Origin of the sequence: Curtobacterium sp. MCBD17_019 (genome assembly GCF_003234555.1) — a bacterium.
In the GTDB taxonomy this organism is placed as follows: Bacteria; Actinomycetota; Actinomycetes; order Actinomycetales; family Microbacteriaceae; genus Curtobacterium.
The window spans coordinates 225295-338892 of sequence record NZ_QKTT01000002.1 but is presented as its reverse complement, the minus strand read 5'-3'; the positions used below and the strand labels follow the sequence as shown (position 1 = coordinate 338892).

111 protein-coding genes, 3 tRNA genes and 1 pseudogene (1 of these 115 only partly in view) are annotated in these 113598 nt (G+C 69.3%); 58 read left to right on the top strand and 57 right to left on the bottom strand.

Going from position 1 to position 113598, the window contains the following annotated elements; genetic code table 11:
• Positions 1-74: 74 nt before the first annotated feature.
• From DEI82_RS03500 to DEI82_RS03475, 6 genes are all read right to left on the bottom strand, one after another.
• Positions 75-638: a YdeI family protein gene (locus DEI82_RS03500; RefSeq protein WP_111035832.1), complete on the bottom strand. Its 564-nt coding sequence runs from the start codon at positions 636-638 to the stop codon at positions 75-77.
• Between the two features lie 86 nt (positions 639-724).
• The gene (locus DEI82_RS03495; protein ID WP_309146636.1) at positions 725-1627 is read right to left on the bottom strand and encodes an SMP-30/gluconolactonase/LRE family protein; all 903 of its coding nucleotides are present in this window, start codon (positions 1625-1627) and stop codon (positions 725-727) included.
• 70 nt (positions 1628-1697) lie between these two features.
• Positions 1698-2324, bottom strand: a complete 627-nt coding sequence (locus DEI82_RS03490) for a TetR/AcrR family transcriptional regulator (protein WP_258368646.1) — start codon at positions 2322-2324, stop codon at positions 1698-1700.
• A gap of 103 nt (positions 2325-2427) precedes the next feature.
• Entirely contained in the window at positions 2428-4569 is a 2142-nt protein-coding gene (locus tag DEI82_RS03485) for an MDR family MFS transporter (RefSeq protein ID WP_181435085.1), read from the bottom strand.
• A 258-nt stretch (positions 4570-4827) separates the two neighbouring features.
• Positions 4828-7467, bottom strand: a complete 2640-nt coding sequence (locus DEI82_RS03480; protein WP_111035800.1) for an MMPL family transporter — start codon at positions 7465-7467, stop codon at positions 4828-4830.
• 72 nt (positions 7468-7539) lie between these two features.
• Positions 7540-8184 (bottom strand): TetR/AcrR family transcriptional regulator, encoded by a 645-nt coding sequence (locus tag DEI82_RS03475; protein ID WP_181435084.1) that lies wholly within the window; start codon positions 8182-8184, stop codon positions 7540-7542.
• A gap of 134 nt (positions 8185-8318) precedes the next feature.
• On the opposite strand from DEI82_RS03475, the gene DEI82_RS03470 reads away from it, so the two are divergent.
• Positions 8319-9587, top strand: coding sequence for a permease (locus tag DEI82_RS03470; RefSeq protein WP_111035798.1), 1269 nt, complete (start codon positions 8319-8321; stop codon positions 9585-9587).
• Positions 9588-9594: 7 nt separating this feature from the next.
• On the opposite strand, the gene DEI82_RS03465 is transcribed toward DEI82_RS03470, so the two are convergent.
• Positions 9595-10551: a helix-turn-helix transcriptional regulator gene (locus DEI82_RS03465; RefSeq protein ID WP_146249520.1), complete on the bottom strand. Its 957-nt coding sequence runs from the start codon at positions 10549-10551 to the stop codon at positions 9595-9597.
• A gap of 109 nt (positions 10552-10660) precedes the next feature.
• Between DEI82_RS03465 and DEI82_RS03460 the strand changes: the two genes are divergently transcribed.
• The 6 genes from DEI82_RS03460 (at position 10661) to DEI82_RS16135 (ending at position 15335) form a co-directional block, all read left to right on the top strand.
• On the top strand, positions 10661-11425 hold the full coding sequence (locus tag DEI82_RS03460) for an AzlC family ABC transporter permease (RefSeq protein ID WP_111035796.1): 765 nt from the start codon (positions 10661-10663) through the stop codon (positions 11423-11425).
• Positions 11422-11733: an AzlD domain-containing protein gene (locus DEI82_RS03455; protein WP_111010811.1), complete on the top strand. Its 312-nt coding sequence runs from the start codon at positions 11422-11424 to the stop codon at positions 11731-11733. The genes DEI82_RS03460 and DEI82_RS03455 overlap by 4 nt, the downstream gene beginning before the upstream one ends.
• Positions 11734-11960: 227 nt before the next feature.
• Positions 11961-12995: a type II CAAX endopeptidase family protein gene (locus DEI82_RS03450; protein WP_111035830.1), complete on the top strand. Its 1035-nt coding sequence runs from the start codon at positions 11961-11963 to the stop codon at positions 12993-12995.
• Positions 12982-14328 (top strand): sensor histidine kinase, encoded by a 1347-nt coding sequence (locus tag DEI82_RS03445; RefSeq protein WP_111035795.1) that lies wholly within the window; start codon positions 12982-12984, stop codon positions 14326-14328. The genes DEI82_RS03450 and DEI82_RS03445 overlap by 14 nt, the downstream gene beginning before the upstream one ends.
• Positions 14325-14999 carry a response regulator transcription factor gene (locus DEI82_RS03440; RefSeq protein ID WP_111010729.1) on the top strand — a complete coding sequence of 225 codons (675 nt, stop codon included), beginning with the start codon at positions 14325-14327 and terminating at the stop codon, positions 14997-14999. Before DEI82_RS03445 ends, DEI82_RS03440 begins: the two co-directional genes overlap by 4 nt.
• Before the next feature lie 165 nt (positions 15000-15164).
• A complete protein-coding gene (locus DEI82_RS16135; RefSeq protein ID WP_181434976.1) occupies positions 15165-15335 on the top strand; it encodes a hypothetical protein in 171 nt (56 codons plus the stop codon).
• Here the strand turns inward: DEI82_RS16135 and DEI82_RS03435 are convergent.
• Positions 15332-16195, bottom strand: coding sequence for a PhzF family phenazine biosynthesis protein (locus tag DEI82_RS03435; protein WP_111035794.1), 864 nt, complete (start codon positions 16193-16195; stop codon positions 15332-15334). The two genes, DEI82_RS16135 and DEI82_RS03435, sit on opposite strands and share 4 nt — an antisense overlap.
• Positions 16196-16333: 138 nt before the next feature.
• Between DEI82_RS03435 and DEI82_RS03430 the strand changes: the two genes are divergently transcribed.
• Positions 16334-16978, top strand: a complete 645-nt coding sequence (locus DEI82_RS03430) for an NAD(P)-dependent oxidoreductase (RefSeq protein WP_111035793.1) — start codon at positions 16334-16336, stop codon at positions 16976-16978.
• A gap of 224 nt (positions 16979-17202) precedes the next feature.
• Here DEI82_RS03430 and DEI82_RS03425 read toward each other — a convergent pair whose 3' ends face one another.
• Complete coding sequence (locus DEI82_RS03425) at positions 17203-17874, bottom strand: TetR/AcrR family transcriptional regulator (RefSeq protein ID WP_111035829.1); 672 nt, start codon at positions 17872-17874, stop codon at positions 17203-17205.
• 58 nt (positions 17875-17932) lie between these two features.
• Between DEI82_RS03425 and DEI82_RS03420 the strand changes: the two genes are divergently transcribed.
• Positions 17933-19345 (top strand): MDR family MFS transporter, encoded by a 1413-nt coding sequence (locus DEI82_RS03420; protein WP_111035792.1) that lies wholly within the window; start codon positions 17933-17935, stop codon positions 19343-19345.
• Between the two features lie 116 nt (positions 19346-19461).
• Here DEI82_RS03420 and DEI82_RS03415 read toward each other — a convergent pair whose 3' ends face one another.
• From DEI82_RS03415 to DEI82_RS03400, 4 genes are read right to left on the bottom strand one after another with little or no spacing between them, the layout of a single operon-like run.
• A complete protein-coding gene (locus DEI82_RS03415) occupies positions 19462-20298 on the bottom strand; it encodes a sugar phosphate isomerase/epimerase (RefSeq protein WP_111035791.1) in 837 nt (278 codons plus the stop codon).
• A complete protein-coding gene (locus tag DEI82_RS03410) occupies positions 20295-21095 on the bottom strand; it encodes a triose-phosphate isomerase family protein (protein WP_111035790.1) in 801 nt (266 codons plus the stop codon). Before DEI82_RS03410 ends, DEI82_RS03415 begins: the two co-directional genes overlap by 4 nt.
• On the bottom strand, positions 21095-21595 hold the full coding sequence (locus tag DEI82_RS03405; RefSeq protein WP_111010740.1) for a ribose-5-phosphate isomerase: 501 nt from the start codon (positions 21593-21595) through the stop codon (positions 21095-21097). The genes DEI82_RS03410 and DEI82_RS03405 overlap by 1 nt, the downstream gene beginning before the upstream one ends.
• Positions 21588-23327, bottom strand: a complete 1740-nt coding sequence (locus tag DEI82_RS03400) for a dihydroxyacetone kinase family protein (protein WP_111035789.1) — start codon at positions 23325-23327, stop codon at positions 21588-21590. Before DEI82_RS03400 ends, DEI82_RS03405 begins: the two co-directional genes overlap by 8 nt.
• A 167-nt stretch (positions 23328-23494) precedes the next feature.
• On the opposite strand from DEI82_RS03400, the gene DEI82_RS03395 reads away from it, so the two are divergent.
• Positions 23495-24487, top strand: a complete 993-nt coding sequence (locus tag DEI82_RS03395) for a LacI family DNA-binding transcriptional regulator (protein ID WP_111010742.1) — start codon at positions 23495-23497, stop codon at positions 24485-24487.
• Between the two features lie 143 nt (positions 24488-24630).
• On the opposite strand, the gene DEI82_RS03390 is transcribed toward DEI82_RS03395, so the two are convergent.
• Positions 24631-25728, bottom strand: a complete 1098-nt coding sequence (locus DEI82_RS03390) for a zinc-binding dehydrogenase (RefSeq protein WP_111010743.1) — start codon at positions 25726-25728, stop codon at positions 24631-24633.
• 25 nt (positions 25729-25753) lie between these two features.
• The gene (locus DEI82_RS03385; RefSeq protein ID WP_111010744.1) at positions 25754-27112 is read right to left on the bottom strand and encodes an MFS transporter; all 1359 of its coding nucleotides are present in this window, start codon (positions 27110-27112) and stop codon (positions 25754-25756) included.
• A gap of 244 nt (positions 27113-27356) precedes the next feature.
• Between DEI82_RS03385 and DEI82_RS03380 the strand changes: the two genes are divergently transcribed.
• A complete protein-coding gene (locus tag DEI82_RS03380; RefSeq protein WP_111035788.1) occupies positions 27357-28616 on the top strand; it encodes an MFS transporter in 1260 nt (419 codons plus the stop codon).
• A 371-nt stretch (positions 28617-28987) separates the two neighbouring features.
• The gene (locus DEI82_RS03375) at positions 28988-29629 is read left to right on the top strand and encodes a GrpB family protein (RefSeq protein ID WP_111027258.1); all 642 of its coding nucleotides are present in this window, start codon (positions 28988-28990) and stop codon (positions 29627-29629) included.
• Positions 29630-29708: 79 nt separating this feature from the next.
• On the opposite strand, the gene DEI82_RS03370 is transcribed toward DEI82_RS03375, so the two are convergent.
• A complete protein-coding gene (locus DEI82_RS03370; protein ID WP_111027259.1) occupies positions 29709-30224 on the bottom strand; it encodes an AAA family ATPase in 516 nt (171 codons plus the stop codon).
• A gap of 109 nt (positions 30225-30333) precedes the next feature.
• Here DEI82_RS03370 and DEI82_RS03365 point away from each other — a divergent pair, with 109 nt between their 5' ends.
• The 3 genes from DEI82_RS03365 to DEI82_RS15950 all read left to right on the top strand — a co-directional run bounded on the left by DEI82_RS03365 (position 30334) and on the right by DEI82_RS15950 (position 32293).
• On the top strand, positions 30334-31284 hold the full coding sequence (locus DEI82_RS03365; RefSeq protein WP_258371934.1) for an SDR family NAD(P)-dependent oxidoreductase: 951 nt from the start codon (positions 30334-30336) through the stop codon (positions 31282-31284).
• A 55-nt stretch (positions 31285-31339) separates the two neighbouring features.
• On the top strand, positions 31340-31933 hold the full coding sequence (locus DEI82_RS03360; protein ID WP_111010748.1) for a TetR/AcrR family transcriptional regulator: 594 nt from the start codon (positions 31340-31342) through the stop codon (positions 31931-31933).
• A 168-nt stretch (positions 31934-32101) separates the two neighbouring features.
• A complete protein-coding gene (locus DEI82_RS15950; RefSeq protein WP_146242819.1) occupies positions 32102-32293 on the top strand; it encodes a hypothetical protein in 192 nt (63 codons plus the stop codon).
• A gap of 340 nt (positions 32294-32633) precedes the next feature.
• On the opposite strand, the gene DEI82_RS03355 is transcribed toward DEI82_RS15950, so the two are convergent.
• The 11 genes from DEI82_RS03355 to DEI82_RS03300 form a co-directional block, all read right to left on the bottom strand.
• Positions 32634-34841, bottom strand: a complete 2208-nt coding sequence (locus tag DEI82_RS03355; RefSeq protein ID WP_111035787.1) for an MMPL family transporter — start codon at positions 34839-34841, stop codon at positions 32634-32636.
• Positions 34842-35041: 200 nt separating this feature from the next.
• Positions 35042-36859, bottom strand: coding sequence for an NAD(P)/FAD-dependent oxidoreductase (locus DEI82_RS03350; RefSeq protein WP_111035786.1), 1818 nt, complete (start codon positions 36857-36859; stop codon positions 35042-35044).
• Between the two features lie 147 nt (positions 36860-37006).
• Positions 37007-37651: a TetR/AcrR family transcriptional regulator gene (locus DEI82_RS03345; protein ID WP_284183579.1), complete on the bottom strand. Its 645-nt coding sequence runs from the start codon at positions 37649-37651 to the stop codon at positions 37007-37009.
• Positions 37652-37782: 131 nt separating this feature from the next.
• Complete coding sequence (locus tag DEI82_RS03340) at positions 37783-38442, bottom strand: response regulator transcription factor (protein WP_111035784.1); 660 nt, start codon at positions 38440-38442, stop codon at positions 37783-37785.
• Positions 38439-40016: a sensor histidine kinase gene (locus DEI82_RS03335; RefSeq protein ID WP_146242818.1), complete on the bottom strand. Its 1578-nt coding sequence runs from the start codon at positions 40014-40016 to the stop codon at positions 38439-38441. The genes DEI82_RS03340 and DEI82_RS03335 overlap by 4 nt, the downstream gene beginning before the upstream one ends.
• Before the next feature lie 26 nt (positions 40017-40042).
• Positions 40043-40924: an alpha/beta hydrolase gene (locus DEI82_RS03325; RefSeq protein ID WP_258371941.1), complete on the bottom strand. Its 882-nt coding sequence runs from the start codon at positions 40922-40924 to the stop codon at positions 40043-40045.
• A gap of 162 nt (positions 40925-41086) precedes the next feature.
• Positions 41087-42790: an MDR family MFS transporter gene (locus DEI82_RS03320; protein WP_111014265.1), complete on the bottom strand. Its 1704-nt coding sequence runs from the start codon at positions 42788-42790 to the stop codon at positions 41087-41089.
• Positions 42787-43488 (bottom strand): TetR/AcrR family transcriptional regulator, encoded by a 702-nt coding sequence (locus tag DEI82_RS03315; RefSeq protein WP_181435082.1) that lies wholly within the window; start codon positions 43486-43488, stop codon positions 42787-42789. Before DEI82_RS03315 ends, DEI82_RS03320 begins: the two co-directional genes overlap by 4 nt.
• Before the next feature lie 114 nt (positions 43489-43602).
• A complete protein-coding gene (locus tag DEI82_RS03310) occupies positions 43603-44466 on the bottom strand; it encodes an SDR family oxidoreductase (RefSeq protein WP_111010758.1) in 864 nt (287 codons plus the stop codon).
• Complete coding sequence (locus DEI82_RS03305) at positions 44463-45035, bottom strand: NADPH-dependent F420 reductase (protein WP_111035781.1); 573 nt, start codon at positions 45033-45035, stop codon at positions 44463-44465. The genes DEI82_RS03310 and DEI82_RS03305 overlap by 4 nt, the downstream gene beginning before the upstream one ends.
• Positions 45036-45081: 46 nt before the next feature.
• Positions 45082-45444, bottom strand: a complete 363-nt coding sequence (locus DEI82_RS03300) for a DoxX family protein (protein WP_111014261.1) — start codon at positions 45442-45444, stop codon at positions 45082-45084.
• Positions 45445-45535: 91 nt separating this feature from the next.
• On the opposite strand from DEI82_RS03300, the gene DEI82_RS03295 reads away from it, so the two are divergent.
• The 4 genes from DEI82_RS03295 to DEI82_RS03280 all read left to right on the top strand — a co-directional run bounded on the left by DEI82_RS03295 (position 45536) and on the right by DEI82_RS03280 (position 48247).
• A complete protein-coding gene (locus DEI82_RS03295) occupies positions 45536-46048 on the top strand; it encodes a MarR family winged helix-turn-helix transcriptional regulator (RefSeq protein WP_111035780.1) in 513 nt (170 codons plus the stop codon).
• Positions 46049-46170: 122 nt separating this feature from the next.
• Positions 46171-46593 (top strand): DUF6069 family protein, encoded by a 423-nt coding sequence (locus DEI82_RS03290; RefSeq protein ID WP_220037227.1) that lies wholly within the window; start codon positions 46171-46173, stop codon positions 46591-46593.
• A 235-nt stretch (positions 46594-46828) separates the two neighbouring features.
• Entirely contained in the window at positions 46829-47758 is a 930-nt protein-coding gene (locus tag DEI82_RS03285) for a VOC family protein (protein WP_181435011.1), read from the top strand.
• A 78-nt stretch (positions 47759-47836) separates the two neighbouring features.
• Positions 47837-48247, top strand: a complete 411-nt coding sequence (locus DEI82_RS03280) for an ester cyclase (RefSeq protein ID WP_111035778.1) — start codon at positions 47837-47839, stop codon at positions 48245-48247.
• Between the two features lie 213 nt (positions 48248-48460).
• Here DEI82_RS03280 and DEI82_RS03275 read toward each other — a convergent pair whose 3' ends face one another.
• Together DEI82_RS03275 and DEI82_RS03270 are read right to left on the bottom strand one after the other, a co-directional pair.
• Positions 48461-48838: a hypothetical protein gene (locus DEI82_RS03275; protein WP_111035777.1), complete on the bottom strand. Its 378-nt coding sequence runs from the start codon at positions 48836-48838 to the stop codon at positions 48461-48463.
• Positions 48839-48955: 117 nt separating this feature from the next.
• On the bottom strand, positions 48956-49225 hold the full coding sequence (locus tag DEI82_RS03270; protein WP_111035776.1) for a hypothetical protein: 270 nt from the start codon (positions 49223-49225) through the stop codon (positions 48956-48958).
• Positions 49226-49397: 172 nt separating this feature from the next.
• Between DEI82_RS03270 and DEI82_RS03265 the strand changes: the two genes are divergently transcribed.
• The 13 genes and pseudogenes from DEI82_RS03265 (at position 49398) to DEI82_RS03210 (ending at position 56445) form a co-directional block, all read left to right on the top strand.
• The gene (locus DEI82_RS03265; RefSeq protein ID WP_258371933.1) at positions 49398-50336 is read left to right on the top strand and encodes an LD-carboxypeptidase; all 939 of its coding nucleotides are present in this window, start codon (positions 49398-49400) and stop codon (positions 50334-50336) included.
• Positions 50337-50554: 218 nt separating this feature from the next.
• Positions 50555-51016 (top strand): bifunctional 2-polyprenyl-6-hydroxyphenol methylase/3-demethylubiquinol 3-O-methyltransferase UbiG, encoded by a 462-nt coding sequence (locus DEI82_RS03260; protein WP_258371940.1) that lies wholly within the window; start codon positions 50555-50557, stop codon positions 51014-51016.
• On the top strand, positions 50911-51234 hold the full coding sequence (locus DEI82_RS16440; protein ID WP_258371942.1) for a hypothetical protein: 324 nt from the start codon (positions 50911-50913) through the stop codon (positions 51232-51234). The genes DEI82_RS03260 and DEI82_RS16440 overlap by 106 nt, the downstream gene beginning before the upstream one ends.
• Positions 51235-51325: 91 nt before the next feature.
• The gene (locus tag DEI82_RS03255) at positions 51326-51559 is read left to right on the top strand and encodes a hypothetical protein (RefSeq protein ID WP_111035775.1); all 234 of its coding nucleotides are present in this window, start codon (positions 51326-51328) and stop codon (positions 51557-51559) included.
• A gap of 106 nt (positions 51560-51665) precedes the next feature.
• Positions 51666-52249: pseudogene (locus tag DEI82_RS03250) on the top strand (recombinase family protein).
• Between the two features lie 190 nt (positions 52250-52439).
• Positions 52440-52724: a hypothetical protein gene (locus tag DEI82_RS03245; protein WP_146242817.1), complete on the top strand. Its 285-nt coding sequence runs from the start codon at positions 52440-52442 to the stop codon at positions 52722-52724.
• 85 nt (positions 52725-52809) lie between these two features.
• Complete coding sequence (locus DEI82_RS03240) at positions 52810-53253, top strand: hypothetical protein (RefSeq protein WP_111035774.1); 444 nt, start codon at positions 52810-52812, stop codon at positions 53251-53253.
• Positions 53254-53350: 97 nt separating this feature from the next.
• Positions 53351-53707, top strand: coding sequence for a PASTA domain-containing protein (locus DEI82_RS03235; protein ID WP_146242816.1), 357 nt, complete (start codon positions 53351-53353; stop codon positions 53705-53707).
• Positions 53708-53875: 168 nt separating this feature from the next.
• Complete coding sequence (locus tag DEI82_RS03230) at positions 53876-54445, top strand: RNA polymerase sigma factor (protein WP_181435081.1); 570 nt, start codon at positions 53876-53878, stop codon at positions 54443-54445.
• A complete protein-coding gene (locus tag DEI82_RS03225; RefSeq protein WP_111035771.1) occupies positions 54442-55131 on the top strand; it encodes a hypothetical protein in 690 nt (229 codons plus the stop codon). The genes DEI82_RS03230 and DEI82_RS03225 overlap by 4 nt, the downstream gene beginning before the upstream one ends.
• A gap of 121 nt (positions 55132-55252) precedes the next feature.
• Positions 55253-55729: a barstar family protein gene (locus DEI82_RS03220; protein WP_111035770.1), complete on the top strand. Its 477-nt coding sequence runs from the start codon at positions 55253-55255 to the stop codon at positions 55727-55729.
• Positions 55730-55782: 53 nt separating this feature from the next.
• Positions 55783-55992 (top strand): hypothetical protein, encoded by a 210-nt coding sequence (locus DEI82_RS03215; protein ID WP_111035769.1) that lies wholly within the window; start codon positions 55783-55785, stop codon positions 55990-55992.
• Positions 55993-56073: 81 nt separating this feature from the next.
• Positions 56074-56445: a hypothetical protein gene (locus DEI82_RS03210; RefSeq protein WP_146242815.1), complete on the top strand. Its 372-nt coding sequence runs from the start codon at positions 56074-56076 to the stop codon at positions 56443-56445.
• A 69-nt stretch (positions 56446-56514) separates the two neighbouring features.
• Here the strand turns inward: DEI82_RS03210 and DEI82_RS03205 are convergent, their stop codons facing one another.
• Positions 56515-57672 (bottom strand): FAD-dependent monooxygenase, encoded by a 1158-nt coding sequence (locus tag DEI82_RS03205; RefSeq protein ID WP_111035767.1) that lies wholly within the window; start codon positions 57670-57672, stop codon positions 56515-56517.
• 117 nt (positions 57673-57789) lie between these two features.
• Here DEI82_RS03205 and DEI82_RS03200 point away from each other — a divergent pair, with 117 nt between their 5' ends.
• The gene (locus tag DEI82_RS03200; RefSeq protein WP_146242814.1) at positions 57790-58425 is read left to right on the top strand and encodes a TetR/AcrR family transcriptional regulator; all 636 of its coding nucleotides are present in this window, start codon (positions 57790-57792) and stop codon (positions 58423-58425) included.
• Positions 58426-58522: 97 nt separating this feature from the next.
• On the opposite strand, the gene DEI82_RS03195 is transcribed toward DEI82_RS03200, so the two are convergent.
• The 8 genes from DEI82_RS03195 to DEI82_RS03160 all read right to left on the bottom strand — a co-directional run bounded on the left by DEI82_RS03195 (position 58523) and on the right by DEI82_RS03160 (position 66310).
• Complete coding sequence (locus tag DEI82_RS03195; RefSeq protein ID WP_111035765.1) at positions 58523-59422, bottom strand: helix-turn-helix domain-containing protein; 900 nt, start codon at positions 59420-59422, stop codon at positions 58523-58525.
• A gap of 84 nt (positions 59423-59506) precedes the next feature.
• Positions 59507-60400 (bottom strand): alpha/beta hydrolase, encoded by an 894-nt coding sequence (locus tag DEI82_RS03190; protein ID WP_111035764.1) that lies wholly within the window; start codon positions 60398-60400, stop codon positions 59507-59509.
• Positions 60401-60778: 378 nt separating this feature from the next.
• Positions 60779-62140, bottom strand: a complete 1362-nt coding sequence (gene dnaB, locus DEI82_RS03185; protein ID WP_375334608.1) for a replicative DNA helicase — start codon at positions 62138-62140, stop codon at positions 60779-60781.
• A gap of 860 nt (positions 62141-63000) precedes the next feature.
• A complete protein-coding gene (gene rplI, locus DEI82_RS03180) occupies positions 63001-63453 on the bottom strand; it encodes a 50S ribosomal protein L9 (protein ID WP_111035763.1) in 453 nt (150 codons plus the stop codon).
• A 14-nt stretch (positions 63454-63467) separates the two neighbouring features.
• Positions 63468-63728 (bottom strand): 30S ribosomal protein S18, encoded by a 261-nt coding sequence (gene rpsR, locus DEI82_RS03175; RefSeq protein ID WP_066517360.1) that lies wholly within the window; start codon positions 63726-63728, stop codon positions 63468-63470.
• 50 nt (positions 63729-63778) lie between these two features.
• The gene (locus tag DEI82_RS03170; RefSeq protein WP_111010768.1) at positions 63779-64327 is read right to left on the bottom strand and encodes a single-stranded DNA-binding protein; all 549 of its coding nucleotides are present in this window, start codon (positions 64325-64327) and stop codon (positions 63779-63781) included.
• A gap of 3 nt (positions 64328-64330) precedes the next feature.
• Positions 64331-64702, bottom strand: a complete 372-nt coding sequence (gene rpsF / locus DEI82_RS03165; protein WP_111010769.1) for a 30S ribosomal protein S6 — start codon at positions 64700-64702, stop codon at positions 64331-64333.
• 180 nt (positions 64703-64882) lie between these two features.
• The gene (locus DEI82_RS03160) at positions 64883-66310 is read right to left on the bottom strand and encodes a CCA tRNA nucleotidyltransferase (RefSeq protein WP_111035762.1); all 1428 of its coding nucleotides are present in this window, start codon (positions 66308-66310) and stop codon (positions 64883-64885) included.
• Positions 66311-66418: 108 nt separating this feature from the next.
• Between DEI82_RS03160 and murJ the strand changes: the two genes are divergently transcribed.
• The 5 genes from murJ to DEI82_RS03135 all read left to right on the top strand — a co-directional run bounded on the left by murJ (position 66419) and on the right by DEI82_RS03135 (position 74936).
• On the top strand, positions 66419-70840 hold the full coding sequence (murJ, locus tag DEI82_RS16370; protein WP_220037226.1) for a murein biosynthesis integral membrane protein MurJ: 4422 nt from the start codon (positions 66419-66421) through the stop codon (positions 70838-70840).
• A 108-nt stretch (positions 70841-70948) separates the two neighbouring features.
• Positions 70949-71956, top strand: a complete 1008-nt coding sequence (trxB, locus tag DEI82_RS03150) for a thioredoxin-disulfide reductase (protein WP_111011922.1) — start codon at positions 70949-70951, stop codon at positions 71954-71956.
• Positions 71957-72052: 96 nt separating this feature from the next.
• Positions 72053-72379: a thioredoxin gene (trxA, locus tag DEI82_RS03145; protein WP_111010772.1), complete on the top strand. Its 327-nt coding sequence runs from the start codon at positions 72053-72055 to the stop codon at positions 72377-72379.
• A 203-nt stretch (positions 72380-72582) separates the two neighbouring features.
• Positions 72583-73890 carry a PLP-dependent aminotransferase family protein gene (locus DEI82_RS03140; protein ID WP_111035761.1) on the top strand — a complete coding sequence of 436 codons (1308 nt, stop codon included), beginning with the start codon at positions 72583-72585 and terminating at the stop codon, positions 73888-73890.
• A gap of 83 nt (positions 73891-73973) precedes the next feature.
• Positions 73974-74936 (top strand): D-alanine--D-alanine ligase, encoded by a 963-nt coding sequence (locus DEI82_RS03135; RefSeq protein ID WP_111035760.1) that lies wholly within the window; start codon positions 73974-73976, stop codon positions 74934-74936.
• Between the two features lie 1170 nt (positions 74937-76106).
• Here DEI82_RS03135 and DEI82_RS03130 read toward each other — a convergent pair.
• The 8 genes from DEI82_RS03130 to rpmH form a co-directional block, all read right to left on the bottom strand.
• A complete protein-coding gene (locus tag DEI82_RS03130; RefSeq protein WP_111035759.1) occupies positions 76107-77156 on the bottom strand; it encodes a ParB/RepB/Spo0J family partition protein in 1050 nt (349 codons plus the stop codon).
• Positions 77156-78049 carry a ParA family protein gene (locus DEI82_RS03125; protein ID WP_111035758.1) on the bottom strand — a complete coding sequence of 298 codons (894 nt, stop codon included), beginning with the start codon at positions 78047-78049 and terminating at the stop codon, positions 77156-77158. Before DEI82_RS03125 ends, DEI82_RS03130 begins: the two co-directional genes overlap by 1 nt.
• 96 nt (positions 78050-78145) lie before the next feature.
• The gene (gene rsmG / locus DEI82_RS03120) at positions 78146-78784 is read right to left on the bottom strand and encodes a 16S rRNA (guanine(527)-N(7))-methyltransferase RsmG (protein ID WP_111035826.1); all 639 of its coding nucleotides are present in this window, start codon (positions 78782-78784) and stop codon (positions 78146-78148) included.
• 58 nt (positions 78785-78842) lie between these two features.
• A complete protein-coding gene (locus DEI82_RS03115; RefSeq protein WP_375334607.1) occupies positions 78843-79382 on the bottom strand; it encodes a protein jag in 540 nt (179 codons plus the stop codon).
• Positions 79379-80353, bottom strand: a complete 975-nt coding sequence (yidC, locus tag DEI82_RS03110; protein ID WP_111010778.1) for a membrane protein insertase YidC — start codon at positions 80351-80353, stop codon at positions 79379-79381. The genes DEI82_RS03115 and yidC overlap by 4 nt, the downstream gene beginning before the upstream one ends.
• 9 nt (positions 80354-80362) lie before the next feature.
• Positions 80363-80806: a membrane protein insertion efficiency factor YidD gene (yidD, locus tag DEI82_RS03105; protein WP_111035757.1), complete on the bottom strand. Its 444-nt coding sequence runs from the start codon at positions 80804-80806 to the stop codon at positions 80363-80365.
• The gene (rnpA, locus tag DEI82_RS03100) at positions 80803-81162 is read right to left on the bottom strand and encodes a ribonuclease P protein component (RefSeq protein WP_111035756.1); all 360 of its coding nucleotides are present in this window, start codon (positions 81160-81162) and stop codon (positions 80803-80805) included. The genes yidD and rnpA overlap by 4 nt, the downstream gene beginning before the upstream one ends.
• Positions 81163-81171: 9 nt before the next feature.
• Positions 81172-81309 (bottom strand): 50S ribosomal protein L34, encoded by a 138-nt coding sequence (gene rpmH / locus DEI82_RS03095; RefSeq protein WP_019181680.1) that lies wholly within the window; start codon positions 81307-81309, stop codon positions 81172-81174.
• Between the two features lie 417 nt (positions 81310-81726).
• Here rpmH and dnaA point away from each other — a divergent pair, with 417 nt between their 5' ends.
• The 10 genes from dnaA to DEI82_RS03045 all read left to right on the top strand — a co-directional run bounded on the left by dnaA (position 81727) and on the right by DEI82_RS03045 (position 93119).
• Positions 81727-83181 (top strand): chromosomal replication initiator protein DnaA, encoded by a 1455-nt coding sequence (gene dnaA / locus DEI82_RS03090; protein ID WP_111035755.1) that lies wholly within the window; start codon positions 81727-81729, stop codon positions 83179-83181.
• 490 nt (positions 83182-83671) lie between these two features.
• Positions 83672-84817 (top strand): DNA polymerase III subunit beta, encoded by a 1146-nt coding sequence (dnaN, locus tag DEI82_RS03085; protein WP_111026525.1) that lies wholly within the window; start codon positions 83672-83674, stop codon positions 84815-84817.
• Between the two features lie 50 nt (positions 84818-84867).
• Positions 84868-85752 (top strand): phosphogluconate dehydrogenase (NAD(+)-dependent, decarboxylating), encoded by an 885-nt coding sequence (gnd, locus tag DEI82_RS03080; protein WP_111010782.1) that lies wholly within the window; start codon positions 84868-84870, stop codon positions 85750-85752.
• 23 nt (positions 85753-85775) lie between these two features.
• Positions 85776-87041: a DNA replication/repair protein RecF gene (gene recF / locus DEI82_RS03075; protein WP_111035754.1), complete on the top strand. Its 1266-nt coding sequence runs from the start codon at positions 85776-85778 to the stop codon at positions 87039-87041.
• A 2-nt stretch (positions 87042-87043) separates the two neighbouring features.
• The gene (locus tag DEI82_RS03070; RefSeq protein WP_111035825.1) at positions 87044-87544 is read left to right on the top strand and encodes a DUF721 domain-containing protein; all 501 of its coding nucleotides are present in this window, start codon (positions 87044-87046) and stop codon (positions 87542-87544) included.
• A gap of 168 nt (positions 87545-87712) precedes the next feature.
• Complete coding sequence (gyrB, locus tag DEI82_RS03065; RefSeq protein ID WP_111010784.1) at positions 87713-89686, top strand: DNA topoisomerase (ATP-hydrolyzing) subunit B; 1974 nt, start codon at positions 87713-87715, stop codon at positions 89684-89686.
• A 93-nt stretch (positions 89687-89779) separates the two neighbouring features.
• Positions 89780-92410 (top strand): DNA gyrase subunit A, encoded by a 2631-nt coding sequence (gene gyrA / locus DEI82_RS03060; protein WP_111026528.1) that lies wholly within the window; start codon positions 89780-89782, stop codon positions 92408-92410.
• Positions 92403-92810 carry a DUF3566 domain-containing protein gene (locus DEI82_RS03055; RefSeq protein WP_111011930.1) on the top strand — a complete coding sequence of 136 codons (408 nt, stop codon included), beginning with the start codon at positions 92403-92405 and terminating at the stop codon, positions 92808-92810. The genes gyrA and DEI82_RS03055 overlap by 8 nt, the downstream gene beginning before the upstream one ends.
• Before the next feature lie 74 nt (positions 92811-92884).
• Positions 92885-92958, top strand: a tRNA-Ile gene (locus DEI82_RS03050).
• A gap of 85 nt (positions 92959-93043) precedes the next feature.
• Positions 93044-93119 (top strand) — tRNA-Ala (locus DEI82_RS03045).
• Between the two features lie 328 nt (positions 93120-93447).
• Here the strand turns inward: DEI82_RS03045 and DEI82_RS03040 are convergent.
• On the bottom strand, positions 93448-94038 hold the full coding sequence (locus tag DEI82_RS03040) for a hypothetical protein (RefSeq protein WP_111011931.1): 591 nt from the start codon (positions 94036-94038) through the stop codon (positions 93448-93450).
• A 121-nt stretch (positions 94039-94159) separates the two neighbouring features.
• Here DEI82_RS03040 and DEI82_RS03035 point away from each other — a divergent pair, with 121 nt between their 5' ends.
• Both DEI82_RS03035 and DEI82_RS03030 read left to right on the top strand, forming a co-directional pair.
• Entirely contained in the window at positions 94160-94714 is a 555-nt protein-coding gene (locus DEI82_RS03035) for a peptidylprolyl isomerase (protein ID WP_111010788.1), read from the top strand.
• Complete coding sequence (locus DEI82_RS03030; protein WP_111011932.1) at positions 94714-95568, top strand: rhomboid family intramembrane serine protease; 855 nt, start codon at positions 94714-94716, stop codon at positions 95566-95568. The genes DEI82_RS03035 and DEI82_RS03030 overlap by 1 nt, the downstream gene beginning before the upstream one ends.
• 174 nt (positions 95569-95742) lie before the next feature.
• On the opposite strand, the gene DEI82_RS03025 is transcribed toward DEI82_RS03030, so the two are convergent.
• Positions 95743-95997, bottom strand: coding sequence for a cell division protein CrgA (locus DEI82_RS03025; RefSeq protein ID WP_111010790.1), 255 nt, complete (start codon positions 95995-95997; stop codon positions 95743-95745).
• A gap of 72 nt (positions 95998-96069) precedes the next feature.
• Between DEI82_RS03025 and DEI82_RS03020 the strand changes: the two genes are divergently transcribed.
• The 3 genes from DEI82_RS03020 to DEI82_RS03015 are packed head-to-tail and all read left to right on the top strand — an operon-like array spanning position 96070 to position 97669.
• Positions 96070-96852: a class E sortase gene (locus DEI82_RS03020; protein ID WP_111035753.1), complete on the top strand. Its 783-nt coding sequence runs from the start codon at positions 96070-96072 to the stop codon at positions 96850-96852.
• A gap of 8 nt (positions 96853-96860) precedes the next feature.
• On the top strand, positions 96861-97022 hold the full coding sequence (locus DEI82_RS16125) for a hypothetical protein (protein WP_181434571.1): 162 nt from the start codon (positions 96861-96863) through the stop codon (positions 97020-97022).
• Positions 97019-97669: an aminodeoxychorismate/anthranilate synthase component II gene (locus tag DEI82_RS03015; RefSeq protein ID WP_111011934.1), complete on the top strand. Its 651-nt coding sequence runs from the start codon at positions 97019-97021 to the stop codon at positions 97667-97669. Before DEI82_RS16125 ends, DEI82_RS03015 begins: the two co-directional genes overlap by 4 nt.
• 150 nt (positions 97670-97819) lie before the next feature.
• Here DEI82_RS03015 and pknB read toward each other — a convergent pair whose 3' ends face one another.
• From pknB to DEI82_RS02980, 7 genes are all read right to left on the bottom strand, one after another.
• On the bottom strand, positions 97820-99604 hold the full coding sequence (gene pknB, locus DEI82_RS03010) for a Stk1 family PASTA domain-containing Ser/Thr kinase (RefSeq protein WP_258371929.1): 1785 nt from the start codon (positions 99602-99604) through the stop codon (positions 97820-97822).
• Between the two features lie 97 nt (positions 99605-99701).
• The gene (locus tag DEI82_RS03005; RefSeq protein WP_111035751.1) at positions 99702-101522 is read right to left on the bottom strand and encodes a protein kinase; all 1821 of its coding nucleotides are present in this window, start codon (positions 101520-101522) and stop codon (positions 99702-99704) included.
• The gene (locus DEI82_RS03000; protein ID WP_111011937.1) at positions 101519-102973 is read right to left on the bottom strand and encodes a penicillin-binding protein 2; all 1455 of its coding nucleotides are present in this window, start codon (positions 102971-102973) and stop codon (positions 101519-101521) included. The genes DEI82_RS03005 and DEI82_RS03000 overlap by 4 nt, the downstream gene beginning before the upstream one ends.
• Before the next feature lie 7 nt (positions 102974-102980).
• Entirely contained in the window at positions 102981-104405 is a 1425-nt protein-coding gene (locus DEI82_RS02995) for an FtsW/RodA/SpoVE family cell cycle protein (protein WP_111035750.1), read from the bottom strand.
• Positions 104398-105720, bottom strand: a complete 1323-nt coding sequence (locus tag DEI82_RS02990) for a Stp1/IreP family PP2C-type Ser/Thr phosphatase (protein ID WP_111035749.1) — start codon at positions 105718-105720, stop codon at positions 104398-104400. The genes DEI82_RS02995 and DEI82_RS02990 overlap by 8 nt, the downstream gene beginning before the upstream one ends.
• Before the next feature lie 6 nt (positions 105721-105726).
• Entirely contained in the window at positions 105727-106275 is a 549-nt protein-coding gene (locus DEI82_RS02985) for an FHA domain-containing protein (RefSeq protein ID WP_111010798.1), read from the bottom strand.
• Positions 106275-106952, bottom strand: a complete 678-nt coding sequence (locus DEI82_RS02980) for a DUF3662 and FHA domain-containing protein (RefSeq protein WP_111010799.1) — start codon at positions 106950-106952, stop codon at positions 106275-106277. The genes DEI82_RS02985 and DEI82_RS02980 overlap by 1 nt, the downstream gene beginning before the upstream one ends.
• An 86-nt stretch (positions 106953-107038) precedes the next feature.
• On the opposite strand from DEI82_RS02980, the gene DEI82_RS02975 reads away from it, so the two are divergent.
• Positions 107039-107125, top strand: a tRNA-Leu gene (locus DEI82_RS02975).
• 152 nt (positions 107126-107277) lie between these two features.
• Positions 107278-108261, top strand: a complete 984-nt coding sequence (locus DEI82_RS02970) for a hypothetical protein (protein WP_146242813.1) — start codon at positions 107278-107280, stop codon at positions 108259-108261.
• A 28-nt stretch (positions 108262-108289) separates the two neighbouring features.
• On the opposite strand, the gene DEI82_RS02965 is transcribed toward DEI82_RS02970, so the two are convergent.
• A complete protein-coding gene (locus tag DEI82_RS02965; RefSeq protein ID WP_111035747.1) occupies positions 108290-108976 on the bottom strand; it encodes an SDR family NAD(P)-dependent oxidoreductase in 687 nt (228 codons plus the stop codon).
• Positions 108977-109117: 141 nt separating this feature from the next.
• Between DEI82_RS02965 and DEI82_RS02960 the strand changes: the two genes are divergently transcribed.
• Positions 109118-110383 (top strand): MFS transporter, encoded by a 1266-nt coding sequence (locus DEI82_RS02960; protein ID WP_111035746.1) that lies wholly within the window; start codon positions 109118-109120, stop codon positions 110381-110383.
• 100 nt (positions 110384-110483) lie between these two features.
• Here the strand turns inward: DEI82_RS02960 and DEI82_RS02955 are convergent, their stop codons facing one another.
• Positions 110484-111503 carry a GlxA family transcriptional regulator gene (locus DEI82_RS02955; RefSeq protein WP_111035745.1) on the bottom strand — a complete coding sequence of 340 codons (1020 nt, stop codon included), beginning with the start codon at positions 111501-111503 and terminating at the stop codon, positions 110484-110486.
• Positions 111504-111597: 94 nt separating this feature from the next.
• Between DEI82_RS02955 and DEI82_RS02950 the strand changes: the two genes are divergently transcribed.
• Positions 111598-111966 carry a cupin domain-containing protein gene (locus DEI82_RS02950; RefSeq protein WP_111010377.1) on the top strand — a complete coding sequence of 123 codons (369 nt, stop codon included), beginning with the start codon at positions 111598-111600 and terminating at the stop codon, positions 111964-111966.
• 591 nt (positions 111967-112557) lie between these two features.
• On the top strand, positions 112558-113598 hold the 5' portion of the coding sequence (locus tag DEI82_RS02945) for an extracellular solute-binding protein (RefSeq protein ID WP_111010376.1). It continues 300 nt past the right edge of the window; 1041 of the gene's 1341 nt are visible here — the first part of the coding sequence; it begins with the start codon at positions 112558-112560; the stop codon falls past the right edge of the window.

Sequence of the window (113598 nt, the reverse complement as noted above, 5' to 3'; positions counted from 1 at the left end):
GTCGTCCACGCGCGCCCTTCGTCGTCCACGCGCGCTTCGTCCACGCGCGCACTCGCTGGTCCACACGCCCGGCGTCACTGCGGGTAGGGCGTCTCCCCGCGCTCGAGCATCGCGACGAGCTTCGCCAGGCGGTTCGCCCGGGCCGTCGGACTCGGCGCCGTCGTGATCCGGTGCAGCACCGCGTACCGGTTCTGCCGGTTCAGCGTCGCGAAGCGCTCGGCCGCCGCGGGCGATGCCGCGAGCGCCGCTGTCAGGTCCTCCGGCTCGGCGATCGCCGCCGACCCGGCGTACGCGCTGGCCCATCGCCCGTCGGCCTGGGCACGGTCGACCTCGGCCTGGCCACGCGGTCGCATCCGCCCCTGCGCCGTCAGGGCCGCGACGAGCCCGATGTTCCGCTGCGACCACAGCGACGTCCGGCGCCGTGGCGTGAACCGCTGGAGGAACGTGGCGGCGTCGTTCCCCCGCTTCTGCCCGTCGATCCATCCGCTGCACAAGGCCTCGTCGAGGGCCTGGTCGTACGTCAGCGAGGTCGGGTCGACCGTGCCCTTCTTCGCGAGCACGAGCCACACGCCGTCGGGGTCGTCCTCGTGGGCGTCGAGCCAGGCGCGCCACGCCCCGGCGTCGGCGACGACGAGCACCGCCGGGCCCGGTGCCGCCGAGCCCGGTGCCGCCGGACCCGGTGCCGCCGGACCCGGTGCCGCCGGACCCGGTGCCGCCCTCCCGCTCACGGGCGGAGGGCGATCCCGTGGGCGTCCCGCGCCGTGGTCGCGACACGGTAGATCGACGTCGTCGCCGCGATGAACAGCGTCGTGCCGTCGTCGCCCCCGAAGCAGAGGTTCGCGACGACCTCGGGGACGGGCACGGTCCCGATCCGGTCCCCCGAGGGTGCGACGACGATGACGCCCTGCGCGCTCGAGCTCCACACGTTCCCGTCCTCGTCGACGCGGATGCCGTCGGGGACGCCCTCGTCGACCGCGAACTGGGCGAAGACGCGGCCGTTGTTGCACCGGATGCCATCCACGACGTCGTACGCCCGGATCCACCGGTTCCCGACGTCCGAGCCCTCGGATGCGGACGAATCGGCGACGTAGAGCGTCGTCCCGTCGGGTGAGAACGCCAACCCGTTCGGCTCCTCCACGTCGAGCACGACCGGGCGGACCCGGCCGGTCGCGGGGTCGAACCGGAACACCGCGTGGTCCCCGTACTCCAGGTACCCGGCGTGGCCCTCACGCGACTGCGTGATCCCGTAGTCGGGATCGGTGAACCAGATCGTGCCGTCGGGTGCGACGACCACGTCGTTCGGGGAGTTGAACCGCACACCGTCCCAGCTCGCCACGATCGGTTCGACGACGCCGTCGCGGTCCCGCTCGACGCGTCGCCGGCCGTGGGAGCACTGCACGACGCTGCCGTCCCGGTCGAGCGTCCGGCCGTTCGTGAACTCGACGCGGTCGGCGTACACGCTCGTGGTGCCGTCGTCGGCGTGCCACTGCATGATGCGGTCGCCGGGGATGTCGGACCAGCGGAGGGTCCGCGTCGCCGGGATCCACACGGGGCCCTCGGCCCAGGTACTCCCCGTGGCGATGCGCTCGACGGCGCCGGGATCGGGGACGAGGTCGGTCAGCGGCACGGGTTCTCCTTCGAACGCACGGGCGCGACGCACCCGTCCGCTCCATGCTGGCGCATGTCGGGTCCGACGGTCAGGAGGCGAGCGCCCCGATCTCGGCGACGGTCGCGGCGATCCGGTCCGCGAAGTCCGGATCGGTGGTGCTGCCGCCCTGGTGGACGGCCTCGAGCAGCGCTCCGAGCACGAGGGTCACCGCGAGTCGAGCGGTCCGTTCGGGCACGCGACCGGCGGCGATCGCGACGAGGTCCTTCCGCAGGTCCGCCATCCACTTGAGCACGGCCGGCATGAGCTCGGGCTGCTCGGTGATGAGGTCCTTCATGACAGCCTTCTCGTGCGGTGAGGCGCCGGTCTCGGCGACGACGTGCGCGACGAGAGCGCAGAGGTCGGACACGAGGGCGTCGGGTTCCCCAGCGGCGAACCGTGCCCGCTGGGCATCGTCGATCCGGAGGTCCGGCAGCCCGAGTGCGGCGGCGGACTTCGACGGGAAGTAGTTGAAGAACGTGCGGGTCGAGACACCGGCTTCGGCGCAGATCGCGTCGATCGTCACGCCATGGAGGCCGTGCTCGGCGGTCAGGCGGCGTGCTGCGTCCTGGATGTGCCCGCGGGTCTGCCGCTTCTTGCGGGCCCGGAGCGTGGATGACTCGGGGTCGACGCCCGCGATGTCGATCGCGGCCGTGTCGAGCGTGGCGCTGGTGTCCACGTCGTCTCCGTCCTGGTGGTCGTGGTCGTCCGGCAGCGGTCGCGCCGGATCCGTGCGGCGCCGCCCCCGTCCTGTCGGACGGCGACGGCGCCGCGGTCCTGCCCTACTTGGAGACCGGGATCGATCCGGTCGCGGGGGCGGTCAACGAGCCGGTGAGGTCGGCCGCGCGCACGGCCTCCACCTCGAGGTCGTCGGCCGTCTGGTCCTTGTCGGCCTGCTCCTGCAGTGCGGACCGCTGCCGCAGCGGCGGCACCTTGAAGAACCAGCTGAGGACGAACGCGAGCAGGATCACGCCGAGGCCGACCCAGTAGATCGACACGGCCGAGGCGTTGAAGCCGGTCATGAAGGGCTTGGTGAGCCGCGCGTCCGCGCCGTTGAGGTACGACGTGTCGCTCGTCTCGCTCGCGGAACTGCTCGAGCCCGACGTGCCCTTCCGCAACTGCTTCGCGATGGCCGGTGCGACCTCGTTCACGACGTGCTTCCGCTGACTGGCATCGCTGTAGTCGATCGTCAGCCGACCGTTCGACACCGAGGCGTGCGCCTGCTTCGCGGCAGCCGCCAGGGCCTGCTGCTCGGCGGCCGGTTCGGCGGCGGCGACCTGCTGCTGGATGACGGTCTGCGCGGCCGCTGCCGGGACGGTGCCGGCGGTGACCTGCTGCTGGACGGCGGCCGTCACCTGCTGGGTGACGGCCTTGTCCGCGGCGGCCTTGGCGGCGGTCGTCCCCTGGTCGAGCGCGTCCTGGAGCTTGCTCCTGATCGGGGTGACGATCGGGGTCCAGATCTGCTTCATCACGCCCTTGTTCTCCGACGCGTTCGCGACCGAGGGGGTCAGGGCGGCGTTCAGGCCACTCGACAGGTCCGTCTTGTCCGACATCGCGGTCACGATGTTCGTCGGCATGAGGGAGAACAGCACCGACAGGAGCACGGCCGTGCCGAGCGTTCCACCGATCTGCCGGAAGAACGTCGCCGAGCTCGTGGCGACACCCATGTCCCGGGGCTCGACCGAGTTCTGGCTGGCGAGCGTGATGGTCTGCATGAGCTGGCCGAGGCCGAGACCGATGAAGAACATGCCGATCATGAGGAACCAGAGCGGCTTGTCGATCGTCATGAACGTCAGGACGACGAAGCCGACGGCGGTGAACGCGGTGCCGGTGACCGGGAAAATCCGGTACCTGCCGGTGCGGGACACGATCTGGCCGGACACGATCGACGCGATCATGAGGCCACCGATCATCGGCAGCGTGGCGAAGCCGGACGCCGTCGGGGACAGCCCGGTGACGATCTGCAGGTACAACGGGATGGTCAGCATGGCGCCGAACATCGCGAACCCGACGAGGAAGCCCATGACGGTCGCCATCGAGAACACGCCCGAGCGGAACAGCTTGAGCGGGATGATCGCGTCGTCCTTCATGAGGGTCTCGACGACCAGGAACCCGACCAGTCCGGCGACGCCCACGGCGTAGCAGGTGATCGCGCCGGCGGAACCCCAGCCCCAGTCGCGGCCCTCCTCGGCGATGAGCAGGAGCGGCGCGAGGGTCACGATGACCGAGGTGGCACCCCACCAGTCGATCCGCGGCGTGCGCTTCTCGCCGGTCTTCGGCAGGTGCAGGAACGCGATGACCATGAGCAACGCCGCGATGCCGATCGGGACGTTCACCAGGAACACCCAGCGCCAGCCCGTGATGAACAGGATCTGCGCGGCACCCGAGAACAGACCACCGACGAGCGGGCCGATGACCGACGAGATGCCGAACACGGCCAGGAAGTACCCCTGGTACTTCGCGCGCTCACGGGGCGCGAGGATGTCGCCCATGATCGCGAGGGGCAGCGACATGAGCGCGCCCGCACCGATGCCCTGGAACGCGCGGAACGCGGCGAGCATGAGCATCGAGGTCGAGAAGGACGACAGCAGCGACCCGACGACGAACACCGAGATGCCGAAGATGTACAGCGGGCGGCGCCCGAACAGGTCCGAGAGCTTGCCGTAGATCGGCGTGGTGATCGTCGAGGTGATGAGGTACGCGGTGGTCACCCACGCCTGCTCGTTGAGACCGTGCAGGTCGTCACCGATGGTGCGGATGGCGGTCCCGACGATCGTCTGGTCGAGGGACGAGAGGAACATGCCGGCCATGAGGCCGTAGATGACGAGCAGGATCTGGCGGTGGCTCATGATCGGCGAGCCCGATGCGGGCGCCGATCCTGGAGCACTGCGCCGGACCTGCGCGGGAGCGGAGGCGGTTGACATTGCGGTCCTTCGGATGGGTGTGGAGATGCGTGCGTCGCCTGCAGGGAGCCGACCTCGTCGGGGTGCCGACGGCGGCATACAACCTTGCAGTGCATGCAACTTTACACCTGCCGCAGCTTTGCACAACCCGCAATAGTGCAAGCACTGCACCCCGCGTTCGCGGGCCGCGACGGACGGGAGGCGGGACCCGCGTGCTCGACGCAGGTCCCGCCTCCCGGGTTGGTGATGCGGGCGCCCCTCAGGCGCGAGCGGACGCGGTCAGGCGCGGTGCTCCGGGTGCTCGTGGTGGGCGACCGCCGGAGCGGCGTCCTCGACCACCGGCGCCGCGTGGTGGCCGTGCTCCGCGTGGGTGTCGTCCCCGCGGGAGGGCATGCCCCGCTCGAGCTTCGCACCCTCGACGTCGACGTCCGGCACGATCCGGTCGAGCCACTTCGGGAACCACCAGGCCGCGCGCCCGAGCAGGTGCATGGACGCCGGGATGAGCAGCAGGCGGACGATGAACGCGTCCACGAGCACCCCGAACGCCAGCCCGAACCCGATCGGTCGGATCGTCGAGGACTCCGAGAAGATGAAGCCCGAGAACACCGAGATCATGATGATCGCCGCCGCCGTGACGACCGCCCGGCCCGCGTGGACGCCCCGCTGCACCGCGATCTTCGCCGGGGCTCCGTGGGCGTACGCCTCGCGCATGCCCGACACGAGGAACAACTGGTAGTCCATCGCGAGCCCGAACAGCACGCCCACCTCGATCACCGGCAGGAAGCTCAGGATCGGTGCCGGGTCGTGCACACCGAACACCTGGCCGAGCCAGCCCCACTGGTAGATCGCGGTCAGGCCGCCGAACGCCGCCAGGAGCGAGAGCACGAAGCCGGCGGTCGCGGTGAGCGGCACGAGGAACGACCGGAACACGATGATGAGGATGATGAGCGAGAGTCCGACGACCACCACGAGGTAGAGCGGCAGGACGTCCGCGAGCTTCTCGGAGACGTCGATGTTCGCGCTCGCGTTGCCGGCGACACCGAGGTGTACGTTCCCCCCGTCGGCCTTGACCGGCGACAGGTCGCGGAGGTCGTGCACGAGGTTCTCTGTGGACACGCTCGAGGGTCCGCCCGTGGGCTGCACCTGGAACGCGATCACGGTCCCGTCCGACGACGCCCCGATCGGTGCGACGGCGTGCACGTGACCCTGGTCGGCGATCTTCTGCCCGATCGCGACCTCCTGCCGGAGCAGGTCGTTCCCGGTCGCCTTGTGCGGCAGGTCGGCGACGACGAGGATCGGGCCGTTCTGACCGGCACCGAACTCGCGCTCGAGCACCTTGTACGCCTTGTACTGACTCGAGTCGGTGGCCTCGGCGGCACCCGTCGGGAGCCCGAGGCGCATGTGCATGGCGGGCAGGGCGACGACCCCGAGCACCGCGACGCCGGCCACGAGGGTGACGATCGCGCGCCAGGTCGCCATGGGCTTGTTCGGGATCCGCACCGAGCCGGTGCGCCCGATCGCCGCGCGCTCCTTCCGACGGAGGATGCGGAAGCCGACGAGGCTCAGCATCGCGGGCGTGAAGCTGATGGCCACGAGGATCGCGACCGCCACCGCGACGGCGCCGACCGTGCCCATGAGCCCGAGGAACGGGATGCCGGTGATGTTGAGCGCGAGGAGCGCGACGATCACCGTCGACCCCGCGAACACGACCGCATTGCCCGAGGTGCCGTTCGCCAGACCGATCGACTGATGCAGCTCCATGCCCTGCTTCAGCTGGGACCGGTGCCGGTTGAGGATGAACAGCGAGTAGTCGATGCCGACGGCCAGACCGAGCATCACCCCGAGCACCGGCGTCACCGAGATGAACTCCACGAGGCCCGAGAACGACATCGCACCGAGCGTGGCGACGCCCACCCCGAGGATCGCGCTGACGAGCGGCAGCGCGGCGCCGATGACCGTGCCGAGCATGACGAGCAGCACGATCGCGGCGATGACGATGCCGACGACCTCACCGGGGCCGAGGATGCTCGGAACGCCCTGCGCGATGTCGTTCGACGGGTAGACCCGCACGCCGTCGATGCCGGCGTGCTCCGACTTGTCGACGATCTTGTTCTTCAGTGTCTGCGGCACCGCGATCGTCGCCTTCTGGAACGACACCGTGCCCACCGCGGCACTGCCGTTCGACGACACGAAGCGGATGTTCTTCGACAGGTCGAGCAACTGCGAACTCAGGTCGAGCTTCGTCTCGTTCTGCTGGAGCTTCTTCCGGTTCGCGTCGACCTTCTGCTGGTTGGTCGCCAGCGTCGCCTTGCTCGCGTCGAGTTTCTGCTGGTTCGCGTCGATCTGCGCCTGGCCGGCCGTGAGCTGTGCCTGCACCGCCGCGAGCTGACCGGCAGCCTGGGCCTGCGCCTTCTGTTGGTCGAGCTGCTGCTGTGCGGCGTCGATCTGCTGCTGTCCCGCGGCGAGCTGCTTCTGGCCCGCGTCGATCTGCGCCTGCGCGTCGGCGAGCTGCTGCTTGCCCGTGACGATCTTCTGCTTGCCGTCCTGCACCTGCTGGCGCTGGTCGGCCAGCTGCTGCTGCGTCGTGAACGGGTTCGTGGTCGCCCGGACGCCCTTGTACCCGTCGATCGTCGACAGGAACGACTTGATACCGGACTTCTGGTCGGCCGTGAACGCGTCACCGCTCGTCGTCTGGAAGACGATCGTGCCGCTGCCCCCGCTGGCGGACTTGAACTTCTTGGCGAGCTCGTCGGTCACCTTGCTCGTCGCGGTCCCCGGGATGGTGATCGAGGACGAGATCGTCCCGGCGAACAGGCTGTACCCGACCCCGGCGAGCGCCAGGATCACGATCCAGGCGACGACGACGGACCAGTGTCGGCGCGCGGCGAAGCGTCCGAGGCGGTAGAGGAGACCGGCCATGCTGGTGCCCCGTTCCTTTCTGTGCGGTGGTGGTGCTGCTGGGATCGGGGTACGCCGGTGGACCCCTCGTGGTCAGTGCTGGGGCATGTAGCCGCTGCGGACGCTGTCGATGAGTCGGCCGAGCAACGCGTCCCACTGTGCGCGGCCGTCGCCGTCAGTGCTCGCACCCGTGCGGAGGACCCAGTGCTTCGAGATCACGACGACGCCGTTCATGAGCGAGGTCACGAGGAGTTCGGCGTCGAGGGGGTCGGCCGACGGGTTGCGGCGACGGACCTCGTCGACGAGGACGGCGGTCGACCGGTCGAAGGCCTCGTCGATGAGCAGACGGCCGCGGCGGTCCTCCTCGGGCGGCTCACCGAGCACGCGCACGATCGACGAGATCGCGGTCGGCAGGTCCGCGACGCGTAACCACTCGGCGATCTCGTCGAACATGGAGGCCCGGTCGCCGTTGCCGACGGGCGTCGCGGTGGCCGTCGCCACGAAGTCGTCGAGGACGACGGTGAGCAGCTCGCCGCAGAGCGTGAGGACGACCTCGTCGATCGACGAGAAGTGGTTGAACACCGTGCGGCGCGCGACGTCGGCTCGGGCGGCGAGCTCGTCGACGCTGAACCGGGGGCCGCCCCGTTCGGCGGTCAGTGCGCGAGCAGCGTCGAGGATCGCCGCCCGGTGCCGGGCCTTGAGCACGGCCCGTCGGTCGATGCTGGTCCCCGTGGTCACTCCGGAGACACTAGGTGCACCGATGCACGGAGTGCAACGACGTCCATCCGACACTCAGGTCCGTGACCCCGGGGTGAACCGCGTCTCAGGCGAACCATCTGGTCTCGCTTACCCCCAGGGGGTACCCTGTCATCATGATGATCCTGCAGGCGATCGGTGCCGCCCTGGCGGCGGCCGGGACGATGGCGTGGACGATCCTCTGGCCCCTCGTGCTCGGGTTCGCCCTGTCGGGTGTGATCCAGGCCGCGGTCAGGACCGAACGCATCACCCGGCTCATGCACGACGACTCCCCGCGTGCCATCGCGGTGGCGACGGGGTTCGGAGCACTGTCCTCCTCGTGCTCCTACGCGGCGGTCGCGCTCGCCCGGGCCCTGTTCCGGAAGGGCGCGAGCCTCACCGCGGCGATCGCGTTCGAGGTGGCGTCGACGAACCTCGTCGTCGAGCTCGGCCTCGTCCTCGCGTTCGTCATGGGATGGCAGTTCACCCTCGCCGAGTTCATCGGCGGCCCCGTCATGATCGTGCTCGTCGCGCTCGGCTTCCGACTCTGGATGCGGGGTCGCATCGTCGACGCCGCACGGGAGCAGGCCGACCGGGGCCTCGCCGGCTCGATGGAGGGGCACGCGGCGATGGACATGTCGGTCGCCGGTGACCAGGGATTCTGGCGACGCCTGTTCTCCCGACCGGGCATCACGTCGGTGTCCCAGTACTTCGTCATGGACTGGGCCGCCGTGCTCCGGGACATCGTCATCGGGCTCCTCATCGCGGGGGCGTTCGAGGCATGGGTGCCGAAGGCATGGCTGCAGGCGGTGTTCCTGCACGGTGACCCGACGGTCGCGTTCTTCCTCGACCCGCTCATCGGACCGGTCATCGCCATGGTCAGCTTCGTGTGCTCGGTCGGGAACGTCCCGCTCGCGGCGGTGCTCTGGAACGGCGGGATCAGCTTCGGCGGCGTCGTGAGCTTCGTCTTCGCCGACCTGCTCATCATCCCGATCATCGTGATCTACCGGAAGTACTACGGCTGGGCGGCCGCCCTCAGGACCACCGGCGTCCTCTACGGCGCCATGGTGCTCGCCGGGTACGTCGTCGAGCTCGTCTTCACGCCGCTCGGCCTCGTCCCCACCGGTCGGCACCTGGCGATCGCCGAGACCGGGATCAGGTGGAACTACACCACCTGGTTGGACGTCCTGTTCCTGGTCGTGGCGGCGGTCCTGCTCGTCGTGTTCGTCCGCAGCGGCTCGTGGTCGATGCTGCGGATGATGGGCGGCGGCCCGGACGACGGGGGCCACGCGCACGAGCACCACGAAGCGAACGAGCACGAGCACGAGCACGGGCACGGGCACGGGCACGGGCACGACGAAGCGCACGCGCACCACGACGTGGGCGGGCACCACCCGCACCACTGACCGCCCGTCAGCGGTACAGCGTCTCGCGCGGGTACTCCCCGAAGGCCGCTGCGTACGCCCCCGAGAACCGGCCGAGGTGCACGAAGCCCCAACGGCGTGCGACGTCGCCGACGGACACGTCCTCGGGGTGCTGCTCGAGCAGTTCGGCCCGCACCCGCTCCAGGCGCACCTGCCGCAGGTACCGCGTGGGCGACGTGGCCAGGGCACGCTCGAACGCCTGCTGCAGGGAGCGGGAGCTCACGTTCGCCGCCGCAGCGACGTCCGTGAGCGTGATCGGCAGATGGGCGTTCGCGTGGATGAACTCGACGGCCGTGCGGACCCGTCGATGGCGCGGGAGCAGCAGCTCGGGCGGCAGGGAGGTCGCCTCGTGTGGGAACGTCGACAGGAGCGACACCGCGGCGAGGCGGTTCACCTCGCTCCGCAGCAGGGCACTGGCGTCCGCACTCGCGCCCACGGCGTTCACCGTCCGCACCGCCGCCGTCCACCGCTGGAGCGCGTGGTCCTCGAGTCGGCCACCGTGTCGGAACCGCAGGGGCCCGCCGTCGTGGCCCTCGACCTCCGCCGCGACCCGCTCGAGGTACCGGCCGTCGAGGTGGACGAGGTTCTGCTTGTAGTCGGCGAACGCGAACCGGTTCTGGCCACCGGTGGTGAACAGGACGGGCTGCCCGGGCTCGAGCGGCGTGAGGTCGCCGGTCCCCTCGAGGTCCATCGCGCCGGTCCCCGCGGTGATCCACGTGACCACGTACTCGCCCTGCACCTGGACGGTGCCTTCGACCGACCCCGTGAACCGGTTCCCCCGCAGCGTGACGTCGTCGTCCCCGGCGATCGTGTATCGGTACCCGAACTCGCGCTCGGTCGGCTCGATGTGGAACTGCCGTCCGTTGTACGCGGCCTCGTACATGGCACGGGCATCGTCGATGTCCTGCCCGGCGACCACTGAGCGTCGCACCACGTCCTCTGCCATCATCCAAGGATCGCAGCCGTGGCGCCCGGACGCCGGGGTTGACAGAGAACTGCGCGTCTGGGACACGCGGGCGCGCCCGGGCGCAGCCGGCCTGCGGCATCCTGAGGGCATGACCGACGGCTCCCCCACCCCCGCCGACGAGCACGACGGCCCCGAGCGAGCGGCGGACGTCACGACCGCTCGGCGGGCCGTCGTCCGCCAGGGCGTCTCGGTCGCCGTCGCGACCGGACTGTACGGCGTGAGCTTCGGCGCGCTGAGCGTGGCGAGCGGCCTCAGCGTCGTGCAGACCTGCCTGCTGTCGCTCCTCCTGTTCAGCGGCGGGTCACAGTTCGCGCTCGTCGGGATCCTCGGCGGCGGCGGCACCGCGGGGGCGGCGATCGCGGCCGCCTCCCTGCTCGGCATCCGGAACGCGCTCTACGGGCTCCAACTCGGTCCGACGATGCTCCCCCGCGGGTGGCGTCGCATCGTGGTCCCCCAGCTCACGATCGACGAGTCCACGGCGGTCGCGGTCGCGCAGTCCTCGCGGCCGCTCCGTCGCCTGGGGTTCTGGGTGACCGGCCTCGGCGTGTACATCGGATGGAACGTCATGACGCTCGTCGGGGCCCTCGCGGGGTCCGCGCTCGGCGATCCGAAGCGCTACGGGCTCGACGCCGCCGCCTCGGCCGCGTTCATCGCACTCCTCTGGCCGCGGCTGCGGGCACGGCAACCGGTCGCCATCGCGATCGTCGCCGGGATCGTGACGACCGCACTCATCCCGGTGATCCCACAGGGCCTCCCGGTCCTCGCCGCCGCGTGCGTGGGCGCGGTGATCGCGTGGTGGTGGCCCGACCGGTGGCGGCCCTCCCGGCCGGATGCGACCGGGGCCGCGTCGTGACCGCGTGGATCGCGGTGATCGCGGCGTCGGCGATCGCGTACGGGTTCAAGTTCTCCGGCTACACCGTCCCCCCGGCCGTGCTCGAGGAGCCCCGGGTCGCCCGCGTCAGCGAGATGCTCCCGGCCGCCCTGCTCGCCTCGCTCGTCGTCCTGCAGACGTTCTCGACCGCGACGCACCTGGTGCTCGACGCGCGCGCGGCCGGGCTCGTCGTGGCGATCGTCGCGCTCGTGCTGCGGGCGCCGTTCATCGTCGTGGTCGCGCTGGCCGCCGTGACCGCCGCGGTACTGCGGGCGCTCGGCTGGTCCTGAAGCGGGGTCTGCTCGCGCCATGTGCTCACGCGGACGACAACGGGACATGGGGGCGCATCCGCACTCGTCGTCGGCGTGCGCAGGATCGACGGAGGGGCGCAGACCGGCCCCTTGCATCCTCCGATGGAGATCGCGGGCTGCGTCCCTCCGCCCGTCGAGGCCGGGCACCCGCGATTCCTACCGTCGGGATGTGGTCGAACCGCGGCCACCTGACCGACGGAGGCACCATGACCACCATCAGCGCACCGGGGACGGACCGCAGGAGCACGAGGCCCGCTCCGGGCGGGCTCCGCGGCGTCGTCGCCCGCAACCCGCTCCGCACGTTCGCCGTGCTCGCCCTCGGGACGAGCTGGCTGGTGTGGCTGCCCTACATCCTGTCGCCCCACGGTCTCGGGATCTGGGACCTCCACTTCCCCGAGGTCCTCGGCACCGCGCAGCTGTCGGGCGTCCTGCCGGGCGCACTCCTCGGACCGGTCACCGCGGCGTTCGTCGTGACGGCCGCGGCGGACGGTCGTGCGGGCCTCCGGGTGTGGGCCGGCCGGCTGTGGCGGTGGCGGGTCCGGTGGCAGTGGTACGTGACGGTGCTGCTCGGCGTTCCGGTGCTCATCGTGCTGTCGGGGCTGCCGTTCGCCGGCGGGGTCGTCCACGCACCGTCCGCGCTGGCGTTGGCGGCCTACGTGCCGGCGCTGCTCCTCCAGGTCGTGACGACCGGACTGGCGGAGGAGCCGGGCTGGCGGGACTTCGCCCTGCCGCGACTCCAGGGCCGGTTCGGCCCGATGCGGGCCGCGCTCGTGCTCGGGCCGCTCTGGGGGCTGTGGCACCTGCCGCTGTTCCTGACGGACTGGGGTGGATGGCCGACCGCGCACTGGACGCAACCGCTCGTGTTCGTGGGGTTCTGCATGGCGTTCACCGTCGTGATGTCGTGGGTGTTCAACCGGTCGGGTGAGAGCCTGCCGCTCGCGGTGCTCCTCCACGTCAGCGTCAACACCACGGCGTCGGTCCTGTGGAGCGACATGTTCCCGGGCATCGGTGCCGAGACGATGCTGCTCGCGCTGCTCATCACCTCGACCATCGGCGCGGTCGTCATCGTGGTCGCGACGCGGGGCCGGCTCGGCTACTGCGGTCCTGTCGCCGGCACGGCCGGGAGGCCCGGCACCGGTCCGGCGGAGGACCCCGCCTCCGCCGTGGCCGGCACCGCACCCGCTGCTGCCCCGACGCCCTCCGCGTCGCCACTCGTAGACTCGAGCGATGGTCACCGCTGAGGCCCGCCCGCGGGTGCGGCGGGTGGACGTCCTGGTCGCCGCGGCCGACGCGGTCGCGGTGATCGCGCTCCTGCTCGGCGCACCCGCGATGGCGGCGGGGGATCCGGACTCGGCCCAGATCCAGTTCGCCTCGCCCGCCGACCCGTCCTGGTGGGTCGTCGCCGCCGTGCTCACGGCCCAGGCGTGCGTGCTGCTGTGGGCGCGGAGCCGACCGCGGACGACGCTCGTGGCCGTCGCGGTGCTCGCAGCCGTCCTCGTGCTGGTGGCCCCGTCCGTGCTGCACGGTCTGTCGACGCTCGCGGTGATGGTGGCGGTCGTGCTCGCGGTGCTCCGGCAGCCCCTCGCGTGGCTGTGGCCCGCCCTCGTCACAGCGGCGGTGGGCGTCGGGATCGAGGAGGCGGTCTGGCAGCTCACCGGCTACGGCGCGACACCGGTGCAGGCGATCACGCAGGGGCTGGGCCAGGCGGGAGCCGTGATCGGCCTGCCACTGCTCGTGACCCTGGTCGTCCGGTCGCGCCTGGACGTCCGCGCGGCGCGGGCGCGCGAGCGGGACGCGGTCGTCCGCGAGCGGGACGCGGTCGTCCGGGAGCAGGACGCCGTGCTCCGGGAGCGGGACGCGGTGGTCCGCGAGCAGGACGCGCGCGTCGAGGCGGCCGTGTCCCGGGAGCGGGCCGCCATGGCGCGGGAGCTCCACGACATCGCCGCGCACCACCTGTCCGGGATCGCGCTCATGGCCGCCGTGATCGACCGGCAGATCGACACCGACCCCGAGCGTGCCCACGCCGCCGTCCGCCAGGTCCGGGAGCAGAGCACGGCGGTGCTCGACGACCTCCGGCGGCTCGTCGGGCTGCTCCGCGACGACACCCTGGCCGAGCGGTCCGTCGAGACCCTGGCGGCGGTCCCGGACCTCGTCGCGCGGGCGCAGCGGCACGGGCGGGTCACGCTGCGGGTGCTGCGGGGCGAGCCCGAGGCCAGCCCCTCGGTCGGCTCGGACGTCGGTCCGCTCGCGCAGCTCGCGGCGTACCGAACCGTCCAGGAGGCCCTGGCGAACGCCGCCCTGCACGCCCCGGGTGCCGCCACCACCGTCGAGCTCGACGACCGCGAGCACACCCACGTCACCGTCGTCGTGCGGAACGGACCGGCACGCGAGGCCGCACCACGGTCCTCCTCGGGCGGTCACGGGCTCGTCGGCATGCGCGAACGAGCCGACCTCGTCGGCGCCGACCTGCGGTACGGTCCCACGGAGGACGGCGGGTGGGAGGTCCGCCTCGTCGTCCCGCGGGCGGCGAGCGGTCCTGACGCCCCGGCCGTCGGAGCGGAGGTGCCGTCGTGATCCGGGTCCTCATCGCGGACGACCAGCCCCTCGTCCGCGCCGGTCTGTCCGCGTTGCTCGACGCCGAACCCGACATCGCGGTCGTCGCCGTCGCGACGGACGGTGGCGAGGCACTCGCCCTCGCACGGTCGGAGCACCCGGACGTCGCGTGCCTCGACATCCGCATGCCCGTCGTGGACGGCATCGAGGTCGCACGGGCCCTGTGCGGTCCCGAGGCGGATCCCCCGATCCCGGTCCTCATGCTGACGACGTTCGACCTCGACGACTACGTGTTCGGCGCGCTCGAGGCCGGTGCGTCGGGCTTCCTGCTCAAAGACGCGGACCCCGACACCATCGTCGCCGCCGTCCGGCAGGTGGCCGCCGGCAACGGCACGCTCGACCAGGCGCTCACCCGCCGGGTGCTGCGCGAGTTCGTCGAACGGCGCGCGCTCCAGCCCGTGACACGCGGGCGAGGGACCGAGCTGCTGACCGAGCGGGAGCGCGACGTGCTCATGCTCCTGGCGCAGGGCATGTCGAACGAGGAAATCGCGGCCGCGCTCGTCGTCGAGGTCTCGACGGTGAAGTCCCACTTGGCCCGGATGCTGCCGAAGCTCGGCGTGCGATCGCGGCTGCAGGCCGTCGTCTGGGCGTACCAGAACCGCGTCGTGACGGTGCCCGACGCGGAGCGGTGACCGGAGCAGGACGCACCAGTGTGCGGCTGCGGGACCCAGGATCCACGAAGACGCGCGCGGGATCGATCAGGTCGGACCGACTTCGCGCGGACGGCGGTCGCCGACGTCGGGGAACGCGTACCGTCCGGCCGAGAAGGGCACGTCACCCCTTCGAAAGGACACATCATGAACCACGCCCTGTGGGTCACCCTCGCCATCATCGGCATCATCCTGCTGCTGATCGGCGCGTTCGTCGCGACCCTGAAGTTCCTGATCACGGTCGGGATCATCGTCCTGGTCGTCGCCGCGATCCTGCTCGTCATCCGACTCGTGCGGGGCGGCGCGTCGCGGGTCTAGGCAGTCGGCCGGAGACCGGGCCCCGCCAGCTCCTCCACCGTCCCGCTCACCCGGACGCGACCCGTCGCGGGGACCTCGACGGTGATGCGTGAGGGGTGTCCGGTCTCCGCACCCTGCTCGACGGTGAGCACCGCCGGGACCGCCACGTGGCCGCCGTCCCGCAGGTAGGCACCGAGCGCGGCGGCAGCCGACCCCGTGGCCGGGTCCTCGCGGACACCGCCGCGCGGGAACGGGTGACGGCTCACGAACCGCGTGGCGTCGACCCGGTGCACGACCGCGATCGTGCCGTCCCATCCCTCCCGGTCCTGCAGGCGGAGCACCGCGTCGCCGTCGTGGTCGAGCCGGGCGAGGACGCCGTCGCGGACGGGCACGAGCGGGTGCGGGTTGCCCCCGGACAGGAACGCCGGTGGCAGCGCCGGGTCGAGGTCCGTCGACGACAGACGGAGCGCGTCGAGCAGCTCGCCGAGCACCGCGTCGGGGAGCGGTGCGACGGTCGTCGCGACGGCGGTGAGGGTGGCGCCGTCCGGACGGACCGCGACCGGCACGACGCCGGCGTTCGTGGTCAGGTCGACCACGCCCGCGGCGCCGTTCCGCGCCAGCGCCACGCCCGACGCGATGGTCGCGTGGCCGCAGAACGCGATCTCCGCCCGCGGCGTGAAGTAGCGGATCCGCGCCGAGTTGGGCGTCACGGCGGTGAGGAACGCGGTCTCACTGTGTCCGAGCTCGCCGGCGATCGCGAGCATGTCCGCGTCGGTCAACGTCTCGGCGTGCAGCACGACCCCCGCCGGATTGCCGGACCGCGGGTCGTCGCTCGTCGTCGTGAAGGCGCGGAACTGCAGCGTCCTGGGTGCCGTGCTCATGCCGTATGTCTACCGGGCCCGGCGAGCGGGGCGCGACAGGCACCCTGAAGTGCCTACTTCCGCTCTCTCACGGGCGCTCCTACCGTGGAATCGGGCCGACTCGTCGCGCCCGTGCACTCCTCCGTCCGAAAGGCTCCCATGTCCCGCATCTCCGTCATCGGCGGCACCGGCTACGCAGGATCGGCGATCGTCGCCGAGGCTGCGTCCCGTGGTCACGAGGTCACCTCGCTCAGCCGTTCGCTCCCGACCGACCAGGTCCCGGGTGTCCGGTACGTGCAGGGCGACGCCTCGGACGAAGCCGTCCTCACCCCGGTCATCGAGGACGCCGACGTCGTCGTCGCCGCGCTCGCCCCACGCGGCGACCTCACCGACACCTTCCGGGAGGTCAACCGCACCATCGCGCGACGGGCCGCGTCCGCCGGTGCTCGGCTGTTCGTGGTCGGCGGGTTCTCGTCGCTCCGTCCCGCGCCCGGGGCGCCCCGCTACGTCGAGGACCTCAGCGCCGTCCCGGCCGAGCTGCACCACGAGGTCCAGAGCGGCGCGGCCCTCGTCCTCGAGGACCTCCCCGCCGCCCCCGAGGCGCTCGACTGGGTGTTCGTCAGCCCGCCCCTCCAGTTCGGCTCCTTCGCCCCCGGCGAGCGCACCGGCTCGTACCGGGTCGGCACCGACGTCGCCGTGGTCGCTGAGGGCGGCGCGATCTCCGCGCAGGACTACGCCATCGGGTTCGTCGACCAGATCGAGCGGACGGACCTGCACCGCACGCAGGTGAACCTCGCCAACTGACGCCGGCCACGCCTGGCATCCGGCGGCGCTCGGCGTCCCATTGAACTCGGCGGAAGCGCGTCGTCGCCGGGCCGTGCATCGGACGGGAGGCGCTGCACCCGCGGCCCCACCGTGTTGCACACCTCGCGTCCGGTCGAACACCGGGATCGCGGTGTTCGACCGGACGACCGGTGTTCGACGACCACGACGACGTCACCACGAGCACGCCGTGCTGCCGCCGGGGCTCAGCGCGCGCCGTACGCCCGCATGAAGGCGTGCACACCGTCGGCCATCGTCCTGCGGGTCGCGTCCGTGGACAGCTGATCCGGGAACCGGATGTTCATGGCCAGCAGGGTGGTCAGGGCGTTGAAGTGGTCGGCCGCCAAGAACGCGTCGTCCACGTCGAGCAGACCGACGTCCGCGAAGTGTGCGATCCGCTCGGCGAGCGCCGCTTCCGGTGCCGAGTTGAGGGGGTGGTGCGCGAGCTCGGGGAGGACCGCGCGGTTGTCACCGATGAGCTTGATGGTGCTCCCGTAGTCGGCAGAGCCGAGCATGGTCTCGCCGATCTGCACGGCGAACCCGACGAGCGCGCGTTCGAGCGCGGCCTGGTCGGCGATGGGAGCGTCATCGGCCAGGTGGTCCGCGATGGCCCGCCGGAGCGTCTCGACGAGCGACTCCCCCGCAGCCACGACGACACCGAGGAGGAGCCCGCGTTTGTCGCCGTAGTAGTCGTACACGGTCCGCTTCGAGACGCTCGCGCGCGCGGCGACGGCGTCCATGCTCGTGCGCTCGACACCGTCCAGGACGAAGAGGTCCCGCGCTGCCGCGAGGATCGCGCTCCGTTTGTGCGCCTGCCCGGCACGGATGGTCTTCGATGTCGATTTCGACGTCGGGTCCTGAGGGGTCGCGGCAGCCACCACGCCACATTACACCGACGGGTGTACTTCCTACACTGCACAGTGTAGTTTACGCGGTATGACCACTTCCCTCACGGCTCCGGCCGTTCCCGGCCCGGTCACGGACCGGCGGCTCACCCTGATCAGCCTCGTGCTCGTCCTCGGCGCCCTGACGACGCTGCTCGACACGACCATCGTCAACATCGCGCTCGACCACTTGCACCGGACGTTCCACGAGTCGGTCGCCCGCACGCAGTGGGTCGCGACCGCGTACCTCCTGGCCTTCGTGTCGGTGATCCCGGTGTCCGGCTGGGTGTCCGAACGCCTCGGTGCCCGCACCGCGTGGATCGTCGCGGTCGCGACCTTCATGGTCGGTTCCCTGCTCTGCGGACTCGCGTGGTCCCTCCCGTCACTCGTCGTGTTCCGGGTGCTGCAGGGCGTCGGGGGCGGTCTGGTGCTCCCGGTGACGATCACGATCCTGACCCGCGCGGCCGGCCGCGAGCGCATCGGCCGCGCCATCGCCACCATCGGGCTCATCGGGCAGCTCGCGCCGATCCTCGGACCGATCATCGGTGGGTCCATCGTGCAATCCGTCAGCTGGCACTGGCTGTTCTTCGTCAACATCCCGATCTGCCTGGCCGCTCTCGTGCTCGGCCCGCTGTTCCTGCCGTCCGCACCCGCGCAGCGCGGGAGCCGGTTCGACGTGCTCGGGTTCGTGCTCCTCACCCCCGCGGTCGCGCTGATCGCGTACGGCGTCAGCCGGCTCACCGGGGACCACGGGTTCGCCGCGACCGACGTCTGGCTCCCGCTCGGAACCGGAGGCGCGCTCCTGGTCGGCTTCGTCGCCTCCGCACTCCGTAACCGGACCCATGCGCTCGTCGACGTCCGCGTCTTCGCACGTCGGAGCTTCGGCCTGTCGAGCGTCATCACGTTCGTCGGCGGCTTCTCGATGTACGCCCTGATGTTCCTCCTGCCGCTGTTCTACCAACAGGTCCGCGGTGCTTCCGTCCTGCACACCGGCCTGCTGCTCATCCCGCAGGGCCTCGGCACGATGCTCTTCATCGTGCTCAGCCGCCGACTCACTGCGAAGCTCGACGGCCGCCTGGTCGTCGGCGGTGGCGTGGTGCTCCTCATGCTCGGGATCGTCCCCTTCGCCCTCGCCGGCGTCGATGGTCACTCCGTCCTGCTGCTCGTCGCGCAGTTCGTCCAGGGTGTCGGGATGGGCGCCGCGTCCCTCCCGGTGATGACCCTGGCGTTCGCGAGCCTGAGCCACGACGAGACCCCGCGCGGCAGTGCCGCCTTCAGCATCGTGCAGCGCGTCGGGGCGCCCTTCGGCGTCACCGTGGTCGCGGTGGTCCTCGAGCACTTCCTGGCTTCCGCGGGGTCGCCGGCCGCCGCGGCCGGTGCCTTCGGGGCGACGTTCTGGTGGGTGCTCGGGCTCAGTGCGGTGCCGTTGGTGCTGGCTGCGTTCCTCCCGAGGGCGTCGCGCTGACCGTGGTGCACTCCGCAACGCCCCTGTTCAGCGCGCTGGCGGTCGCGAAGCCGCTCGTGCGGATCGCGTGGACCAGCCGGCGGACGTCCGGGACGCTCCGGTCATGCTCAGGTCGGTCAGGCGCGGGCTGCGGAGAGGGCGGCCACCGCGGAGGCGACCCAGTCCGTCTCCACGGCGATGCTCCTCGACGCGGCGTCCCCGGTGGAGTCATCCGCCGAGTCGGCCTGCCACGGGAGCCAGAACTCGATGACACGGTTGATGCCCCGGGCGTCGGGCTCGATCGCCGCCCGGATGCCGTCGTAGTCGAGCCGACCGGTGCCCAACGGGACGCCGGTGTACTGGAACCCGACCCAGCCCGGCGAACGGGTGAAGTCGAAGTCCTTCACGTGCCAGTTCGCCGTGTACGGAGCGCACCGGGCGACGACGTCGGCCGGATGCTCGAGGTTCGCGACGATGTTCGCGGGATCGAGGCAGATCCGCAGGTTCGGCGACCCGATCGCGGACACGACCGCGACGAGCTCGACCGAGCTGACACGTTCGTAGGTCTCGAGGGCGAGGGTGACCCCGGCCTCCTCGTACGCCGGCAGCGCGGCTCGCAGGCGCCGGTCGGTCTCGACGGCGTCCGGCTCGTCGTCGCCGGCACTCCACATCGACCGGACGAGCACCGCGTCGAGCCGCTGTGCGACGTGCAGGTACCGGGCGAGGTGCTCCGGGTCGGTCCCGCGCGTGCCGACCTCGAGCGTCAGCCCGAGCTCGTCCGCGAGCGAGCGGATCCCGGCGAGCCGCTCGTCCGACGCCGTGTCGAGCGGTGCGTGGTCGCAGATCTGGAACAGGTCGACACCGTCGTGCGTGGCGGCGTCGCGGAGTGCGTCGTCGAGGGACATCGGCGACGGCACCCGATCCGACATGCGCCAGAAGTACGCGTAGGTGGACAGGCCGAGCAGGGAGGTCATGGGGTCCGCTCCGAGACGCTGGTGGTGATGACTTCGTCGAGGATGGTCGCGATCGCGGCGGGGTCGTGGGCGAAGCGGCCGAGGAAGAGCCCGCCGATGCGACCCTGCCCGCGGCTGAGCAGCCCCGGTCCGGCGCTGCCGCCGTAGATCGCACGCGAGCCGGCGAGCTCGGGACGCGACGCGAGGTACGCCTCGATCCCGGCGAGCACGGCGACGATGTGCTCGTCGGGGGCGGGCGCCGTGGCGCCGATCGCCCACACCGGCTCGTAGGCCACGATGACGGGTCCGGCCAGGTGGTCCGCGGTGGCGGTGGCGAGGAACCGGCCGAGCTGACCGGTCACCTCCGCGATCGCATCCTGCCTGGAGGCCCGCTCCACCTCGCCGACGCAGATCAGGGGGGTGAGGTGGTTGCGGAACGCGGCGTGCACCTTGCCGGCGATCTCGTCGTCCGTCTCGTGGAACAGACAGCGGCGCTCGGCGTGCGCGATCTCGACGAGGTCGCAGCCGATCTCGGCGAGCTCGGTGCCGGACACCTCACCGGTGAACGCGCCCTGGTCGGCCCAGGCCAGGTCCTGCGCCCCGAGGTGGACGCGGGTGCCCTCGAGCAGGCCCTTGACGGGGACGAGCGAGGGGAACGTCGGGATGACGAACAGGTCGACGGCCCCGGCGGTGACGGCGGGGTGGTCCCTGGCGATGTCCGCGACGGCGGACGCCCACGCCAGCGTCCGGGCGTGACCGAAGTACATCTTCAGCGACACACCGATCGTCAGCGCGGGTGCTGCCGCGGCGGTCAGCATCAGGCGTCCACCGACTCCGTGTCGATGCCCTCCGGCGCGCTGCCGTCGTACTGGCAGATCGCGGCGACCTTCTCGGCGGAGGCCGAGGAGGTGTCGAAGCTGTAGCCGAGCCACTCCCCCGCGAGTCGGCGGGCGAGCTCGACGCCGATGACGCGCTGGCCCATGCAGAGCACCTGGGCGTCGTTGGACAGGACCGAGCGTTCGACGCTGAAGGAGTCGTGAGCGGTGACGGCGCGGATGCCGGGGACCTTGTTCGCCGAGATCGCGACGCCGAGGCCGGTGCCGCAGATGAGGATGGCCCGGTCGGCCTCGCCGTTCGCGACCATGCGGGCCGCGTCGACCGCGATGTGCGGGTAGGCGGTGTGCCCCTCGGCATCGACACCGACGTCCACGACGGACGCCACCCGGTCGTCGGCCTCCAGGTCCTTCTTGATGATCTCCTTGTAGTCGAACCCGGCGTCGTCGGAGCCGACGACGAGGCGGAACTGCTGCTCAGCCATGGTGACCTTCCTTCTGCTTCGTGGGGAGCACCGCGAGGACCGCGGCGGTGATCAGGGCGAACGAGATCGCGCCGGCGTCGGGGGTGCCGACGGCGTGCTCGGCGTGGGTGCGGGCGCGACCTATCTTCGGGAGCAGCGCGGCGGTGCCGTCGGCGGCCTCCTGCGCGGCGGCGGACGCGGCGGTCCACGCGGTCACCAGGTCGTCGCCGGCGTCGACCCGTCCGGTGAGCACCGTGTCGAACGGCACGAGCGCGTCGACCATGGTCTTGTCGCCGACGACGGCGCCGAAGGCGAGGACCGCCTCGTTCGCCGCGTGCACCGCCGCAGCGACGTCGGCGGCCGACGGACGCGACTCGTCCCCGAGCACGCGACCCAGCGCCTCCAGGGCGGCACCCCAGATCGCACCGGAGGTCCCGCCGGCCTCGTCGGACCAGGCGTCCCCGGCGATCCGGAGGACGGATCCGGCGCCGGCACCGCGCGCGGCGGCGTCCTGCGCGGCCACGTGCGCGGCGTGTGAACCGCGCCGCATGCCGATGCCGTGGTCGCCGTCGCCGGCGACCGAGTCGATCTCGCCGAGCCGGACGGCGTGCTCGTCGATCGTCGCGCGGATCGCGGTGATCCCGTCCGTGACGACCGCGGCCGACATCTGTGACTCCTCGCTGCCGGGCGTGACCTGGACCTGCTCGCCGGCCTCGAGGAGTTCGTCGGACACGCGCTCCTGCGGCACCGCTCCGCCCTTCCGGTACGCGGGGCTGTCGGCCGGCGCCGCCCACAGCTGCTCGAGCTCCTCGTCCACCCAGAACAGCGTCAGCGACACCCCGGCCATGTCGAACGACGTGACCAGCTCGCCGACCTCGGGCTCCACGACGATCGCGCCGACGTCCGTCAGCAGGCGCTGCACGGTGCCGTAGACGACGAACAGCTCCTCGTACTTCACCGAGCCGAGTCCGTTGAGGATGGGGACGACGCGGGCGCCGTCGACGGAGACACCGTCCGGGAGCTCCTGGAGCAGGCGGCCGACGAGCAGGTCGGCGAGCTCGGCGGCGGTGGGGACGTCGGCCTCGTCGATGCCCCGCTCACCGTGGATGCCCATCCCGATCGCCATCCGCCCCTCGGGGACCGTGAACAGCGGCTCGTCGGCGCCGGGCAGCGAGCAGCCGCTGAACGCGACGCCGAAACTCCGCGTCCGGTCGTTCGCCCGCTCCGCGATCGCTGCCACGTGGTCCAGCGAGTCGCCCCGCTCGGCGGCGGCACCGGCGACCTTGAACACGCACAGGTCCCCCGCGATGCCGCGACGCTTGTGCTGCTCGTCGGCCGACGCGGAGGCGATGTCGTCCGTCACGCGGACCGTGCGGACGTCGATGCCAGCCTCGGTCAGGGCGCGCGCCGCGGCATCGAAGTTGAGCGCGTCACCGGCGTAGTTGCCGTAGGACAGCAGCACCCCGCCACGGTGGTGCGCCGCCGTGGCGACCGCGGTGACCTGCTGTGCCGACGGCGACGCGAACAGGTTGCCCATCGCCGCGCCGGCCGCGAGGCCGTGCCCGACGAGTCCGCCGAACGCCGGGTAGTGCCCCGAGCCGCCACCGATCACCAGGGCCACCGTGCCCTCAGGGCTGGTGGTCGCACGAGTGACCCCGCCGCGGACCTTCCGGACCCACCGCCGGTTCGCCGCGACGAACCCGTCGACCATCTCGTCCGCGAAGTCCGCCGGGTCGTTGAACAGGCGGGTCATGGTGTCGCTCCTTCGATCGGGTGGTGCGGCTGGCCGGTCACGGTCGCGCGACCGGCGTGGACGTTGGAGGGGCCGTGCACCGGCACGCGGCGGGCAGGTCGCGGCGGTGAGGCCGAGGTCGACTCCGCTGTAGCGTCGTTGCATCGGGTTCGAGGAGAGGGGGCGTCGTGGCGCTGACGAGCCGTGACATCGCGCGGGCCGCGGGCGTGTCGCAGGCGACCGTGTCGCGGGTGCTCAACGGCAGCCCGAGCGTCTCGGACCAGACCCGTGAGCGCGTCCTCGGTGCCATGCGCGACGTCGGCTACGTGCCCAACGCGCAGGCCAAGGCGATGCGCACGGCCCGGGCGGGCGCGATCGGGATCGTCACCAGTGAGATCCAGAACCCGTACCTGCCGTACCTGCTCGACGAGTTGACGCGGGTCGCGCGCGAGATGAACGTCAACGTCGTGGTGTGGAACGACGACGATCCGGCGATGCCGCTCGCGACCGCCGGCGTCGGCGCCGGCACCGTCGACGGCGTGCTCTTCACCGCCGCGAAGCAGCAGACGCTCGGCATCGACCGCCTGGTGGAACGCGGCGTTCCGGTGCTGCTCTGCAACCGGGCCGACCTCGAGTCGACCGCCGACATCGTCATGACGGATCACTTCGGGACGGGCGTCCGTGCCGCGGAGTTCCTGCTCGAACGCGGTCGGTCGCACATCGCCGCGATCTTCGGCCCGTCGGACACGTTCGCGAGCCCGGCGCGTGAGGCCGGGTTCCGACAGGCGTTGCGGGCCGCCGGGGTGGAGATCCGGGCCGAGCAGACCACGAGGGGCACGACCACGTACGACACGGGGAACCGCGCGGCGCGCGAGTTGCTCGCGCACGGCGTTCCGGACGCGGTCTTCTGCTCCTCGGACATCATCGCGTACGGCGCGATGGACGCCCTCCGCACGGCCGAGGTCGCCGTCCCCGAGCGGACGTGGGTGCTCGGCATCGACGGGCTCCCGATGTCGGCGTGGGGTGCGTTCGACCTCACGACGTTCGAACAGGACATCACGAGCATCGCGCGCGCGTCCGTGCAACGACTCCTGGACCGCATCGCCGGGGACACGTCGGAGCCGGTGCACACGCTGGTGCCCGCTCGGCTCGTCGAGCGCGGGTCGACCGGGGCCCGCTGACCGGGAGGCACGGTGTCCGCCCGGTCCGCCGGGTGTCGGCGGCGTGGGCGCGACGAGCGTGGGGTGCGCGCCGAGGTGTGGAGCACCCCGGTCGTGGGTCTGGGCCATGCGCTCTCCTCGGACTCGTCGGTCGTCGCGTCGGATCAGTGCGCCGTTGCGGCGACCGTCTCGGCTCCCCCGACGGTTGCCGCGCCGTCGACGGGCCCGTTCGGCAGGATGAGGACCTTGTTGGCGTCGCCGGTGAGGAGGTCGATCGCGGGGCCGAGGTCGCCGAGCGGGAACCGGTGGGTGATGAGCCACGAGATGTCCACGCCGCCACGGGTGAGGACCTCGACGAGGTCCTCCCAGGTGTCCCAGAGTCGGCGCCCGAACGTGCCGCGCAGGGTGATCCCGTTCTTGTTGATGTACTTGGCGATGTCGACCGGCACCGGGTTGCCGGGGTGTCCGATCGTGACGATCGTGCCCTCGCGGCGGACCGACTCGAAGATGGTCGGGTACGCCGCGGCGGCCGCGCTGACCTCGAAGGCGACGTCGACGCCGCTGCGGTGGGCATAGTGCTCCTCGACGTACTCGACGACGCCGGGGCCGGGCTCGAACACGGTCGCGCCGAGCTTCTCGGCCCAGCCGCGTCGGTACGGGTTGGGTTCGACGGCGATCACCTCGGTGGCGCCGAGGTGCAGCGCGAACTGCACGATGAGCAGCCCGACCGGGCCGCAGCCGGACACCAACACCGAGTGCCCGGCGACATCGAGGTCCGCCCGCTGCAGCGCATGCCAAGCGACGCCGGCGGGCTCGAGGAGCGCACCGACCTCGAGCGGCATGCCCTCCGGCAGCGGGAAGCAGATGTTCTCCGGCACCGCGACGCGCTCGGCGAACGCGCCGTCGGCGTGCATCGCGATGATCTTCATGTTCAGGCAGTTGTGCCCGTTGCCGGTGCGGCACATGAAGCACTGCTCGCACGGGATGTGCGTCTCGAGCGCCACCCGGTCCCCCACCGCGAGTCGACTGACGTCGGAGCCCACCTCGATCACCGTGCCGGAGACCTCGTGCCCCAGGACGACCGGCAGGTCGAGGTTGAACGCCACCGCCGACGGTGTCCACTCGTACATCTCGCGGTCGGTGCCGCAGATCGACACCGCGCCGACGTGGAGCAGGACGTCACGGGGGCCGACCGTGGGCTCGGGGTGGTCCTCGACGAACTCGACGCCCGGCGCCGCGGTGGTCTTGACGATTGCCTTCATGGTGCTTGCTTCTTCCTTCGGTGGCTCAGGACTGGTTCGCGACGCGCGGGTCCACCACGGCGGTCGGCACGGCGGAGGTGACCTCGTCGACGTAGGCCCGCTCCTTCCGGCTCCACGTCTCACGGGTGAGGAGCACCGTGACGACGCCGACGACGCCGGCAGCGACGTAGAGGAGCGAGACGCCGCCCCAACCGATCGCTGCCGCGAGGGCGGTGGCGATGAACGGGATGAAGCCGGAGATCGCGGCGGCGAGCTGGTAGCCGATCGAGGCGCCCGAGGAGCGCGTGTCCGTGCTGAACAGCTCGCTGAACCAGGCGCCCTGGGTGCCGGCGAGCATGTCGTGGATGAGCGGCAGGCCGATGACGTAGACGAACACGATCAGGACCGGCACCTGCGAGTTGAGCATCAGGAACATCGGGAACCCGAACGCGATCGAGAGGATCGACCCGACCAGGTAGATCGGCTTCCGCCCGAACTTGTCGGTGAGGTCGCCCCAGAACAGGGAGGAGCCGACGCCGATCGCGGTCGCGATGCAGAGCCCGACGAGGCCGACCTCACGGAGGTCCGCGTCGAGACCGGAGATGTAGCTGAGGATGTAGGTGACGACGACGTAGAAGCCCGCGGACTCGACCAGGCGCAGGCCGATGACGCGGAGCAGGTTCCGCCAGTCGTCCTTGAGCACCTTGAGCAGCGGGTTCTTCGCGGTCTCGCCGCGGTCCTTGACGTCTTCGAACTCCGGGGACTCCGAGACCCTCGCCCGGATGATGAGGCCCGCGATGACGAGGACGGCGCTGGCGAGGAACGGCACCCGCCACGCCCACTCACCGCCGAGGTGCACGGAGAACAGGAAGACGATGTTCGCCAGGAACACCCCGGCCGGGTTCCCCGCGGTCGGGATCGCGGAGTAGCGGCCACGGTGTCGCCACGGCGCGTGCTCGTAGGCCATGAGGATCGCGCCGCCCCACTCGGCGCCGAACGCGACGCCCTGGATGACGCGCACCGCGACCAGGAGGATCGGGGCCAGGACGCCGACGGTCTGGTACGTCGGCAGCAGTCCGATCGCGAACGTCGCGAGTCCCATCACCAGCAACGCCGCGACGAGCACCGGCTTGCGGCCGATCTTGTCCCCGAGGTAGCCACCGATGATGCCGCCGAGCGGGCGCATCGCGAACCCGACGCCGAGCGTGGCGAACGAGAGCAGCGTCCCGACCAGCGGATCGGCGCCGGGGAAGAACGCGGTGCCGAAGTACAGCGCCGACGCGGTGCCGTACGCGAGGAAGTCGTAGTTCTCGACGCAGGTGCCGACCGCTGCGCCGATCGCCGCGGACTTCTTGTCCCGCGTTCCGTGGACGGCGCGCTGGCGCTGGACTTCAGTGAGGGCCATCGTCTTCTCCTTCGAAGAATGGGTACGTATTCACGGGGATGCTCCGAGCGACTGTATACGTAACCAAGTGACGCCCGCAAGCCGCGACATCGCTCGGCGCAGAAGCACCACGACGTGTGCTCCTTGCGCCAGCGCTCCCCTGCGGAGCAGGATGCCGGAGGTACCGCTGTGCCGTGATGATCGTCGAAGCCCAGGCCGACTTGTCTGCCGACCGATCACCGGCACCGCGTCGGAGGCATCGTCCATGACGACTGCGCGCTCGCTCCTGTCCTCGGTCCTCGGACCGTTCCGGTCGACCGGTGCCCGGTACGGCCGTGTCCTCGACCACCCCGGGGCGCTGGCGTTCTTCCTCCCCGCGGCCGTTGCGCGTCTCGGCGTCGCGATGACCGGGCTCGGGCTGCTGTTCTCGATCCAGCACGCGTCGGGATCGTTCGCGGTCGCAGGCGCTTCCACGGCCGGTTTCTCGATCGCGGAGGCCGTGGCGGGTCCGCAGGTCGCTCGCCTCGTGGACCGGTGGGGGCAGGCGGTGACGGTCCCGGTGATCGTCGCCGCTCACGCTGCCGCGGTCGCTGCGGCCATCACCACCGCGGGGAGCGCACCGGTCCCGGTCACGCTCGCGGCCGTGATGGTCGCCGGTGCCGTGACGCCCCAGCCCGGAGCCCTGTCGGCGGCGCGGTGGTCGCACCTCCTGACGGATGGGCCGGCGCTCCGCGTCGCCTTCTCCCTCGAGGCGAACGTCAACGACGTCGTGTTCCTGTCCGGTCCGATCCTCGTGACCCTCGCCAGTACTTCCCTCGTCCCGTGGGCGGGTTCGGCCGCGGCCGCGACACTCGTCGCCCTCGGCTGCGGCACGCTGTCGCTGCAACCGCGCACCGCACCAGCGCCGCGTCGAGGTCGGAGACGCGGCCGGAACAGGACCCGGACCTCACTCCTCGCTCCGGACTTCCTCGCCGCACTCGGCGTCAACCTCGGGCTCGGGTGCTTCTTCGGCGCTGTTCCGCTCCTCGTCACCGCCGCGGCGAGCGCTCGCGGGATGCTGTCCCTCACCGGTCTCGTCCTCGCCGTCCCCAGCGCCGCGAGCATCATCGCGGGCCTCGTGTACGGGTCGATGCGGGCGACCCCGCGTCCCCAGGCGGCGCAGCTGGTCGCGACGCTCGTGCTCACGGTCGCCGTGCTCGTCGGCGTCGCCTGGCCCACGCTGCTCGGGCTGGCGATCATGCTGACCATCGGCGGAACAGCGATCGCCCCGCTGCTCGCGTCGTCCTCCCAGATCGTGCAGGCGACGGTCGCCGGATCAGCACTGACGCAGGGGTTCACATGGATCAACTCCGCCTCCGCGATCGGCATCGCGATGAGCGCATCGCTCACCGGAGCGCTGATCACGCACAGCGGAGTTCGAGCCGCGACCATGCCGCTCGTGGTCCTCGTGCTGGCCGCGGTGGCGTCCGCCGCGCTGTCGTTCCGGTACGCCCGGACCCGGAGCGCGTCGGATGCGTCGGCATGATCGATCCGCCACCAGGCGGCGCCAGCTGGGCCATCGGCGCGCCGTCTGCCGTCCTCGCTGGTACGAGGAGCGATGCCGCGCCGGCGAAGACGGGTGCGTTCATCGCGGTGTGCGCCTGATGGACACACGGCTCTGCTGCCACCGGGCCTCCCGACCGGTGTCGGACCGCGCGTCGCCGATCCCCACCATTGGCGCGGGAATGGAGGGCCGTCCAGCGCGGGTGGATCCGGGATCACGGGTGATCTTCGTCACGTCAGGCCTGCTCATCACCGCTTGTGCCGCCGTCGATCTCGGCCGTCGGCCTCCGCACGGCACGGATCGTCCCTTGGCGACCCGGTCATCAACCGATGCGCCGACCAATCGGGTTGACTATGGGCGTGCCGACGACCGCTGAGATTCTCGACTTCGACGAGCCGCCCGTGCCGGCGGGAGCCAGCCCGTGGGTGGTCCCGCCGAAGGCCACCGTCATCAGTGTCGTCGACCCGGACCCTGAATGGCCGCAGCTCGCATCGACGGTGAGCAACCTGATCATCGATGCTCTCGACGTTCGCGCGCTCCGTGTCGAGCACGTCGGGTCCACGTCTGTTCCTGGGCTCGCGGCGAAACCGGTACTCGACCTGGACCTGACGGTCGCAGATCCCTCCGACGAACGTGTCTGGCTGCCGCGGTTGGAAGCAGCGGGCTTCGTCCTCACGGTGCGCGAGCCCTGGTGGCACGAGCATCGCCTCCTCCAGGGAGCCCCTGCAAGCAACCGGGCGGCAGCGCCGGTTCCCGGGATCCCCGTGAACCTGCACGTCTTCGGGCCGGACAGTCCGGAGCTGGTCAAGCACGTGGTGTTCCGGAACTGGCTCCGACACGACACCGCGGATCGCGAACGCTACGCGACCGTCAAGCGTCAGGCCGCACAGCAGCCAGCGCAACGCATGTCGGACTACAACGCCCGCAAGGCCGCAGTCATCCGAGAGATCTACGAGCGCGCCCTCGCGGCCGCCGGCTTCATCGAAGGCGACTAGAGAGACCTGGCCACGCTGGCAAGCGCTCTCACGGCGGTGCGCGGAAGCGGATGACGCGTCGTGATCACGCAGGACGCGCTCACCACTCGGACAGGCCACACCGGCGGAGCACCTCGTCCACGACGACATCGAGCGGCTGACTGGCATCGACGTGCACGCCATCGCGCGGCACGGTGCCGGTCGCATGGAGTGCGTGAACGAGGGCCCGCTCTTCCAGCCGGCCCGTCCCGGCCCATTCGTCATCGCCCCGCGCCTCCAGACGTCGCTCGAGCGTTGCCCGATCGATCATCAGGACGAAGACGTCGTCGAAGACGTCGATGAACGATTCGACGTTGCGCGATCCTCCGCAGAAGAAGGTGACCGGATCTGACTGGTCCGCCGCGATCGAGCGGACCCTGTCTACCTGCCAGATGTGGTGGTGGTGAACGGCTGTCCCGGTCACACCATCGACAGGCGCCCCTGTCTTCGGGTCCCCCTGGTAGGCGAGTTCTCGATCGCCGTCGATCGCTGGGAAACCACGGCGACGCAGTTCGTGGCACACCGACGTCTTCCCTGTTCCGGAGACGCCTTCGACGAGGTAGTTCCGCTTCCCCATGAGGGCACGGTAGCCCTCGGCGATGGATCTCTGAAGCCCATCGGCTACTGGACACACCGGAGGGTGGCCGGATGCTCGTACAGGTGTCCGGAGCGCGTTGAGCCCCAGGGTGGAACGTGTCGGAAGGGCGTCGACGCCAGGCGTACGATTTCTTGAAGTCGAGACGATTTGTCTCGACAAGCCTGGTGATCACCACCTAGCTCACCCTCGTCACTGTCGACAGGAGACCTCCATGTCCGATTCCACCGCACCCGACAGCCACACGAACGTGGTTCCGCAGTCCACGCAGGCTTCCACCTGGACTGAGCAGATCACTCCGGGTCGTTTCTCCGGCCAGACCGTCATCGTCACCGGGGCCGCGTCCGGCATCGGTCGTGCCACGGCGTCACGCGTTGCACGCGAAGGCGGGCGGGTCGTGGCCGTCGACATCACCGCCGACCGCCTCTCAGATCTGCTTGCGGAACTGCCCGACGCCGACATCGTGCCGGTGGGTGGCGACATCACCTCGCAGGCAGACGTCGACGCGATCGTCGCAGCCGCCGGTGGCCAGATCGACGCTCTCGCCAACGTCGCCGGCATCGCCGACGACTTCTCCCCCATCGACGAGACGAGCGACGCCGTCTGGGAGCGCGTGATGGGCGTCAACGTCACCGGCACTTTCAAGCTCACCCGAGCCGTGCTGCCCGTCATGCTCGAAGCCGGCAGGGGCTCCGTCGTCAACATCATCAGCGGCGCCGCGCTCCTCGGTAGCGGTTCAGGAGCGGCCTACACCGCGTCCAAGCACGCGGTCCTGGGCCTGACCCGCTCCGCAGCGTTCATGTATGCGCAGCGAGGACTGCGTGTCAACGCTGTCGCTCCGGGCGCGGTCGCCACGAACATCGGCTCCTCCTCGAAGCTCTCGGAGAAGGGCCAGGAGCGGTTGGCGCCGTTCTTCGCACTGCTACCGAGCATCGCGGCGCCCGCCGAGCTCGCTGCCTCGATCACGTTCTTGCTCAGCAAGGACGGTGTGAACATCAACGGCGCCGTCCTCTCCAGCGACGGCGGCGTCTCCGTTCAGTAGTCCGCACCACGGCTGGCCGCGCCGGCCGGAGTCGTGATGCCGCGAGGATGGCTGTATGGCCAAGAGCACAGGACGACTCCGCAATGAAGAGACACGCTTGGCGATCCTCGACGCGACACGCTCGGAGCTGGCCAGCCGTGGATGGGACACGCTGTCGTTCGAGCGAATCGCCGCGGTAGCTGGCGTCGGCAAACAAACCCTGTATCGATGGTGGCCGACGAAAGCGGCGCTGGTTTCGGAGATGGTCACCGCGGGCGGCATCCTCCCGGTAGGTCCCGTTGCCGTCTCCGATGACGTCCACGCCGACGTCACTGCGTGGATGCTGGCCGTCGCGCGTGTTTACGACGACCCCGATGCAGCCGCCGTACTCCAGGCCATCATCGCGGCTGTTGCCGAAGATGCTGACCTCTCCGCGAACTACGACGAACGGATCACGACTGCCGCCCGCACGCGGCTCGCGGAACGACTGCGACTGGCGGTGGAGGCCGGTGCGCTCCCCCCGGACCTCAGGATCGACACGGTCACGCAGGTCTTCCTGGCGATGGTCCTATGGTGCCTCGTCACCCGCCGCCCGCTCGATGGAACCCTCGTCGAAGATCTCGTCGCGGCAACGTTGCCGGTGCCTCCCGACGGGTACGCACTCACTTAGCCTGAGCAATCTCTGGGAGCCGCCGGTTCAGAAGGCCAATCCCCCCACGCTGTGAGGAGAGCTCCGCCTTCGAGAGTCTTGTATGAAGGTCTTGGATCAGGCTACTGCGGCTCGTACTGCGCGCCACGGCTGAGCATCGTGTATCGGAGTCGGGGGCACAGTTGGTCCATGGCGAGCAACGAGAGCCGTATCGACGTCGAAGGTGAAGTGGCCTTCATCGAGTTGGCGCTGCGAGCACGGGGCCTACAGGTCGATGCAGACGCCATCGAGCGAGTCCGCCGGGTGCTGCAAGGAGCGCTCTCTCGAGACCAGGCGAGGCGAGAAATCGTCGCCAAGTACGACCGGCCTGCGTCCCGATAGCCGACGAACTACCGAACGTCTGCCCGCGTTGCCCTGCGACGGGGTTTCTCGTCTGGCTACTTCACCCACGATCGTTGACCGCGCACCGCTCGAGCAGCGGGTCTGCTGATATCGCGCTCAGCAAGGCGGTTCGGGATCCTGAACGTTCAGCTCTGGTGCGGAGCCTTTCTCGGCGAACGCACGATCTGCTTCCGCTGCAAGGTAGGCGGTGATGTCGATGGGCTGAGTCGGGGGGAGATGGATGTCTTCGGGGCGGACGGGGTGCTGCATCAGCTGTCACTTTCGTTCTACGAGCAGAGGACGAAGGGCCCCGGTGTGCTCACCGGGGCCCTTCGGAGTGTCAGCCGACGAGGACTCGTGGCTGGTCCTGCGCGGCGGGTGTCGCGGCGTCGTGCTTGTCGAGGGCGTGGCCTTCGACGTCGACGTCGGGGAGGACCTTGTCCAGCCACTTCGGGATCCACCAAGCGGAGCGACCCAGGAGGGACAACGCAGCCGGCATCAGGACCATGCGGACGATGAACGCGTCCGCGGCGACGCCGACGAGGAGCCCGAACGCGATCGAGGCGCCGATCGCGAACTCCCCGGTGGCGAACCCGCCGAAGACGACGATCATGATGCTCGCCGCAGCGACGAGGACGGGACCGGATCGGGAGAAGCCCTCGCGGATCGCCTGCTTGGGGTCACGGCCCTTGCGGTACATCTCCTGGATACGTGAGACGAGGAACACCTGGTAGTCCATCGCGAGTCCGAAGAGCACTCCGACGAGCAGCAGCGGCAGGATGCTCAGCATCGGGTCGCCCTGCGGTGCTGGCAGGAAGTCCAGCCACCCCCACTGGAACACTGCGACGCTCGCCCCGAACGACGCGCCGACGGAGAGCAGGTATCCGAGGGTCGCGATCACGGGGATGAGCAGCGACCGGAACAGGACGATGAGCAGGATGATCGAGATGACGACGATGACGACGACGTACTTCACCAGCGCACGTGCGAGCTGGTCGTCGGAGTCGATGCCGATCGCGGTTTCACCGGTGACTTCGAGGTGCGTTCCGCTGATGGTGTCAGCGTCGTCGCGGATCTGGTGCACCAGGTCCTTGGTGGAGTCGTCGATCGGTCCCTCGGTCGGAATGACGGTGACACGTGCGTAGTCCCCGTCGGAACTGACCTGAGCGGGAACGACCTGCTGCACGCCGTCGAGACCGGTGAGTTCGTTCTCGATCGCGGCGGTCTTCGAGGTGATGTTGTCACCCTCAGCCAGGACGATCAGGGGGCTCTGGATGCCGCCGAACTTGTCGACGATGAGGTTGTAGGCGGTGCGTTCGGTGGACTCCGGGTCGGACCCGCCAGGGACGTTGGAGGCGGTCTTCATGCTGAGCATGGGGAGCGCGACGACGACCAGGACGAGGACGCCGCCCAGGAGAGACACGATCGGGCGCTTCACGACGAAGCTGCCCCACGAGCGGAGGACGCCGCGCTTCTGCGGGCCGTCGTCGGTGAAGAGTTCCCCGCGTTGCAGCGCTGCGCGCTGCTTTTTCGACAGCGCCTTGACGCCCATGAACCGCATCAGTGCCGGCAGCAGGGTGAGCGAGAGCAGGACGGCGACGGCGACCGCGAACGCTGCGGCGACACCCATCTCGGTGATGTAGCTGAGGTTTGCGACCATGAGCGCGACGAGCGCGACGACGACGGTCATGCCAGCGAAGACCACAGCGGTGCCGGCCGTACCGGTTGCGCGAGCGATCGCGTCGTCGACCCTCCGACCGGAACGGAGCTCGGTCTTGAAGCGGGACAGGATGAACAGGCTGTAGTCGATACCGACTGCCAGGCCGAGCATGGTTGCGAGGATGATCGCGTTGTCACCGATCGGGGTGAGTGCGCCGTAGGCGAGGACACCGATGAGGCCGACACCGACGCCGAAGACAGCGACGAGGAGATTGATGCCCGCAGCGAGCAGCGATCCGAACGTGATCGCGAGGATGACGAACGCGATGATGACGCCGGCGCCTTCACTCGGGCTGGTGGCCGGGGCGCCGAGGGGCACGAGGTTCCCGCCGAGCTCGACACCGAGCCCAGGAGGGGCGTTCTCCTGCAGCTCGAGAGCTGCGTCGTAGTACTTCGTCTCCTGCTTCTTCGTCAGGTCGCCGTAGGTGATCATGGCGACGGCCACCGTGCGGTCCTTGGAGATGTAGGGCTGTTCTGCGTTCAGTGGGTCGCTGACGGACTTGACGCCGTCGACCGTCCGAGCCTTCGCGAGGAACGACTCGAGCTGCTTCGCAGTCGTCGCGTCCGTGACGTTGCCGGACTTCGGTTGGAACACCAGCTGCAGGGACGCGGTGTCCGAGGCAGTCTTGGAAGGGAATTCCTTGTTCATCCGCTCCAACGCCTGGGAGGCCTTGGTGTCGGGGATGCTCGTGGTCGCGGCACCCTTGTCGATGCCGCTACCGACGATGAAGATGCCGATCAGCACGGCCATGATCAGGAGCCACGCTCCGATCACCAGCCATCGGAACCGGGCGCTGAAGCGCCCGAGGTGGGACAGGAACGTGGACATGCGGTTTCCTTCGTCGTCGTGGTTGCGATGTGCGAACAACGTCAACGATCCCGATCCGAGCGCTTCGACACGGCCTCCTTTCGCACCGTTCGGGCTACTCCATTTGCAGTAGATCCCGCCCTTTCCTTGCACAACCAGTAGGCGCGACATCGGCGGGCCGACGCTCATTGAGCGGCGGCCATCTGGGTGGAGTGATCGGGTCAGGAGTTGGTGACGGCGAGCTCGGGCACGAGGACTTCGTCGATCGAGGTCTGCCGCCATTCCCGGAGCAGGCGGTGGAACCGGACGGGCCCGGGGCTGTACCCGCCGCCCCCACGCTTCCGGGTGCCCTCGCCGTTGTAGTAACCGGGCGTGCACTCCGCCAGGAACGCCGCGTTGTCCACCTCCACCTCGTGGATCGTCGCCAACCACCGGTCTTCGGCTTCGACGGTGGGCTCGACCTGCCGTGCGCCCTCGTCGCGAGCGTGCTCCAGGATCGCGGCGATGTGCGTGGCCTGCTCCTGCAGGATGTGCACGAAGTTCACAGAGTTCGCGTTCTGCAGCGCTCCGAGGTGGAAGAGGTTCGGGAAGCCGTGCGACACGAATCCGTGCAGTGTCCGGGGGCCTCGTGCCCACGCTTCGAGCAGTTGCGTTCCGTCCCGGCCGTGCACCGGCAGTGTTCCGGAGATGACGCCCGAGACGCCGGTCTCGAACCCGGTGGCGAAAACGACGGCGTCGACCTCGTACTCCGTGTCGCCGACCACCACACCGGTCTCGGTCATGGCGGTGATTCCTCCGGTGTCGGCGGTGTCGACCAGGCTCACGTTCGGCCGGTTGAAGGCCTGCAGGTACTTGTCACTGAACGTCGGCCGCTTGCACATGTACCGGTACCAGGGCTTGAGGATCTCTGCGGTCGCCGGATCCGTGACGACGGCATCGACGCGTGCACGGATCTGGTCCATCTTGCGGGCGTCCGCGATCTCGATCAGCCGGTCGCGTTCCTCCGGGTCGAGCGTGTCCTCCGTCTGCCCGGTCAGCATCGTGCGTTGCAGCGCTGCGGTGGAGGTCCAGCCGTCCTGAATCAGGTCCACCTCGGTCTCTTCGCCGGAGACGACCGCGAGGAAGTTCTCCATGCGTTCCTGCTGCCATCCGGTCGGGAGGCCCGTGGTCCAGTCCGCGGGCAGATCGCGATTGTCGCGGACGTCCACACTCGACGGGGTCCGCTGGAAAACGGTGAGGTGCGCAGCGTCCTCGGCGACGAGGGGGATCACCTGGATGCCCGTCGCACCGGTCCCGACCACCGCGACGCGCTTGTCGGCAAGGCCGGTCATCCCCCCGGCCTGGTCACCACCGGTGTAGCCGTAGTCCCACCGACTCGTGTGGAACGTGTGTCCCCTGAAGTTCTCCATCCCGGGGATCGCGGGGAGCTTGGGCTGAGATAGCGACCCGGAGGAGACGATGACGTACCGTGCGCGCATCGTGTCGCCGCGGTCGGTCCGGACTGCCCAGTCCGCGGTGTCGTCGTCCCAGCGGAGGTCGGTGACCCGGGTGTGGAAGAGCACGTCGTCGTACAGGTCAAAGTGCTTCGCCATCGCCATCGCGTGCCGGCGGATCTCCTCGCCGGGCGCGTACCGGCGAGTGGGGACGGTTCCGACTTCCTCGAGCAGCGGCATGTACACGGAGGCTTCAATGTCGCAGTGGATGCCCGGGTACCGGTTCCAGTACCAGGTACCGCCGAAGTCGCCGCCCTCCTCGGTCATGCGGATGTCCGTGAAGCCCGCCTGGCGCAGCCGCGCCCCGGTCAGGAGTCCGCCGAACCCGCCGCCCACGATGAGCACCTCGACGCGGTCGGTCTTCGCCGGACGATCCGAACGGCGCGTGTACGGGTCCGTCGCCCAGTACCCGTACGCGCCGCGCATGCCCTGGTACTGCCGGAGCCCGTCAGGACGGATGCGTCGGTCGCGTTCGACCCGGTACCGGGCGCGCAACGCCTCCAGGTCCGCTTCGCGCATGCTGCTGTCCGTGGCGATGTCCGTCATCGTGCTCCTTGAGATGGGCGGGGCGGCAACAGCTGTTGCCGCCCCAGCGAGTCAATCGCCGTACCCTTTTTAACTCAATCGCTTGATTTACACTCCCGGGAGATTTCCACCTACTGGGAAGGGGGTCCCCCGAAGGGTGGACCCCGCTCAGGATGGCGACTGCCCGGCAGCGCGCGGAGACGTCACCGCCTCGGCCAGCCACAAGGACGACACGACGTCGATCAGAGAGTCCGCCACGGCGGACCAGTTCGCCCAGATGCGGGCACCGCCTCGCTCCAGCGCGCGTTCGTGTTCCGCGATCACCTGCGTCAGGAGGATTCGGCCCATCGTCATCCGCTCAACACGCACCGGCGCTGGGAGGTCCGGGAGGCAGCGCTGGATACCCTGCGCGATGCGCATGAGCCCCGGTGCTTCTCGAGCTTCGTCCATCGCGATGTCAGCCCAGGCGGGATCCGTCGCGACCTGCGCGCTGAACCGGCCGTACCAGGTCGGTGATCCCAGGGACTCGAGATGGGTGGTCGTCGGACGCACGAAACAGGCGATCCAGTCGCGGATGTCGTTCCGCCCCTCGACTCGCTGCAGTTCGGCAAGTCGGAGCGCGTTGATGGCGTGCTGGTGCCGGGCGAGGATCGCGCGGATGAGATCTGCTTTGCCTCCGAAGTGGTACCCGACCGCCGCGGTGTTCCCCTGCCCGGCGGCCTCTCCGATCTGCCGTCCTGACACGTGTGCGATGCCGTACTCACCGAAGAGCTGCTCGGCCGCCGTGAGGATCGCGTCCCGGGTTGCAGCCACACGTGACGCTCGGGTCCTCTGCTGGGCATCAGTCATGGCGGCTCCTCCCGTTCCCAGGAGCCTAACGACCGTCCATGTTCCCGAAGGGCTTCCCGAACGGTCATTGCGTCCGCGTGATGCGCGCGGCCGGGTCAGGCGAGAAGGCCGGCCTGGTAGGCGTACGCGACCAGTTGGGCCCGGTCACGGGCGCCGACCTTCGCCATCGCACGGCTCGCGTGGGTCTTCACCGTGAACGGTGAGACGAACAGCTCTGAGGCGATGGTGTCGTTGTCGTGCCCCGCCGCGATGCTGAGGACCACGTCGCGCTCGCGGGCGGTCAAAGCGAGGAACCGGTCGGCGAGGTCGGCGTCGATGACGCGGCCCGGGCTGTCGGTGACGTGCCCGATGAGCGCGGCAGAGGCTGCTGCGGACAGGGCACCTCCCCCGGCGATGACTTCCTGCAGACTGACGATGAGCTCGGCTGGTCCGACGCCCTTGCCGAGGAACCCGTTCGCGCCGGCCCGGAGCGCGGCGAGGACGGTGTCGTCGTGCTCGAAGGTGGTCAGCACGACGATGCGGGTCTGCTCGGACGGGATCCGCTCCCGGATCCGTCGCGTCGTTTCGACGCCGTCGATCCCGGGCATGCGGACGTCCATGAGGATGAGATCGACGTCGTGATCGTTGAGGAAGGTGAGGGCGGCGAACCCGTCCGCTGCTTCACCGACGACGGTGAAGTCCGGGTGCGCGTCGATGATGGTGCGCAGTCCGAGCCGGATCATCTCTTGGTCATCGACCAACAGCACGTGTGTCACGAGCTGGCTCCTTCGTTCCATGGGATTCGTGCTGTGACGGTGAAGACATCCTCGTCGGTGCCAAGCTGAAGGGTTCCGCCGGCGGACTCAACGCGTTCGCGCATACCGATGAGTCCATATCCGCTGCCGTGTGCGGTCGGCGGCGTGGACGCGACCGGGTTCGTGACGCTGATCACCACATCAGCCTCGTCCGTCAGCACCGTCAGCGCGGCCTCACCGGTCCCGTACCGGTGGGCGTTCGTCAACGCTTCTTGCGCCACGCGGAACACCGTCACCCCGACGGCCTCGTGCACCCGGCGAGCTTGGTCGGTGATTTGCGCGTCGATCGATAGGCCAGCGTCCTGGAACGAGGCGGCGAGCTCGTCGATCGTCGACAGGCCGGGTGTCGGTCGGCGCGCGTCGTCGTGGTCGGCGTCGTCGCTGCGGAGCATCGCCAGCGTGCGTTGCGTGTCGCTGAGGATCGACTGCACGGCGGTGCGCGCCGCGACCAGCGATCGCTGGGTCGCGGCGTCGTCGCGGCCGGCGGTGACTTCGACCGCGCCGATGTGCATGCTCACGACGGCGACCTGGTGGCCGACGATGTCGTGCAGGTCGCGGGCGATGCGGACCCGCTCTTCGGCCACTCGCCGTTCGGCTTCAGCCTCCCGTGTCGCGATCGCGTCGCGGGTGCGCTGCTCGAGGGACTCCCAGTACTGTCGCTGCAGCCGAAGTGCCGCGCCCACGGCACCACCGGCGACGACGGCGACGATGACCGCGACGGCGTCGAGACCGACCGCGCGGCCCGCGGAGAGGAAGCTGGCGAGTCCGAAGATGACGGCCATCGCCAGCGCTGTGATCCCGATGCTGCGCGTCGGCGGCAAGCCGCGCAAGGTGAGTGCGAACAGGACGAACACCACGACGGTGCACTCGCCGATCGGCTCCCGCCCTCCGACGATCACCACGACGACGCCCGCCATCGTCAACGTGAGTCCGACCTGCGGTAGACGGGCGGCGACGAGCGCGCCGGCGAGGGTCACGAGTGCGCCGATGCCGGCGAGCAGACCGTCGCCGTTGGTGACGATGACGACCAGTTCCACGATCATCGCGGTCACGCTCACCCAGAGCGGGAGGCGCTCGAGCACGGGTTGCGTGCGCAGCCACAGCGGGCGCGGCGTCGCGGGCCCGCCGGGCGTCGGAACGGTCATCCCCTGAGTCTGGGGTAGGCCGGTGCCGGTCTTGTACTCCATCTGCATCAGGTTCCTCGGTTCTGGGGAACGACGCCGACGGGTGTCGCTGCGGTGATGCTGGTCCCCATAGCCGCACCGATGGAAGGACACCTCACGACCACGCTTCTTCCCGCTCGCCCCGCCCGGACGGCGATGTTCATCTCGACGCCGGCGGAGCTCGACGACGAATCTGACCAGCGGAACCACACCTCTCGTGCTGGGACGATTGCACGGGTCCCGTTGCTGCCGGTGTGGGCAGCGGTCGCCGCCACGAGCGCCGTGTTGCGGTTTGCCGGCTTCATGGTGCTGGCCGCTTCGATGCTCCTCCAAAGTGCAGCGTGGGGCATGATCTCCCGGTGACGGATCCACCGACGCTGCACGGCGTGCAACGCGGTTCAGCGGAGGTGTTCGAGTAGGTGCGCGGTGAACGCGGCCATGAGCGTGTCGAGGGTCGCTTTCGGCGTGGAGCTTGCGTAGTAGAAGTCGTGGTCGACGTCGTCGAACCGTCGGGTCTCGACCGGCGCGCCGACGGCTACCGCTCGCGCGCTGAACTCCTCGATGGAGGGGCGCAGCGTGTCGTGCTCCGCGGTGACGACCAGGGTCGGTGGCAGTGCCCGGAGCTCGGCGTCGGAGAGGAAGCTGGGCGAGACCAGGGGATTTTTCCGGTCGGTGTCCTCCAGCGGGTAGGCCGTGTCGACCATCTCGAGCATCCCGGCGTTCACGAACGGCTTCTCGATCAGCAAGGTCGCTTCGGCGGGCGGGATCGACAGGTCCACGGCGGGCACGATGAGGGCGGCAGCGCGAACAGCGGGGCCGTGCTCGCGGGTGGTCTGCGTGAGGGTGCCGAGGGCGAGGTTCCCCCCGGCGCTGCTGCCAGTCACCGCGATCCGGGTGCCGTCCCATCCCATGGTGTCCCCAGAGCGGGCGACCCACCTGAGCACGTCGAAGCACTCCCCCAACGCCTGTGGGAACCGGGCTTTGGGAGCTGTGCTGTAGTCGACGTTGACGACGACTGTGCCGACTTCGCCCGCGATCCCTCGAGCGAGGTGGTTGTCCTGCAGCGGGTTCCCGATCACGAACCCACCACCGTGGGTGTTGATGACCACCGGCGGGGTGGCACCGTTGGCGGCGAGCGGGGCGTCCGCGGGAGGCCGTGTGATGTAGCAGCGGACTGACCCGTGACGGGTGGGGATGTGCACGATCTCGTTGTCCGGAACCGCTCGGGAGGTCAACTCCACCTTCGGCGCCCGGATGATTCGTGTGACGAGCGTTGACATCGCCCAGGTGCGGACGCGCATGCCGAGAGGGGCGGCCATGATGGTCTCTTTCTGTGGCGTGGCTACTGGTGCAGGCGTGCGGGTCGAGCGTGTTCGTCGGTGCCTATCGCGGGCCGGGGATGGAGGGAGGAGCCGCCGCTGACGGCCCCTCCTTCTGTCCGGCTACTTGTCGCGACGGGTCCCGGCTCGAACGGTGTCCGAGCCTGAGGCGGCTGCGGCTGCGGCTGCAGCCGGCTGGCCGGCTGCAGCGGCGTCCTGTCGCGCCTTCTCGAGTTCGTCGGCTTCTGCGCCGCCGATCGCTTCGCCGCGGGCCACCATGCCGGCCGTGTCGGAGAGCTTGATCTGCGGCAGGAACAGCGCGAGGAGGAACGCGGCGGCGATGAACGGCAGCAGGTACCAGAACACCGGCGCGAGGGAGTCGGCGTACGCGTTCACGATGCCGTTCTGCACCGCCTCGGGGAGCTTCGCCACGGTCGCGGGGTCGATGCTGCCCGCCGAGGACGCCGCATCCGTCGCGGAACCGCCGGCGCCGCGGAACACGTCCGTCAGCGAGGTGGTCAAACGTGCGGTGAACAGTGCACCGAAGACGGCGGTGCCGAGGGAGGCGCCGACCTCGCGGAAGTAGTTGTTCGTCGAGGTGGCGGTGCCGACCTGCTCGGCGGGTACGGCGTTCTGTGCGACGAGGACCACGACCTGCATGATGAGGCCGAGGCCGGCGCCGAAGACGAACAGGTAGACGCAGATCAGCCAGATCGGGGTGTCCGCAGCCAGCTGCGTCAAGCACAGCATCGCGGCGGCGACGAGGATCGTGCCGACGATCGGGAACATCCGGTAGCGGCCGGTCTTCGTGATGAGGTTGCCGGATACGACGGAGGTGCCGATGAGGCCGACCATCATCGGGAGCATGAGAAGCCCCGAGACTGCGGCCGAGGTGCCGGACGCCATCTGCAGGAACGTGGGGACGAACCCGATGGCGGCGAACATGCCGATGCCGAGCACGAGGCCGATGCCGGTCGCGAGCAGGAAGGTACGGTTGCGGAAGAACGACATCGGGAGCACCGGGTCCTCGACGCGGGACTCGACGAGCACGAGGAGGGCCGCGGCGACGACGAGGCCGGCGAACCAGGCCCAGGTCTCGGGGGCGTCCCAGCCGTGGTCCTTGTTGCCGCCGAACTCGGAGAAGAACACCAGGCAGGTGGTGGCGGCGGACATGAGGAGCACGCCGAGGACGTCGATCTTCTTCTCGGCCTTCTTGGTGGGCAGGGTGAGTGCGAACCAGGCGATGAAGAACGCGGCGATCCCGACGGGGATGTTGATGTAGAAGGCCCAGTTCCAGGTGAGGTGGTCGACGAAGAACCCACCGAGCAGCGGGCCGCCGATCGCCGAGAGGCCGAAGATCGCACCGAGCGGGCCGAGGTACTTGCCGCGCTGCGACGCGGGCACGATGTCGGCAATGATCGCCTGCGACAGGATCATCAGACCGCCACCGCCGAGGCCCTGCACCGCACGCCACACGATCAGCTGCGTGAAGTCACCGGCGAACGCGCAGCCGGCCGATGCGATGGTGAACAGCGCGATGGCGATGAGGAACAGGTTCCGCCGACCCAGGACGTCGCCGAACTTGCCGTAGATCGGCATCACGATCGTGGAGGCCAGCAGGTAGCCCGTGGTCAGCCACGCCTGGTGCGCGACACCGCCGAGCTCGCCCACGATGGTGGGCATCGCCGTGGACACGATGGTCTGGTCGAGGCTCGACAGCAGCATGCCCGCGATGAGCGCCGAGAAGATGGTCCAGATGCGGCGCTGGGTGAGCAGGAGTGGCCCGTCGGACCGTCCTGCCCGTTTCGCGCTCTTGGTCGAGCTCATGGGGTGTGCTCCAGTTCGTTGATCGAGTGTGCCGCCGAGAGCGGCGCACTGCTGGCCGGGACAGCGGGGCTGTCCGAGTTCGCCATCGCTGTGACAAGGCGGAAGTTGGCGCGGAGGATGTCCTCGAAGGGCGGCCCGTCGTCATCGGCGAAGAACCGCCACGCGGTCGCTTTGAGCAGTGCGCCGATGATCTCGGCAACGAGCCGCCCGCGGTCGTCGGCCGGGTCTGTCCATCCGAATCGGGAGCGCATGGCGTCGCCGACGAGGTTCATCTGCCGGTCGGTCGCGGTGACGAATCGCGCCACGAGGGAGGGCTCGCGTTCCAGGACGTCCCGCATGAGGGCTTCTTCGCCGCGGTCGAGGCCGACGACATGGAGATGTTCGATCGCCAGTGCGACCGCCGCTTCGAAGGGAGCGAGGTCGGGGTCGACCGCCGCTCCCGCAGCGAAGGTGGCAAGCAGGTCGTCTTCGACGCCGAGCTCGATCCCGAGCACGACGTCTTCCTTCGACGCGAAGTGGTTGAAGAACGTCCGGCGGGACACACCAACTTCTTCGCAGAGCTGCTCAATGGTGAACCCGTTCAGGCCGTCCGCGATCGTCCGGCGACGGGCCGTGGCGATCATGCGACGGCGAAGCAGTCGCGTGCGCTCAGATGTGTTCACACTCTGCAGCTTTGCACTTTGCGAGGCACAGTGCAACTACTTGAAGTTGGAGGTGCAGACTTCGCTGGCCGTGCGGCATGGATGCGACAACGCTCCGTGGTACGGACGGAAGTATCCGGCACCACGGAGCGTCGTGGATCCGCGGGTGGATCAGGCCGTGTGGAAGCGGCGGAAGGCTTCCTCGAGCGTCTCGGTCGGGTGACCGATCAGCGTGGAGAGGACCGTCGAGGGTCCGTCGAGCGCGCCGTCGGCGACGGCGGCGTCGAGGCCGACGAGGAACCCGATCGTGCCTTCGTCGAGACCTGCAGCGACGAGTGCCTCCTGGTGCTCCTCCGACGAGACGCCGGCGTACGCGACGTCGCGTCCGAGGACACGGCTGGCGGTGGCGGCGAACTCGGCGCCGTCCCAGGCGGTGTCGCCGGCGAGCTCGAGTGTCTCGCCGCGATGCGCGTCCGTTGCGGCGACGACGGCTGCCGCTTCGGCGTAGTCGGAGCGGGAGGCCGAGGCGATCCGGCCGGTGCCGCTGCTGGCGAGCCACTGGCTGGTCGCGGCGATCTGGGCGAACGCCTGCTCGTAGTTCTCGTTGTACCAGTTGTTCCGGAGCACGGTCGCGGTGACGGGTGAGGCCGCGAGGAGGTCCTCGGTGGCCTTGTGCTCGGGTGCGACGAACAGCGTCGACGTGTCGGCGCGGGGAGCGCTGGTGTAGACGATGTGCTGCACGCCGGCCTGTTCCGCGGCGCGGATGGCGTTGGTGTGCTGCGGGACACGCTGGCCCACCTCGCTGCCGGAGACGAGCACCAGGGTATCGATGCCGTGGAACGCGGCCTGGAGGGCGTCCGGGTCGGTGTAGTCGGCGACTGCGGTGCGGACATCGTGGTCGAGGAACAGTGTCGAGAGGCGGTCGGCGTTGCGGCCGACCGCGACGACGTCATCGGCAGCGAGGCCGCGGGCGAGGAGGTGCTCGACGATCAGGCGGCCGAGTTGACCGGTCGCGCCAGTGACGGCGATCGTCACTTGATGACCCCGAGACCGTCGGTCCATCCGATCTGCTCGGAGACGGCCAGGCCCATCTGGAGGTAGCCGATGCCCTCGAGCTCGTGGGCGCGGGCGAGGGGGCCGGCGTCGTAGGCGTCAAGGCCACCGGCGGTGATCGCTTCGCGGAGGGCGGCCTTCGCGTCGGCGTCGTCGCCGGCGATGAGGACGGCGGTCTTCTTGCCGCCGACGCTCTTCGCGGCAAGCGCGGAGGCGAAGTTGGTGTTGAACGCCTTGACGACGTGGGACTCGGGCAGGCGGGCGGCGAGGTCCGCGGCGCCGCTGCCGGCGTCGAAGGCGACGGGCTGGAAGGTGGCGAAGTCGACGGTGTTGGTGATGTCGACGACGGTCTTGCCGGCGAGGGCGGCCTTGTACTTGTCGGCGATCTCGGGGAGGGCCGCGTACGGGACGGCGAGGACGACGATGTCGCCGGCGAAGGAGGTGGGCTCGTCGGAGTGCTTGATGGACTCGACGGTGGCGCCGCCGTCGGAGAAGACGGAGGCGATCGCGGTGCCCATGTTGCCGGTGCCGAGGATGCTGATGTTGGTCATGATGCGTGCTCCTGTTTCAGAGGTGGTGCGGTTGGAGAGGGTGAGTTCAGAGGGCGATGAAGCCGAGGATCGCGCTGACGATCGAGAGGATCATCAGGACGATCGGCGCCGCCGGAGATTCCTTGCGGCGCAGGTGCACGACCACGGCGCCGAGCATGAGGACCGCGAGGAGGATCGCAGCGATCGGGGTGAGGATCGGCGCGATACCGAGCAGCAGCGGCAGGATCAGACCGATCGCGCCGAGAACCTCGGCGAGGCCGATGAGCTTGACGTGGCTGCTGGCGAAGTCGGCCGCCCAGCCCATCCCGCTGCTGGCGAGGGCCTCGGTCGGGCGTGCCAGCTTCATCAGGCCGGCTCCGAGGAACGCGAGCGCCAGGAGGCCATTGATGATCCAGAGTGCGATGAGCATGATCTTCCTTGTGCTTGAACGTTGAAGTAACGAGAGCGACAGTACACACCGTTTTGTTGAACAGTCAAGTTTTTTCTGCGACGATGTGCGCATGGACGAACCGCGCTGGCTCAACAAGACCGAGGCGGCAGCCTGGATGGATCTCCTTGCGATCATCGAGCTGCTGCCTTCGGCCCTCGACGCTCAGCTCAAGCGTGACTTCGGGATGACCCGCTTCGAGTACAACGTTCTCTCGATGCTGAGCGAGTCGCCCGATGACAGCGCCCCGATGAGCAGCCTCGCCTTCCTCACCAACGGCTCACTCTCCCGTCTGTCGCACGCGGTGACGAAGCTCGAGAAGCGTGGGTGGGTGCGTCGAGTGCCGTCCGAGACGGACAAGCGCTCTCTCGTAGCCACCCTGACCGCCGAGGGTCGAGCGCTCATCGAGCGAGCGGCACCGCATCACGTCGAGGAGGCTCGGCGGGCGTTCTTCAACGCCATCCCGCCCGAGCGGGTCGGTGATCTTGCAGCGATCCTGCGGCCGATCGCCGCGAACCTCCTGACACCGGACGCCGACTGCGGGCCGGCGGCGCGCGCCGCCGCTGCGCCGGTGGCTCACGACTGACCTACGACTCCACAGGCCGCCCACTCCACAGACCCCCGACCGCTCGGACTGGCACCCGTCAGTCAGTTGCTCCGCCGTGCCCGCTCATCCGATGCGGCCGCCCCTCTCAGAACGGAAGTCCCATGAGCACGATCGACACGACCACCCGCCGCCCGAGCAGGGTTCGCGGAGTTCTCATCGCGACGGTCCTCGCCGCCGTCATCGGCAGTATCGCCAACGCGATCATCGCCGTGAGCGCCCTGGCGGCCGGTGCTGACACGGCAGTACAGGGCCTGACGGCGCCGGCGTACGTCACCTTCACCGTCGTCGGCGTCCTGGTCGGTGCGATCGGGTGGGCGCTCATCAGCCGCACGCGGTCGGCTGGACGGGTGCTCGCGATTCTCGTCCCGGTCGTGCTCGTGCTCTCCCTCATCCCCGACGTGCTCCTCGCCGTCAGTGGTGACTCCGCGATGATGACCGCGGGCGTGGCGCTCGGCATCATGCACCTCGTGACGACGGCGGTTGCGGTGCCGCTCTACCGCACGTTCCTCCCGATCGCGCGCTGACATCTCTTTCCGCTCGCCAGCCGATGCGACGCCTTCCTCGCTCGGCTGGCGAGCGTCCTGTATCCAGGCCCGCTACTGCTGCGACGAGCCATCAGGAATGTTCTGCAGCAGATGGTTGACTGTTCAACAAAACGGCGTACAGTGGTCTTCGGTGCTTGATCTTTCAAGTAACTCCGGGTTCGGGCAGCAGCGCGGCCCGGGACCCACGCCGACGTCGAACTCTGCAGGAGCAGCAATGAATCCCCTCGACACTTCTTCGGACCCGCGCCCCGCCCCGAACGCGGCCGCGCCTGGCACCCCGGACCGTGAGGTCGCGGAGTTCGGCGCCGTGCACCTCGAGGTCACCGACCTCGGCCGTTCCACCGCGTTCTGGACCGATGTCATCGGTCTCGTCCTGCGGTCCGAGTCCCAGGACGAGGTCGAGCTCGGTACGAAGGCGCGGACGCTCGTCACCCTGCACCCGGGCGCTCAGACCGGGTTCCTGCAGGGCCACAGCGGGCTCTACCACCTCGCCGTGCACCCGCCGACAGAAGCGGACTTCGCACGGATCCTGCTCCGCCTCATCCGGGTCGGCTGGCAGATCTCGCCGACCGACCACATCATGTCGAAGGCGATCTACCTCCTCGACCCGGACGGTATCACCGTCGAGATCACCCTCGAGACGCCGGAACGTCTCCTCGAGTTCCGCATGGACGACAACGGGCCGTCCGTGATCCGCCAGGACGGCACTCGCTCCAACGGTCGTGAACCGCTCGACGTCCGCGCCGTCCTCGCCGCACTGCCCGATGACGACACCACCCTTCCCGTGCCGGAGGGCACGAAGATCGGCCATGTTCACCTGTACGTCGGTGACCTCGAAGCCGCATACGACTTCTACCGCACGTTCGGGTTCAACCAGGCCGTGTGGGCACCCCGCTTCCACATGGGCGACCTCGGTGGTGGCGGCGCGTTCAACCACCGCATCGCAGTGAACACCTGGCAAGGCGTCGGCGCACCGCAATCACCCGCAGGGACCGCCCGCATGCGCGCCTTCACCCTCCGCCTCGACACCCACGAGCGCCTCGACCACGTCCTCGGAACCGTCGACGGACCCATCGAGGAATCCGACGCCGGCTTCCTCGTCCGAGACCCGAGCCTGAACACGCTGCTGCTCTCCGCCAACTGACCACCGCCCGCAGCCCGGGCATCACACGACCTCACCCACAAGCTCGTGAGTGACCGCTCCCAGCCGAAGGACAAGACCATGAGTACCACCGACGACAACAAGACCATCGCCCGCACCTTCTACGACGCCTACAACGGCGGCGACCTGCAGGGCGCGTTCGACACCTACATCTCCCAGGAGCTCGTCAACCACACCAACGGCGGCGCGATGAACAGGGACATGTGGATGGGTTCCGACCTCGCCGCGAAGACCGCGGTCCCCGACCAGACCATGACGATCCTCGGCCAGGCCGCCGACGGCGACACCGTCTACACCCACTGGGTCCTCGAAGGCACCTTCAGCAACGGCGACCTGTTCGGCATCCCCGCCAACGGCAACGCGACCCGCCTCGAAGCCGTCGCCGTCGATGTCATCCGCGACGGCCAGATCGTCGAGCACAATGCCATCGGCGACATGTCCGCCTTCATGAGCCAGCTCACCGCTCAGTGAGCACCGTCCACGAGCTGATGCAATAGCCGACTGACTCGACAGCCGGCGAAAGCGGAATGATCGCTGGCGGGACCGCACCGGATGAGCCGGGGTCGAGCACAGCTCCCCCGGCTCATCCGGTCACCTTCGACTCCGCCAGCTGTTTCAGTAGCCGATCCTTCACCGAACCTTCAGCAGTACGGGGCTTGCGTCCCGAACTACGAAGCGTCACCGTCAGCTCCGGTGATGTACGGATCGCTCGGGCTGTGTACTTCGGCGCATCCGCGCAAGTCGTAGGCGCACTCGAATCGACCCCTTCGTCCTGCGGAGCGCTTCGCGGAAGTACCACGCGAAAGCCAACCCGATCAGCACCACCGGGAGCAGTTCGGGCGCGAGCAGGAACGTGCCGAAGATCATGTCGAACATCTCGAAACCGACGAGCGACGCTGCCGCGAACCATACCCAGCCGCTGAACAACATCAGATGCCGCGCCGCCCGGTGGCGAACGCGCCGCCCGCGAGCCCGCAACAGGCCGATCTTGCGCCAAGAGGGCTGGCGGTACCGCGGGGGCACTTTTGATGGGATGTGACGACGACGGAAGCTGGCGAGCATGAGCGCTCCAGATGGTTAGCGGCAGCGGACGGCGAAACCGTCGAACCGCGCACGCGCCACTCCACGAGCAGTAGGCAGCCCCCTACAGCGGTAGTGAACCGTCCCAGCGGGAAACGATCAGGCGGTGCGTGCGGCGAGACGACGGACGGGCCGTCCCGGCGCGCACGGTCCGTGCCCGCTTACCAGCATCACGTTCATCTGAGGCCGCAGCTCCGGCTGCGGTCTGGTCGCGCTGGGCACCGGCCAGAGGGTGAGGCCGATCGCGAATACGACGCAGATCACGCGGCCCACGGCATGCACGAGACCCAGTGTCACAGCGGTGCCGACCGTCAAGACAAGGAGCGCGGCAACCGGATGCGCGGCTGCGGACGCGAGAACGAGATGCATCCAAGTCTCGATACCCACAACGCGAGCGAGCAGAACCCATCCGAGTGACGTCACTGGACCCTCCGCCCGCTCCGCTTGGTCATCCAGCTTAGGCAGGGGGACCTAACGACACCAGACAGTCGTCCGGTCGGCGACGAGGACGTCTCATTGACCGATCGGCTATCGAGACGCTGTGACGGGGCGCTGGATAGGGTTCAGAGGCATGGAAGCAACGACGCTCGAACCTCGCACCCTGGTCGCCGGCGACACCGTCGCGATCGTTTCGCCTGCGTCCTGGCCGGAGGACTCCGTGCCCGGCTGGATTGCCCAGCAGGTCGAGTCGTGGGGCCTTCGAGCAATCATCGCGCCGCACGCACTCGACCACCGCGGTTACCTCGCCGGCACAGATGCCGCTCGCATCGCTGACCTCAACGACGTGATCCGAGACCCGGCGGTCCGAGCCGTCATCGCGTCCACCGGAGGGTGCGGCAGCTTCCGGATCGTCCCGGAGGTCGACGTCGACGCCCTCCGCGCCGATCCCAAGGTGCTGGTCGGGTACAGCGACATTACTGCTCTGCACTGCGTGTGGGACGCTGCCGGCGTCCCGACGCTGCACGGAGCGATCGCTGGCGCACACGCTGACCACGTCCGACGGCTGCTCATGGAGGGCGCCCACACCGTCGTTGACGCCGACGCTCGCACCCTCTCGGCGGAGCTCACCACAGCCGGGCGTGCGGAGGGGGCGCTCTTCGGCGGCAACCTCGAAATGCTGGCGCGATCGGTCGGGGTCGTGAACCTCGACCTTGCGGGCAGGATTTTCCTCCTCGAAATGAACCGCGCCGCGGGGCTGGGCATGGTGGATCGCGCGCTGACACAGCTGCGGTACTCCGGGGCACTCGACGGCGTTGCCGGCATCGCACTCGGGAGCATCGACCAGTTCGCCGGCTACGAAGACCGGGGGTGGACGATTCTTGACACCCTCCGCGACCACCTCGATGCCCTCGGCGTCCCCGTCCTCGGTGGCCTGCCCCTCGGCCACGTCGAGAACCTCGTCACTGTGCCACTCGGCACGCACGCCGTCCTCGACGTCGACCACGCACGCCTGACGGTCTCCGCGCCGTCCGGAACCTGATCGGCTATTGAGACGCGTGCTCCTTGCCGCCGCCGACCAGTCGTGACAGGCTCGGCGTCATGAGCCACTGACAGTGCGATCGAGAACCGTCGCCCTCCCGCGGCGGGTCAGTTCACCCTGCAACGAAAGGCTCACCCGTGGCTCTCACGCCCCAATCGCTCAACCCGCGCGTCTGGACCGAGGCAGTCGCTCGCGACTACGACCGGTCCTCCGCGTCGATGTACGACCCGTCCGTTCTTGATCCCGCCGTCGACTTTCTGGCCGACCTGGCCGCCGGCGGCCGCATCGCAGAATTCGCGATCGGCACGGGACGCGTCGCGCTTCCGCTCGCCGCTCGCGGTCTGGAAGTCGCCGGCATCGAGTTCTCCGCTCCGATGATCGACGAGTTGCGCCGGAAGGACGGCGGCGCGGACCTCGAAATCGTCATCGGCGACATGGCTACCACTCGGCTCCCGGGAGAGTTCGCCGTCGTGTTCCTGGCGTACAACGCAATCACCTGCCTCCTGACGCAGGAAGCGCAGCTCCGATGCTTCGAGAACGCCGCCGCGCACCTGGCCCCTGGGGAGCGGTGGTCATGGAGGTCTTCGTCCCGCCACTACGCGGGCTCATCCCCGGCGAGACCTACAAGCCCTTCCACATCTCGGACGACCACCTCGGCTTCGACGAGTTCGACACCGTGAACCAGCTCCTCGTCTCGCACCACTACGACTTCTTCCACGGAGTCGACGGGGCAACCCGGTTCGACTCACCCCAGCGGTATGTCTGGCCCAGCGAGCTGGACCTGATGGCGCTGCACGCAGGACTCACCCTCGACGATCGATCGGCTGACTGGAAGCGGACCCCGTTCACCGCTGACAGTGCCTCGCACGTCTCCGTCTGGCGGAAGCCCTCGCGATAGGTCCGGAAGCCGATCGGTTGACGACAGAGGGGGAGACGAGAGCTGAAGCTGCTTGGGCAGGCAGGTCGGATGGCAGCGGAGGAGGACCCGAGTGGAAGCAAGTTGGCCGCTGTGGGTCGTTGGAGGCGCATTCGTCCTGCTCGGCGTGATCTTCTCAGCCGATCCGAAAGAGAGTCGCGAGTTCTTCGTGCGGCAGGTCCGGTTCCTCTACGGTGACCGGGCCGCGCAGCGATACCGCCGTTTGCCAGCTGGGCTCTTCCTCGCGCTCGCGCTCGCCATGGTGGGGGTCGGCATCCTCTTTGGCTGCTTCGCGGCCGGACTGTAATGACGTCGGGCCCAGTGCTGTCCGATCGGAAGACACTGGGGCCGTTCGGTGCCCGATTGTGTTGCGAGACGACGCGGCCTCGGGGCGGCCAGCGGATCCTCGCGCCATGAACGCTCTACTGATCGGGTACGCCCGCGTCTCAACCTACGAACAGGACCTCACCGCTCAGCGCATCGCGCTCGAGCGACTCGGAGTCGTCCCGCCCAACATCCACACCGATCACGGCCTGACCGGCACCAACAGGTCGCGACCCGGCCTTCGGGAAGCGCTCGCTTCCTGCCGGGATGGCGACACACTTGTCATCGCGAAGCTCGACCGGCTCGCTAGGAGCCTTCGAGACGCGAAGGACATCGTCGACGAGCTCACCGCCAAGAACGTCAAGCTCAATATCGGCGGTTCCGTCCATGACCCCAACGACCCCGTCGGCCGCCTGCTGTTCAACGTCCTGGCGATGGTTGCCGAGTTCGAGTCCGACCTCATACGAGCTCGCACCGCGAGGGGATGCAGATCGCGAAAGCGAAAGGCCACCTCCGCGGCCGGCAGCCGAAGCTCAGCGCCGCTCAACAGCGACACCTCCTCGAGGTGCACGAAGCTGGTATGCATTCGGTCGCGGAACTCGCCGAACTGTTCGGCGTCGGACGAGCGACCGTCTACCGCTGTATCGACAGACAAGCCCACCCCGACCGCTAACGGTCAGCTCCGCTCTCGGCGCAGGCGTCCGAGAGCGGGGCGTCATCCGCGAGCAGATTCATCAGATAACTCATCCAGTCTGTCCTCGAGCGCGGACGTCCGCTGAACGACCGGGCTTCGAGACGGTCGACGCCCGGAAGGAGGAGGTTGAGTTATGTCGCGGTCGACGGGCGCCGGGTAGCGTCGGAGCATGACGTCGTGGTGGGATCGAACCGATCCGTCAGATCGTCCGGAACTGACGAACCGTATGCCTGCAGGACTCATCGAGTCGTGGTGGAACGTAATCGCGGGTGCCGCCCTGATGATCGGTCTCCCCATCATCGTGCTCAGTGGTGGCTTCGACGCAGCGCGCGTCGCGTTCGCACTCTTCGACCTGGCCATCATGGTGGCACTCGAGCTCGTCTTCTTGAGGAAGCTTGTCCAGCGCATCGCCGGCCGGCGCGCGCTTCGCGCGGAGCGCGACGACGATTCATAAGTAGGTTCCGATGCTCTCGCGCGTCCGTACATCGATCCCTCAAAGGGACGTTGCGCCCGCCGGGCTCAGCTGAGAGGTTCGGATCGTGAATGATGAGATCACTGCGGAGGCTCTCCGGCAGGCGTTCCGTGAAGCTGACGGCTTGGAGCCGCTGGTCCTTCCTGATGCTGAAGTGATCGCCTCCCTGGAGGCTGACATGGACACGTTGCGTGACGCCCTCATGAGCGCGCCTTGGATCCGTATTGAGGAGCGCCGCGGAGGTGATGAAGGAGAAAGCTATTCCGTCTGGCCGACCGACGGCGTCCAGGTCAATTTTTTCTTCGACTGGGGAGCCCCCATCGAGTTCGACTTCGACCTTCGGGAGCTGATCGATGACGAGGCCGTCAACGGGCTTGTTCGCTTGTTTCGGCTGGTGAGTTCAGCGGTGGGCAAGGACGTCGTCGTTCGAGCCGAGGGGCATCGAGACGGCCTGCCGGTCGTGCGCGTCGACGCTGGAACCGGCTGCGTTGTGCTCAGCCCTCTCTCCTGACCCGATGAAGGGGCCCCGTAGGGGATCGTTGATCGGACGAAACTCCGGCCGGCCCCGCACCTTCCAGATGTTCCCTCTTCGGCATAACGTGGACGTCGTGGAGCGTGCCGCAGATCGCGTCATCGTCCCCAACGTGGTCGGGTTGCCCTTCCACGTGGGGCGAGACGTTGCGCATGATGCGGGCGTAGTGCTGGCGAACTCGGACCCGGACGGACCGCCAATCGGCGCGCTCGCCTGGCCGGGACTCTTCTACATCACCTCGCAACGCCCGGCCGCGGGAGCCAAGCTCTACCGGTGGGACTCGGTCGTCATCGAGGTCGTGGCGTATGGCGAAGCGGATTCGACCACGCGCGCTCCGTTCCCGCACGAGCCGCCCGTTGGCAGCGCCCACGCACACCCCACGTCCGATTCGTACGTCCACACGGCAGGGGTCGACGACACAGCTGCGAGCTGAAGCGGAACCGCTAGAGGCCCCGGACGGCGAATGAGATTGCTTGCTTCTCGCTCTGGCGCTGAGTGCCGGAGTCCTGTCCGGGCCCGTCGATCTCCAGCCGATCAATCTCTTCTTGATCTCATGTCAGGGCGTGGCCGTTCTCGACATGGTCTGGATGAGGGGGCACGGATGGCTGAGGAGTTCCGGTACGACATCGAGCTGCTACTCGAGGCGCAGCACGGCGACGTGGCTGCGTTCACCACGCTTTACCGCCGTCACGCTCGTGCTGTGCTCCGCTACGCCTGGGCCGGCCTCGGTGATCGGTCCCAGGCGGAGGACGTGTTGCAGGAAACGTTCACGGTCATGTGGCGCAAGCGGCGGCAGGCGGCGATCGTCGACGAGTCCCTCCTGCCATGGTTGCTCGTCGTGTGCCGGAATCACGTGCGCAACCAGCTGCGCCGCCGACGACGACAGACAGCCCATGAACTCGATGATCAGAGTGCCACTCACCACCAGAACGCCTTGCACTCGGACGCCGAGGAGCTGGTCGCGATGCGAGTGGAACTGGGCCGCCTCAGCGATCTCGACCGTCGATTGTGCGAGCTGTGCCTGGGCGAGGGATACACCTACGGCGAGGCCGCCGCGCTCCTGGACACCACAGAAACCGCGGTCGGGAAACGGTTACAGCGTGCTCGCGCGCGCCTTCGAAGCGCTCTCAGCGGCGACGAGCCAACGAACACCAGGGAGGGCACTGCATGACCGAGACGACTCTGCCCGACGACGATGAGCTCGAGCGCATCGCGTTGGCGTCCATGCCCGTGGTGTTGGACCGCATCAGGCCCCGACTACGCCGCCGTCGACAGCTGCTGATCACCGGTACCGCCCTGGTCCTCACAGCTGGCGGCGCGATCGCAGCGACCTTGGTAATCAACGACCCGGGAGACGGGATCGCCAACATCGGTCAGGCGTCCACCTTCGCGCTCGACTGCCACGACCAGGACGGAGCAGTCGCAGTGTCAAACGTGTACGCCGATGACCCCGGCACAGCGTCAAGCGACCCCGTTGCCACCTGCCTTCACGAGGAACGGCTCACCGCGATCGATCACGCGGTGTCGGCAGCCGCCTCGAAAGAGCACGCAGCCGACGTCGGGTGTGGTGTGGTCTTGGTGCCCGCCGCTGCCGAGGACGACGAGAAGCGGTGGACGTGGCTACCCGATGCGCACGGTGACGGGATGAGCGTTTCCGACGGCTTAGGATCATGGGCTGATGCACGGTGGACAAAGAATTGTGAGCAGCACACCGCGACCATCCCGTTACCGCCGATGCCGATAGCGCGACAGGTTGCTTGCGCGAAGGCAGCGAACTGGGCCGAAGTGTTCGTCTCTTCTGGTCGGAGCGCGGCATCCGTCTGCAGCACGCACGGATTACCTACCTGGGGACCCTAACGAGCGAGCATGAACCGTTGGAAGCCGCGAAGCGCCCGATGAGGGATCCGCTGACGGAAGCTCGCTGAGCCGGTTCACGAAGGGCCAGGAATTGTGCCGCTGGCACCCGCAGTGAGCCCACATGCTCACGCTGCGTTTCGATTACGATCTCGCCGTGGCTGCGTTCTCCACCGACGATGTCTTTGGCAACAGGCTGGACTTCGAGATCGCCCGCGACGGCTTCGTGTGCCCGCTGCGAGGCAAGGTCACCCTGCCGGATGCCGAGTCGTGGTTCCGGCACGAAGGTTACCGGGTGCTCGAGATGGAGGCCGGGGGCTGGGTTGACGACCGGCACATGCACGCGACCTTCGCGGCAGCGCTCTCGTTCCCCGACTACTTCGGGATGAACCTGGACGCGCTCAACGACTGCATGTCCGATGTGGCGGAGGCTGATTACGGGTGGAATGCGTCCGAGACCGGCGTCGTCATGGTCCTTGTCGGTTTCAACCGTTTCGCCGACCGACGCCCTCGGACCGCTCATCACCTGCAGGAAATTCTCCGGAGGCAGGGCCGCTACGCAGCGCTCTTCGGGAACAGAGTGCTCACCATCCTGGCCTGAAGGGGATCAGCTACCGAGCACAGGAGTAGCTAGCTCCCGGTACCGTTCACGTCGTGAAGATCGGTCTTCCTGTCATCGCCCTCGTTGGCATAGTCGTCGGAGTGCTCGGGTCCACTTATTCGACGTCGGGCCAGATGGTGCTCGGATGGATCATGATCGTTGCGGGCTTTGCTACTGCGGCTGTCGCGGTGACTGCGCGAGTACGCGAAAACCGCCAGCTGCTTCGTCGGTGGGCTGACGAGGACGAGCGCCAGCAGGACTGACCGCTCGCCTCGGCTGCCGATCCGCTACCGGGCGGCAGCGACGTCCATGCCCGGCGCGGCGTCGTGCCGACGCTCGAAGCCATGCCGCTCGTAGAATCCCGCTCAACCGCGGGCCGCGACGAGTTGGACGTCATCCACACCCCGGCGACGCGCCTCGTCCACGAGGCGGCTGAGAACTTCTCCACGCTGTCGTTGGCGTTCTCGATTGTCGAACTCGCCCGGTCCGCCGTTATGCTCGGCACCGTCTTCCGGAACTGGGGGCCCGTATCAGGGTCCGTGCAACAGCAGTTCTTGGACGGCTACCAAACGGTCCAAGCCCTCACCGACGAGGAACTCCACTGGTGGCCGGTCCTCGTGCTCTGGTACTCCCTGGCACTCGTGCCTCGCGGCGACGACCCCAACGGGTGGGGTCGAGCAGCAGCCGAGGTGCTCGACGGGCACACAGCGAGCTAGGAGAACGCAGTCTCGGTAGCCGATCGGCCACCGGGCAACCTCCCGTCGCAGCGCAGTGCGGCCCGCTGATCACATCGCGAGGAGCTGCGCGTTCCGGGCTGCGATCTGCTCGTCAGTGTCCGGGGAAATCATCGGCAACCCGAACTCCTCGGTCTCGAACTGGATCTTCTCCGCGGTGGGGCGGAAGCTCCGCTCGTACTCCGCGAAGGCGGCCACGATGTCGCCGCCGACCGTGACGAATGCGTCGTACAGGGCGGTCGCGCCGAGGATCGCGACGGACCCGCCCATGCCGGCGGCGGGTGAGGGGCAGTAGGCGGCGTCACCGACGAGTGCGACACGGCCCGCCGACCACGCGGGCAGCCGATTCTGGCTCAGCTTGTCGAAGTAGAAGTTGTCGGCGCTCAGGGCCTGGTCGACGACGTCGGAGAACGGCTCTCCAGCGTCGGCGAACACCTCGCGGATGATCTGCTTCTGCGCCTCGACGTCGTGGTGGTCGTACGCGATCTCCTCGTCGGACTGGAACATGAACACCACGTCAGTGGTCTTCTCGTACGAGTTCAGCAGCAGCGTGCGGCCGGGCGCGTTTTGGATGCGCGACGTCCACGGCTGGATGAACATGTCCTGGACGACCGTGACGGACGTGTAGTGGTGCAGGAAGTGGCTGTAGTCCGATTCCGGACCGAACCAGAGCCGCCGCACGGTGGAGTGGTTGCCGTCGCAGCCGAGCACCATCGCGAACTCCCGCTCCAGCCCGTGGCGGAACGAGGCCCGCACCCCGCCGGGTGTCTCGGTGAGTGCGGTGATCGAGTCGCCGAACGTCACCTCGACGGTGTCCTCGATCTCGGCGAAGAGGATGTCGAGGAGGTCATCTCGGTGTACCTCAACGTCGTCGAAGCGGTGGATCTCGTACTCGTCGATGACGATGCTCTCCTCCGACGCGTCCGGGTCAGCGGTCACGACGGGGGTGCCGTCGAGGTCGGCGATCACGGTGGTTCGCGGCGGCAGTGCCTTTGCGCGGACGGCCGGGAGGACGTCCATCCGCTCGAAAATCTCCATCGCGTCGCGCCGGAGATCGACCGGCGTTCCGCCCCTGCGAAGCCCCGGCGCCTGCTCCACGATGGTGACCTCGTACCCGAGGCGCCGCATCCAAATCGCTGTCGTCATCCCAGCGAAGCTCGCTCCCGAGATGAGGACCCGGTCGGGCTGCTGTGTGGTTTCCGTGCTCATGATGTCCTCCCTGGCGTACCGCCAAGATTGATCGTGGAGTGACTCTACTTTTCTCAGCATAGCACCGTTCTTGGAGTCACTCCACTTTTGTGGAAGGATGACGTCGTGAAGGATCAGATGGGCCTCCGGGAGCGCAAGAAGCTCGAGATGCGTCAGCGGCTGGCCGACGTCGCGGCGCAGCTCTTCATGGATCGCGGTTATGACGCCGTGGCCATGTCGGACGTCGCGAGAGCCGCCGGCGTGGCGGACCAGACCGTTTACAACTACTTCCCGACGAAGCCGAACCTCGTCCTCGACCGCGCTGACGACATGCTCGAACGCTCACGTCGCGCCGTCCTCGAACGGGATCCGGACACGACCCCGGCTGAGGCCCTGAGTACTCAGGTGCATGGCGACATCGACCACTTCGCCGCCCGCGACGCCGTCTTCGCGCGCGGCGAGTTCCCCGCGCAGTCAGTGGTCAGCGACTCGCTCCGCCGCTATGCGCTGGAGTTCCGCTATGACCAAGCCGGGGCGATCGCTGCGGCGATCGGGCAGACGGATCCCGATGTGCCTGCCCTCGTCGCCCGCGCCCACGCCAGCGCTCTCACGACCGTGATGCAAGCGGTGACCGATCGCATCGGGGCAGCGATCCTGTCCGGCGCAGACCTCGCCGCGACCGCCCGCGAACTCCACGTCGACGCGGACGTCGCGCTTACGGATGCTTCGGATACGTTCCGGTCCACGACGGCACGATTTTCAGAACCAGCCTGAAGTCAACGCGAGCAAGTTACTCACCGCTTTCGGGCGCCGAGTTGGCCTGTCGAGCCGTCCGCAGATCAGACTGACGCATCGTCTCAGTAGCCGATCCCTAGGTGGGCGCGCCATCCGGCGCTACTTGGTTTGAAGGACTTCGTGCGTCGGAGGATGCAATCCAGGAGCTGAGGATACGGAGCTTGTCATCGGTCGGCGTGCCCGCTGCTGGGGTCCAGATGGTGATGTGCTGATCGACGACGCCGAGCGGTTGGAAGCTGTCCCAGTCGAACGTGAGCGCACCGATTTCCGGGTGGTGGACGGTCTTGGTGCCTTGCCCGCCGCCGGCAACGTGGCGGTCCGCCCACCACGTACGGAACTGCGGATACCCGATGGAGAGTTCCCCGACGATCGCCGCGAGCCGTGGGTCGTGTGGACTGTCGGCGGCCTGGCTGCGGAGGAGGGCGACGGCGGTCCTGGCCATGCTCTCCCAGTCGTGGTAGAGAGCTCTCGCTCGGGGGTCGGCGAAGAGCATCCGGACGTAGTTGCGGTCCTGTGGCGGACGGTGTTCAAGGTCGAGCAGGAGGGCGCCGGCGAGGGGGTTCCAGGCGAGGTAGTCGAGGTACTTCCCGACGACGAACGCGGGGGTGCCATCCAACCGATCGAGGAGCCGTTGCAGCTGTGGGCTGACCGCGCTCTGCCGGCGACGCGGTGCGACGCGCTGATCGGCGTGCTGCGCGAGCCCTTCGACGTACTCACGCTCAACCGGTGTCAGTCGGAACGTGCTCGACAGGGCGTCGAGCACGGGAGCGGAGGGGGCGAGGCGTCCTTGCTCGATCCGGGTGTAGTAGTCGACGCTGATCGCGACGGCGGCCGCGACCTCTTCGCGGCGGAGTCCGCTGACGCGACGAGAGCCCGGCTCCCCCGCATCGAGCCCAAGCATCTGCGGGGTGAGTTCGCTGCGCCGTGCTTTGAGGAACAGGCCAAGCTCTTCCAGGTGCGGGTTCTTCCCTGCCACGGTCCCTCCGATCGCGTCTCGTTGCAGCCAGTGAGGTGCCGCGTTCGGGCGGCAGGCCCGGACGCGGCACCGGCGGGTGCGACGCTACGCGGTGACGTGCTTGTGGAAGAAGCGGCTGATGTTCTCGACGGCGTAGTCGACCTGCTTGTCGGAGTCGTAGTAGTCCCAGTGGTTCCCGTCACCCCAGGCAAGTTCCTTCTCGCCCTGCACGGCCTCGTAGAGCGCCTTCGCGTTCTCGGGCACCGCGGACCCGTCCGAGTGCACAACGATCGTCGGGATCGTGATGTCCGATGCGCGGGCGAGAGCGTCGAAGTCGAGCCACGTCGTCCAGGACTGCACGTTGAGCTTGTTCGTGTACTCGGGGACGCCGCCGCGAGCCGGGTTGTTGTAGTAGTCGTACGCACCCTCGACCGGCGCGTAGTTCGCCGCGTCCGGCTCGGTCTCGCTGTAGACCGTGATGAACGTCTCCTCACCAGTCTGCTCCGCCTTTTGCTTCGCGGCGGCAGCCTGTTCCAGGCGCTCAGCGATGCCGTCCTGGCCGTACGTGGCGTCGAGGACGGCAGGGGTCACGAGGAACCCCGCCGCGGTCGCGAGTGCCTTCACGCGGTCGTCGCCAGCGGCGAGGAACGTGGCGTTGCTGGCGGAGGTGCACACGCCGAGCATGCCGACAGCCTCGACGTACGGCAGGTCGAGCAGGAACGTGACCGCGGCCTGTAGGTCCGCAAGCTTCTCGGCAGGGACTTCGAGCTGGCGGGGCGCGCCCTCCGACTCGCCGTAGTGGGCGTAGTCGAACGCCAGCGTGACCAGGCCCTGCTCAGCGAGCTTCTGCGCGTAGGTGCCAGCCATCTGCTCCTTCACGGAGGTGAACGAGCCCTGCACGATCGCGGCCGGGTAGTGGCCGTTCTCGTCGAAGTCGGTGGGGGTGAACAGGTTGCCGACGAGCGTCAGCCCGTCACGCGTGAAAGTGACCTTTTGCATGACCCCACCCTCGGACTGCGCGCGCCCGCCGACAATGGGAAAGATCCTTCCTAGGCACCGTCGACCCCGCCCAATGTCACCCGTCACGCCGTCTCGATAGCCGATCGTCTACCGGACGAGGCTTCCTTGCAACGAACGTGGAGCCTCGTACCCGACCGAGGTCGCAGCATCGCTGACGATGTCGTCCTCGCGCTCGCTGCCAGCCCCGTCTCACATAGGTGGTCCGCGACCTCTCTCAGTGAAGGCACGTTATGCGGACGCCTTGCGCGAGCGGAGCGGCCCTCGCGTCGCGTCGTGGACCGGAACGTCTCACCCTGAACCGTTCGGTGACAAGTTGAACGCGGAGGAGACACGTTGCGTGCGGGGCGACAAGTTCCCCTACTGCGGCATGTCCACGAACCGCGAGAACATCCCGTGGAACGCCACCGTGATCGTGTCCGTCGGCCCGTTGCGGTGCTTCGCGACGATGAAGTCCGCCTCGCCCTGCCGCGGGTTGTCCTTCTCGTAGGCGGATTCGCGGTGCAGCAGGATGACCATGTCGGCGTCCTGCTCGATCGATCCCGACTCGCGCAGGTCCGAGATCTGGGGCTTCTTGTCCGCACGCTGCTCGGGACCACGGTTCAGCTGCGAGAGCGCGATGACCGGGACCTGGAGCTCCTTGGCCATGAGCTTGAGCGCACGCGAGAACTCCGAGACCTCTTGCTGGCGGCTCTCGACGCGCTTGCCGCTCGTCATGAGCTGCAGGTAGTCGATGACGACGAGCTTGAGGTCGTGCTGCTGCTTGAGCCGCCGGCACTTGGCTCGGATCTCGACGAGCGTCATGTTGGGGGAGTCGTCGATGAAGAACGGGGCGTCGTTGATGCGACCGCGGGTCTGGGCGATGGTCGTCCAGTCGCGGGCGTCGACGGTGCCCTTGCGCATGTTCTGCAGCGGCACGCTCGACTCGGCGGACAGCAGGCGCATGGCGATCTCGGAGCGGCCCATCTCGAGCGAGAAGAACGCCGCGGTCTGGTTGTGCTTGACGGCGGCGGCGCGTGCGAGGTCGAGCGCGAGCGTCGACTTGCCGAGCGCCGGGCGCGCCGCGACGATGATGAGCTGGCCGGGGTGGAACCCGTTCGTCAGGGCGTCGAGCCCGGCGAACCCGGTCGGCACGCCGGTCATCTGCCCGTCGCGGCCCTTGGCGGCCTCGATCTCGTCGATGGCCGAGCCGATGGCCTCGGTCAGCGGCACGTAGTCCTCGGTCTGCACGCCACCCGCGACGTTGTAGACCTCGGCCTGGGCGTTGTTGACGAGGTCGGTGACCTCACCCTCGGACGCGTAGCCCATCTGCACGATGCGCGTGCCGGCTTCGACCAGGCGACGGAGCACGGCCTTCTCGGCGACGATCGCGGCGTAGTAGCCCGCGTTGGCCGCCGTGGGCACGAGCGAGGTCAGGGAGTGCAGGTACTCGGCGCCACCGGCCCGGGACAGCATGGCCGTCTTGGTGAGCTCGTCGGTCACCGCGATGACGTCGGTCGGCTCACCGTGCGAGTACAGCGACAGGATCGCGTCGAAGATGACCTCGTGCTTCGGGATGTAGAAGTCCACGCCCCGCGCGGTCTCGATCACGTCGGCGACGGCGTCCTTCGACAGCAGCATGCCGCCGATGGTCGACTGCTCGGCCAGCAGATCGTGGGGCGGCGTCCGCTCCATGCCCCGTTCGGCCATGTCCGGTGGTGCACCGAGATGCGCGATCGACACGCAGACTCCTCACTGTCCTGGTCGGCCCGTCCGGGCCGTTCGAGCATGATCCGGGAGGCCCGTCCCACCATTGGTACCGCCACCCCCCGACACCACCCTCGCGGCTCGAGCGCGACGGTCGTTCCGATCCCGTGACGACCCGTTCCATGCCCCCTGCCCGAGTCGCTCCCGCAGGCTAGGGGAGCGAAGTTATCCCCAGCAAGAGGTCCTGTGGATAACTTTGTGGATGACACGGGGAACACGCCGGAAAGCGGTGGGGACAACTGTGGAAACTCCTGTGGAGGAGCGGGGACCGGGGCGAAATAAACCGCTTCTGACCAGGCATTTCCGGTTGCACACCATGTGTGCACAACGTTGTCTAGAGTGCCGGTTGAAGGTTCCCGACTTGACGTCCTGCCTGTGCATAGAACCTGGACAGGGCGGCCTGATGTGGAGTACCACGTCCCACGCTCCCAGCCCCACCACATGCGCGCTTGTCCCCCGGAACGGTCCCCGGGTCAACAGCGCGACGGGTGTCGCTGGGCGCGCGCCGGAACCACGCGGAGTTGCTGTCCGCAACCAGGAGGAGACGCGTACCCCGCCGGCCTCGCCCCGGTCCCGGCCAGCGGGACGGACCGCCACCGCGCCTCCCGGCAGGGGGCCCGAATCGACAGGACGGTTGTCGTCCGACAGCAGTCGGGTCGTCGCATGCAACCGCATCTGGTGCGTGTGCATCCGACGACCGCCGATCCGATGGCGGACGACCGCGGACTGTCGAAGAGCAGCGAAGCCGGAGGAGCTGCGGGGACGACGAAGGGCGGGCCTCCCGACTGGGAGACCCGCCCTCGGCGGTCGGACCGGCAGCGCCGGCCCGGACGGAACTACTTGGCGGCGACGACCTTCAGCGCGATGGTCGCGACGATGTCCTCGCGGAGCCGGACCGTGGCCTCGTGCTCGCCGACGGACTTGATCGACCCGGGGACCTCGATCTTGCGCTTGTCGAGCGAGCCGATGCCCTGCGTCTGCACGGCGTCGGCGACGTCGCCCGGGCGGACCGAGCCGAACAGGCGGCCGTCCTTGCCGGCCTTGACGGTCAGCGTGACAACGGCGTTCTGCAGCTTGAGCTTGAGGTCCTGGGCCTCTTCGATCGTGGCGAGCTCGCGCGCGGCGCGGGCGGCCTGGATCGACTCGACCTGCTTCTGACCACCACGCGACCACGCGACGGCGAAGCCCTGCGGGATCAGGTAGTTGCGGGCGTAGCCGTTCTTGACGTCGACGACGTCACCGGCGGAACCGAGGCCGGAGACCTCGTGGGTGAGGATGAGCTTCGACATGGGTGATCCTCCGATCAGCGGCCGGAGCCGGCGTAGGGGAGGAGCGCCATCTCGCGGGCGTTCTTCACGGCACGGGCGATGAGGCGCTGCTCCTGGACGGAGACGCCGGTGATACGGCGGGCACGGATCTTGCCGCGCTCGGAGATGAACTTGCGCAGGGTCGCGACGTCCTTGTAGTCGATGACGCCGACCTTGATCGACTTCGCGGGGGCGGCGTTCTTGCCGCCCTTGCCTCCGCGAGGCTTGCGGCGGTCGCCGCTGCTCTTTCCAGCCATTGGGGGATTCCTTCTAGTTCTGTTTCCGGATCAGCGGGGGAGCCGACTGATCAGAACGGGGTTTCGTCGTCGTAGGTGCCGCCCGGGGTGTTCCACACGTCCGACGAGGACGTGTTGCCACCCTGGTTGCCCTGCGGGGACCACGGTTCGTCGGACTGCGCGCCACCGTTGTAGCCGCCGCCACCACCACCGTTGCCGCCACCGACCTGGCCGCGGCCACCGCCGCCACCACCACCGGAGGCGCGGGTGACCTGGGCGGTCGCGTAGCGGAGCGAGGGGCCGATCTCGTCGACCTCGAGCTCGATGCTCGTGCGCTGCTGGCCTTCGCGGTCCTGGTAGGAGCGCTGACGCAGACGACCCTGCGCGATGACGCGCGAGCCCTTGGTCAGCGATCCCGCGACGTGCTCGGCGAACTCACGCCAGACACTCGCACGGAGGAACAGCGCGTCGCCGTCCTTCCACTCGTTCGCCTGACGGTCGAACGTGCGCGGTGTCGACGCGATGGTGAAGTTCGCCACCGCGAGGCCGTTCTGCGTGTACCGCAGCTCGGGATCGCTGGTGAGGTTGCCCACCACCGTGATGACGGTCTCGCCGGCCACGGGCTACTCGGCGCTCTTCGTGGCGGCCGCGGCCTTGCGGGCGGCGCGCTCGTCGGAGAGCTTCTTGGCGGCGGCGACCTGGGCGATCGCTTCCTCCGCGCGGAGGACCTTGGTGCGGAGCACGGCCTCGGAGAGACCGAGCTGGCGGTCGAGCTCCTTGGCGGCGTCGGCGTTCGCCGTCATGTTGACGACGGCGTAGATGCCCTCGGACTTCTTGTTGATCTCGTACGCGAGACGACGACGGCCCCAGACGTCCACGTTGTCGACGGTGCCACCGTCGTTGCGGATGACTGCGAGGAACCGGTCGAGCGACGGAGCGACCGTGCGCTCGTCGATCTCGGGGTCGAGGATGACCATCAGTTCGTACTGGTGCATGCGGAACCCACCTCCCTTGGTCTAGAACGGCTCCGGTCTTTCCGGAGCAGGAGGGTTGATGCATGTGTGCGACCACCACGAAGGCGGTGGGCACAACCTGACAAGACTAGCCGACGGCCGGGAGGCCCGGCAAGCGTTCTCCCCAGCCCGACCGCCCGCACCGTGGTCGGGTGGTGCGGATCAGCCCCGCTCGGCCCACCAGGCGCGCAGGCGACGCTCCGCCTCGTCGGGTCCGAGGGGCCCCTCGTCCATGCGCGCCTCGAGCAGGAACCGGTAGGCCTCGCCGACCTCGCGCCCGGGGCGGATGTCGAGGATGCGCATGATGTCGTCGCCCGTCAGGTCGGGACGCATGGCGTCGAGTTCCTCCCGGTCGCGCAGGGCGGCGATCCGGTCCTCCAGGTCGTCGTACGCGAACCCGAGCCGGTCGGCCTTGCGGCGGTTGCGCGTCGTGACGTCCGAGCGGGTGAGCTCGTGGAGCCGCTCGAGCTGGTCGCCGGCGTCGCGGACGTAGCGGCGCACGGCCGAGTCCGTCCACGCGCCGTCCGTGTAGCCGAAGAACCGCAGGTGCAGCTCGATGAGCTTCGTGACGGCGGCGACGGTCTCGTTGTCGAATCGCAGGGCCCGGAGGCGCTTGCGGGCGAGCTTGGCACCGACGAGGTCGTGGTGGTGGAAGCTCACGACGCCGCCGGGCTCCAGGCGGCGGGTGGCCGGCTTGCCGATGTCGTGGAGCAATGCGGCGACGCGGAGGACGATGTCGGGCGCGTCGCCGGCGTGCCGTTCGTGCTCGTAGCCGATCGCCTGCGTGAGCACGGTGAGCGAGTGCTCGTAGACGTCCTTGTGGTGGTGGTGCTCGTCGATCTCGAGCTGCATCGCCGGGAGTTCCGGCAGCACCCGCTCGGCGATGCCCGTGTCGACGAGGAGGCGCAACCCGGGCACGGGGTCGTCCGTGGCGAGCAGCTTGACGAACTCGTCGCGCACGCGCTCGGCGGAGACGATCGCGATCGAGCCGGCGAGCTCGGTCATCGCGGCGCGGACGTCGTCGCTCACGGTGAACCCGAGCTGGCCCGTGAACCGTGCCGCACGCATCATGCGGAGCGGGTCGTCGCGGAAGGACACGACGGCGCTCTGCGGGGTGCGCAGGCGTCCGGCGAGCAGGTCCTCGACGCCGTCGGCCACGTCGACGAGCTCGCGCTGGGGGAGTCGCAGGGCCATCGCGTTGACGGTGAAGTCCCGGCGGACCAGGTCCTCGGTGATGGCCGATCCGAACTCGACCTCGGGCTTCCGGGTCTCGCCGTCGTACACGTCGCTGCGGTACGTCGTGATCTCGACCTGCTCGCCACGCACGCGGGCCGCGATGGTGCCGAACTGTCGCCCGACGTCCCAGGTCGCGCTCGCGATCGGTTCCACGATCCGGAGGATCTCGTCGGGCCGGGCGTCCGTCGTGAAGTCGAGGTCGGTCACGGGCCGGCCGAGGAAGGCGTCGCGGACGGGACCGCCGACGAGCGCGAGTTCGTGGCCGGCCTCGGCGAAGGCGGCGGCCAGGGTGGCGACGGGTGCGGACTCGGCGAGGTGACCGAGGCGTTCCACGGCGTGTGCGACGGAGGGCATGACCCGTCGATCATCCCAGAACCCGGCCGTGCCGTGCCTCCTCGGCTGCGTCTCCGGCTGGGCCTCCTACACTCGTCCGAGGCCCGGACGGTCCCGGGCGCCTCTTCCATGCACATCCTCCGAACGCCACTCGCCGCCGCGGTGACCGCGCTGGTCGCCCTCGGCGTCGTCGGCGCGCCCGGAGTCGCGGAGGCGGCGAGCAGCAGCCATGCAGCGGTCAGCAGCAGCCACGCCGCGTCGGCCACGAGCAGTGCGCGCGCGGTCGCGACCCCCGGTCCCACCGGCACGAACGCCAGCACCGCGACCCCCGCGCCCACCCACCCCGCGCAGAAGAACGCAGCGGCGCCCACCACGGCGACCACGGCCTCCCTGTCGGTGGCGGCGACGGACCAGGGTGTGCTCAAGCAGGACCAGGACCTCACCCTGACGGTCACCGTGACGAACGGCACCGACACGGACCTCGCCGCGACCACCGCGGACGTCTCCCTGTCGCGGAGCGTGACCGGGGACCGGTCCGACCTCGAGGACTGGCTCGAGGACACCAGTTCAGACGGTTACCTCGGCTCCTACCTGACGAGTTTCGACGTCCCGGTGGTCCCCGCGCACCACACGGTCACGATGACCGACATCACGATCCCGTCGGCCACGGTCGGCCTCGACGGCTACTCGTTCGGCGCGCGCCGCCTCGCGGTCTCGTACGCGTCGGGCTCGGTCGACGTCGTCGGCCGTTCGGCCATCATCTGGTACCCGTCGCTGACGCAGCAGCCCACGGACGTCTCCGTCGTGATGCCGATCACCGTGCCCGCGACGACGTCGACCACGCTGTCGGCGTCGGAGCTCGCCGCGGACACCGCCGTCGACGGCACGCTCACGGCGCAGCTCGACGCCGCCATCGACCACAACGTCGCGATCGGCATCGACCCGCGGATCATCGTCTCGATCCGGCTCCTGGGCCAGGACGCCCCCGAGTCCGCGGTGACCTGGCTCGACCGTCTGACCGCCGCCCGGAACGAGACGTTCGCGCTCCCCTACGCCGACGCCGACCTGACGGGCCTCCGGCAGGCGGGAGCGCCGGGCGTCTTCACGCCGATCTCGTTCGACCAGGACGTCGACCCACGGCACTTCCCCGGCGCGGTCACGCCGACGCCGACCGCCACCGCGACCGGGACGACGGACGGTGCGAGCGGCGCCGGCGCGGCCGCCGCGAGCGCGACGCCGACCGCCGATGCGGGCCCGTCCACGTCGGCCGGTGGAGGCACGGGGACGAGCGCCGGCGCGGCCGGCGGAGCCAGCACCGGGGGCGAGACCGGGACCGCGACCGGAACCGGAACGGCGGCCGGCACCGACGCAACCCCGGCGCCCGGCACGGGCCAGCCGGGCGACGAGCCGACACCCGCCGCGCCCACGCTGCCGACGATGCAGACCCTGCTCGACTTCCCGTACACGCTGCCCTCGATCGCCTGGCCGGACGAGGACACCGTCACGTCGGACGACCTCCCGGTACTCGCCAAGGGGGGTTACCAGCACACCATCGTCGCGAACGGGAACACCACGGCCGGCGCGGACACCACGGTCGCCGCCTCCGCCAAGGCCGGGACCGCCGACCTCCTCGTGTCCGACGAACGGCTGAGCGCGCTCCTCGACGACGCCGCGGACGCACCCGATCAGGCGTCGTGGCAGAGCGCGATGGCGGCGCTCACCGCCACCCTCGCGACGACGACGCGCCAGGCGAGCACGTCGGCTCCGATCCTCCTGACGTTCGACCGTTCATGGCCGACTGACCCGACCCGCATGTCCGACACGCTCGACGCGCTCGAGTCGATGCCGTGGGTCTCGCCCACGGACCTCTCGACGACCATCGGCACCGCGCCGACGAGCGTCTCGGTGAGCAACCACGCCGAGCCCGACGACCGCCTCGCGCAGCTCCGCCAGCTCGTCCAGTCCGAGAGTGCCGTCACCGCGTTCTCGACCGCGCTGACCACCCCCACCGACCTCACGGCGCCGACCCGGCTCCACACGCTCGCCCTCGCCTCGACCGCGTGGACGACCGACAACGCGGGACTGCAGCGTGCCGTGGCCGTCCGGGTGAAACGCGCGAACGCCGTCGTCGACTCCGTCGGGATCGTCGACTCGAGCTCCATCACCCTGCTCGGCGACCGGTCGTCCCTGCCGATCTCCGTCCGCAACAAGTCCGAGTTCCCCGTGACCGTCTACCTGACGGTCACGCCGTCGAACTCGTTCCTCCGGGTCGAGAAGAACGCGCTCCAGGTCACCGTCCAGCCCGAGTCGCAGTCGCGCATCACGTTCCCCGTGCAGTCCGTCGCGAACGGCAAGGTGCAGCTCCAGCTCAGCCTGACGAGCTCCACCGGCACGCGGGTCGCGCAGCCGAGCGCGGTCGAGATCAACGTGCAGGCCCAGTGGGAGACCATCATCACCGGCCTCGCCGGAGCCGCGGTCGTGGTGATCTTCGGCCTCGGGATCCTGCGCAACATCCGCCGACGCCTCCGTCGCCGGTCCGGTGGCGCGCCTCCTGAGGACGACGACGACCCCAACCGTCCGCTCGACGACCAGCCGGTGGCCGCGTCGGCCCCCGCCCCCGCGGCCACCGTATCCACGGCCGTCGCCGCCCCCGCAGCCGTCGCCGCACCCGCCGCCGTCGCCGCTGCACGCCCGACGGGAGCACGAGAACGGAACGACGTGACCGACGACCTCCAGACCGCTCGGCCGGGAGGCACGGCTCCACTCGCCGGGACCCCCATCGGTGCCGCGGCACCCACCGCCGGCACCCCGGGCACGACGGACGCGGCCGTCGGGGCGGGCGCGGTCGCGGCAGCGGGCGCGATCGATGGTGCGGCTCCGACCGGCGGCGCGACCCCGACCGGCGCGACCCCGACCGCCCCGGCGGAACGCGGCCTCGGCCGGGCCAGCGCCCTGCTCGCGATCGGCACGATGGTGTCGCGCGTCCTCGGGTTCGCCAAGACGTTCGTCCTCGCGGCCGCGATCGGCCAGTCCGGTAGCGCCGCCGCCAACGCCTTCGCCGTCTCGAACCAGCTGCCGAACAACATCTACGCGCTCATCGCGGGTGGCCTGCTCAGCGCGGTCCTCATCCCGCAGATCGTCCGCTCGATGAAGCAGCACGCCGACGGCGGTCAGGCGTACATCAACCGGATCGTCACGCTCGGCGGCATCGTGTTCCTCGGCGTCACCGTCGTCGCCACCGCGATCGCGCCCCTGCTCGTCCACGTGTACAGCCAGTCCGCGGGCAGCGGCGGCAAGGGCTTCGCGGACGACACCACCGCACTGGCGGTCGCGTTCGCGTTCTGGTGCCTGCCGCAGATCCTCTTCTACGCGCTGTACTCGCTGCTCGGCGAGGTCCTCAACGCCCGCCAGGTGTTCGGGCCCTTCACGTGGGCGCCGCTCCTCAACAACGTCATCGCGATCGCCGGGCTCGTCGTGTTCATCGCCCTCTTCGGCACGCGCGGGCTCAACAGCGACGCGGGCGACTGGACGCCGACGAAGATCGCCGTGCTCGCGGGGAGCGCCACTCTGGGCGTCGCGGTGCAGGCGGCGTTCCTGCTGCTCTTCTGGCGTCGTGCCGGCCTGGGGTTCCGTCCCGACTTCCGGTGGCGCGGGGTGGGCCTCAAGGCGACGGGCACCGCGGCCGGCTGGCTGTTCCTCATGATCCTGGTGACGCAGCTCGCGGGCATCGTGCAGTCGCGGGTGGCGTCCCTCGGCACGGGCGCGGGCAACGCGACGCTGCAGAACTCGTGGCTGCTGTTCATGCTGCCGCACTCGATCATCACCGTGTCGATCGCCACCGCCTACTTCACCCGGATGAGCCACGACGCGGAACGGGGTGACATCGCCGCGGTCCGCCGGAACCTGTCGCAGTCGCTCCGGATCGTCGGTCTGTTCACCGTGTTCGCGTCGGTCGCCCTCATCGTCCTGGCGTTCCCGTTCGCCCGGATCTACGAGCACGCCTTCACGGACGTCCGGTCGATGGCCTTCGTGCTCGTCGCCTACATGCCCGGCCTGGTGCTGTTCAGCATGTTGTTCATCATCCAGCGGGTGTTCTGGGCCCTCCACGACCACCGCACGCCGTTCTTCATGCAGCTCGTGCAGTCCGGGCTGTTCGTCATCGGCGCGCTCGCCGTCGCGGCCCTGCCCGGCTCGGCCATCGGCGTCGGCGTCGCGATCACGACCACGCTCGCCGGCAGCGCCCAGACCGTCGTCGCGCTCGTCATCGTCCGCCGACGCCTCGCCGGCATCGAGGGCGGTCCCGTGACGCGCTCGCACGTGCAGTTCGTCGTCGCCGCGATCGTCGCCGGGGCCGCCGGGGTCGCCGTCGCCGCGTTCTTCGGGGCGTTCCGAGCCGGCGGGTTCGCGATGACGGACGTCACGAGTGCGCTCATCACCCTCGCGCTCACCGCGGCCGCCATGGTGGTCGTGTACGTGGCCGTGCTCGTCCTCACGCGCAACGGCGAGATCCGAAGCGCGGTGGGCCTCCTCCGGGCCCGTCTCGGACGCTGAACGCGGGCCGAGCGGCGGAATGCGCCGCCGGTACCATGTGTTGATCCGATCGGACCGGGAGGCACCGGTCCGGTCCTCCAGGACGTTCACGACGAAAGGGCACCAGGCATGCGCCAGCTCATCATCATCGGCTCCGGTCCCGCCGCGCTGACGGCCGCGATCTACAGCGCGCGCGCCGAGCTGAAGCCCCTCGTGGTCGCGTCCAGCGTCGAGACCGGCGGCGAGCTCACCAAGACCACCGAGGTCGAGAACTTCCCCGGCTTCCCGGAGGGCATCCAAGGCCCCGACCTCATGATGAAGATGCAGGAGCAGGCCGAGAAGTTCGGCGCGGAGATCCTGTACGACGACGCCGTGTCCGTCGACCTCACGGGCGACGTCAAGAAGGTCACCGTCGGTGGCGGCCAGACCTACGAGTCGCTCGCCGTGATCTACGCGACCGGCTCCGCCTACCGCAACCTGGGCCTCCCGGACGAGCAGCGCCTGTCGGGCCACGGCGTGTCGTGGTGCGCGACCTGCGACGGCTTCTTCTTCCGCCAGAAGAACATCGCCGTCGTCGGCGGTGGCGACTCCGCGATGGAGGAAGCCACGTTCCTCACCCGCTTCGCCGACACGGTGACGGTGATCCACCGCAAGGACGTCCTGCGCGCGTCGAAGATCATGCAGGACCGCGCGTTCAACGACCCGAAGATCGCGTTCGCGTGGAACAAGGAGGTCGTCGCCATCCACGGTGAGACCTCGGTCGAGGGCGTCACGCTCCGCGACACCACCACCGGCGAGGAGTCGCAGCTGCCCCTCGACGGTCTGTTCATCGCGATCGGCAACGACCCGCGTACGCACCTCATCCACGGCCAGGTCGACCTCGCCCCCGAGGGCACCATCGCCGTCGACGGACGCTCGTCGCGCACGAACCTGTCCGGCGTCTTCGCGGCCGGTGACGTCATCGACCCGACCTACCGCCAGGCGATCACCGCGGCCGGTTCCGGCACGGTGGCGGCCCTCGACGCCGAGAAGTTCCTCGCCGACCTCGAGCCCGAGCTCGCCGCCTTGGCGGACGGTCCGGTCCCGGTCGAGCCCGTCACGATCTCGCCGGTCGAGCCGGCCACGGTCGGCAGCTGAGCGGTCGCGCCCGGCCGCGCCGTGCCTCCCGTCCGACGGAATAGCGACACGGACGCCGATGTTGTCCAGAACGACCAACCCAAGGAAGCAGGAACCATGTCCAACGCCAAGGCAGTGACCGACGCGTCGTTCTCGAGCGACGTGCTGCAGTCCGACAAGACGATCCTCGTCGACTTCTGGGCCGAGTGGTGCGGGCCGTGTCGTGCGGTCTCCCCGATCCTCGACCAGATCGCGTCGGAGCACAGCGACAAGATCGAGATCGTCAAGCTCAACGTGGACGAGAACCCCCAGTCCGCCATGCAGTACCAGATCACCTCGATCCCCGCGATGAAGGTCTTCCGCGGCGGTGAGGTCGTCAAGACCGTGATCGGTGCGAAGCCGAAGCCGGCGCTCGAGGCCGACCTGGCCGAGTTCCTGGTCTGACACCAGCCCCGACGGCTCCTGAAGCCCCGTCTCCCGATCCGGGAGGCGGGGCTTCCGTCGTGCACGCGGAGCCACGCGTCCGGAACTGGCCTGCGCGGGGACCGACGGGCGTCCACGGGCATGCCGTATCGTGGCCGGAACGCCGTCCGTCGGCGTCGGCGTCGGCGTCCGCGATCGGCGCCCGAGTGATCGGAGACCATGCGATGACCGACCGGGGAACCAGCCTCGACCCGTGGTACGACTCCTACGCCCAGCGCACCGCAGGGCTGAGCGCATCCGAGGTCCGAGCACTGTTCGCCGTCGCATCCCGCCCCGAGGTCGTCTCCCTGGCTGGCGGCATGCCGTTCGTGTCCGCGCTCCCTCGCGAGCTCGTCACCGGGTCCATCGACCGGGTCATGGAGCACGACGCCGCCATGGCGCTGCAGTACGGCGGCGGCCAGGGTCTCCGGACCCTCCGTGAGCACATCGTCGACATCATGGCGCTCGAGGGCGTCCGTGCGAGCGCCGAGGACGTCGTCGTCACCACGGGTTCGCAGCACGCCCTCGACCTCGTCACGCGGCTGTTCATCGATCCGGGCGACGTCGTCCTGGCGGAGTCGCCGTCGTACGTCGGTGCGATCGGTGTGTTCCGCTCGTACCAGGCCGAGACCGTGCACGTGGCCATGGACGACCAGGGCCTGGTCCCCGAGGCCCTGCGCGAGACCATCGCACGCCTCAGGGCCGCCGGCAAGCGCATGAAGTTCCTGTACACCATCCCGAACTTCCACAACCCCGCGGGCGTCACGATGAGCCGCGAACGCCGCATCGAGATCCTCGACATCTGCCGATCGAACCAGATCCTCGTGCTCGAGGACAACCCCTACGGTCTCCTCTGGTTCGACGAGCCGGCGCCGCAGGCCATCCGCTCGATCGACGAGGACGGCGTCGTGTACCTCGGCTCCTTCTCGAAGACCCTCGCCCCGGGATTCCGTGTCGGCTGGGCCCTCGCGCCGCACGCCGTGCGCGAGAAGCTCGTGCTCGCGAACGAATCCGCTGTGCTCGCACCGAACTCGTTCGGACAGTACGTCGTGAACGCGTACCTCGATGCCGCGGACTGGAAGGCCCAGATCACCACCTTCCGCGGTCTCTACGCGGAGCGCCGCGACGCCATGCTCGCCGCCCTCGCCGAGTTCCTCCCCGACTTGCAGTGGACCACGCCGAACGGCGGGTTCTTCGTGTGGCTCACGCTGCCGGACCAGCTCGACTCCAAGGCGATGCTGCCCCGCGCGGTCAAGGAACTCGTCGCCTACACGCCGGGTACCGCGTTCTTCGCCGACGGCCGCGGGGGCGGACAGATGCGTCTCTCCTTCTGCTACCCCACGCCGGAGCAGATCCGCACCGGCGTGAAGCGGCTCGCGACCGTCGTGAACGACGAACTCGAGCTCATCGAGACCTTCGGCACCGCCGCCCGGCCAGCGCCGGTCCCCGACGCCGCCCAGACGGTCTCGGCACCGCCGCCGAACATGTCCTGACCCGCGTCGCCGTTTCGGCCGACCGCTCCTGACCAGGGATTCATCACGCCACGCGCCGCGCGGCCGCACTCGAGGAACGCATCATGGTGGAGTTCGCCCGTCGTCACGTCGTCGTCGTCGCGGGGGGCATCTCGCACGAGCGGGACATCTCGCTCCGTTCGGGACGACGCGTGGCCGACTCGCTCATCGGCTACGGCTGGCAGGTCGATCTCCGGGACGCCGACGCGACGCTGCTCCCCGCGCTGCGCGAACTCCAGCCCGACGTCGTCTGGCCCGCGCTCCACGGCGCCAGCGGTGAGGACGGCGCGCTCCGCGGCATCCTCGAGGCGCTCGACGTGCCGTTCGTCGGTTCGCGCGCCACCTCGGCTCGCCTCGCCTGGGACAAACCGACCGCATCGGCACTCGCCGCTCGGGCGGGCGTCCGCACGCCGCGATCGGTCACCCTGTCGCACGACGTCTTCCGCGAACTCGGCGCCGTCAGCGTGCTCGCGGCCATCGCGGACGAGCACCCGGTCCCCCTCGTGGTCAAGCCCGCCCGTGGTGGGAGCGCGCAGGGCGTCACCCTGGTCCACGACACGGCCGATCTGCCGCGAGCGATGGTCACGGCGTACACCTACTGCGACGACGTCATCGTCGAGCAGCTCATCACCGGGACCGAGATCGCCGTCGGGGTGGTCGACACCGGTGATGGCCCGGTGCCCCTCGCTCCCGTCGAGATCGTCCCGCGATCCGGCGTGTACGGGTACGAGGCGCGGTACAACGCTGGTGAGACGACCTTCTACACCCCGGCGCGCTTGTCGGCCGCAGCCGCAACGGCGGCGGCCGACGCAGCAGTCGCAGCACACGTCGCGCTCGGCCTCCGGCACATCTCGCGCGTCGACATGATCGTCGACGCGGTCGAGACACCGTGGTTCCTCGAGGTGAACGTCCTTCCCGGACTCACCGAGACGTCGCTCGTGCCGCAGGCCCTCCTGGCCTCCGGTCATGACCTCGGGTGGGTCTACGCCGAGCTCGCCGAGCAGGCCATCCGCGACCATCGCCGGTAGCGGTCGTCTGTCCCACGAAGGATCAGCCCGGTCCCGAGCAGCGCGGTCCGGTCCCGGGCAGCGCAGTGCACGCGCGTTCCACGTGAAACATTCGGCTGCTCCAGGCGCAGTTGGAGACGACCCGGTTCTGTGGCTTGGCGAGGGTGAACGCACCGGCCGGAGTTGGCCACCGGTCGTCCTGATCGGCGTGCGGTCGAGGCCCCGTAGTCCCCGCAGGAGCAAGCTGATCGGCGTACCGGGCGCCCAGCGGCAGCACGATCTGCGTGGCGGCCGAACAACAGCAGACCGAGGACGCCGGACACGACTGTGCGATCGTGCGCTGCGGTGGCCCGGCTCCGCGTCCACCGAGCGTAGCCTGATCGCCGCCCGGGTGCCGAGGACGGCCCACCTGGGCGACGAGGCGCGCCGAGGCGCACCGATCACGATCCGCACACCCGGCATCGCGACGGCCGCCTACGCCCGCGGTGGCAGCGAGGATCACCCATCGTGGTCCCCTCACGCGCCGCCCGGATGGCTGCCCGGATCGCCGCCCATCCGACGCCTCGCGCTCCGCCTCACGCGTCACCCGACTCGCCGCCCACCTGACGGCCCAACCGCCGCCCGTCTCGCTGCCATCCTGGCGGACCCGATCAACGTCCCGGCGCGATCCCCCGCGCTCATCCGAGCGCGAGCCACCAGCGCCGCGGTCAACCTCTTGCAGCGATCTCCGGCCTGCCGTCCGTCGTCGTCGGGACACCGCAGGCCAAGCCGCTCGTCGTGCCGTGGCGTTGCCATCTGCGGGGGGGACCCGACCCCCAGTGCTCGTAGTTCCATCCCCGCGACGGCCGTCAAGTCATCCTCCGCCTGCATCGCGTCGCGCTTTGTTCGCGGTCCGCGCGCAACGCCGCGGCGTCACGCGCACCGGCTGCGGCGCGACCAGCAGGAGGGCGGCCGTGGTTTCACGTGCAACATGACCGCCACGCCGGTCTCTCGACCCCGGCCGTCGCACGACCATCAGCGCCCGCGTTGCCACACCGGATCGGTCCCACCAGCGGCTCGACTGGTCCAAGGACGGCGTGCGCAGGATCACGATCAGGGCGCGAGCCACGCAACGTGCCGATCGTGGTCAGCGCCGCAGACCCCCTTCGGACGCCACCTGCCGACGCGCCCCACGATGTTCCACGTGAAACGTCAGGACGCTGCGTCGGCGACTGCCTCGTTCCGCAGGTCCTCGAGGATCCGATTGAGATCCTCGATCGTTGCGAAGTCGATGCGCAGCGTGCCCTTGCGCGACCCCAACTGGATCTTCACGCGCGTGTTGAGGCGGTCACCGAGGCGTTCCGCGAGGTCATTGAGATGAGCTTGCCGCTTGGACGGCTCCGTCCGCGGCCGCCCCGAGGGCGTCTTGGCCGAGAGTGCCGCTGCGGCCGCCTCAGCGGCCCGGACAGACAGGTCCTCGTTCACGATCTTCTCGGCGAGGTACTCCATCGCCTCTGCGTCGGGCGCCGAGAGGATCGCGCGAGCATGGCCAGCGCTCAGGACACCGGCTGCGACGCGCCGCTGCACCGGTGACGGCAGTCGGAGCAGGCGGATGGTGTTCGTGATCTGTGGCCGCGAACGCCCGATACGTGCGGCGAGCTGCTCCTGCGTGATCCCGAAGTCCGCCAGGAGCTGCTGGTAGGCCGATGCCTCCTCGAGCGGGTTGAGGTTCGCACGGTGCAGGTTCTCGAGGAGCGCATCGCGCAGCATGGCGTCATCAGGCGTCTCCTTGATGATCGCCGGGATGGTGGCGAGGCCGAGTTCCTTCGTGGCCCGCAGCCGTCGCTCACCCATGATGAGCTCGTACCGCGGCTCGGTTCCGGCCGCGCCCGCAATGGGACGAACGACGATCGGTTGCAGGACGCCGATCTCGCGGATCGAGTGGACCAGCTCCTGGAGCTCTTCCTCGCGGAACTCCGAGCGTGGCTGCTGGGCGTTCGGCACGATGTCCAGGGGGTTGAGATTGGCCAGGCGAGCGCCGGGCACGGCAACCAAGTCATCGGCGGTCTGGCCGACGCTGTTCGGCGACGCTCCGTCGGCAAGGATCGCAGCGACGGCATCCGTCGCGGTCGTCGCGGGTTCCCTGGTCGCAGCACTCGTGTTCGTGGGGAAGAAGACGTCAACCGGACGCTCCTGTTGCTCGGGGCTCGTCGGGATGAGCGCGCCGATGCCCCTGCCGAGTCCGGTCCGCTTCGGTGCCATCAGTGCTTCGCTCCTCGTGCTGCGATCTCTGCGGCCGCCTCGAAGTACGAGAGCGACCCTGGTGAATTCGTGTCATAGCTGACGACGCTCTGCCCGTAGCTCGGAGCCTCACTGATGCGCACGGACCGGGGGATCAGCGTGGCGAGGACCTGGTCGCCGAAGTGCTCGCGGACCTCGTTCGCGACCTGGTTCGCCAGATTGGTCCGGCCGTCGTACATGGTCAGCAGGATCGTTGACACCCGCAACGCCGGGTTGAGATGCCGCTCGATCAGCTCGATGTTCCGGAGCAGCTGGCTCAGTCCCTCGAGCGCGTAGTACTCACACTGGATCGGGATGAGCACCTCACGGGCCGCCACGAACGCGTTGATCGTCAGCAGACCCAGCGACGGCGGGCAGTCGATGAACACGTAGTGGAACGGCTCGTCAACGCCGTCGAGGAACTGCTGCAGCGCGGTCCGGAGGCGCTGTTCACGCGCCACGAGGGACACCAGCTCGATCTCTGCGCCCGCCAGGTGAATGGTCGCCGGCACGCAGAACAGGTTCTCCGACTCAGGGCTCTGCTGCATGGTGCCGGCGAGTGGCGCTTCATCCACGATCACGTCGTAGATGCTGGCGACCTCCGCGCGGTGGTCCACGCCAAGCGCCGTCGAGGCATTCCCCTGCGGGTCGAGGTCGATGACGAGTACGCGAGCGCCGCCACGGGCCAGCGCGGCCGCGAGATTGACCGTCGTTGTCGTCTTGCCGACGCCGCCCTTCTGGTTCGACACGGTGAACACGCGCGTCTGCTCGGGCAAGGGGAACTGCTGCGTCGCGAGCGCGCGTCGCCGCCGATTGAGGTCGGCGATCTCGCGCGCGAGTGGCGTGGTCGCGTCGAAGTCAGTAGATGAACTCACGAATGCACTTCCCCGCCTCGATGTTCCACGTGAAACGTTGGTGCGGCTGCGGCGAGCAGCCGTCCGATGCTCGACCAAACGCTCCGCACGGGAACGTCAGTCAACTGTAGCCCGGAAGACCCGGGTCGTTTCCTCCACCACGCCCGCACCGAGCTCGATGACCTCGACATCCGTCAGGCGCTTCCGGAGGATCACCTTCCGCGCCGCATCGACTTCGGCATCGACCCGGGCCCCCTTCATGAGCAGCAACTGCCCGCCCGAGCGGACGAGTGGGACGGTGATCGGAATGAGCTTGCTCAGGGCGCTGACCGCGCGGGCCGTCACCTGATCGAGCACGAGGTCGTCCGCGACGTCCTCGGCTCGGGCGCGTAGCACCCGCACGTTCTGCAGGTCGAGCCGGTCCGCTTCACCACGCAACCACTCGACGCGCCGCTCCATCGGCTCGATGAGGGTCATCTCGACGTCAGGCCGCATGATGGCGAGCACGAGGCCCGGCAGTCCCGCGCCCGATCCGACGTCACCGACCTTCGCTCCCTCGAGGAGCAGCGGTCCGACCACACCCGAGTTGAGGATATGTCGCGTCCAGAGCCGTGGGAGTTCCAGGGGTCCGATCAACCCGAGCTCCTCGCCACGTCGCGCGAGTTCCTGCGTGAAGGACCGGACCTGCTCGAGGTGGTCGCCGAACACCGCCGAAGCAGCGTCCGGCTCTGGCTCGACCGGCAAGCTCTCGGTCACGGCGACCTCCACGTCGCCCTCAGCAGACGCGGAACGCTCGTCCGTGCTGTCAGCCACGTCAGCGCGTGACGACCGTGTGCCGGTCGCGGCCCTCGCCCTCGGACTCCGAGTGGAAGCCGCGCTCGGCCACGAGATCGTGCACGAGCTTGCGCTCGTACGACGACATCGGCGGGAGCGCCGCGCTCGGGGACCCGGCCTCGATCCGCTCGATGGCCGTGTCCACGAGCCGACCGAGCTCCGACGCCCGAGCATCGCGCGAGCCACCGACGTCGAGGATCAGACGGCTGAATTCGCCGGTCTCGGCCTGTACGGCGATCCTGGTGAGTTCCTGCAGCGCCGACACCGTGTCGGGCTTCGAGAGCACCCGCAGCGCGCCACCCTGATCGGTCACCGAGAGGTAGACGCGGCCGCCGCGCTCCTCGATCTCGATGTCACCGTCGAGATCGCAGATATCGAGCAGTTCCTCGATGTAGTCGGCAGCGATGTCGCCCTCATCACGGACCTCGTCGTCGACGCCCTCCACGTCGTCGACCGGTGCCTCGGTGGTCGGCTCGTCGGACACGGGCGCGTCCTCGGTCAGCAGCTCGTCGTCGGTCACGACTTCTTCCCGTTCTTCTTGGCGCGGTTCTTGCCCACCGGCTGCTGCCGCTGGGTCGTCGGGCGAGGACGCTCGATCTCGGTCACGCGGATGTCGTTCACGGCGGCGAGAGCGCCACCGGCGGTCGCGCCACGTCGCTGCGCTTTCCGGGCGAGCCGGGCTTCACGGGCGAGCGCCGCCTCGGACCCCGGCGTCGGCATGCGCCGGATCACGACGTACTGCTGCCCCATCGTCCAGACGTTCGAGGCGAGCCAGTAGAACATGACGCCGAGCGGGAAGCTCAGACCCGAGAACACGAACACGAGCGGGAGGACGTAGAGCATCATCCGCTGCTGCCGGTACATCGGGCTCGCCTTGGTCTCCGGCGACATGTTCTTGGCCACGATCTGCAGCTGCGTGACGAACTGCGAGACGGTCATGATGATGACCATCGCGGCGGCGATGAGGCGGACCTCCCAGCCCGTGGCGCTGAGGAACGTCTCGTGCAGGGGAGCGCCGAACAGCTTCGCGACACCGAACGAATGGGCCAGTGGCGTGGTCAGCAGGCCGATACCGGTCTTGTCGATCTGAGCGGTGTGGAGCGTCGAGTACAGGCTCAGGAACACCGGCATCTGGATGATGAGCGGCAGGCAGGAGCTCAGCGGGTTCGTCCCGGTCTCCTTGTACAGCGCCATCGTCTCGCGGGACATGGCCTCACGCGAGAACTGGTCCTTCTTGCCCTTGTACTTGTCCTGGATCTTCTTGAGCTGCGGCGCGACCTCGAGCATCCGCCGCTGGCTCTTGATCTGCCGGACGAAGATCGGGATCAGCGCCGCCCGCACCACGAGGGTCAGACCGATGATCGAGATCACCCAGGTGATCCCGGCGTTCGGGTCCATGCCGATGGCCGCGAACAAGGAATGGAAACCGACGAGGATCGCGGAGACCACCCATTTGAGTGGCCAGAGGATCGTGTTTTCGAGGAACTCCATGAGAAGCGGTCACGCCTTTCGGGGGTGCGGTGTCAACCGGCGACGCCGGGAGGTCGGGGCGGCCTGCGGGGCCGAACGGTGGGTGCCGTCCACGGGGCGGGTCTCCAGGACGGGGGTGCCGTCGAGCCGGCGGGTGCCGAGCGCGCGGGTGTCGCCGGCTGGGCGGGGCAGCACGAACCCGAAGCGGGTCACGGGATAGGGCGCGGTCCGAGCCCGGACGTCGTCGATGCCACCGGCCGCCCACGGATTGCACCGGGCGATACGCCAGGCGCCCATGCTGGAGCCGACGACGACGCCGTACTGCTGGATGGCCTCGAGTGCGTACCGCGAGCACGACGGGTGGTACCGGCAGACCTCGCCGTACAGCGGGGAGACGACCGCGCGGTACGCGCGCAGCACCACCACGCACACGTTGCGCGGGAGCAACGCGACGGCCGACAGTGCTCGTCTCATGCCTTGTTCACACCCTTGCTCTGGCTCGTGCTCCGACTGAAGCACTGCCTGACATCTGCGATGAGGGTAGGCCAGCCGGCCTGCGCGGCGGCTGGCAGTGCGCGGACGACCACATCGAGCCCCGAAGGGTGATCGACGACGAGTTCGTGGGCGACGGCCTTGAGCCTGCGGCGGACGAGGTTCCGGGTCACCGCGTTCCCCACTGCCTTCGAGACGATGAACCCGAACCGGGTGGGATCGGCATCGGCACGGACGACCACCGATACGACGGCGTGCGCCGTGGCGCTCCTGCGACCACGACGCACGACGGTTCGGTAGTCGTCACCTCGGACGATCCGGTTGGCTCGGGCCAACAACCCCGGGGGTTAGGCCGAGAGCTCGGTGCGGCCCTTGCTGCGGCGGGCGGCCAGGATGGCACGGCCGGCGCGGGTCCGCATACGAGCGCGGAAGCCGTGCTTCTTGGCGCGGCGGCGGTTGTTCGGCTGGAAGGTGCGCTTGCTCATGATCTCGTCTCCACACGGACGCTCGCGGCGGTCCGGTCACGTTGGGTCCGTTGACGCGATGGGAACGGACGCTCTGGGCGCGACCGATTGGCCGCAGTCAACCGTTCAACGGTACGTGAGGACGGGCCCTGGGTCAAACGAACGGGACCAACCGCTCATTCTCCACATTGGGGACAACTCCGGTTGCGTCCGACGCGCCGCGAGCAATTACAGTGGGTTGATCCAGGGGCGCGCGGCCCGTGATCACCCGGCGGGACCGGGCACGAGCACGATCCGCGACTCGTGGAGAACACTGTGGACAACCCTGTGTACGGCCGAGTGGTCCGCCCACGACTCGCGGGCGACGTCGGCGCTGTGCGGGAGCCGGCCGGAGCGACCGTCGGTCCACGTCGACCGACCAGAGGAGACGAGCGCGCCATGACGATCCCGGCACCCGTCGAGGACCTCTGGGCCTCGGTGCTCGGACTCCTCGAGGACGACGACCGGATCACCCCGCAGCTGCACGGATTCCTCAACCTGGTCGAACCGAAGGGCGTGCTCGCCGGGACGCTCTACCTCGAGGTGCCCAACGACCTGACGCGCGGCATGCTCGAGCAGCGGATCCGGGTCCCCATCACCGAGGCCGTCTCGCGCCTCGGTGACGACTCGGTCGCCAACTTCGCGATCACGGTGAACCCCGAACTGACCCCGGAACCCCGCACGGATCCGGTGGTCCCCGCGTACGCGGCATCGGCACCCGTCCCGCCGATGGAGCAGGGCACGGCCCCGCGCCAGTACGTTGAGGCCCCGTTCGTGCCCGCGCCGGTGGACAACCCGTCGAATGCCGGCCGCCCGGACTCGCGCCTCAACCCGAAGTACAACTTCGACAACTTCGTCATCGGCGGTTCCAACCGCTTCGCACACGCCGCCGCTGTCGCGGTCGCCGAGGCCCCGGCGAAGGCCTACAACCCGCTGTTCATCTACGGCGACTCCGGCCTCGGCAAGACGCACCTCCTCCACGCCATCGGGCACTACGCCGAGAGCCTGTACCCCGGCATCCGCGTCCGGTACGTCTCGAGCGAGGAGTTCACCAACGACTTCATCAACTCGATCGCGAACAACCGCTCCGCGCAGTTCCAGCAGCGCTACCGCGACATCGACATCCTGCTCATCGACGACATCCAGTTCCTGCAGGGGAAGGACTCCACGCAAGAGGCCTTCTTCCACACCTTCAACACCCTGCACGACCACAACAAGCAGGTCGTCATCACGTCGGACCTGCCGCCGAAGCACCTGACCGGCTTCGAGGACCGCATGCGCAGCCGGTTCGAGTGGGGCCTGATCACGGACGTCCAAGCACCGGACCTCGAGACCCGCATCGCGATCCTCCGCAAGAAGGCGCAGAGCGACCACCTGCAGGTGCGCGACGACATCCTCGAGTTCATGGCGTCCAAGGTGTCGAGCAACATCCGCGAGCTCGAGGGGACGCTCATCCGGGTCACCGCGTTCGCGAGCCTCAACCGGACCGAGGTCGACATGGCACTCGTGCAGACAGTGCTCAAGGACCTCATCACGCTCGACGAGGACAACGTCATCGCACCGGTCGACATCATCACGCACACCGCGGACTACTTCAAACTGTCCGTCGACGACCTCTACGGCTCCTCCCGCTCCCAGGCGATCGCGACCGCCCGGCAGATCGCGATGTACCTCTGCCGCGAGATGACGAGTCTGTCCCTGCCCAAGATCGGGCAGCTGTTCGGCAACCGCGACCACACGACCGTGATGTACGCGAACAAGAAGATCACCGAACTCATGAAGGAACGTCGGTCGATCTACAACCAGGTGACCGAGCTCACGAGCCGCATCAAGCAGGACCGCCGCTACAAGTAGCACCGCCAACGTCGCCCTCGTACCCCCCTCCGCGCGCCGGCCGGGAGGCCCACCGCGGCCCCGCCATGCGTCCCCCCGGCCCGGCTGCGGGACGGCCGCGACGCCGCCTCCGGAGAGCACCACCGTCCGGTCTCCACAAGATGTGCACAACGTGTGGATAACTGTGGATGACACGCCGCTCCCCTGTTCATGGACGAGGGCCCAGCTGTGGACGTCGTCGGGATGGAGTTCCCGACGAGTTTTCCTCGTCCACGGCCGCTCCACACGCTGCTCACAAGTCACACGGTTGTAGTTCCCCGTCCTGACAACGATCAACAGAGTTATCCACACTGTGCACAAGCGTTAAGACCATTACTCCTGGTTAACGATCTCTCTCAGGGGGCCAACCTTGTGGACGGTCCCCAGCGGCCGAACGACACGGATCCCGCCCCCGCCCGCTGTGCCACAATGGGGGCCGCCGTCACCGAACCGAAGGACAGGGGTCCCAGCTGTGCAGTTCCATGTCAACCGGGACGTCTTCAGCGAAGCGGTCTCCTTCGCGGTCAAGCTCCTCCCCCAGCGCACGACGCTCCCGATCCTGTCGGGTGTGCTCATCCACGCCGAGGACGACCACCTGACGCTCTCGTCGTTCGACTACGAGGTCAGTGCGCAGACCCGCATCCCGGCGCAGATCGACGACCCCGGCACCGTGCTCGTGTCCGGGCGCCTCCTCGCTGACATCGCCAGCCGCCTCCCGAACGCGCCGGTCGTGTTCAGCACCGACGAGTCCCGCATCACGGTCACGTGCGGATCGGCACACTTCACGCTCCTGAGCATGCCCGTGGCCGAGTACCCGACCCTGCCCGAGGTCGGTCCCCAGACGGGCGTCATCCCGGGCAACGCCTTCTCCGAGGCCGTCGCGCAGGTGGCGGTCGCCGCCAGCCGTGACGACGTCACCCCCGTCATCACGGGTGTGCAACTCGAGGTCGGCGACACCGACCTGTCCCTCGTCGCGACGGACCGCTACCGGGTCGCCGTCCGGACGATCGCATGGGACAGCGGGCGCGTCGGCGCTGACCCGATGCACGCCCTGGTACCCGCGCGTACCCTTCAGGAGGTGGGACGTACCTTCGGATCAGCGAGCACCGTGTCGGTGTCGATCAGCGGCAACCAGGACCGCGAACTCATCGCGTTCCGTGCCGACGACAAGACCGTCACCTCGCTGCTCATCAAGGGCAACTACCCGCCGGTCCGCCGGCTGTTCCCCGACACCGTCCCCGACCACGCGGTGCTCAACACCGCGGAACTGGTCGAGGCCGTCCGTCGCGTCTCCCTCGTCCTCGAGCGCGAAGCCGCGCTCCGATTCACCTTCTCGGTCGACGGGCTCACGCTCGAGGCGATCGGATCCGAACAAGCGCAGGCATCAGAGTCGATCGACGCGCAGTTGACCGGAGAGGACACCGTGGTCTCGCTGAAGCCGCAGTTCCTCCTGGACGGGTTGAACGCGGTGCACTCCGAGTTCGTCCGCATCTCCTTCACCAAGACGGAGAACCCGAACAAGCCGGGGCCTGTGCTCATCACGGGACAGACCTCGCGCGAGGACGCGGCCGCGGACGGCTACCGGTACCTGCTCCAGCCCAACCTCCTCCTGCGCTGACGCCGGGGCACCACCGGGCGTCGCGCGAACTCAACGAGAAAAGGGAAATCATGCACATCGGTCTTGTCGGCCTCGGGAAGATGGGCAACAACATGCGTGCCCGCCTGCGCAACGCAGGGATCGAGGTCACCGGTTACGACGCCAACCCCGCCGTCTCCGATGTCGCCAGCCTCGCGGACCTCGCGGCGGCTCTGCCCGGCCCGCGCCTCGTGTGGGTTATGGTCCCCCACGGCAAGATCACCGACGACGTGATCTCGGGCCTCGCCGACGTCCTCGACGCGGGCGACCTCGTCATCGACGGTGGCAACTCGAAGTGGCTCGACGACGAGGTGCACGCCAAGCAGCTCGACGCCAAGGGCATCCGCTACATGGACGCCGGTGTGTCCGGTGGTGTCTGGGGCCTCGACAACGGTTACGGCCTCATGGTCGGCGGCGCGGACGAGGACGTCGCGACGGCGATGCCCGTGCTCGACGCGCTCCGCCCCGAGGGTCCGCGCGAAGAGGGCCTGGTCCACGCCGGTCCGGTCGGTGCCGGCCACTACACGAAGATGGTCCACAACGGCATCGAGTACGCGATCATGCAGGCGTACGGCGAGGGCTACGAGCTCCTCGAGGCCAAGGACCTGGTCAAGGACGTCCCCGGGACCTTCAGGGCATGGCAGCGCGGGACGGTCGTGCGTTCCTGGCTGCTCGAGCTGCTCGTGCGCGCGCTCGACGAGGACCCGACGCTCAAGGAGCTCGAGGGCTACGTCGAGGACTCCGGTGAGGGTCGCTGGACGCTGGAGGAAGCGATCGAGCACGCCGTGCCGATGCCCGCGATCAGCGCCTCGATCTTCGCGCGCTTCGTGTCCCGTCAGGGCAGCGAGTCGCCGACGATGAAGGCCGTCGCCGCCCTCCGCAACCAGTTCGGCGGCCACGCCGTCAAGAAGGCCTAGCGGTCCTCGCTCCTTCGGCCCGCGTGCACGTCGACCATCTCCAACTGACCGACTTCCGGAACTACCGGGAGGCGGACGTCGACTTCGCACGCGGGCCGAACCTGTTCATGGGCCGGAACGGACAGGGCAAGACCAACCTCGTCGAGTCGATCGGGTACCTGTCCACCCTCGGTTCGCACCGGGTCCCGACCGACGCCGCGCTCGTGCGACAGGGGTGCGACGCGGCGATCGTCCGGGCACGGCTCGCGTACGAGGAGCGCACGATCCTCGCCGAGGTGCAGATCAACCGGACCGGCTCGAACCGAGCCCAGGTGAACCGGGCACCCATCAAGCCCCGGGATCTCCCCCGCTACTGCACGAGCGTGTTGTTCGCCCCCGAGGACCTGGCCCTGGTGCGCGGTGAGCCCGCCGGCCGGCGCCGGATGCTCGACGAACTCCTCGTGCTCATCGCCCCGCGCATGCAGGGGGTGCTCGCGGACTACGACCGGACGCTCCGCCAGCGGAACACGCTCCTCAAGTCGGCGCGCGGTTCGGGTGTCAGCGGCGGCGCGATGTCGACCCTGGACGTCTGGGACGACCGCCTCGTCGCGCTCGGGTCCGAGGTCATCGCCGGGCGCGACCACCTGGTCCGACGACTCGCACCGTTCGTCGCCGAGGCCTACGCGGCGGTCGCGGGTGCGGCCCACGAGGCGTCACTCGCGGGCGTCCTCAGCATCCGCGGCGGCGACCCGGAGACCGAGCAGGAGCTCGGGAGCGAGATCGAACCCGTGACGGTGGCCGCCGCGGCGGACGGGTTCCGAGCCGGCCTGGCCCGTCGGCGCCGGGACGAGCTCGACCGCGGACTGACCCTCGTCGGTCCGCACCGAGACGATGTCCTCTTCCGGCTCAACGGGTTACCGGCCCGTGGCTACGCCAGCCACGGCGAGTCGTGGTCGTTCGCACTGGCGGTCAAGCTCGCGGCCGCGGCCGTGCTCCGCGCGGAGTCGTCCCTCGGCGATCCGATCATCGTGCTGGACGACGTGTTCGCGGAACTCGACGAGACCCGCCGCGGCCGACTCGCGAACGCGGTGTCCGGGTACGAGCAGGTGCTCATCACGGCGGCCGTCCACGGTGACGTGCCGCCGGTCCTCGCCGCGCACACGGTGCACATCGACGCCGGGAGGATCGTGGACGCGCCGGGCGACGCCGCGGCGGTCGCCGAGACGGGGACCCCGGCGACCGGATCGACGGACGGGACCGACGGGGCGGACGCGCACCGTTCCTCCCGTCCGGCCGCGCAGGAGGTGTGACGGTGCCACGACCGGACCGGCCGACCGAACCGACGCGGTTCTACCTCCACCTGAAGGCGGTGTTCGGTGACCCCGCGAAGCGATCCGTCGACGCGCGTCGGCGTCGTCGACGCGAGGCCTCCGCGGACTCGGAGCCCTACGGCGTCGGACGCGAGCCGCGGGGGCTCGGCGACGTGGTGGGGAACCTGACGAGCGAGCTCGGGTGGACCGAGCCCCTGGCGCAGTCCGAGGTGATCGCCGCGTGGCCCCATGTCGTCGGTGCCGAGCTCGCGGCGCACTCGGATCCGGTGTCGATCGACGACCACGCGCTGCTCATCCGGTGTGACTCGACCGCCTGGGCCACACAACTCCGACTCATGCGCGCGCAGATCACGACGACGATCGCGGAGCGCTACCCGGAGGCGGGGGTCGAGTCGGTGCGCGTTCTCGCCCCGGACGCCCCGACCTGGAAACGCGGTCTCAGATCGGTCCAGGGGCGCGGCCCTCGCGATACCTACGGTTGAGGCGACAAATCAATCCTCTGGGAGCGGAATCGGCCCGCAGATCGGCGTCTCAGCCCTCGGGAGCAGGCCTGCTGCGGTAGACTCGTGGGGTTGCACGCGGGCGCTGGCGCACGCCGGACACGCCGTGCTGCACGACCGAATCGCAGGCGGGCAGGAGCCACAACGACCATGTCATCAGAATCTGGCGACACCCCTCAGGACAACGCGTACGGTGCCGATCAGATCCAGGTGCTCGAAGGCCTCGAAGCGGTCCGCAAGCGCCCCGGCATGTACATCGGCTCCACCGGACCACGTGGGCTCCACCACCTCGTCCAGGAGATCGTCGACAACTCGGTCGACGAAGCCCTGGCGGGGTACTGCGACCAGATCGACATCGTCATCCGCGAGGACGGCGGTGTGCGCGTCACCGACAACGGCCGTGGCATCCCGGTCGACATCCACCCGAACGAGGGCATCTCGACCGTCCAGCTCGTGCTGACGGTCCTGCACGCCGGCGGTAAGTTCGGCGGCGGCGGGTACGCGGTGTCCGGTGGCCTGCACGGCGTCGGGTCGTCGGTCGTGAACGCCCTGAGCTCGGAACTCGACGTCGAGGTGCGCCGACAGGGCCACGTGTGGCGGCAGAGCTACACCGACGGCGTGCCCGTCGCGCCGCTCTCCCAGGACGAGGAGACCGACACCACCGGCACGACGATCACGTTCTGGCCGAACGCGGACATCTTCGAGACCGTCGACTTCGACTACGAGACCCTGCGCACGCGGTTCCAGCAGATGGCGTTCCTCAACAAGGGGCTCCGGATCACGCTCCACGACGAGCGTGTCCCCGACGAGGGCGAAGAAGCACGGAAGGACGTCTTCCACTACGAGCGCGGGCTCGTCGACTACGTCGAGTACCTCGTCAGCACGAAGAAGGCGGAGGTGATCCACCCCGACGTGATCTCCCTCGAGTCCGAGGACACCGACCGGAAGATCTCCCTCGAGCTCGCCATGCAGTGGAACACCTCGTACCAAGAGAGCGTCCACACCTTCGCGAACACGATCAACACGCACGAGGGCGGCACGCACGAAGAGGGCTTCCGCGCCGCGCTCACCTCGCTCGTGAACAAGTACGCGCGCGACAAGAACATCATCAAGGAGAAGGACGACAACCTCACGGGTGACGACATCCGCGAGGGGTTGACCGCCGTCATCTCCGTCAAGCTCGCCGAACCGCAGTTCGAGGGCCAGACCAAGACGAAGCTCGGCAACACCGAGGCGAAGTCGTTCGTCCAGCGTGTCGTCGGTCAGGAACTGGGCGACTGGCTCGAGCGCAACCCGACGCAGGCGCGCGACGTCGTCCGCAAGGCGATCCAGGCCTCCCAGGCGCGCATGGCGGCGCGGAAGGCGCGCGAGACCACGCGGCGCAAGGGCCTGCTCGAATCCGGCGGGATGCCGGGCAAGCTCAAGGACTGCCAGTCCAAGGACCCGACGGTCAGCGAGATCTTCATGGTCGAGGGCGACTCGGCCGGCGGATCAGCGGTGCAGGGGCGCAACCCGCTCACCCAGGCGATCCTCCCGCTGCGCGGCAAGATCCTCAACGTCGAGAAGGCCCGACTCGACCGCGCGCTGGCGAACCAGGAGATCCAGTCGATGATCACGGCGTTCGGTGCCGGCATCGGCGAGGACTTCGACCCGGACAAGGCGCGGTACCACAAGATCGTGCTCATGGCCGACGCCGACGTCGACGGCCAGCACATCACCACGCTGCTGCTGACGCTCCTGTTCCGCTACATGCGTCCGCTCATCGAACGTGGCTACGTGTACCTCGCGCAGCCCCCGCTCTACCGACTCAAGTGGTCGAACTCGGCCCACGAGTACGTGTTCAGTGACCGCGAGCGCGACGTCCTGCTGCAGGCCGGTCTCGCGGCGGGCAAGCGGATCCCGAAGGACAACGGGATCCAGCGCTACAAGGGCCTCGGCGAGATGGACTACAAGGAGCTCTGGGACACGACGATGAACCCGGACACCCGCACGTTGCTCCAGGTCACCCTCGAGGACGCCGCCGCGGTCGACGGCGTGTTCGCCACCCTCATGGGCGAGGACGTCGAGTCGCGTCGTCAGTTCATCCAGCAGAACGCCAAGGACGTCCGCTTCCTGGACATCTGAGGCACCGCGCGCCCCGCGCGCCCCGACCACCTGCCGGCGCGACGCCCGAGCAGGACGGAACCACGGCCTCCCGGCCGATGAGAGAGGCAGCACATGGCTGACGACAACGACAACGGCGGCGACGAGCCCGAGGTCGTGCACGGCGACGCCGGCGACATCGTGCTCTCGGGCGACCGCATCTCGCAGGTCGACCTCCAGCTCGAGATGCAGCGGTCCTACCTCGACTACGCCATGAGCGTCATCGTCGGGCGTGCGCTCCCGGAGGTCCGTGACGGCCTCAAGCCCGTGCACCGGCGCGTCCTCTACGCGATGTACGACGGCGGGTACCGCCCGGACCGCGCCTTCTCCAAGTGCTCACGCGTGGTCGGCGACGTCATGGGGCAGTTCCACCCGCACGGCGACTCCGCCATCTACGACGCCCTCGTCCGCCTGGTGCAGCCGTGGAGCCTCCGGTACCCGCTCGCGCTCGGCCAGGGCAACTTCGGGTCCCCCGGCAACGACGGTGCAGCCGCCCCGCGGTACACCGAGACGAAGATGGCTCCGCTCGCGCTCGAGATGGTGCGGGACATCGAGGAAGACACCGTCGACTTCCAGGACAACTACGACGGCCGCACGCAGGAACCGTCGATCCTGCCGTCGCGCTTCCCGAACCTGCTCGTCAACGGGTCGGTCGGCATCGCGGTCGGCATGGCCACGAACATCCCGCCGCACAACCTGCGCGAGGTCGCCGAGGGCGCGAAGTGGGCGCTCGAACACCCGGACGCGACGCGCGAGGAGCTCCTCGAGGCGCTCATGCAGCGGATCAAGGGCCCGGACTTCCCGACCGGCGCGCAGATCCTCGGCGTCCGCGGCATCCAGGACGCCTACCGCACGGGCCGTGGTTCGATCACCATGCGCGCGGTCGTCAACGTCGAGGAGATCCAGGGTCGGACCTGCCTCGTCGTGACCGAGCTGCCGTACCAGGTGAACCCGGACAACCTCGCGGTCAAGATCGCGGAGCTCGTCAAGGACGGCCGCCTGGCGGGCATCGCGGACATCCGCGACGAGACCTCCGGCCGCACGGGACAGCGCCTCGTGATCGTCCTCAAGCGCGACGCGGTCGCCAAGGTCGTGCTCAACAACCTGTACAAGCACACGCAGCTGCAGGAGAACTTCGGCGCGAACATGCTCGCGATCGTCGACGGTGTCCCGCGCACGCTCGCGCTCGACGGCTTCATCTCGGCGTGGGTCGACCACCAGGTCGAGGTCATCGTCCGGCGGACCCGCTTCCGGCTCCGCAAGGCAGAGGAGCGGGCGCACATCCTCCGCGGGTACCTCGCCGCCCTCGACGCGCTCGACGAGGTCATCGCGCTCATCCGCCGGTCGCCGACGGTCGAGGAGGCCCGGGACGGCCTCATGGCGCTGCTGTCGGTCGACGAGGTCCAGGCACGCGCGATCCTCGACCTGCAGCTCCGTCGTCTCGCCGCCCTCGAGCGACAGCGGATCCACGAGGAGGCCGAGGAGCTCGAGCGCCTCATCGCGGACTACCAGGACATCCTCGCGCGTCCCGAGCGCCAGCGCGTGATCATCGGCGAGGAGCTCGACGAGATCGTCGCCAAGTTCGGCGACGATCGCCGCACCGAGGTGATGTTCGGGTTCGACGGCGACATGAGCGTCGAGGACCTCATCCCCGAGGAGGAGATGGTCGTCACCATCACGCGTGGTGGCTACGTCAAGCGCACACGCAGCGACAACTACCGGTCCCAGCACCGCGGCGGCAAGGGCGTCAAGGGCGCCCAGCTCCGAGCGGATGACGTCGTGGACCACTTCTTCGTCACGACGACGCACCATTGGCTGCTGTTCCTGACCGACAAGGGTCGCGTCTACCGCGCCAAGGCGTACGAACTCCAGGAGGCCGGGCGCGACGCCAAGGGCCAGCACGTCGCCAACCTGCTCGCCATGCAGCCCGACGAGCAGATCTCGCAGGTCCTCGACATCCGCGACTACGAGGCAGCCCAGTACCTCGTGTTGGCGACCCGCGACGGCCTGGTCAAGAAGACCGCGCTCACCGAGTACGACACGAACCGCACCGGCGGGATCATCGCGATCAACCTCCGCGAGGGTGACGCACTCGTCTCCGCACTCCTGGTGGACGAGTCCGACGACCTCCTCCTGGTCTCGCGGCACGGCATGTCGCTCCGGTTCACCGCGACCAACGACGCCCTGCGTCCGATGGGCCGCTCGACGTCCGGCGTCAAGGGCATGACCTTCCGTGGGGACGACTCGCTGCTGTCCGCCTCGGTCGCGCACGACGAGGGATTCGTGTTCGTGATGACGGAGGGCGGCTACGCCAAGCGCACCGCCGTGGACCAGTACCGCGTGCAGGGGCGCGGCGGTCTCGGTATCAAGGTCGCCAAGCTCGCGGTCGACCGGGGTGACCTGGTCGGCGGTCTCATCGTCAGCGGGGACGACGAGGTGCTCGTCGTGCTGGCTTCCGGCAAGGTGGTAAGGTCTGCCGTGGCCGAGGTCCCTGCCAAGGGGCGCGACACCATGGGCGTCGTGTTCGCACGCTTCGCCGACGACGACCGGATCATCGCAGTGGCCCGGAACAGTGAACGGAACCTGGACGACCAGGCCGACGCCGAGATCGAACCCGCGGGCCCGGTCGAAGCAGTGAGCCCCGCCGAGGCAACGGACGAGCCCGCCGACCCGCAGGCCGGAGAGGACCAGTCAACGAATGAGTAGTGTCGCCGAGAAGCTCCAGCGCAAGACGAAGCGACCCGTCGGCACCAAGCAGGTCCGGCTGCGCCTGGTGTACCTCGACTTCTGGTCGTGCGTGAAGCTGTCGTTCCTCATCGCGCTGGCCGGCAGCATCGTGATCGTCGTGGCGACCATGCTCGTCTGGATCATCCTGAACCAGACGGGCGTGTTCACCCAGATCGACAAGCTGCTGCAGGACGTCACCGGCAAGAACAACTACTCGATCATGGACCAGTTCTCGCTGGGCCAGGTCATGGGGTTCTCGATCGTCGTCGGGAGCCTCAACGTGGTCGTCGGCACGGTGCTCGGCGCGATCGTGAGCGTGCTGTACAACCTCAGCGTGCGGATCACCGGTGGTCTGCTCGTCGGGTTCACCAACAACTGACCCGGATCACCGGTCTGGAGGCCCCACCCGATTCGCGCCCGCGGCGCGCGTCATGTAGGCTTTCATCCGGTCTCGGGGCTATAGCTCAGGCGGTTAGAGCGCTTCGCTGATAACGAAGAGGTCCTAGGTTCAAGTCCTAGTAGCCCCACTCCGACGGTTCGCCGTCATCGTGACTGCACCACCGAGCCCGTATGACCCGTCGGCTGCTCCTCCGGTAGCATGGCCGACCATCCGGGGCCTTAGCTCAATTGGCAGAGCACCGCCTTTGCAAGGCGGGGGTTAGGGGTTCGATTCCCCTAGGCTCCACCAGCTGTCTGGGCTGCTCGGCGCTTCGCGCCTTCGCAGCCCGCTGGTTCAGTGCTTCATGCGCGCCGCCGCCCTGCGGCGCGACGTCGCGGGGGCGTGCCTGAGCGCTCGGCGCTCGGGGCGCGGCGCCGCCGCAGTGCCTTCGGTCCGGGCGTCCCTTCCGGTCCTCCTCTTGCGCGAGATCGCAGGAGATGCCGCTTCGGACCGCGCCGGAACGACATCTGCTGCGATCTCGGCGGAGGGCTGCCGGCGACGCCGGGTGGGATGGCCCTCCCGGCATGACGAACGGCCCGCGCCGAGTGGCACGGGCCGTTCGTGTGGTGCGATCCGATCAGGCGGCGGGCTTGTCCGCCGCGTCCGCGTCGTCGGCGACCCAGAGGTCGTCGTCGGCACGGAGGGTCTGGTACGCCGCGTACGCGGCTCCGATGACGGCGACGGCACCGACGACGATGAGCGCGACGCCGCCGAAGCCGAGTCCGCTCTTCTGCTTCGGCGCGGCCTTGACCACCGTCTTGGCGGCCTTGCGGCCCTTCTTCGAGGCCTTGGCCGCCTTCTTGGTGGCGTCGGCGACGATCTTGCGCACCTTCGGGTCCTTGGCCAGGTCCACGACGCTCATCGCGGACCCGAGGGTCGACACGAGGCTCGGGACGACCTCGGTGGTCAACCGGGTCTTGGTGGCGGTCGCCGCGGACGTCGCCGCGTGCACGCCGGTGGCGACGGCGGGCTTGACCCCGTTGTCGATGGCGTCCTTGACGCGGGGGCCGAGGTCGTTGCGAGCGGCGTCGGCAGCGTGCAGTCGGGCCTCGGCCAGGATGGCGTTCGCGTGCTCGAGGACCTTGCGCTGCTCGCCGAGGAGGGTGGTCGTCTGACCCTTGAGCTTCTTGATCTGCTTCTTGCGCTTGCGGGAGAGTTCCATGGTCATGAGCTACCTCCATCGGATCGGGCGGTGAGATGCCCATCCTGCCACCGGAGACCCTGGCAGGTCACGGTGCCTCGTCTGGAAGTACCATGAACGACCCGGGAGCGCATGCGAGAATGGCCACATGTCTTCGCACACCGCTGTTGCAACCATCCACACCAACCTCGGCGACATCCGCGTCAACCTCTTCGGCAACCACGCACCCAAGACGGTCGCGAACTTCGTCGGACTCGCCACGGGCACGCAGGAGTGGACGCACCCGGGTACCGGCAAGGTGTCGACGGACAAGCTGTACGACGGCGTCGTGTTCCACCGCATCATCAAGGACTTCATGATCCAGGGCGGCGACCCGCTCGGCCAGGGCATCGGCGGCCCGGGCTACCGGTTCGACGACGAGATCCACCCGGAGCTCACGTTCCAGCAGCCGTACATCCTGGCGATGGCGAACGCCGGCACCCAGGGTGGCCGCGGCACCAACGGCTCGCAGTTCTTCATCACGACCGTCGCCACCCCGTGGCTGCAGGGCAAGCACACGATCTTCGGTGAGGTCGCCGACGACGAGTCGCGCGCGGTCGTCGACGCGATCGAGGCCGTCCCCACCGACGGCCGCGACAAGCCGCGTGAGGACGTCGTCATCCAGAGCATCGACGTGACCGACTCCGCTGGCGCCGGGGCGTAGTGACCGACTTCTCCCAAGACCGAGCGAACTTCTGCTACCGGCACCCGGACCGGCAGAGCTTCATCCTGTGTCAGCGTTGCGGACGGACGATCTGCACCGAGTGCCAGACGCCGGCCGCCGTCGGGGTGCACTGCCCCGAGTGCGTGCGTGAGCAGCGCGCGCAGTTCTCGTCGAACCGCCGGACCGTCGGCCCGAGCACCTTCACGGTGGCACGGCGTCGCTTCGGCATGATCGACCAGAAAGCGACGACGGTCATCGTCGTCGTCAGCGTCGCCATCTGGCTGCTGCAGATGCTGACCGGCGGGACGAACGGGCCGGTCACCGCCGCGCTCGACTACAACCCGTACTGGCTGCCGACGCAGCCGTGGCGGTTGATCACGACGATGTTCGTGCACGGCAGCTTCCTGCACATCCTGTTCAACATGTGGGCCGTGTGGATCTTCGGCCGCATGCTCGAGCAGATGCTCGGGACCTGGCGGTTCGTGGCGCTGTACTTCATCAGCGGTCTCGTCGGTTCGGTGGCGGTGACGGTGCTGGCGCCACAGACCACGGTGATCGGCGCCTCCGGGGCGATCTTCGGACTGTTCGCGGTGTTCTTCGTGCTCCAGCGGAGTCTCGGCGGCAACGCGGTCCAGATCCTGGTCATCATCGGGCTCAACCTGGTGATCGGGTTCCTGGTCGCCGGCGTCGCATGGCAGGCGCACGTCGGCGGCGTCGTCGCGGGGTTCGTGACGGGGTTCATCTTCACCCGGACCCGCAATGTCCGACGGCGTGGGCTCCAGATCACCCTGCTCGTCGCCGAGGCCGTCGTCGCGGTCGCCATCGCCGCAGCGGCCTACGCCGTGTACACGTGAGCACCGTCGGGAGGCCCGACACACGAAGGCCCGCGGACCGTCCGGTCCGCGGGCCTTCCGTCTCCCCCCGAAGAGGGGGATGAGTTATCCACAGCCATGTCCACATTGGGGATAATCACAGCTGTGTAAGTCCACTAGGCTCCGCCGTCACCCGGCGGACAGATCGTGTTCGCCTCAGCGCCACTTCGTCGTCATGAGGAACCCGATGAACATGATCCCGAAGCCGATCAGGATGTTGAGCGACCCGAGCGTGGGCACGGGCAGCGTTCCCTGCGAAACGTAGAACACGATGACCCAGGCGAGGCCGACGAGCATGAAGCCGAACATGACCGGCTTGAACCACACCGGGTTCGGTGCACCGCCGGCAGTGTCGACCGAGTCGGCTCGGGCCTGCCGGGCGGGCTTCGTACGGTCCTTCTGCTTGGCCATGGCCGGTATCCTACCGTCAACACATCTGCCACCCGCTCGGGTGGGTGGGCTGTCGGACGGGGGACGAACCACATGACCGTGACCGAGGTGCCCGTCGAGGGCGACGCTCACGCCCCGTCCCCGGACGCGGGGGGCCGTCGTCGACGCCGAGGCCACGTGACCGTCCTCGGTGTCCTGGGCGACCTGCTCATCACGGCGGGTGTGCTCGTCCTCCTGTTCATCGCGTGGCAGCAGTGGTTCAACGACCTGGTCGTCGCCAAGCAGCACGAACACCAGGCCCAGCAGTTCAGCAAGTCGCTCGGTGCGATCTCGACGCCAGCGCCCACCCCCACGCAGGGGTACGGTCCGCCGAAGGTCAGCGCGCAGCCCGGCAACACCAAGGTGTTCGGCGTCATGTACGTGCCCCGGTTCGGTGCGACCTACGCCGTCCCCATGGCCGGCGGCACGACCACGGCGGGCACACTCGACACGATCGGCATCGGGCACTACGACCACACCCAGATGCCCGGGCAGGTCGGGAACTTCGCCGTCGCCGGTCACCGCACGACGCACGGCGCCCCGTTCAACCAGATCGCGAACCTCCAGATCGGCGACAAGATCTACCTCGAGACCGCGGACGGCTTCTACACCTACACGTTCCGCAACCTGGAGTACGTGCCGCCGACGCAGGTGACGGTCCTCGACCAGGACCCCGACGACGTCGGCGTCGCGACGAAGGACCGGATCATGACGATGACGAGCTGCAACCCGATGTACTCGGCGCAGGAGCGCATCATCGCCTTCAGTGTGTTCGATTCGTGGCAGCCACGGTCCGCGGGAGCGCCGACGGCCATCGCGTCCGAGGTCAAGGGTTAGGAGACCACATGTACGGTGCGCTCTGGCGGGTCCTGCCCGGTCCGGTGTGGGTACGGATCGTCGAGGTCCTGGTCCTCGTCGCGATCGTCCTCGCCGTCCTCGACCTGTGGGTGTTCCCCTGGGTGCAGGAGCTGATCCCCACCCCCGACGTGACGGTCGGCCACCGATGAGCCGGATCCTGGTCGTGGACAACTACGACAGCTTCGTCTACACGCTCAACGGCTACGTGCAACAGCTCGGTGCCGAGACCGACGTGGTCCGCAACGACGCGATCGATGCGGACGCCATCGCCGACCGCATCGCCGAGTACGACGGCGTCCTGCTGTCGCCGGGGCCCGGCGCTCCCGCCGCCGCCGGTGTCTCGATCCCCGCCGTGCATGCTGCGATCGGCGCCGACGTGCCGTTGCTCGGGGTGTGCCTCGGACACCAGGCCATCGCGGAGGCACTCGGTGCCACGGTGACCCACGCCGAGGAACTCATGCACGGCAAGACGTCGAGCGTGATGCACGACGACAGCCCGCTGTTCGTCGGCGTTCCGCAGCCGTTCACGGCGACCCGGTACCACTCGCTCGCGGTGGTCGACGGCACGGTGCCCGACGAACTCGAGGTCACCGCGCGGACGACCGGGGGTGTGATCATGGGGGTCCAGCACCGGGAGGCTCCGGTGTTCGGCGTGCAGTTCCACCCGGAGTCCGTCCTGACCGAGGGCGGGTACCGCATGGTGGGGAACTGGCTCGAGCTGACCGGGCTCGCGGGTGCAGCCACGGCTGCGGACGGACTCGGTCCGCTCATCACGTCGCCCTCGACGGACCGCTGACGGCGACGCGCGGACCGCTGAGGGCGACGCGCGGGCGACCTGCGGGTCACGCGGCCCGATGAGGGGTACGCGATCTCCGATGAGGGCCACGCGGTCTGGAGAGGACCACGCGGTCCGCTGGAGGCGGCGCCCCGGACGGTCGACGAACCGTCAGTGGTCGTCGTCGCCGTTCCCGGAGTCGCTGCTCTGGGTCGGTGCCGGCGTCGATGTCTGCGTGGGCTGCGCGGAGGCCGCGCAGTACGTCAGCTGCACGGTCGAGCCCTGCGGCTGATCGCCCGGCGGGAGCGACTGCTGCGTCACGGTGCTGCCCGTGCAGGTGTAGTCCGGCTGCGGCTGCACGGTGAGCCCGAGGCCGGCGAGGGTGGCGTTCGCCGTCGAGAAGGGCTGCTTCGTGACGTCGGGCAGCTGGATCTTGCCGTTCGAGACGACGATGTTCACGACCGAGCCCTTGTTGACGGTCGTGCCCGAGCCCGGGTCGGTGCTGAGGACGGTGCCTGCCGGCACGGTCGCCGAGTACCCCGAGTTGCTGCTGCCGATCTTGAGGCCCTGCGACTTCAGGGTGGTCTCGGCGGCGTCCTGGGACTGGTTCGTCACGTCCGGTACGGCGACCTGCGCCGGACCCGCCGAGACCACCACCCGGATGTTCTGCTGGGGCGCGACGTTCGTGCCGGCGCCGGGCGTGGTCCGGATGATGGTTTCCTTCGGGACCGACGTCGAGTTCTTGTCGACGCGGACGGCGACGAGATGGCGCTTCTCCAGGGCCTTCTGTCCGGTCTGCCAGGTCGCGCCGGCCACGTTCGGCACGGACACCGACGAGGACACGGACGACGTGGACGGCTGGAGGTTCGCGACCCACCAGACGACGGCGATCACGACGGCTGCGATGACGATGACGCCGAGCCAGATCCACGCCACGGGCGGTCGGCTCTGCGTCCGCTGCGGGCGGGCGTCATCGGGGTCGTCGAGCTCGCGGAAGGCCGCGTCGGCGCTGTCGGAGGTCCGGGGGTCGACGCCGAACAGGACGGTCGAGGCGTCGGCGGCGGCCGGTAGTCGACGCGTCGCGGGGACGTGCCCGGACGCGGCCTGCTGGAGGTCACGGCGGAACTCCGCGGCGCTCTGGAACCGCTGGGACCGGTCCTTCGCGAGGGCGCGCAGCGTGACCGCGTCGAGTGCGGGCGACACGGCTGGGTTCACGGTGCTCGGGGCGGCCGGCTGCTCGCTGACGTGCTGGTACGCGACCGCCACGGGCGAGTCCCCGCGGAACGGCGGACGACCGGTGAGCAGCTCGAACAGGACGATGCCCGTCGAGTACAGGTCGGTGCGGGCGTCGACGGTCTCGCCGCGGGCCTGCTCGGGGGAGAAGTACGAGGCGGTTCCGAGGATCGCGGTCGTCTGGGCCACGGTCGCCGAGGTGTCGGTGATGGCCCGCGCGATCCCGAAGTCCATGACCTTGACCTGGCCGGACTGCGTCACCATGACGTTCGCGGGCTTGATGTCCCGGTGCACGACACCCGCACGGTGGCTGTACTCGAGCGCGGTGAGGATGCCCTCGGTGATGCGGACGGCCTCGTCCGGAGCGAGCGGGCCGTCGGTGAGGATGTCGCTGAGCGGACGGCCCTCGACGAACTCCATGACGATGTACGGCACCTGGACCTCGGCACCGGAGGGCTCGGTCACCGTTTCCTCACCGGCGTCGTACACGCGGACGATTGTCGGGTGGGCCATGCGCGCGGCGGCCTGGGCCTCTTGCCGGAAGCGCGTGCGGAACGAGGGGTCGTTCGCCAGGCTCGGCTTGAGGAGCTTGACCGCGACCCGACGACCGAGCCGGGTGTCGTTGCCGATGTGGACCGTCGCCATGCCGCCCCGGCCGATCGTGTCGCCGATCTCGTACCGGCCGGCGAGGAGGGAGATCCCCGCGGTCACACCTTCTGCCACGTGTCCTCCGAGTGTCCGTCGCGATCAGTGTACGGCAGGGGTTCCTGACGGATCGCTGGCGCGGGCGACCCGGTGGCGAACCGTTATCGGAAGGTCATCAGCGGTGCAGACCGACCCGGTTCGCGATCTGGTCGAGCACGTTGTTCGCGTCGTCGTTCGAGGTGCCGGGGGTACCCGGGGTCCCGGCGGAGCTCGGTGTGGGCGTGCTCGTCGCAGCCGGCTGGTACTGCACGGTGAGCGGCTGGGACGAGCCCGACTGCAGGTCCCCGCAGTTGACGGTGTAGGTGAGGGACACCGTTCCGGGCGAGCCGGCGGAGACGCGGACCGACGTGCCGCGGGTCGCCCCCGAGGACGCCCCGGAGCCGTCCGTGCCGTTCTGGATCGTGTACGAGTACTCGGTGAGGCTGTAGCCGGTCGGGCACTGCGTGTACGCCGGCCAGGTCGCCGTGAAGGTGCCGTCCGACGAGATCGGCGAGGCCGTGGCGGTGGACGGGGTCGGCGCCGACGGCATGGGCCCGTAGGCCTTGACGGTGATGGTGGAGCCGTACGGCAGGTTGCCGGTGGGGTCGATGGACTGCACCGTGTTCTCCGGCGTCGTGCTCGACGCCGGATCGCCGGTGACGACCTTGACGGTGAACCCTTCGGCGCGCAGCGCGGCCGCCACGTCGTCGACGTTCTTGCCCGTGTAGTCGCCCTCGTTCACCGTGACGGTCTGGGGCTGGGCGGTGGTCGGCGTGGAACTCGGGCTGTCGCTCGGCTCGGACCGCTTCGGCGTGGACGCGTGCGATGGGGTCTCCGACGCGCTCGGGTCCTGCTGGTTGCCGCGGTTCGCGAACACGATGCCGCCGATGACGAGCGCCGCGACGAGGAGCGCCCCGAGGACGATGAGGGGCCACAACCAGGGCCGGCGCTTCCGGCCGTCGTCGTCGGGGGTCGGCGGGGTGCCGGGGCCCCTGGGCACGGCCGGCCCCGGCGTCGGAGCGAGCCGCTGGGTGGCCTGGGTCCCGATGATGCTCGTGGCGTCGTCGTTGCCGACCGGCGGGTTGAAGGCGACCGTGGCTGCACCGAGCGCCGGCACGGCGACGGTGGCCGCGGCGACGTCACCACGTCGCAGTGCCTGCGCCGCGCGTGCGAGGTTCGCCGCGGTCGCCGGGCGGTCGGCGGGCTTCTTCGCGATGCAGGACATCACTAGATCGCGCACGGGCTCGGGGATCGACGCCGGGAGCTCCGGGGGCTGCTCGTTGATGTGCGCCATCGCGATCGCGACCTGGGACTCACCCGTGAACGGACGCTTGCCCGCGAGGCACTCGTAGGCGACGATCCCGAGCGAGTAGATGTCCGTCGAGGGCGACGCCGGGTGGCCGCTCGCCTGCTCCGGCGACAGGTACTGCACGGTGCCCATCACCTGACCCGTCGCGGTCAGGGGGACCTGATCGGCGATGCGCGCGATGCCGAAGTCCGTGATCTTCACCCGGCCGTCCGGGGTGATCAGGAGGTTGCCGGGCTTGATGTCCCGGTGCACCAGCCCGACCGCGTGCGCGGCCTGCAGGGCGTTGGCGGTCTGCGCGACGATGTCGAGGACCTTGTCGACGGGGAGTGTGTGCTCACGCTCGAGCAGCGTCGAGAGCGCCTCGCCGGGGACGAGTTCCATGACGAGGTAGGCGCTACCGTCCTCTTCGCCGTAGTCGAAGACGTTCGCGATGCCCTCGTGGTTGACGAGTGCCGCGTGTCGGGCCTCCGCGCGGAAGCGCTCGAGGAACCCGGGGTCGCCGAGATACTCGTCCTTGAGGATCTTGAGCGCGACGGTGCGACCGATGACGAGGTCGGTCGCCTGCCACACCTCGCCCATGCCGCCGATCGCGACGCGGGAGGAGAGCTGGTACCGCCCACCGAAGGTGAGTCCGCTGGTGGGTCTCATTTGTTCAGCACCGCCTCCATGACTTTCTTCGCGATCGGAGCCGCGACCGTGTTGCCCACGCCCTGTTGTCCGAGTCCGCCGCCGTTCCCCACGACCACGGCGACGGCGACCTGCGGGTCCTTCGCGGGGGCGAACCCGGTGAACCAGAGCGTGTAGGGATCGCCCGTCCCGTTCTCGGCGGTGCCCGTCTTGCCCGCCACGTCGACCCCGTCGATTCTCGCATTGGTGCCGGTGCCGTTGTCGACGACGCTCTCCATGGCCTTGGTCAGGTCGGAGGCGACGTCGGACGAGATCGGGTCGCCGTACTGCTTGGCCTGGAACGGGACCACCGTCTTCAGGTCGCTCGTCGTGATCTTGTCGATGAGCGTGGGGCTCATCACCCGGCCGCCGTTCGCGATACCGGCCGAGACCATCGCCATCTGGAGCGGGGTCACCCGGACGCTCTGCTGACCGAAGGCACTCCGCATGAGCTCGGCGGTGCCGTCGGTCTGCGGGTACTGGCTCGGCGTGCTCGCCATCGGCACGTGGATGCTGTCGCCGAAGCCGTACTGCTTGGCCATCGCGTTGATGGCGTCGTAGCCGAGCTTCTGGCCGAGCTCCGCGAACGGGATGTTGCACGAGTTCTGGATCGCGACGGCGATGGTGACCGTGTTGCCACCGCCACAGGACCCGCCCTCTGCGTTGTTGATCGTGCGGCTCGTGCCCGGCAGGGTCAGTGTCGACGGGTTCGGCAGCGTCGAGTCGAGGTCGTAGTCACCGCTCGCGAATGCGGCGGACGCGACGATCAGCTTGAACGTGGACCCCGGCGCGTACAGGTCGCCGGCGATCGCGCGGTTCTGCAGCGGCTGGCTCTCGGCGGACAGGAGGGCGTGGTACTGGGCCAGGACCTGCTTCGTGTCGTGCACGGCGAGGGTGTTGGGATCGAACGACGCCTTCGACACCATGGCGAGGATCTTGCCGGTCTTCGGCTCGATGGCGACGACCGCGCCGGTGTTCGAGCCGAGTGCGTCGAACGCGGCCTGCTGCACCTGCGGGTCGATCGTCAGGTTGACGTCGTCGCCCTGGACGTCCTGCCCGGTGAGGATCGAGTTGATGTTGCTGAAGAAGCTGTCGGAACTCGTGCCCGCGAGGTAGGAGTTCTCGGCGCTCTCGACCCCGGTCTCGCCCTGCCCGATGGTGAAGTACCCGGTCACGGCGCTGTACAGGTCGCCGTTCGCGTAGGTGCGCTGGTAGTTGTACTGGTCGTCCACGGGCTTCGACTCGGCGATGGGGGTGCCGTCGACCAGGATCGCGCCGCGTTTGGTCGAGTAGCTGTCGAGGATCGTCCGGGAGTTCCGGGAGTCGGCCCGGAGTTGCTGGGCCGAGAAGAACTGGATGCTCGTCGTCGACACGAACAGCGCGACGAACATGAGGACGACCACGGTGGAGATCGAGCGGAGTTGGCGTTTCACGGGCGGGTCACCGTCCTGTCCTCGTGTCGATGGCGGCCGTGGCGATGCCCTGCTGCACCCGCTGCTCCGCCGGGACGGAGTCGGTGAGGCGCAGGAGCATCGCCGCGATGATCCAGTTCGCCACGAGTGAGGAGCCACCCGCGGCCATGAACGGCGTGGTCAGACCCGTCACGGGGATGACGCGCGTGACACCGCCGATCACGATGAAGGTCTGCAGCGCGATGACGAAGCCGAGCCCGACCCCGAGGAGTCGGCCGAAGTCGTCCTGGCCGGCGTACGCCACGCGGAACCCGCGCGAGACGAGCAGGAGGAACAGTCCGAGGATCGCGAAGACGCCGACGAGCCCGAGTTCTTCGCCGATGGCCGAGAAGATGTAGTCGCTCTGGGCGAGCGGGGTCAGGTACGGGCGTCCCTGGCCGAGGCCCGTGCCGGTGATGCCGCCGTTGGCGAACCCGAACAGACCCGTCACGAGCTGGTAGCTCCCGGAGAACTGCCGGTTGTAGATGGTGTTGTCGAACGGCTCGAGCCAGGCCTGGAACCGGCCGTGCACGTAGGTGAGGGTCTGCGCGGCGATGAGCGCGCCTCCCACGAACAGGATCAAGCCGATGATCACCCAACTCGCGCGGCCCGTGGCCACGTAGATCATCACGAGGAACAGGCCGAAGTAGAGCAGCGAGGTCCCGAGGTCGCGCTGGAACACGAGGACGCTCATCGCCGCGCCCCACACGATGAGGATCGGCCCGAGGTCGCGGGCCCGCGGCAGCTGCACACCGAGGATCCGGCGGCCCACGATCGACAGGCTGTCGCGCGCCGTCACGAGGTACCCGGCGAAGAACAGCGCGAGCGAGATCTTGGCGAGCTCGCCCGGCTGGAACGAGAACGGTCCGATGCCGATCCAGACGCGCGCGCCGTAGATGGTGCGTCCGATCCCGGGCAGCATCGGCAGCAACAACAGCACGATGCTGACGAGCATGAAGATGTAGCGGTAGCGCTGGAGGAAGCGGTGGTTCCGGACGAGCAGGAGCACCAGGATCGCCATCACCATGGCCATGCAGGTCCAGGCGATCTGCCGGACCCCGGCGCTGCCCCATCCGGTGGCGCTCGGTGTGTGCAGGTCGATCCGGTAGATCTCGGCGATCCCGATGCCGTTGAGCACGAGGGCGATCGGCAGGATGAACGGGTCCGCGTTCTTCGCGACGATGCGGAGGACCACGTGCATCACGAGGGCCAGCACGAGGATGGCCGCGCCCTCGATCAGGATCGGCACGTCGATCCGGTTGTGCACGCCGAGCTGGACGAGCAGCATCGCGCCGGCGCAGATGCCGCAGGCGATGACGAGGAGGCCGAGCTCCAGGTTGCGGGCGCGCGCCGGTTCGCGCAGCTTGATGGTGATGGTCTGCGTCAGGGACTGGCGGGCGGCGATGTCAGCCATGCGCGCCTCCCGTCGGCGTCGGCGTGGGTGTGGGCGTCGGCGTCCCGGTGCCGTCACCGTCCGCGTCGGACTCGGCCGCGGCCTCCAGACGGCGGATGATGGCCCGCGCGTCCGACAGGGACGACGCGTTGATGGTCTGGCGGACGTTCTCACGCGTGTACGCGGGCAGGTCGCCGACCCGGAGGTCCGAGTCCTCGTACACACTCGACAGGTGCACCGGACCGATGCCCTGCTGCACGCCCTTGAAGATGGCCACGTTGCTGCCGTCGGCGCCCACGTAGTAGTGCTGTTGGGTCCACCGGTAGCCGAGGAACACGACGCCGACGAGCACGACGACCGCAGCGACCAACGCGATCGTCCACGAGATGCGACGACGCAGGCGCCGGCGGCGGTCCTCCGCGATGAGCTCGGCGAAGTACTGGTCGGACTCGGGCTCGAAGTGTGAGTCCTCGGGCGCCGTCGTGACCTTGAGGGGGTGGAGCAGGATCGTCGGCAGCCGGATCGGCTTGCGGCCCGTCGACGCCTCGAACGTCAGCGGCGCCGCGGCGGACCCGACGGTCGTCGCGGCGTCGTCGACGTCGTCCGGGACGTCCTCGGTCACGTCCATCACCACGACGGTGACGTTGTCCGGTGCGCCGTGGTCGAGGGTCTCCTTGACGAGGCGCTGCGTCACCTGGTTGGCGTCCATCTCGGACGCGAGCGCGTGGCGGATGCGCTCCTCGGCGAGGTAGCTCGACAGGCCGTCGGAGCAGAGCAGCCACCGGTCACCGGGCTGGATGTCCATGACCGCGGTGTCGACCTCGGGCGCCGCGTCGACGTCGCCGAGCACCCGCATGAGGACGGACCGCCGCGGGTGGACCGCGGCTTCCTCCGGCGTGATGCGCCCGCTGTCGACCAACCGCTGCACGAAGGTGTGGTCGGCGGTGATCTGCTTGAGCTCGCCGTCCCGGAAGCGGTAGATGCGGGAGTCGCCGATGTGCGCGATCGCGATCTGGTCGCCCACGCGGATCATCGCGGACACGGTCGTGCCCATGCCCGTGAGCTCCTGGTGCTCGAACACCGTCTCGGTGATGAGCTGGTTCGCCGCGATGAGCGCGGCCTGCAGCGCGAACTCCGCGTCGTGGGCCGACGGGAACTCGCGGTCGACCTCACGGATGCGGCGGATCGCGATCGCGGAGGCGACGTCACCCCCCGCGTGCCCGCCCATGCCGTCGGCGACCGCGAACAGGTACGCCCCCGAGTAGCCGGAGTCCTGGTTGTTCGCGCGGATCCGGCCCACGTGGGACACGGCGGCACTGAGGGTACGGGCTGCCATCCGGCGCTACCGCCGCAGCTCGAACGTCGTCGTCCCGATGGTGATCGGGGTGCGCTCCCGGACCGGCATGGGCGCGGAGACGCGCTGGCCGTCGAGGAAGGTGCCGTTCGTGGAGTCGAGGTCGGTGATGAACCACCCCTCGGGGCGGAGGTCGAGGCGGGCGTGGTTGGTGGACGTGTAGTCGTCGCGGATGACGACGTTGCTGTCGCTCGCTCGACCGATCGTGATCGGACCGCGCCCGAGGGGCATCTCCATGCCCTCGCGCGCGCCGTCGGTGATGACGAGTCGGGTGGCGACCTGCGTGGCGGACGCGGGTGGGCCTCCAGGCCGGATGGCCTCGGTGAACGCGCCCGGATCCGCGCGGCCAGCCGTGGCGTTGGTCGGCAGTGGCGGCGTGCTCGGACCCTGCTGCTGGTTCTTGGCGTCGGTCGGGATGGACCGGGTGCGTTGCCCGAACAGATCGCTCCGGAGGGCGAACACGATCGCGAACACGAACAGCCACAGCACCGCGAGGAACGCGAAGCGCAGCACGAGGAGTGTCAGGCTGCTCGTCATCACGCTCCTCCGTCGGCTTCCGGGACCACCCGGAACACCATACGGGTCCGTCCGATCTCGATGGTGGAGTCCGGCTCGACGATCGCACGCTCGAAGCGCTCTCCGTTCAGCTTGGATCCGTTCGTCGAGCCGAGGTCCGTCGCCTGCGCGTGCTTGCCGTCCCACACGACCTCGACGTGCCGACGGCTCGTGCCGGTGTCGGCGACCGTGATGTCGGCGTCCGAACCGCGACCGATGACGGTGCGGCCGACCTTGAGGTGATGGCGCTGCGATCCGATGTCGAGCACGCCGGCCCACGTGACGTCACGACGGACCGTCGTGGAGTCGACCTGCAGGATCCCGGTCGAGAGCGTGCCGTCCTGCCGCAGCGTGATCTGGACCGGACCGGAGAACGAGTAGTTCTGTGCGACCGCGTGCTGCTGGACCAGGCCGGTGAGCTCGTCGATGAGCGGCCGGCCGATGTCGTTCATGCGCGAGTAGTCCGGCGGCGCGAGCCGGACCGTGAACTCGTTCGGCACGAGGATGCGCTCGCGCGTGACCACCGCCGCCTTGGTGTCGAGCTCGCGTCGGAGCGCCGCCGAGATCTCGACCGGCTGCACGCCCGAGCGGAAGGTCTTCGCGAACGCGCCGTTGACCGCGCGCTCGAGCCCTCGCTCGAAACTGTCCAGTAGGCCCATGGGTCTCCCGTGATCGCGGTCGCCGACTCATGCATGGTAGTGGTTGGCGTGGGTTCCTTCCTGTGCGTGCTAGAGTCGTCCGGCTGGCGCGAGTGGCGGAATTGGTAGACGCGCACGGTTCAGGTCCGTGTGCCCGTGAGGGCGTGGGGGTTCAAGTCCCCCCTCGCGCACCAGGCATGGAGGCCCCGGGAACACCCGGGGCCTTCGTCGTTTCCGGGGATGCCCGACCCTGTCGGACGCCTGGCCGAGAGGTCCGGTCGGCAGTCATCGACGAGGCGAGTACGCCCGACCTCCGCCGGGACGGACGCTGTGCCAGGATCGCCGCATGGGGGAACGGACACCGCGGCTGCACGCCGCTCGCAATGTGCGCATCCGCGGCGGCGGGCGCGTGCTCGCGATCGCCGCGTACATCGTCGTGGAGTTCGCGTGCTCCTTCCTGTTGCGCCTGGTCCCCGGCGGTCGCGCCGCCTGGGACCTCGCCGTCCCGGTCTACGACGTGGTCGCGGTGTACCTGCTGACCCGGGTGTTCCGCGCCACGGGTGAGGGGAGCGAGCGTCGCCCGCGGTGGCGGATGACCGGATACGCACCCGCGTCGTTCGTCCTCGCGCTCCTGCAGGCCATGACCGCCGCGAGCGAGGTCCTGCGTCTGGTGGGCCCCACCGACTGGCACGCCTTGGCACGATCCGAGGGGGCGCCGGTCTGGGCCGCGTGGGCGAACAGCGCTGAGGGCCTGGTGTCCTCGCTCCTGCTCGCCGCCCTGTACGCCGGCTCGTGGTGGCGGCTCTGGCGGTCGGTCACGAGCGGTCCGTCGCGTGGCGAACCGGCCGTGTGGTTGCCGGGCGCACTGCCGCGGGCGGTGCTGTCCCGCCGGGCGCGCGCCGATCTCGGACCGCTGATCGGTGCCGCGCTGCCCTTCGTGGCGCAACGGGTGCGCGACGGTGACCCGGTCCTCCCGATCGCCGTCGCGACGACGGCCGACGGCGCCCTGCGGTTCGTGGACCCCACCATCGACGCCGCCGACGGGCCGGCTGACGCCGATGCACTCCGCGAGCGGTGCCTCCAGACCCTGCGGTCAGAACGGGCGTCGCTCCGGGCGACATCCGTCGTCACCGCCACTCGTGCGCCCGACGGTGCTGCCCTGTTCCGGTTCGACCTCGAGCACGCGGACGGCTCGGCGGTGACGGCCGTGCTGCGCGCCACGGTCGACCCGTCGACGCGGGAGCCCAGGTACGGGGAGCTGGGGGCGGATCGCGGACCCGCGTTGGTCCAGCCGGGAGGCACGGCACCGGTCGTCGACGCCGCCGTCTGATCCGGGGGACCGACGGGGAACGGGCGCGTCAGAGCACGACGGCCCCGAGCACCCGGTGCGCGATCGAGATCGACTCGCCGGACACGACCGAGCGCGGGGAGGACAGGAACGCGACGAGGTCCGCGATCTGCTCGGGGCTCGACTCGCCGCCGCGGCCCGCCGCGACATCGGCCGAGGGGCTGTCGGTCACGGTGCCGGGGTTGACGACGTTGAGCGTGACGCCCGAACCGGCGAGCTCGTCGGCGAGGTTCTTCGCGATGACGTTCGTCGCCGCGTTGCGGACCGAGGTCGTGACGTTCCCGGTCAGGTAGGCGTTCTGCCCGCTGAGCACGACGACCCGACCGTGGCCGGCGGCACGCATGCCGGGGAGGACCGCGTTCGCGACCCGGAGGAAGCCGAGGGCCTTGCCGTCGATGGCGTGCAGCACCTGCTCCGGGTCCGACGCGCGCCCAGGGTCGAGCGTGCCGGCAGCGGGGGCCGCTGTGACGACGAGGACGTCGATGTGGCCGTGGCGGTCGACGACCTCGGCCACGGCGCGCTCGACGGAGCCGGCATCGCCGGTGTCGAGCCGGACGGTGTCGGGTCCGGGGTCGGCGCTCCGCGACGCGATGACGACGGACGCGCCTTCGCGGCGGAGTCGGTCGGCCACGGCGCTGCCGATGTAGCCCTGTCCGCCGACGACGAGTGCGACGCTGTCCGTGAGTTCGAGGTCCACGACGCCACGGTATGCCCCGCGCGGGGTCGAGGTGCGGGTCGTGCTCGTGAGGTCGTGCTCGTCCGGTCGTGCTCGACGCCCCCGGATTCGGCGTGCCGGGGATGAAGTACCGTGCCGGTACCGGATCAGAGCAGGAGCAGCATGACCACCCCCATCGCGAGCGCACCGCGGCGCTTCGCCGCCCTGCGCGATCGGCACTCGCGCCCCTACCTGTTCACCGCGGGTCTGTCGATGATGGGCGACAACATCGAGCACGTCATCACCTACTGGGTGCTCTGGCAGCGGTTCCACTCGCCGGCGCTCGTCGGGTTCGAGGTCGTCAGTCACTGGCTGCCGTTCCTGCTGCTCTCGGTGTGGTTCGGCACGCTGGCGGAGCGGTACGACTGCCGCCGGCTCATCCAGATCGCGCAGGGCATGTTCATGCTCGTGTCGGTGGCCTGGGGTGTGCTGTTCCTGACCGGGACCCTGCACATCTGGGAGGCCTGCCTGCTCCTCGTGCTGCACGGCATGGCCGGCGCACTGTGGGCACCCGCGGAACAGCTCCTGCTGCACGACTTCGCCGAACCGGCGGAACTGACGAGCGCGGTGCGGCTCAACGCGACGTTCCGGAGCCTCGGGATCCTGTTCGGGCCGGTCGTCGGCTCGGCGCTGCTGCTCGGGCTCGGGTCGACGTGGGGGATCTTCGCGAATGTCCTGTTCTACGTGCCCATGACGCTCCTCATGCTCCGGACGCCGTACACCGGCCACACCCGGAGCGGGTACGTGCACCGCGCCCGCGTCTCGCTGCTCGACACCGGCAAGGTGCTCCGGAGCGTCGGCGGCGACCGCGTGCTCATCGGGATGATCGTGCTCGCCGGCCTCACCGCGCTGTGCATCGGCGGGGCGCTGCAGGTCGCGATCCCGTCGTTCGCCGACGCCCTGGGGGCCGGGGACGCCGGACTCGCGTACGGGCTGCTGCTGTTCGCCAACGGCGCGGGTGGTGTGCTCGGCGGGTTCCTGCTCGAGGCCACGGGCGCGATCAAGCCGAACACCCGGGCGGCGGTCGCGGCGGGTGTCCTGTTCGGGCTGACGACGATCGCCGTCGCGGTGACCGGGAACTACGTCGTCGCGGTGCTCGCGCTGCTCGTGGGCGGTGTCGCGAACATGGCGGGCATGTCGATCGGGCAGGCCGTCGTGCAGCTCCGGGCGCCGCTCGACCAGCGCGGCCGCGTGGTCGGGGTCTACAACATGTTCGGCAGCGGGCTGCGCACGGGCAACGGCATCACGCTGGCGGTGCTCGGCGCGGCCGTCGGAGTGGGCTCGGCGGTGGCGATCGGTGCCGCGGTGCTCGTGGTCGGGACGCTCGTGGTGGCGCTCGTCATCGCACGGCGGGATGCTGCCGAGCGCGGTGGTGTCACCGAGCGGTGAACCGCGTTCGTCCGTTCGAACACCACGATCGCGGTGTTCGAACGGCAGCGGGGTGTTCGACGCACGGCCGGCGACCGCGCGGGGCGACCGCGGCCGGCGATCAGCGCGCTGGGACCGCCGCCCGGAACCGCGCCCGCACCACCGAGGGCGTCGACCCCGTGTGCCGCCGGATGAGCGCGCGCAGGTTCGCGGTCGTCCCGAGTCCGCTCCGCTGTGCCACGAGGTCCAGGGGCAGGTCGTCCCGCTCGAGCAGCCGTTCCGCCAGGAGCACCCGCCGCCCCGTCAGCCAGGCGAGCGGCGTGCTGCCGACCTCGGCACGGAACCGCCGGTGCAGCGTGGTGACCCCGACGTGCGCGTGGGCGGCGAGGTCCGCGACGGTCAGGGGCTCGGCCAGGTGCTCCTCGGCCCAGTCGAGCGTCGCCGACAGGGGTGTGTGGGTGACGCGCGGCACCGACCGCTCGACGAACTGCCGCTGACCGCCGTCGCGGAAGGCCGCGAACACCAGGCGTCGGCTCACCTGGTTCGCCACCTCGGCGCCGTGGTCGTTCCGCACGATGTGGAGGCCCAGGTCGAGCGCCGCCGCGCTGCCGGCGGACGTCAGGACGTCGCCGTCGTCGACGAACAGCACGTCGGGGCGGAGGTCGACGTCGGGGAAGCGCGCCCGGAAGTCGTCGGCGAGCTGCCAGTGCACGGCAGCCGGTCTGCCGGACAGGAGGCCAGCCTCCGCGAGCGTGTACGCCCCGGTGCACAGACCGACCATGCGGGCGCCGCGGTCGTGGGCCTCCCGGATCGCGCGGAGGACCGCCGGGCGTGAGGCGGTCTCGACGTCGGGACGGTTCGGCACGATCACGGTGTCCGCCGTCGCCAGGGCGGACAGGTCGTCGTCGGCGGTGATCCGGAACAGGCCGTCGCGCATGGTCGTCCGGCGACCCGGCGCGACGATCCGGAGTGTGTAGGGCTCGAAGCCGAGGTCCCGGGCGCGGCGGGCACCGAACACCTCGCAGGCGCACGCCATCTCGAAGGGGTTCGAGCCCTCGTCGACGACGAGCACCACCCGGTGCGGTGTCCCACGACCACGCGGGACGGTCCCGGCGTCGGGTTGCAACGATCCTTGCGACATCGGGCATTCCTACCATGCTCGACCGCCGCTGCCGATCCCTACGCTGACGGGCGGAGACGGGCGCACGGCCCGGCCCGAGGACGAGGAGGACCACGTGGACGACAAGGTGACGCTGGCGGACGAAGCGGCGACGTTGACCGAGTTCTGGTCGCAGCGTGTCCTCGCCGAGGCGAACGGGCAGCTGTTCAAGGTGGCCAAGGGCATCGGCTCCACGCGGTGGCACGCGCACGACGACCAGGACGAGACGTTCCTGCTGCTCAGCGGACGCCTGCGCATCCAGTTGCGGGACCGCGACGTCGACCTCGCGCCGGGCGACCTGTTCGTCGTCCCGCGGGGGGTCGAGCACTGCCCGGTGGCCGATGAGGAGGTCCGGTTCCTCATCGTCGGCCCCGAGGTGACCTCGACCGCGGCCGGTGGCAAGCCGGAGTGGAGCGAGGACGGCGGGACGCCCCCGGTGTCCTGACGCAGCGGCACCGGGACGAACCGGTGCGTTCCCGTCGAACACCCGGATGACGGTGTTCGAACGGCAGTGGGGTGTGCAACGGCAGCGGGGGTGCGAACGGCAGCAGGGTGCGCGACGGCAGCAGGGTGTGCGACAGCGACAGCGGCAGCGTGTGCGAGGTCATCGCCGACGCACAGCCCGTGCACCGACGCCGGACAGGATCGAGCGCTGCTCGCGTGAGCGCTCTCGACACGCTGTGGCAAGAGGGTGTTGCAACTCCATTCCATCGTTGTAAAGTCACCCCAGACCCGCCGCGCCGTCGGTGGGATCGGTCCGTCCCGATGGAGTGATGCCATGACCGCAACCCGAACGACCCGCGACGCCTCCGCGTCCGAGATCCCCGTGCTGCGCACCGCGCCGCGGGGAGGGTCCTCCGCGGGCCGCACCCCACGCCCGGCGACCGGACGGGAGGACCGGCACCGGTCCTCCAGACAGGATCCGGCGCAGCGCCGGTGACGCACTGAAACCACGTCCGCTTCCCTGGCGGACGAGCACCCAACGCAGCACCCCCGGCGACCCGTCCACGGGCACCGGAACGACGAGGAGGTCGAAATGGCAACGGGAACGGGAGCCTTCACGAGGCGGGGATTCCTGACCGCGGGCATCGCCGCGGCAGGAACGGTCGCACTCGCGGGCTGCAGCAGCCCCGTGTCGGCAGGACTGGTGGGCAGTCAGCTCAACCCCGAGCAGCTCATCTTCTGGAACCTGTTCGGTGGTGGGGACGGCAACCGCATGCAGCAGATGGAGGCCGGCTACCGCAAGGGACACGGCGGATCGGGATCCCTGCAGGCGACGACGTTCGCCTGGGGCAACCCCTACTACTCCAAGCTGACACTGGCCACCGTCGGGAACAAGCCGCCGGACGTCGCGGTCTCCCACCTGACGCGGGCGAAGCCGCTCTACGACGGTGGGATCCTCGAGCCGATCACCGAGGACGACCTCGCGCTCGTCGGACTCAAGGCGAGCGACTTCAACGCCAAGTCGTGGGCGGCGCAGAAGACCGACGGGAACAACATCGCCATCCCGCTCGACACCCACCCGATCGTCATGTTCTACAACGAGGACGTGTGCCGGAAGGCCGGGCTGATCGGCAGCGACGGCAAGCTCAAGGACCTCACGGGCCTCGACACGTTCGAGTCGGCGCTCGCCGCGGTGAGCAAGGTCACGGGTGGCAACGCGATCACGGTCGCGAACGTCAGCGAGACTGCGACCCCCTGGCGCGTGTTCTGGACGTTCTACAACCAGATCAACGGCGTCACGCCCTTCCTCTCCGACAACGGGGCCAAGCTGTCCGTCGACGAGGACGCCTTCAACAAGGTGAACGAGCGGATGCAGACCTGGGTGAAGAACGGCTGGCTCAACAAGGGCCTCGACTACGCCGGCGCGCAGACGCAGATGTTCACGGGCAAGGCGGGCTTCTACCTCGAGGGCGAGTGGGAGATCAGCACGGCCCAGTCGATCAAGGGCCTGAAGTTCGGCATGGTGCCGATCCCGCAGATCTTCGACAAGCCGGCCGCGCAGGCCGACTCGCACACGTTCGTCCTGCCGAAGAAGGCGCGGACCCTCGACCAGCGCAAGCAGCACATGGGGTTC

Coding starts and splice junctions, on each gene's coding strand:
- DEI82_RS03485 (WP_181435085.1), bottom strand. CDS start 4,569: ATGTCAACCGCCTCCGCTCCCGCGCAGGTCCGGCGCAGTGCTCCAGGA.
- DEI82_RS03480 (WP_111035800.1), bottom strand. CDS start 7,467: ATGGCCGGTCTCCTCTACCGCCTCGGACGCTTCGCCGCGCGCCGACAC.
- DEI82_RS03470 (WP_111035798.1), top strand. CDS start 8,319: ATGATGATCCTGCAGGCGATCGGTGCCGCCCTGGCGGCGGCCGGGACG.
- DEI82_RS03465 (WP_146249520.1), bottom strand. CDS start 10,551: ATGGCAGAGGACGTGGTGCGACGCTCAGTGGTCGCCGGGCAGGACATC.
- DEI82_RS03460 (WP_111035796.1), top strand. CDS start 10,661: ATGACCGACGGCTCCCCCACCCCCGCCGACGAGCACGACGGCCCCGAG.
- DEI82_RS03450 (WP_111035830.1), top strand. CDS start 11,961: ATGACCACCATCAGCGCACCGGGGACGGACCGCAGGAGCACGAGGCCC.
- DEI82_RS03445 (WP_111035795.1), top strand. CDS start 12,982: ATGGTCACCGCTGAGGCCCGCCCGCGGGTGCGGCGGGTGGACGTCCTG.
- DEI82_RS16135 (WP_181434976.1), top strand. CDS start 15,165: ATGAACCACGCCCTGTGGGTCACCCTCGCCATCATCGGCATCATCCTG.
- DEI82_RS03435 (WP_111035794.1), bottom strand. CDS start 16,195: ATGAGCACGGCACCCAGGACGCTGCAGTTCCGCGCCTTCACGACGACG.
- DEI82_RS03430 (WP_111035793.1), top strand. CDS start 16,334: ATGTCCCGCATCTCCGTCATCGGCGGCACCGGCTACGCAGGATCGGCG.
- DEI82_RS03420 (WP_111035792.1), top strand. CDS start 17,933: ATGACCACTTCCCTCACGGCTCCGGCCGTTCCCGGCCCGGTCACGGAC.
- DEI82_RS03415 (WP_111035791.1), bottom strand. CDS start 20,298: ATGACCTCCCTGCTCGGCCTGTCCACCTACGCGTACTTCTGGCGCATG.
- DEI82_RS03410 (WP_111035790.1), bottom strand. CDS start 21,095: ATGCTGACCGCCGCGGCAGCACCCGCGCTGACGATCGGTGTGTCGCTG.
- DEI82_RS03405 (WP_111010740.1), bottom strand. CDS start 21,595: ATGGCTGAGCAGCAGTTCCGCCTCGTCGTCGGCTCCGACGACGCCGGG.
- DEI82_RS03400 (WP_111035789.1), bottom strand. CDS start 23,327: ATGACCCGCCTGTTCAACGACCCGGCGGACTTCGCGGACGAGATGGTC.
- DEI82_RS03390 (WP_111010743.1), bottom strand. CDS start 25,728: ATGAAGGCAATCGTCAAGACCACCGCGGCGCCGGGCGTCGAGTTCGTC.
- DEI82_RS03385 (WP_111010744.1), bottom strand. CDS start 27,112: ATGGCCCTCACTGAAGTCCAGCGCCAGCGCGCCGTCCACGGAACGCGG.
- DEI82_RS03380 (WP_111035788.1), top strand. CDS start 27,357: ATGACGACTGCGCGCTCGCTCCTGTCCTCGGTCCTCGGACCGTTCCGG.
- DEI82_RS03375 (WP_111027258.1), top strand. CDS start 28,988: ATGGGCGTGCCGACGACCGCTGAGATTCTCGACTTCGACGAGCCGCCC.
- DEI82_RS03370 (WP_111027259.1), bottom strand. CDS start 30,224: ATGGGGAAGCGGAACTACCTCGTCGAAGGCGTCTCCGGAACAGGGAAG.
- DEI82_RS03360 (WP_111010748.1), top strand. CDS start 31,340: ATGGCCAAGAGCACAGGACGACTCCGCAATGAAGAGACACGCTTGGCG.
- DEI82_RS15950 (WP_146242819.1), top strand. CDS start 32,102: ATGGCGAGCAACGAGAGCCGTATCGACGTCGAAGGTGAAGTGGCCTTC.
- DEI82_RS03355 (WP_111035787.1), bottom strand. CDS start 34,841: ATGTCCACGTTCCTGTCCCACCTCGGGCGCTTCAGCGCCCGGTTCCGA.
- DEI82_RS03350 (WP_111035786.1), bottom strand. CDS start 36,859: ATGACGGACATCGCCACGGACAGCAGCATGCGCGAAGCGGACCTGGAG.
- DEI82_RS03325 (WP_258371941.1), bottom strand. CDS start 40,924: ATGTCAACGCTCGTCACACGAATCATCCGGGCGCCGAAGGTGGAGTTG.
- DEI82_RS03320 (WP_111014265.1), bottom strand. CDS start 42,790: ATGAGCTCGACCAAGAGCGCGAAACGGGCAGGACGGTCCGACGGGCCA.
- DEI82_RS03305 (WP_111035781.1), bottom strand. CDS start 45,035: ATGACCAACATCAGCATCCTCGGCACCGGCAACATGGGCACCGCGATC.
- DEI82_RS03300 (WP_111014261.1), bottom strand. CDS start 45,444: ATGCTCATCGCACTCTGGATCATCAATGGCCTCCTGGCGCTCGCGTTC.
- DEI82_RS03295 (WP_111035780.1), top strand. CDS start 45,536: ATGGACGAACCGCGCTGGCTCAACAAGACCGAGGCGGCAGCCTGGATG.
- DEI82_RS03290 (WP_220037227.1), top strand. CDS start 46,171: ATGAGCACGATCGACACGACCACCCGCCGCCCGAGCAGGGTTCGCGGA.
- DEI82_RS03285 (WP_181435011.1), top strand. CDS start 46,829: ATGAATCCCCTCGACACTTCTTCGGACCCGCGCCCCGCCCCGAACGCG.
- DEI82_RS03280 (WP_111035778.1), top strand. CDS start 47,837: ATGAGTACCACCGACGACAACAAGACCATCGCCCGCACCTTCTACGAC.
- DEI82_RS03275 (WP_111035777.1), bottom strand. CDS start 48,838: ATGCTCGCCAGCTTCCGTCGTCGTCACATCCCATCAAAAGTGCCCCCG.
- DEI82_RS03270 (WP_111035776.1), bottom strand. CDS start 49,225: ATGCATCTCGTTCTCGCGTCCGCAGCCGCGCATCCGGTTGCCGCGCTC.
- DEI82_RS03260 (WP_258371940.1), top strand. CDS start 50,555: ATGTACGACCCGTCCGTTCTTGATCCCGCCGTCGACTTTCTGGCCGAC.
- DEI82_RS16440 (WP_258371942.1), top strand. CDS start 50,911: ATGGAGGTCTTCGTCCCGCCACTACGCGGGCTCATCCCCGGCGAGACC.
- DEI82_RS03245 (WP_146242817.1), top strand. CDS start 52,440: ATGACGTCGTGGTGGGATCGAACCGATCCGTCAGATCGTCCGGAACTG.
- DEI82_RS03230 (WP_181435081.1), top strand. CDS start 53,876: ATGGCTGAGGAGTTCCGGTACGACATCGAGCTGCTACTCGAGGCGCAG.
- DEI82_RS03225 (WP_111035771.1), top strand. CDS start 54,442: ATGACCGAGACGACTCTGCCCGACGACGATGAGCTCGAGCGCATCGCG.
- DEI82_RS03220 (WP_111035770.1), top strand. CDS start 55,253: ATGCTCACGCTGCGTTTCGATTACGATCTCGCCGTGGCTGCGTTCTCC.
- DEI82_RS03210 (WP_146242815.1), top strand. CDS start 56,074: ATGCCGCTCGTAGAATCCCGCTCAACCGCGGGCCGCGACGAGTTGGAC.
- DEI82_RS03205 (WP_111035767.1), bottom strand. CDS start 57,672: ATGAGCACGGAAACCACACAGCAGCCCGACCGGGTCCTCATCTCGGGA.
- DEI82_RS03200 (WP_146242814.1), top strand. CDS start 57,790: ATGGGCCTCCGGGAGCGCAAGAAGCTCGAGATGCGTCAGCGGCTGGCC.
- DEI82_RS03190 (WP_111035764.1), bottom strand. CDS start 60,400: ATGCAAAAGGTCACTTTCACGCGTGACGGGCTGACGCTCGTCGGCAAC.
- rplI (WP_111035763.1), bottom strand. CDS start 63,453: ATGTCGAAGCTCATCCTCACCCACGAGGTCTCCGGCCTCGGTTCCGCC.
- rpsR (WP_066517360.1), bottom strand. CDS start 63,728: ATGGCTGGAAAGAGCAGCGGCGACCGCCGCAAGCCTCGCGGAGGCAAG.
- rpsF (WP_111010769.1), bottom strand. CDS start 64,702: ATGCACCAGTACGAACTGATGGTCATCCTCGACCCCGAGATCGACGAG.
- DEI82_RS03160 (WP_111035762.1), bottom strand. CDS start 66,310: ATGCCCTCCGTCGCACACGCCGTGGAACGCCTCGGTCACCTCGCCGAG.
- murJ (WP_220037226.1), top strand. CDS start 66,419: ATGCACATCCTCCGAACGCCACTCGCCGCCGCGGTGACCGCGCTGGTC.
- trxB (WP_111011922.1), top strand. CDS start 70,949: ATGCGCCAGCTCATCATCATCGGCTCCGGTCCCGCCGCGCTGACGGCC.
- trxA (WP_111010772.1), top strand. CDS start 72,053: ATGTCCAACGCCAAGGCAGTGACCGACGCGTCGTTCTCGAGCGACGTG.
- DEI82_RS03140 (WP_111035761.1), top strand. CDS start 72,583: ATGACCGACCGGGGAACCAGCCTCGACCCGTGGTACGACTCCTACGCC.
- DEI82_RS03135 (WP_111035760.1), top strand. CDS start 73,974: ATGGTGGAGTTCGCCCGTCGTCACGTCGTCGTCGTCGCGGGGGGCATC.
- DEI82_RS03130 (WP_111035759.1), bottom strand. CDS start 77,156: ATGGCACCGAAGCGGACCGGACTCGGCAGGGGCATCGGCGCGCTCATC.
- yidC (WP_111010778.1), bottom strand. CDS start 80,353: ATGGAGTTCCTCGAAAACACGATCCTCTGGCCACTCAAATGGGTGGTC.
- yidD (WP_111035757.1), bottom strand. CDS start 80,806: ATGAGACGAGCACTGTCGGCCGTCGCGTTGCTCCCGCGCAACGTGTGC.
- rpmH (WP_019181680.1), bottom strand. CDS start 81,309: ATGAGCAAGCGCACCTTCCAGCCGAACAACCGCCGCCGCGCCAAGAAG.
- dnaA (WP_111035755.1), top strand. CDS start 81,727: ATGACGATCCCGGCACCCGTCGAGGACCTCTGGGCCTCGGTGCTCGGA.
- gnd (WP_111010782.1), top strand. CDS start 84,868: ATGCACATCGGTCTTGTCGGCCTCGGGAAGATGGGCAACAACATGCGT.
- gyrB (WP_111010784.1), top strand. CDS start 87,713: ATGTCATCAGAATCTGGCGACACCCCTCAGGACAACGCGTACGGTGCC.
- gyrA (WP_111026528.1), top strand. CDS start 89,780: ATGGCTGACGACAACGACAACGGCGGCGACGAGCCCGAGGTCGTGCAC.
- DEI82_RS03055 (WP_111011930.1), top strand. CDS start 92,403: ATGAGTAGTGTCGCCGAGAAGCTCCAGCGCAAGACGAAGCGACCCGTC.
- DEI82_RS03040 (WP_111011931.1), bottom strand. CDS start 94,038: ATGACCATGGAACTCTCCCGCAAGCGCAAGAAGCAGATCAAGAAGCTC.
- DEI82_RS03035 (WP_111010788.1), top strand. CDS start 94,160: ATGTCTTCGCACACCGCTGTTGCAACCATCCACACCAACCTCGGCGAC.
- DEI82_RS03025 (WP_111010790.1), bottom strand. CDS start 95,997: ATGGCCAAGCAGAAGGACCGTACGAAGCCCGCCCGGCAGGCCCGAGCC.
- DEI82_RS03020 (WP_111035753.1), top strand. CDS start 96,070: ATGACCGTGACCGAGGTGCCCGTCGAGGGCGACGCTCACGCCCCGTCC.
- DEI82_RS16125 (WP_181434571.1), top strand. CDS start 96,861: ATGTACGGTGCGCTCTGGCGGGTCCTGCCCGGTCCGGTGTGGGTACGG.
- DEI82_RS03015 (WP_111011934.1), top strand. CDS start 97,019: ATGAGCCGGATCCTGGTCGTGGACAACTACGACAGCTTCGTCTACACG.
- DEI82_RS03005 (WP_111035751.1), bottom strand. CDS start 101,522: ATGAGACCCACCAGCGGACTCACCTTCGGTGGGCGGTACCAGCTCTCC.
- DEI82_RS02995 (WP_111035750.1), bottom strand. CDS start 104,405: ATGGCTGACATCGCCGCCCGCCAGTCCCTGACGCAGACCATCACCATC.
- DEI82_RS02990 (WP_111035749.1), bottom strand. CDS start 105,720: ATGGCAGCCCGTACCCTCAGTGCCGCCGTGTCCCACGTGGGCCGGATC.
- DEI82_RS02985 (WP_111010798.1), bottom strand. CDS start 106,275: ATGACGAGCAGCCTGACACTCCTCGTGCTGCGCTTCGCGTTCCTCGCG.
- DEI82_RS02980 (WP_111010799.1), bottom strand. CDS start 106,952: ATGGGCCTACTGGACAGTTTCGAGCGAGGGCTCGAGCGCGCGGTCAAC.
- DEI82_RS02970 (WP_146242813.1), top strand. CDS start 107,278: ATGGGGGAACGGACACCGCGGCTGCACGCCGCTCGCAATGTGCGCATC.
- DEI82_RS02960 (WP_111035746.1), top strand. CDS start 109,118: ATGACCACCCCCATCGCGAGCGCACCGCGGCGCTTCGCCGCCCTGCGC.
- DEI82_RS02955 (WP_111035745.1), bottom strand. CDS start 111,503: ATGTCGCAAGGATCGTTGCAACCCGACGCCGGGACCGTCCCGCGTGGT.